This is a genomic window from Enterobacter sp. 22452, assembly GCF_052045065.1.
GTDB classification, from domain to species: Bacteria; Pseudomonadota; Gammaproteobacteria; order Enterobacterales; family Enterobacteriaceae; genus Enterobacter; species Enterobacter mori.
In genome coordinates this window covers 1-104619 of the sequence record NZ_JBQEOB010000011.1, presented here as the reverse complement: position 1 = coordinate 104619, position 104619 = coordinate 1, and the positions used below count along the sequence as shown (strand labels likewise).

At 56.4% G+C, this 104619-nt stretch carries 95 protein-coding genes; 46 read left to right on the top strand and 49 right to left on the bottom strand.

Annotated features, from left to right (window positions below; genetic code table 11):
* Positions 1-325: 325 nt before the first annotated feature.
* Positions 326-1279: a nickel/cobalt transporter gene (locus ACTJJA_RS22105; protein WP_440669216.1), complete on the top strand. Its 954-nt coding sequence runs from the start codon at positions 326-328 to the stop codon at positions 1277-1279.
* 33 nt (positions 1280-1312) lie between these two features.
* Here the strand turns inward: ACTJJA_RS22105 and proP are convergent, their stop codons facing one another.
* The gene (proP, locus tag ACTJJA_RS22100) at positions 1313-2815 is read right to left on the bottom strand and encodes a glycine betaine/L-proline transporter ProP (RefSeq protein ID WP_089598654.1); all 1503 of its coding nucleotides are present in this window, start codon (positions 2813-2815) and stop codon (positions 1313-1315) included.
* A gap of 647 nt (positions 2816-3462) precedes the next feature.
* Here proP and kdgT point away from each other — a divergent pair.
* Positions 3463-4455: a 2-keto-3-deoxygluconate transporter gene (gene kdgT / locus ACTJJA_RS22095; RefSeq protein WP_042719120.1), complete on the top strand. Its 993-nt coding sequence runs from the start codon at positions 3463-3465 to the stop codon at positions 4453-4455.
* A gap of 57 nt (positions 4456-4512) precedes the next feature.
* On the opposite strand, the gene ACTJJA_RS22090 is transcribed toward kdgT, so the two are convergent.
* Together ACTJJA_RS22090 and crfC are read right to left on the bottom strand one after the other, a co-directional pair.
* Positions 4513-5388, bottom strand: coding sequence for a diguanylate cyclase regulator RdcB family protein (locus ACTJJA_RS22090; RefSeq protein WP_440669215.1), 876 nt, complete (start codon positions 5386-5388; stop codon positions 4513-4515).
* Positions 5385-7739, bottom strand: a complete 2355-nt coding sequence (gene crfC / locus ACTJJA_RS22085; protein WP_440669214.1) for a clamp-binding protein CrfC — start codon at positions 7737-7739, stop codon at positions 5385-5387. Before crfC ends, ACTJJA_RS22090 begins: the two co-directional genes overlap by 4 nt.
* Before the next feature lie 595 nt (positions 7740-8334).
* Between crfC and ACTJJA_RS22080 the strand changes: the two genes are divergently transcribed.
* The 16 genes from ACTJJA_RS22080 (at position 8335) to phnP (ending at position 20176) form a co-directional block, all read left to right on the top strand.
* On the top strand, positions 8335-8670 hold the full coding sequence (locus ACTJJA_RS22080; RefSeq protein WP_042719123.1) for a zinc ribbon domain-containing protein YjdM: 336 nt from the start codon (positions 8335-8337) through the stop codon (positions 8668-8670).
* A gap of 80 nt (positions 8671-8750) precedes the next feature.
* The gene (gene yjdN, locus ACTJJA_RS22075; protein ID WP_089598651.1) at positions 8751-9182 is read left to right on the top strand and encodes a VOC family metalloprotein YjdN; all 432 of its coding nucleotides are present in this window, start codon (positions 8751-8753) and stop codon (positions 9180-9182) included.
* 173 nt (positions 9183-9355) lie between these two features.
* Positions 9356-10144, top strand: a complete 789-nt coding sequence (gene phnC / locus ACTJJA_RS22070) for a phosphonate ABC transporter ATP-binding protein (RefSeq protein WP_089598650.1) — start codon at positions 9356-9358, stop codon at positions 10142-10144.
* Positions 10145-10167: 23 nt separating this feature from the next.
* Positions 10168-11184, top strand: a complete 1017-nt coding sequence (gene phnD, locus ACTJJA_RS22065) for a phosphonate ABC transporter substrate-binding protein (RefSeq protein ID WP_440669213.1) — start codon at positions 10168-10170, stop codon at positions 11182-11184.
* Positions 11185-11299: 115 nt separating this feature from the next.
* The gene (phnE, locus tag ACTJJA_RS22060) at positions 11300-12079 is read left to right on the top strand and encodes a phosphonate ABC transporter, permease protein PhnE (protein WP_174340414.1); all 780 of its coding nucleotides are present in this window, start codon (positions 11300-11302) and stop codon (positions 12077-12079) included.
* A gap of 20 nt (positions 12080-12099) precedes the next feature.
* The gene (gene phnF / locus ACTJJA_RS22055; RefSeq protein WP_421511392.1) at positions 12100-12825 is read left to right on the top strand and encodes a phosphonate metabolism transcriptional regulator PhnF; all 726 of its coding nucleotides are present in this window, start codon (positions 12100-12102) and stop codon (positions 12823-12825) included.
* Positions 12826-13278, top strand: a complete 453-nt coding sequence (phnG, locus tag ACTJJA_RS22050; RefSeq protein WP_109492570.1) for a phosphonate C-P lyase system protein PhnG — start codon at positions 12826-12828, stop codon at positions 13276-13278.
* Positions 13275-13859, top strand: a complete 585-nt coding sequence (phnH, locus tag ACTJJA_RS22045; protein WP_089598645.1) for a phosphonate C-P lyase system protein PhnH — start codon at positions 13275-13277, stop codon at positions 13857-13859. The genes phnG and phnH overlap by 4 nt, the downstream gene beginning before the upstream one ends.
* On the top strand, positions 13859-14923 hold the full coding sequence (locus ACTJJA_RS22040) for a carbon-phosphorus lyase complex subunit PhnI (protein WP_440669212.1): 1065 nt from the start codon (positions 13859-13861) through the stop codon (positions 14921-14923). The genes phnH and ACTJJA_RS22040 overlap by 1 nt, the downstream gene beginning before the upstream one ends.
* Entirely contained in the window at positions 14916-15761 is an 846-nt protein-coding gene (gene phnJ / locus ACTJJA_RS22035; protein WP_029740231.1) for an alpha-D-ribose 1-methylphosphonate 5-phosphate C-P-lyase PhnJ, read from the top strand. The genes ACTJJA_RS22040 and phnJ overlap by 8 nt, the downstream gene beginning before the upstream one ends.
* Positions 15758-16513, top strand: coding sequence for a phosphonate C-P lyase system protein PhnK (gene phnK / locus ACTJJA_RS22030; protein ID WP_440669210.1), 756 nt, complete (start codon positions 15758-15760; stop codon positions 16511-16513). Before phnJ ends, phnK begins: the two co-directional genes overlap by 4 nt.
* 106 nt (positions 16514-16619) lie before the next feature.
* Positions 16620-17300: a phosphonate C-P lyase system protein PhnL gene (gene phnL / locus ACTJJA_RS22025; protein WP_440669209.1), complete on the top strand. Its 681-nt coding sequence runs from the start codon at positions 16620-16622 to the stop codon at positions 17298-17300.
* Complete coding sequence (phnM, locus tag ACTJJA_RS22020) at positions 17297-18433, top strand: alpha-D-ribose 1-methylphosphonate 5-triphosphate diphosphatase (RefSeq protein WP_260663388.1); 1137 nt, start codon at positions 17297-17299, stop codon at positions 18431-18433. Before phnL ends, phnM begins: the two co-directional genes overlap by 4 nt.
* Positions 18430-18981, top strand: a complete 552-nt coding sequence (gene phnN / locus ACTJJA_RS22015) for a ribose 1,5-bisphosphokinase (RefSeq protein WP_348553407.1) — start codon at positions 18430-18432, stop codon at positions 18979-18981. The genes phnM and phnN overlap by 4 nt, the downstream gene beginning before the upstream one ends.
* A complete protein-coding gene (gene phnO, locus ACTJJA_RS22010) occupies positions 18974-19408 on the top strand; it encodes an aminoalkylphosphonate N-acetyltransferase (RefSeq protein WP_100167231.1) in 435 nt (144 codons plus the stop codon). Before phnN ends, phnO begins: the two co-directional genes overlap by 8 nt.
* 9 nt (positions 19409-19417) lie before the next feature.
* Complete coding sequence (phnP, locus tag ACTJJA_RS22005; protein ID WP_089598638.1) at positions 19418-20176, top strand: phosphonate metabolism protein PhnP; 759 nt, start codon at positions 19418-19420, stop codon at positions 20174-20176.
* A gap of 79 nt (positions 20177-20255) precedes the next feature.
* Here phnP and yjdP read toward each other — a convergent pair whose 3' ends face one another.
* Both yjdP and ACTJJA_RS21995 read right to left on the bottom strand, forming a co-directional pair.
* Positions 20256-20582, bottom strand: a complete 327-nt coding sequence (gene yjdP, locus ACTJJA_RS22000; RefSeq protein ID WP_089598637.1) for a DDRRRQL repeat protein YjdP — start codon at positions 20580-20582, stop codon at positions 20256-20258.
* A gap of 69 nt (positions 20583-20651) precedes the next feature.
* Positions 20652-22931, bottom strand: coding sequence for an ATP-binding protein (locus ACTJJA_RS21995; protein ID WP_440669208.1), 2280 nt, complete (start codon positions 22929-22931; stop codon positions 20652-20654).
* 183 nt (positions 22932-23114) lie between these two features.
* Between ACTJJA_RS21995 and ACTJJA_RS21990 the strand changes: the two genes are divergently transcribed.
* From ACTJJA_RS21990 to ACTJJA_RS21965, 6 genes are all read left to right on the top strand, one after another.
* Positions 23115-24635: a sugar ABC transporter ATP-binding protein gene (locus tag ACTJJA_RS21990; RefSeq protein ID WP_440669207.1), complete on the top strand. Its 1521-nt coding sequence runs from the start codon at positions 23115-23117 to the stop codon at positions 24633-24635.
* On the top strand, positions 24632-25627 hold the full coding sequence (locus ACTJJA_RS21985; protein ID WP_042719147.1) for an ABC transporter permease subunit: 996 nt from the start codon (positions 24632-24634) through the stop codon (positions 25625-25627). Before ACTJJA_RS21990 ends, ACTJJA_RS21985 begins: the two co-directional genes overlap by 4 nt.
* A 32-nt stretch (positions 25628-25659) precedes the next feature.
* Positions 25660-26601 (top strand): ABC transporter substrate-binding protein, encoded by a 942-nt coding sequence (locus tag ACTJJA_RS21980; protein ID WP_021242935.1) that lies wholly within the window; start codon positions 25660-25662, stop codon positions 26599-26601.
* 121 nt (positions 26602-26722) lie between these two features.
* On the top strand, positions 26723-27409 hold the full coding sequence (locus ACTJJA_RS21975; protein WP_440669206.1) for a D-lyxose/D-mannose isomerase: 687 nt from the start codon (positions 26723-26725) through the stop codon (positions 27407-27409).
* Between the two features lie 10 nt (positions 27410-27419).
* Complete coding sequence (locus ACTJJA_RS21970) at positions 27420-28280, top strand: ketose 1,6-bisphosphate aldolase (protein WP_042719153.1); 861 nt, start codon at positions 27420-27422, stop codon at positions 28278-28280.
* Complete coding sequence (locus tag ACTJJA_RS21965; protein ID WP_440669205.1) at positions 28280-29284, top strand: carbohydrate kinase family protein; 1005 nt, start codon at positions 28280-28282, stop codon at positions 29282-29284. Before ACTJJA_RS21970 ends, ACTJJA_RS21965 begins: the two co-directional genes overlap by 1 nt.
* Here the strand turns inward: ACTJJA_RS21965 and ACTJJA_RS21960 are convergent.
* Positions 29281-30012 (bottom strand): response regulator, encoded by a 732-nt coding sequence (locus ACTJJA_RS21960; protein ID WP_440669204.1) that lies wholly within the window; start codon positions 30010-30012, stop codon positions 29281-29283. The genes ACTJJA_RS21965 and ACTJJA_RS21960 overlap by 4 nt on opposite strands.
* A 256-nt stretch (positions 30013-30268) precedes the next feature.
* Between ACTJJA_RS21960 and fdhF the strand changes: the two genes are divergently transcribed.
* The 3 genes from fdhF to ACTJJA_RS21945 all read left to right on the top strand — a co-directional run bounded on the left by fdhF (position 30269) and on the right by ACTJJA_RS21945 (position 33687).
* Complete coding sequence (gene fdhF, locus ACTJJA_RS21955; RefSeq protein WP_440669203.1) at positions 30269-32416, top strand: formate dehydrogenase subunit alpha; 2148 nt, start codon at positions 30269-30271, stop codon at positions 32414-32416.
* Positions 32417-32738: 322 nt separating this feature from the next.
* Positions 32739-32891, top strand: a complete 153-nt coding sequence (locus ACTJJA_RS21950) for a Hok/Gef family protein (RefSeq protein WP_042719158.1) — start codon at positions 32739-32741, stop codon at positions 32889-32891.
* A gap of 121 nt (positions 32892-33012) precedes the next feature.
* Entirely contained in the window at positions 33013-33687 is a 675-nt protein-coding gene (locus ACTJJA_RS21945) for a tetratricopeptide repeat protein (RefSeq protein WP_182401831.1), read from the top strand.
* An 80-nt stretch (positions 33688-33767) separates the two neighbouring features.
* Here the strand turns inward: ACTJJA_RS21945 and gltP are convergent, their stop codons facing one another.
* On the bottom strand, positions 33768-35081 hold the full coding sequence (gltP, locus tag ACTJJA_RS21940) for a glutamate/aspartate:proton symporter GltP (protein WP_089598629.1): 1314 nt from the start codon (positions 35079-35081) through the stop codon (positions 33768-33770).
* 423 nt (positions 35082-35504) lie between these two features.
* Here gltP and acs point away from each other — a divergent pair, with 423 nt between their 5' ends.
* From acs to actP, 3 genes are all read left to right on the top strand, one after another.
* Positions 35505-37463: an acetate--CoA ligase gene (gene acs, locus ACTJJA_RS21935; protein ID WP_100167225.1), complete on the top strand. Its 1959-nt coding sequence runs from the start codon at positions 35505-35507 to the stop codon at positions 37461-37463.
* Positions 37464-37597: 134 nt separating this feature from the next.
* A complete protein-coding gene (locus tag ACTJJA_RS21930) occupies positions 37598-37912 on the top strand; it encodes a DUF485 domain-containing protein (protein WP_042719161.1) in 315 nt (104 codons plus the stop codon).
* On the top strand, positions 37909-39558 hold the full coding sequence (actP, locus tag ACTJJA_RS21925; RefSeq protein ID WP_063624406.1) for a cation/acetate symporter ActP: 1650 nt from the start codon (positions 37909-37911) through the stop codon (positions 39556-39558). Before ACTJJA_RS21930 ends, actP begins: the two co-directional genes overlap by 4 nt.
* A 32-nt stretch (positions 39559-39590) precedes the next feature.
* On the opposite strand, the gene ACTJJA_RS21920 is transcribed toward actP, so the two are convergent.
* Positions 39591-40280, bottom strand: coding sequence for an LrgB family protein (locus tag ACTJJA_RS21920; RefSeq protein WP_440669202.1), 690 nt, complete (start codon positions 40278-40280; stop codon positions 39591-39593).
* Positions 40273-40683 carry a CidA/LrgA family protein gene (locus ACTJJA_RS21915; RefSeq protein ID WP_059312929.1) on the bottom strand — a complete coding sequence of 137 codons (411 nt, stop codon included), beginning with the start codon at positions 40681-40683 and terminating at the stop codon, positions 40273-40275. The genes ACTJJA_RS21920 and ACTJJA_RS21915 overlap by 8 nt, the downstream gene beginning before the upstream one ends.
* A 102-nt stretch (positions 40684-40785) precedes the next feature.
* Between ACTJJA_RS21915 and ACTJJA_RS21910 the strand changes: the two genes are divergently transcribed.
* Positions 40786-41688: a LysR family transcriptional regulator gene (locus ACTJJA_RS21910; RefSeq protein ID WP_440669201.1), complete on the top strand. Its 903-nt coding sequence runs from the start codon at positions 40786-40788 to the stop codon at positions 41686-41688.
* Positions 41689-41755: 67 nt separating this feature from the next.
* Here the strand turns inward: ACTJJA_RS21910 and ACTJJA_RS21905 are convergent, their stop codons facing one another.
* The 4 genes from ACTJJA_RS21905 to soxR all read right to left on the bottom strand — a co-directional run bounded on the left by ACTJJA_RS21905 (position 41756) and on the right by soxR (position 46700).
* Entirely contained in the window at positions 41756-43402 is a 1647-nt protein-coding gene (locus ACTJJA_RS21905) for a Na+/H+ antiporter (protein ID WP_042719168.1), read from the bottom strand.
* Between the two features lie 152 nt (positions 43403-43554).
* The gene (gene ghxP, locus ACTJJA_RS21900; RefSeq protein ID WP_042719170.1) at positions 43555-44904 is read right to left on the bottom strand and encodes a guanine/hypoxanthine transporter GhxP; all 1350 of its coding nucleotides are present in this window, start codon (positions 44902-44904) and stop codon (positions 43555-43557) included.
* Positions 44905-45202: 298 nt separating this feature from the next.
* Positions 45203-45874, bottom strand: coding sequence for a glutathione S-transferase family protein (locus ACTJJA_RS21895; protein ID WP_109492559.1), 672 nt, complete (start codon positions 45872-45874; stop codon positions 45203-45205).
* Between the two features lie 367 nt (positions 45875-46241).
* Positions 46242-46700, bottom strand: coding sequence for a redox-sensitive transcriptional activator SoxR (gene soxR / locus ACTJJA_RS21890; RefSeq protein WP_089598624.1), 459 nt, complete (start codon positions 46698-46700; stop codon positions 46242-46244).
* 98 nt (positions 46701-46798) lie between these two features.
* Between soxR and soxS the strand changes: the two genes are divergently transcribed.
* Positions 46799-47125 (top strand): superoxide response transcriptional regulator SoxS, encoded by a 327-nt coding sequence (gene soxS, locus ACTJJA_RS21885; RefSeq protein ID WP_013095071.1) that lies wholly within the window; start codon positions 46799-46801, stop codon positions 47123-47125.
* 6 nt (positions 47126-47131) lie between these two features.
* On the opposite strand, the gene ACTJJA_RS21880 is transcribed toward soxS, so the two are convergent.
* The gene (locus ACTJJA_RS21880; protein ID WP_440669219.1) at positions 47132-48697 is read right to left on the bottom strand and encodes an EAL domain-containing protein; all 1566 of its coding nucleotides are present in this window, start codon (positions 48695-48697) and stop codon (positions 47132-47134) included.
* A gap of 648 nt (positions 48698-49345) precedes the next feature.
* Between ACTJJA_RS21880 and ACTJJA_RS21875 the strand changes: the two genes are divergently transcribed.
* On the top strand, positions 49346-49627 hold the full coding sequence (locus ACTJJA_RS21875) for a YjcB family protein (protein WP_003860282.1): 282 nt from the start codon (positions 49346-49348) through the stop codon (positions 49625-49627).
* Positions 49628-49687: 60 nt separating this feature from the next.
* Here the strand turns inward: ACTJJA_RS21875 and ssb1 are convergent, their stop codons facing one another.
* On the bottom strand, positions 49688-50218 hold the full coding sequence (ssb1, locus tag ACTJJA_RS21870; protein ID WP_023310055.1) for a single-stranded DNA-binding protein SSB1: 531 nt from the start codon (positions 50216-50218) through the stop codon (positions 49688-49690).
* A gap of 251 nt (positions 50219-50469) precedes the next feature.
* Between ssb1 and uvrA the strand changes: the two genes are divergently transcribed.
* Positions 50470-53292 (top strand): excinuclease ABC subunit UvrA, encoded by a 2823-nt coding sequence (gene uvrA, locus ACTJJA_RS21865; protein ID WP_108418088.1) that lies wholly within the window; start codon positions 50470-50472, stop codon positions 53290-53292.
* 3 nt (positions 53293-53295) lie between these two features.
* Here the strand turns inward: uvrA and ACTJJA_RS21860 are convergent, their stop codons facing one another.
* The 8 genes from ACTJJA_RS21860 to dnaB form a co-directional block, all read right to left on the bottom strand.
* Positions 53296-53649: an MmcQ/YjbR family DNA-binding protein gene (locus ACTJJA_RS21860; protein WP_023310053.1), complete on the bottom strand. Its 354-nt coding sequence runs from the start codon at positions 53647-53649 to the stop codon at positions 53296-53298.
* Between the two features lie 2 nt (positions 53650-53651).
* Positions 53652-54068, bottom strand: coding sequence for a secondary thiamine-phosphate synthase enzyme YjbQ (locus ACTJJA_RS21855; RefSeq protein ID WP_172701649.1), 417 nt, complete (start codon positions 54066-54068; stop codon positions 53652-53654).
* Between the two features lie 113 nt (positions 54069-54181).
* Positions 54182-54895, bottom strand: a complete 714-nt coding sequence (aphA, locus tag ACTJJA_RS21850) for an acid phosphatase AphA (RefSeq protein WP_172701648.1) — start codon at positions 54893-54895, stop codon at positions 54182-54184.
* A 310-nt stretch (positions 54896-55205) separates the two neighbouring features.
* A complete protein-coding gene (tyrB, locus tag ACTJJA_RS21845) occupies positions 55206-56399 on the bottom strand; it encodes an aromatic amino acid transaminase (protein WP_440669199.1) in 1194 nt (397 codons plus the stop codon).
* Positions 56400-56474: 75 nt separating this feature from the next.
* Positions 56475-57485, bottom strand: a complete 1011-nt coding sequence (locus ACTJJA_RS21840) for an AAA family ATPase (RefSeq protein WP_440669198.1) — start codon at positions 57483-57485, stop codon at positions 56475-56477.
* Positions 57482-58039, bottom strand: a complete 558-nt coding sequence (gene pnuC, locus ACTJJA_RS21835; RefSeq protein WP_440669197.1) for a nicotinamide riboside transporter PnuC — start codon at positions 58037-58039, stop codon at positions 57482-57484. The genes ACTJJA_RS21840 and pnuC overlap by 4 nt, the downstream gene beginning before the upstream one ends.
* 22 nt (positions 58040-58061) lie before the next feature.
* Positions 58062-59141: an alanine racemase gene (gene alr / locus ACTJJA_RS21830; RefSeq protein WP_126546116.1), complete on the bottom strand. Its 1080-nt coding sequence runs from the start codon at positions 59139-59141 to the stop codon at positions 58062-58064.
* 9 nt (positions 59142-59150) lie between these two features.
* Positions 59151-60563 carry a replicative DNA helicase gene (gene dnaB, locus ACTJJA_RS21825; protein WP_042718383.1) on the bottom strand — a complete coding sequence of 471 codons (1413 nt, stop codon included), beginning with the start codon at positions 60561-60563 and terminating at the stop codon, positions 59151-59153.
* Between the two features lie 66 nt (positions 60564-60629).
* Between dnaB and ACTJJA_RS21820 the strand changes: the two genes are divergently transcribed.
* Positions 60630-61613 (top strand): quinone oxidoreductase, encoded by a 984-nt coding sequence (locus ACTJJA_RS21820; protein WP_440669196.1) that lies wholly within the window; start codon positions 60630-60632, stop codon positions 61611-61613.
* 184 nt (positions 61614-61797) lie between these two features.
* On the opposite strand, the gene pspG is transcribed toward ACTJJA_RS21820, so the two are convergent.
* From pspG to ACTJJA_RS21800, 4 genes are all read right to left on the bottom strand, one after another.
* Entirely contained in the window at positions 61798-62040 is a 243-nt protein-coding gene (gene pspG / locus ACTJJA_RS21815; protein WP_109492555.1) for an envelope stress response protein PspG, read from the bottom strand.
* 135 nt (positions 62041-62175) lie between these two features.
* Entirely contained in the window at positions 62176-63171 is a 996-nt protein-coding gene (dusA, locus tag ACTJJA_RS21810; RefSeq protein WP_440669195.1) for a tRNA dihydrouridine(20/20a) synthase DusA, read from the bottom strand.
* Positions 63172-63253: 82 nt separating this feature from the next.
* Positions 63254-64513: a conjugal transfer protein TraF gene (gene traF / locus ACTJJA_RS21805; protein ID WP_440669218.1), complete on the bottom strand. Its 1260-nt coding sequence runs from the start codon at positions 64511-64513 to the stop codon at positions 63254-63256.
* Between the two features lie 224 nt (positions 64514-64737).
* Positions 64738-65226, bottom strand: coding sequence for a cupin domain-containing protein (locus ACTJJA_RS21800; RefSeq protein WP_440669194.1), 489 nt, complete (start codon positions 65224-65226; stop codon positions 64738-64740).
* A gap of 114 nt (positions 65227-65340) precedes the next feature.
* On the opposite strand from ACTJJA_RS21800, the gene zur reads away from it, so the two are divergent.
* Complete coding sequence (gene zur / locus ACTJJA_RS21795; RefSeq protein ID WP_089598612.1) at positions 65341-65853, top strand: zinc uptake transcriptional repressor Zur; 513 nt, start codon at positions 65341-65343, stop codon at positions 65851-65853.
* Positions 65854-65922: 69 nt separating this feature from the next.
* On the opposite strand, the gene ACTJJA_RS21790 is transcribed toward zur, so the two are convergent.
* The 4 genes from ACTJJA_RS21790 to ACTJJA_RS21775 all read right to left on the bottom strand — a co-directional run bounded on the left by ACTJJA_RS21790 (position 65923) and on the right by ACTJJA_RS21775 (position 68738).
* Positions 65923-66132, bottom strand: coding sequence for a CsbD family protein (locus tag ACTJJA_RS21790; RefSeq protein ID WP_440669217.1), 210 nt, complete (start codon positions 66130-66132; stop codon positions 65923-65925).
* 120 nt (positions 66133-66252) lie between these two features.
* Entirely contained in the window at positions 66253-67590 is a 1338-nt protein-coding gene (dinF, locus tag ACTJJA_RS21785) for an MATE family efflux transporter DinF (RefSeq protein WP_440669193.1), read from the bottom strand.
* Positions 67591-67652: 62 nt separating this feature from the next.
* On the bottom strand, positions 67653-68261 hold the full coding sequence (lexA, locus tag ACTJJA_RS21780; RefSeq protein WP_089598610.1) for a transcriptional repressor LexA: 609 nt from the start codon (positions 68259-68261) through the stop codon (positions 67653-67655).
* A gap of 108 nt (positions 68262-68369) precedes the next feature.
* The gene (locus ACTJJA_RS21775) at positions 68370-68738 is read right to left on the bottom strand and encodes a diacylglycerol kinase (RefSeq protein WP_014830281.1); all 369 of its coding nucleotides are present in this window, start codon (positions 68736-68738) and stop codon (positions 68370-68372) included.
* Positions 68739-68892: 154 nt separating this feature from the next.
* Here ACTJJA_RS21775 and plsB point away from each other — a divergent pair, with 154 nt between their 5' ends.
* Complete coding sequence (gene plsB, locus ACTJJA_RS21770; protein WP_089598609.1) at positions 68893-71313, top strand: glycerol-3-phosphate 1-O-acyltransferase PlsB; 2421 nt, start codon at positions 68893-68895, stop codon at positions 71311-71313.
* Between the two features lie 64 nt (positions 71314-71377).
* Here the strand turns inward: plsB and ubiA are convergent, their stop codons facing one another.
* From ubiA to malK, 5 genes are all read right to left on the bottom strand, one after another.
* Positions 71378-72247, bottom strand: a complete 870-nt coding sequence (ubiA, locus tag ACTJJA_RS21765; protein WP_042718873.1) for a 4-hydroxybenzoate octaprenyltransferase — start codon at positions 72245-72247, stop codon at positions 71378-71380.
* 12 nt (positions 72248-72259) lie between these two features.
* Positions 72260-72757, bottom strand: coding sequence for a chorismate lyase (gene ubiC / locus ACTJJA_RS21760; protein ID WP_440669192.1), 498 nt, complete (start codon positions 72755-72757; stop codon positions 72260-72262).
* Positions 72758-72936: 179 nt separating this feature from the next.
* Positions 72937-73890, bottom strand: coding sequence for a maltose operon protein MalM (malM, locus tag ACTJJA_RS21755; RefSeq protein ID WP_126546107.1), 954 nt, complete (start codon positions 73888-73890; stop codon positions 72937-72939).
* 114 nt (positions 73891-74004) lie between these two features.
* Positions 74005-75315, bottom strand: a complete 1311-nt coding sequence (locus tag ACTJJA_RS21750) for a maltoporin (protein ID WP_042718876.1) — start codon at positions 75313-75315, stop codon at positions 74005-74007.
* A 71-nt stretch (positions 75316-75386) separates the two neighbouring features.
* Entirely contained in the window at positions 75387-76496 is a 1110-nt protein-coding gene (gene malK / locus ACTJJA_RS21745) for a maltose/maltodextrin ABC transporter ATP-binding protein MalK (RefSeq protein ID WP_126546105.1), read from the bottom strand.
* 372 nt (positions 76497-76868) lie between these two features.
* Between malK and malE the strand changes: the two genes are divergently transcribed.
* From malE to malG, 3 genes are all read left to right on the top strand, one after another.
* On the top strand, positions 76869-78059 hold the full coding sequence (malE, locus tag ACTJJA_RS21740) for a maltose/maltodextrin ABC transporter substrate-binding protein MalE (protein WP_089598604.1): 1191 nt from the start codon (positions 76869-76871) through the stop codon (positions 78057-78059).
* Between the two features lie 121 nt (positions 78060-78180).
* Positions 78181-79725: a maltose ABC transporter permease MalF gene (gene malF / locus ACTJJA_RS21735; protein WP_440669191.1), complete on the top strand. Its 1545-nt coding sequence runs from the start codon at positions 78181-78183 to the stop codon at positions 79723-79725.
* Between the two features lie 14 nt (positions 79726-79739).
* Entirely contained in the window at positions 79740-80630 is an 891-nt protein-coding gene (gene malG, locus ACTJJA_RS21730) for a maltose ABC transporter permease MalG (protein WP_042716434.1), read from the top strand.
* 96 nt (positions 80631-80726) lie between these two features.
* On the opposite strand, the gene psiE is transcribed toward malG, so the two are convergent.
* The 6 genes from psiE to pgi all read right to left on the bottom strand — a co-directional run bounded on the left by psiE (position 80727) and on the right by pgi (position 87106).
* Positions 80727-81137, bottom strand: coding sequence for a phosphate-starvation-inducible protein PsiE (psiE, locus tag ACTJJA_RS21725; RefSeq protein ID WP_000202963.1), 411 nt, complete (start codon positions 81135-81137; stop codon positions 80727-80729).
* 178 nt (positions 81138-81315) lie between these two features.
* Entirely contained in the window at positions 81316-83412 is a 2097-nt protein-coding gene (locus tag ACTJJA_RS21720) for a YjbH domain-containing protein (RefSeq protein WP_440669190.1), read from the bottom strand.
* Entirely contained in the window at positions 83412-84149 is a 738-nt protein-coding gene (locus ACTJJA_RS21715; protein ID WP_440669189.1) for a capsule biosynthesis GfcC D2 domain-containing protein, read from the bottom strand. The genes ACTJJA_RS21720 and ACTJJA_RS21715 overlap by 1 nt, the downstream gene beginning before the upstream one ends.
* The gene (locus tag ACTJJA_RS21710; RefSeq protein ID WP_120159796.1) at positions 84146-84784 is read right to left on the bottom strand and encodes a YjbF family lipoprotein; all 639 of its coding nucleotides are present in this window, start codon (positions 84782-84784) and stop codon (positions 84146-84148) included. The genes ACTJJA_RS21715 and ACTJJA_RS21710 overlap by 4 nt, the downstream gene beginning before the upstream one ends.
* A 63-nt stretch (positions 84785-84847) precedes the next feature.
* Positions 84848-85090 carry an exopolysaccharide production protein YjbE gene (yjbE, locus tag ACTJJA_RS21705; RefSeq protein ID WP_008503423.1) on the bottom strand — a complete coding sequence of 81 codons (243 nt, stop codon included), beginning with the start codon at positions 85088-85090 and terminating at the stop codon, positions 84848-84850.
* A gap of 366 nt (positions 85091-85456) precedes the next feature.
* Positions 85457-87106 carry a glucose-6-phosphate isomerase gene (gene pgi, locus ACTJJA_RS21700; protein WP_089598599.1) on the bottom strand — a complete coding sequence of 550 codons (1650 nt, stop codon included), beginning with the start codon at positions 87104-87106 and terminating at the stop codon, positions 85457-85459.
* 375 nt (positions 87107-87481) lie between these two features.
* On the opposite strand from pgi, the gene lysC reads away from it, so the two are divergent.
* From lysC to ACTJJA_RS21685, 3 genes are all read left to right on the top strand, one after another.
* Complete coding sequence (gene lysC, locus ACTJJA_RS21695) at positions 87482-88831, top strand: lysine-sensitive aspartokinase 3 (RefSeq protein WP_089598598.1); 1350 nt, start codon at positions 87482-87484, stop codon at positions 88829-88831.
* 93 nt (positions 88832-88924) lie between these two features.
* Positions 88925-89869, top strand: coding sequence for a ketopantoate/pantoate/pantothenate transporter PanS (gene panS / locus ACTJJA_RS21690; protein WP_420985704.1), 945 nt, complete (start codon positions 88925-88927; stop codon positions 89867-89869).
* A gap of 50 nt (positions 89870-89919) precedes the next feature.
* Positions 89920-90192, top strand: coding sequence for a DUF3811 domain-containing protein (locus ACTJJA_RS21685; protein WP_440669187.1), 273 nt, complete (start codon positions 89920-89922; stop codon positions 90190-90192).
* Here ACTJJA_RS21685 and rluF read toward each other — a convergent pair whose 3' ends face one another.
* A complete protein-coding gene (rluF, locus tag ACTJJA_RS21680; protein WP_420985705.1) occupies positions 90193-91065 on the bottom strand; it encodes a 23S rRNA pseudouridine(2604) synthase RluF in 873 nt (290 codons plus the stop codon).
* Positions 91066-91261: 196 nt separating this feature from the next.
* Here rluF and ACTJJA_RS21675 point away from each other — a divergent pair, with 196 nt between their 5' ends.
* Together ACTJJA_RS21675 and ACTJJA_RS21670 are read left to right on the top strand one after the other, a co-directional pair.
* Positions 91262-91564, top strand: coding sequence for a type II toxin-antitoxin system RelE/ParE family toxin (locus tag ACTJJA_RS21675; protein WP_440669186.1), 303 nt, complete (start codon positions 91262-91264; stop codon positions 91562-91564).
* Between the two features lie 6 nt (positions 91565-91570).
* A complete protein-coding gene (locus tag ACTJJA_RS21670; protein WP_042715630.1) occupies positions 91571-91858 on the top strand; it encodes an addiction module antidote protein in 288 nt (95 codons plus the stop codon).
* Here the strand turns inward: ACTJJA_RS21670 and ACTJJA_RS21665 are convergent.
* Positions 91855-93486, bottom strand: coding sequence for a Na/Pi cotransporter family protein (locus ACTJJA_RS21665; RefSeq protein ID WP_042715616.1), 1632 nt, complete (start codon positions 93484-93486; stop codon positions 91855-91857). The two genes, ACTJJA_RS21670 and ACTJJA_RS21665, sit on opposite strands and share 4 nt — an antisense overlap.
* Before the next feature lie 201 nt (positions 93487-93687).
* Positions 93688-97371, bottom strand: coding sequence for a methionine synthase (gene metH / locus ACTJJA_RS21660; RefSeq protein WP_440669185.1), 3684 nt, complete (start codon positions 97369-97371; stop codon positions 93688-93690).
* 193 nt (positions 97372-97564) lie between these two features.
* On the opposite strand from metH, the gene iclR reads away from it, so the two are divergent.
* Complete coding sequence (iclR, locus tag ACTJJA_RS21655) at positions 97565-98392, top strand: glyoxylate bypass operon transcriptional repressor IclR (protein WP_074136400.1); 828 nt, start codon at positions 97565-97567, stop codon at positions 98390-98392.
* Between the two features lie 68 nt (positions 98393-98460).
* Here iclR and aceK read toward each other — a convergent pair whose 3' ends face one another.
* The 4 genes from aceK to metA form a co-directional block, all read right to left on the bottom strand.
* The gene (gene aceK / locus ACTJJA_RS21650) at positions 98461-100200 is read right to left on the bottom strand and encodes a bifunctional isocitrate dehydrogenase kinase/phosphatase (protein ID WP_440669184.1); all 1740 of its coding nucleotides are present in this window, start codon (positions 100198-100200) and stop codon (positions 98461-98463) included.
* A 47-nt stretch (positions 100201-100247) separates the two neighbouring features.
* Positions 100248-101552 (bottom strand): isocitrate lyase, encoded by a 1305-nt coding sequence (gene aceA, locus ACTJJA_RS21645; RefSeq protein ID WP_089598593.1) that lies wholly within the window; start codon positions 101550-101552, stop codon positions 100248-100250.
* 31 nt (positions 101553-101583) lie between these two features.
* A complete protein-coding gene (gene aceB / locus ACTJJA_RS21640) occupies positions 101584-103185 on the bottom strand; it encodes a malate synthase A (protein WP_440669183.1) in 1602 nt (533 codons plus the stop codon).
* A gap of 270 nt (positions 103186-103455) precedes the next feature.
* Positions 103456-104385, bottom strand: a complete 930-nt coding sequence (metA, locus tag ACTJJA_RS21635) for a homoserine O-acetyltransferase MetA (protein ID WP_059312978.1) — start codon at positions 104383-104385, stop codon at positions 103456-103458.
* Between the last annotated feature and the right edge of the window lie 234 nt (positions 104386-104619).

The window sequence follows — 104619 nt, the reverse complement described above, 5'->3', positions numbered from 1 at the left end:
TAAAGAGCAGTGCAACGCGGCTTTCGCTCACCGTTGCGAGGTGGCGTATATTACGCTTTCCTCTTTCAGAGTCAACCCGTTATTTCAGGATTTTTTCTCTTCAACCGACCCGGTTGTTTGTGAAGTGATTCACATCTGCCGTGTCGATGGAGGCGCATTATAGGGAGTTCTCCGCAGGCCGCAACCGCTAAATGACAGAAAAATGACTGACTGCTGCATTACACAGCAAAACCCCGCCTTATACCTTTTTACACACAGACTTATCCACAGCCGCCCCTTAAATCCTCTATACTAGCGACAAATATTCCCCCTGCAGGCTCCTCCCATGACCACACAACGTCTCACCCGTGACTGGCGCATCCCCACAGCAGGACTGATGATGCTGGTACTTCTCTTTGCAGGTTTTACGCTCCATACGCACTGGAATGCCTTTATTCAGTGGTGCCTCGCCACCCAGATCACCTTACATCGCTATCTGGTGATGTACTTGCTCCAGCTGAATAACCATCAGTACAGCGGCGGTCTGTGGCTACTCACCGGTGCCTTCCTTTATGGTGTACTTCACGCCATCGGACCGGGGCATGGCAAATTCATTGTCACCACCTATCTCAGTACAAATAAAGAAAGCGAATTGGCCGCCCGGGTTGTGCCGTTTCTCGGCAGCCTGATGCAGGGCGCCAGCGCCATACTCTTTGTCTTTATACTGGCGATAGGGTTTAACCTCGCCTCGGGGGATATCAGCACCAGCCGATGGTATGTAGAGAAGATCAGCGCCGTCCTTATTGGCGCATTCGGCGCATATATGATTTATCAGGCACTGAAAAGCCTGCGTCCGCGTCGAATGACAATCTCCTCGATCAAGCCCTTCCACCAGCATGATGAGCATTGCGGTTGTGGTCATCATGGCGTAGGAAGCGATCTGACAAAAGGCGACTGGAAAACGCGTCTGGGCGTGGTGATGGCGATTGGCGCGCGACCGTGCAGCGGCGCGATCATGATCCTGATGTTCTCGAATGCGCTCGGCATTGTCACCTGGGGGATCGCCGCAGTGATGACCATGTCACTGGGTACAGCGCTTTCTATTATGGGACTCTCGCTGGCGGTACGCTATGCCCGTGAACGCACGGTGGCGTATTTCGGCGGCGGGTCATCGCTGAGCTGGCTGGTCCCGGTCGTGAAAATTGCGGGAGGGATCGTGCTGATTCTGTTCGCCACCGTCCTGTTCCTGACGGTGATCCCCATCAGCGCCAACGGCGACTACATTGCCGCCGGATGCTAATAAAAGAAAACCCGCCAGCGGCGGGTTTCATTATTACTCGTTAATCCGTGGATGTTGATCAACAAGGCGAGAGCGTTTCTTCTGCAGCTCTTCAATCTCTGCGTCAATATCCTCTATCTTCTGCTCTACGTTATCGTAGTGCTCACGCAGGATCTCTTTCGCTTCCTGAATATCGGATGCCGCAGGCGTCGCCCCTTTCAGAGGACGGTTCGCCGTCTCCTTCATGGTAAGACCGGTTGCCAGACCAATGACTGCAATAACCATCAGATAATAAGCAGGCATCATCAGGTTCTGCGTGCTTTCCACCAGAGAGGCGGCAAGCGTCGGCGTCAGGCCCGCAATCAGAACCGAGATGTTGAACGCCGCCGCCAGTGCACTATAACGAATGTGCGTCGGGAACATCGCAGGCAATGTTGACGCCATCACCCCGATAAAGCAGTTCAGGATCACCGCCAGCATCAGCAGGCCCGCGAAAATCAGACCCAGCACATTACTGTTAATGAGAATAAAGGCCGGGATCGCCAGCGCAAACAGCGCCACACTGCCGAGGATGATGAACGGTCGACGGCCAAAGCGGTCACTCAGCAGCCCCATAATCGGCTGCACAAACAGCATACCCACCATGATCGCGATAATAATCAGCACACCGTGATCTTCCGAGTAGTGCAGGTTATGCGACAGGTAGCTCGGCATGTAGGTCAACAGCATGTAGTAGGTCACGTTGGTGGAAATCACCAGACCGATACAGGTCAGCAGGCTGCGCCAGTGTTTGGTGGCAATCTCTTTGAACGATACTTTCGGGCCTTCCTGCAGCCCTTCGCGGTCTCCCTGCTCAAGCTTTTCAACGTGCTGCTGGAACGCTGGCGTCTCTTCCAGCGCATGACGCAGGTAAAGACCGATGATGCCCAGCGGCAGCGCGATAAAGAACGGAATACGCCAACCCCATTCGAGGAAGTTCTCTTCACCCACCACGGTTGAAATCAGCACCACGACGCCTGCGCCCATCACAAACCCGGCAATCGAACCGAAGTCCAGCCAGCTGCCCATAAAGCCACGCTTACGGTCAGGTGAATACTCCGCAACGAAGATCGACGCACCGGTATACTCACCCCCGACGGAGAAGCCCTGCGCCATTTTACAGAGCAGCAGCAAAATCGGTGCCCAGATGCCTATGGTGGCGTAGGACGGTATCAGGCCGATACAGAATGTACTGATCGACATAATAACAATGGTGATAGCGAGTATTTTCTGGCGACCGTATTTGTCACCGAGCATACCGAAGAACAGACCACCCAGAGGGCGAATCAGGAAGGGAACGGAGAACGTACCCAGCGCGGCAATCATCTGCAGGCTTGGGTCGGCACCGGGGAAGAACACTTTACCTAATGCATAGGCAACAAAACCGTAGACACCAAAATCGAACCATTCCATCGCATTACCGAGCGAGGCGGCGGTGATCGCTTTACGCAGTTTTGCGTCATCGATAATCGTGACATCGCGAAGCGTAATGGGTTTAACCTTTTTCCTTCTTAGCATAGCTTTCCTCGTAGACTCAGCCCTGTCCGTTCCACAGCTAACTGGCGTTCTGTGAACCTGGGATTCGCTCCATGCGAATCGCCTTATTCAAGCGTAGCAGGTTTACTTACATTGACGTTTCATGTCGATACAACCGAACCTGTTGACGCCTGCCTGGGCAGTTAATGACCTTTTTACCCTACCAGTGTTTATATATGTGATCAACTTCACATATCTTTTTCCTGTTCGTCAAATGACGTCAGACTTTGTCAATTCCTGCGAATGCGTACTTACTCAAGCGGCCGAAAAAATATGCTTACGTACGTTATTATTCGGGTCTCAGCAAAAGATTAAGCCACAATCCTTCACATCAGATTTACATAAATTTTAATAATAAAATGCCGCATCCTTTGTTTACATTCATTATGTGATCGAGATAACTAAAACACTGTTTTATTTTCATTGAATCGCAATTCCAAAGATCGCATCATAAATCCGCAAACATCATCTCCAGTGCTTTCTAACCAAAGAAACGGAAGACACTCATTTAATTTTATTGCATGGATAACGAATTAGCCCCTCAAAAAGGCACTTAATCCATTGAATTTGTTTATTTATTTTTTTGAAGCTTTCCGCCAGATACGCGGGGCGAGATGCGAGGGTTAAACATGAAGATTAAAGCCACAATAGAACGTATCCCCGGCGGAATGATGTTGGTTCCGCTGGTACTTGGTGCGATCTTAAATACACTGGCACCGAATACCGGTGCTTATTTTGGTGGATTCACAAAAGGCATGATTAGCGGAACGGTACCGATTCTGGCGGTATGGTTCTTTTGTATCGGCGCATCCATAAATTTACGTGCCACGGGTACGGTATTACGCAAATCAGGCACACTGGTTATCACAAAAATTGCCGTCGCCTGGGTTGTTGCAATGATCTGTGCGATGTTCATTCCGGAGAACGGCATTCAGACCGGATTCTTTGCCGGATTATCCGTGCTCGCCATCGTGTCAGCGATGGATATGACCAACGGTGGCCTGTATGCCAGCCTGATGAATCAGTACGGCACCAAGGAAGAATCCGGTGCGTTCGTACTGATGTCGCTGGAGTCCGGCCCGCTGATGACCATGTTGATCCTGGGCTCTGCCGGTCTTGCCTCCTTTGAACCTCACCACTTTGTCGGTGCGATCCTGCCATTCCTGATCGGTTTTGCACTGGGTAATCTGGATCACGATTTACGCGACTTCTTCAGCAAAGCTACGCCGGTGCTGATCCCGTTCTTTGGCTTCGCACTGGGTAACACTATCAACCTGAACGTGATCCTGGATACCGGCCTGCTGGGTATTGTGCTGGGTGTTGCCGTCATCATCATCACCGGTATTCCGCTGATTATTGCTGACCGCGTGATTGGGGGCGGAAATGGAACCGCGGGTGTCGCCGCGTCTTCGGCCGCCGGGGCTGCCGTCGCAAACCCGGTGATTATTGCCCAAATTAACCCAGCCTTCGAACCGGTCGCCGCGTCAGCCACAGCGCTGGTTGCCGCCAGCGTGATCGTCACCGCGATTCTGGTCCCCATCATCACGGCGCTGTATGCGAAACGCTACGGAAATGTGCAAGAGACCCAGCCTGAACCAAAACCAGTAGAAATGAATCATTAACACACCACACCAAGCCCTCTCCCCTGCGGGGAGAGGGTTAGGGTGAGGGGGAAGGGATCAGCCAAAAATCTCTTCCACCATCCCATCCACCAGCCGTTTTGCCGAACAGAGCCTTGGCATGCCCAGCGCGACAGTCTGCCAGCTCTGCGTCACCGACCAGCACACCGGATGTTTATCCGCCAGGCACCAGTCCCCCAACCAGCCCAGCATATCCTTGTAATCCATCAGACCGGGGGAGGCGGATGTTGTCAGCCATTGAGGGTAAAAGTGTCGGGTAGTGGGAGAGGCATTAATACCCTGAGCAAGATAATTCGCCGCCATGCTGCGCAGGTTATCCTTGAGCATGGCCGCCACATCGTCATTTGCCAGCCGGCACGCATCACCAAACGGCCCCCAGCGCAGCTCTTCCAGAACAACGTAACAGCGGCCAGCCAAAGACCAACTGTCGTATTGACCGGCACGCCAGCGGGTAAAAATCTGCTCGCTATGCTCACCCGCCTGAACCGTGAGCCCACGCTGCGTCAGCGCTTTCTCTTTATAAGCAGCACGCTGGCTAAAGTGAGCGGTGAGTTCTTCATACTGCTGTATCAGACCCGGAGGCTGAGCGGTGCGCGGGTTCGTCTGCTGCCGAAGCGCCAGCAATTTATCGGACATACGGGTCAGCGCCAGATGACCCGGATCGAGCATTCCGGCCAGCTTCTCCGCCAGCCCCAGCCGCAATGCCGTATTTTCGGTGAACATTCCCGACATCGCCCACGGCCGTAGCCGGGTGTGCGTCATGATTTCCTGCGTCAAACGTTCACGAAACTGCAGCTGCTGCGGCCCCAGATGGGGATGACGCGCAGCGTCCACGCCCTGAACCAGATCGACCATAAATTTGGGATGAATACACTCCAGCGTCCGCCCGGGACCGTCCAGTAGCTGTGTTGTCATGGTTGCTCTGCCGCGAATAGGGTTTGAATATCATCGCGTAACAGTCGGGTATCTTCCTGAATCCACGTTGCAGTCGTAAGACTTTGCTTCAGCATCTGGCTGAGCGCTCGTGTCGAATGCTCATTTTGCTGACGCACTGCGAGGCTATCACGCAAGCTTTCCTGTAACCCGGTCAGGCATAATGAAAATTCCGCAAAGAATGTTGCCATACCTGCCGTAACAGAAACATCGACCTGCGCGGCCAAAGCTTTACCTATTTGTTCACAAAACTGGTCGATATGTTGCTTAAATTTGTCATGAAGCTGCGCGATATCGATGACGTATCGTGTACGCGTCGCGACAGCATCCTCCCAGCCCCAGCCCGGATTGTTCAACCAGCGCGAGACGGTTTCACGCATGCTGCCCGTCCCCGATGTTCGCCCTGCCGGACGGCTATCCATCGCAATGGCATCGTTAAACAGCGCACGCGTGTTGAAGTTCAGCTGATTAGACTGAAACGCAGGGAAACTGATCCGCGCCCGAAAACCCGCATGGCTCAGCTGCGCTTTAATCCGCGTCTCTATGGGGCGCATGGCCTCATTCAGCGAGCGTGCCAGCGTGGATTCCAGCTGATCGAAGCGCAACGCCAGCTCTCGACAGATCTTATCCTGCGCATCCAGCATAATCAGTTCACAAGAGGAGCTGATCTTACTCAGTACAACCTGCGCCTGTCCTTCGTCATCCAGCACCAGATGATGTGCCTCTTCCACTGCGTCGTTTCGCTCATTCAGCGAATCGATACCGGCGACACCCATAATATTGCCGTGACTAAAGACCTGCCCAATCGCCTGTTGCAGCGCGTGCTTTTGCCGCGCCATGAACTCATCTGTTGCGCTAAGCGCCTCTTCAACTTCGTGTTGCACTTCATCGCTGACCACACTCTGACGCGTTTTTATTAGCGCCATGTCGTCCTCAAGCCGGGCAATATTCAACTCCAGCTCGTCGAAGGCCACGGTCAGCCCCTGATAGCGAAAATCGAGATACTCACGGGTATTCTGCGCATAGTTGAGCAGCTTGTGGGACGCCGAACGCAGGGCAAACAGCGAGGCGTTGGCATACGCGGCGTAAATCAGCTTACGGATGGGTTGTTCAAACAACGAGTCTTCCCACAGCAGGTCCGCGGCGTGACGGATATGGTCGATATCGTCCAGATCGGCTGTTCGCCAGCGACGTCCCAGCGCCGCCTCGGCAAAATCCTGCACCCAGCGCTGCGCCTGATGGTCAGGGAGCCGTCCGTTAGCGGCCATCTCATAGCGGGCACGATTGGCCAGGTAGGCCCACATCGAGGAAACCGGGTAAATCTGCCCAGGCGAAATATTCCCCTTCATTAATGTGCCGGAAATCAACGCCCGGACCTGTTCCTCGTCATCGCTGTTACGGTCTTTCTGATCGAACTTATTGACCAGCGCATACAGGGGGACCGATTTACCCGCCACCGAGATCGCCTGACGGACCTCTTCATCGGAAATCGATTTGAGCTGGGTGTAGTCCATCACCGCCAGGACAGCCGAGGCGCGAGCCAACTGCTCGCTGAGCATTTTTTGCAGATGCGGCTGCCCGGCTTCATTTGGCCCCGGCGTATCGAGTAACGTCAGTTGGCCCAGATGGGCATCCAGCCCTGCGAGATGGACAAACTCCACCTCAATCACCGGAATATGTTCAATTGCCGTGTATTCGGAAAACGGAAAATCCACGCCCAGCGCCAGAGAAAGGCGCACCAGGTCGTTAAGGCTTTTCAGACAATGGAATATCGGCTCTGCGCCCAGATGATGTTTTTCAAATGGCTCACCTTTTTCGATACGCTCCAGCAGGGTATTCATGTCTTTATCTATTTCCAGACGCTGGGCCAGCTTACCGCGATCGTCATCGCAGAGCTTTTTCTGCAATTGCAGAATCAACGCATCAATAGGAGAGACATGCGAGAAATGAAGTACAGGCTCCTTTTGACCCGGCGTATGGCGGATCAGCGTCGGGAGCGCGGTCATTGGCCGATTGCGGTTCGGCAATACCTCGGTACCCACAATCGCATTAATGGTGGTTGATTTACCCGCCTTCATGGTCCCGACAATGGCCAATACCATTTCGAGACGGGTTATTTTGCGCAATTCATTATTTAGCATCGCCTGCTGAGCATCGACGCCACGGGCGCTGAAATGTAAAGGCAATACATTATTATTACCGCCTCTCAATGCGGCCGTCGCGCTATCCAGCATCGTACCTGGCATTGATTTCAACGTCTCAAGATTCTGTAGCGCGAGCTGTAACAGACGCTCAGCTTCCTGGCTTAATTCAAAAATGGTCTGTGTGTGCATGATAAAAGCCTTTCCTTAACGCAAATTTATTACTTTTATTAAGCCACTTTGTTTTGATTATGCTGTTTCGGCTTATATGATCACGTATGGAAAACATGTTCGCAAAATATAACCAATTGATGGCAATAAGAAATAAATAACCATCCTTGCAAGGCGTGTAAAACGGCCCCCTTGGCGGAAAGCCAAAAGATAAAAAGCGTAGCTCATTTTCAGGAAACATCAGGATATATCATTGCTATTTACCCACCTAAAAAGAGAGGTAATTCCCCGCCACCATGGGATGAATGGCGTTGGTGAACGTGGATAAATAACAACTTGTTGCTTAACCTTATCCGAAATGGAAGAGCGTAGCAATTTGATGCAATAAAATATTCGATATATTTAGCATCATTTCTTTCCATCGTCTTAATGCGTCAAGCATCGCTTAACTGACTGACAGCAAGTGTCACTCGCCACACAATTTTTGCATTTTTTTTATTATGCAATAGCACCGACAACAGTGTGGATTTGCGTTATACTTGCCGCCTTTTTCGGCACTCTGCCGTCATTTAGCTGGCACTTTCCAGCGTGTTAACACTTTTTTGAGGATACCGACATGCAACTCCCACACTGCCCGAAATGCAATTCTGAATACACTTACGAAGATAATGGCATGTTCATCTGCCCGGAATGCGCACATGAATGGAATGACGCAGAGCCGTCGCAGGACAGCGATACCCTCATCGTAAAAGATGCGAACGGCAACCTTCTGGCCGACGGCGACAGCGTCACCGTGGTGAAAGATCTTAAGGTGAAAGGCAGCTCTTCCATGCTGAAGATCGGCACCAAAGTGAAGAATATCCGTCTGGTTGAAGGCGATCACAACATCGATTGCAAAATTGACGGTTTCGGTCCAATGAAACTGAAATCTGAGTTCGTGAAAAAGAACTGATTTATCCGCCCGGTGGCGCTTCGCTTACCGGGCCTGCAACAACTAAACTTAATGGGCTTCTCTTACCTGAGGTAATGATTATGCCGTTAAGTCCCTACATCTCTTTCGCCGGTAACTGTGCTGAAGCCACCGCCTTCTATCAGCAGGCCGTCGGCGCAGAACTCCTCTATAAAATCACCTTCGGCGAAATGCCAAAAGACGAAAACAGCGAAGAAGGCTGTCCGTCCGGCATGCAGTTTCCGGATTCCGCCATCGCTCACTCCAACGTGCGCATTGCGGGCAGCGATATCATGATGAGCGACGGGTTGCCGCCCGGCAGCAGCGCGCAGTACGCCGGGTTCACGCTGGTGCTCGACACCCAGGACGTGGCAGAAGGTAAGCGCTGGTTCGACAGTCTTGCCGCGGGCGGAAATGTCGAAATGGCCTGGCAGGAAACCTTCTGGGCGCACGGCTTCGGTAAGGTCACCGATAAATACGGTGTGCCGTGGATGATTAACGTCGTTAAATCGTAGGTCGGATAAGCGCAGCGCATCCGGCAACAGCGCCCGGTGGCGCTGCGCTTACCGGGCCTACAGTGATTGTCATCAAACTCCCCTCAACTCTTCAAATTCCCGCAACCCAGACTTAACCCAAATGTCATATTGATGCGCCAGCATGAGGCCACATTTATTGTGAGGCCCAGCCCATGCAAACCGTCATCCGCGTCGAGAAACTGAGCAAGACCTTCCATCACAACAAGGCGCTGCATGCCGTTGATCTGACCGTCCAGCAGGGCGACATGGTGGCGCTTCTCGGGCCTTCTGGCTCAGGCAAATCCACCCTTCTGCGCCATTTAAGCGGCCTCATTACCTGCGATAAAACCCCGGAAAGTCACGTCGAACTGCTGGGTAACACCGTGCAGCGTGCAGGCCGTCTGGCGAGCGATATTCGCAAAAGCCGCGCCCAGACGGGCTACATCTTCCAGCAGTTCAATCTGGTTAACCGCCTGACGGTGCTGGAGAACGTGCTGATTGGCGCACTCGGCAGCACCCCGTTCTGGCGTACCTGCCTGCGCTGGTTCTCCCCCTCTCAGAAACAAGAAGCGCTACAGGCGCTAACGCGCGTCGGTATGGCGCATTTTGCCCACCAGCGCGTCTCCACCCTGTCCGGTGGACAACAACAGCGCGTCGCCATCGCCCGCGCGTTGATGCAGAAAGCAAAAATCATTCTTGCCGATGAACCCATCGCCTCGCTGGACCCGGAATCGGCGCGCATCGTGATGGAAACCCTGCGCGACATTAACCAGCACGACGGCATCACCGTGGTGGTGACGCTGCATCAGGTGGATTACGCACTGCGCTACTGCGAGCGCATCGTCGCCCTGCGTCAGGGGCACGTGTTCTTTGATGGAGCTAGCCATCAGTTTGATAACGAACGTTTTGACCATCTCTACCGCAGCATTAATCGCGTCGAAGAGAACGCGCAGGCTGCTTAACGTCCCCATAATGAGGAATGGAAATGAGCTATAAAACGGTTGCCGCGCTGGCCTTCACCAGCATGTTCAGCATTAGCACCCTGTTAAGCCCGGCCTACGCCGAGGAGCAGGAAAAAGCGCTGAACTTTGGCATCATTTCGACGGAATCACAGCAGAACCTGAAACCCCAGTGGGAACCGTTCCTGAAAGATATGGAAACCAAGCTGGGGATCAAAGTGAACGCCTTCTTCGCCCCGGACTACGCGGGCATCATCCAGGGGATGCGCTTTAATAAAGTGGACATCGCCTGGTACGGCAACCTCTCCGCCATGGAGGCAGTAGACCGCGCGAACGGACAGGTCTTCGCCCAGACCGTCGCAGCAGACGGTTCGCCGGGCTACTGGAGCGTGCTGATCGTGAACAAAGACAGCCCGATCAACAACCTCAACGACCTGCTCGCCAAACGCAAAGAGCTGACCTTCGGCAATGGCGATCCAAACTCCACCTCCGGCTTCCTCGTCCCTGGCTACTACGTCTTCGCCAAAAACAACGCCTCCGCCAGCGACTTCAAGCGCACGGTCAACGCCAGCCATGAAACCAACGCCCTGGCCGTGGCCAACAAGCAGGTGGACGTTGCCACTAACAACACCGAAAACCTCGACAAGCTGAAGACCTCCGCGCCGGACAAGCTGAAAGAGCTGAAGGTTATCTGGAAATCGCCGCTGATCCCGGGCGACCCGATCGTGTGGCGTAAAAACCTCACCGAAAGCACCAAGGAGAAGGTGTATGACTTCTTTATGAACTACGGCAAAACGCCGGAAGAGAAAGCGGTTCTTGAACATCTGGGCTGGGCACCGTTCCGCGCGTCAAGCGACCTGCAGCTGGTTCCGATTCGCCAGCTGGCGCTGTTCAAGCAGATGCAGAGCGTGAAGGACAACAAAGGCCTTAAGGAAGACGAGAAGACCAGCAAAGTCTCTGACATTCAGGCCCAGCTGGACGATCTCGACCGCCTCACCGCCGCGCTCGGTGCAATGACAAGCGTGAATAAAGCGGTGCAGTAACACAAGTCCCCTCTCCCTTGAGGGAGAGGGTTAGGGTGAGGGGGAAATGCGCACGCTGATGCCCTCACCCCGGCCCTCTCCCACAGGGAGAGGGAGAACAGATTAAGGAGCCAACATGCAAACCATCACCCTCCCACCGCCAAAGCGCAGCTGGTTCTCGCTCATAAGCTGGGCCATCCTGCTGGCAGTGCTGGTTATCTCCTGGAAGGGCGCGGAAATGGATCCGCTGCTGCTCTTCAAAGATTCCGGCAACATGGCGACCTTCGCCGCCGACTTCTTCCCGCCGGACTTCAGCCAGTGGCAGGACTACCTTGGCGAAATGGCGATCACCCTGCAAATCGCCGTCTGGGGCACCGCCCTTGCCGTCGTTATCTCCATTCCGTTTGGCCTGATGAGCGCCGAAAACATCGTGCCGTGGTGGATATACCAGCCGATGCGTCGCCTGATGGATGCCTGCCGCGCCATTAACGAAATGGTGTTCGCCATGCTGTTCGTGGTCGCCGTCGGCCTGGGTCCGTTCGCGGGCGTGATGGCGCTGTTCATCCACACCACAGGCGTACTCTCCAAGCTGCTCTCCGAAGCGGTCGAAGCCATCGAGCCCGGCCCGGTAGAAGGCATTCGCGCAACGGGCGCCAACAAAATCGAAGAGATCCTTTACGGCGTCCTGCCTCAGGTGATGCCGCTGCTGATCTCCTACTCCCTGTACCGATTTGAGTCCAACGTCCGCTCCGCCACCGTCGTCGGCATGGTGGGCGCAGGCGGGATTGGCGTCACCCTGTGGGAAGCCATTCGCGGTTTCCAGTTCCAGCAAACCTGCGCCCTGATGGTGCTCATCATCGTCACCGTTAGCCTGCTGGATTTCCTCTCTCAACGTTTGCGTAAGCACTTCATCTGAGAAGCGAGGCTTTGTTTTCTATGCACTTATCCAGACATCCGACCAGTTACCCCACCCGCTGGCAAGAGATTGCGGCAAAGCTCGAAGTGGAGTTGCGCACGCACTACCGCTGCGGAGACTACCTGCCCGCCGAACAGCAGCTTGCCGACCGCTATGAGGTGAACCGACACACCCTGCGCCGCGCCATTGACCAGCTGGTCGAGCGCGGCTGGGTCCAGCGCCGTCAGGGCGTGGGCGTGCTGGTGCTGATGCGCCCGTTCGACTACCCGCTAAACGCCCAGGCGCGCTTTAGCCAGAACCTGCTGGATCAGGGCAGCCACCCTACCAGCGAAAAGCTGCTCTCGGTATTGCGCCCGGCCTCCAGCCACGTGGCGGACGCGCTGGGCATTCAGGAGGGCGAAAACGTCATCCACCTGCGCACGTTGCGCCGGGTGAACGGCGTGGCGGTGTGCCAGATAGACCACTACTTCGCGGACCTCGCTCTCTGGCCCGTGCTCCAGCGTTTCTCCAGCGGCTCGCTGCATGATTTTCTTCAGGATGCGACAGGCATTGCGCTCAAGCGCACCCAGACACGCATCAGCGCCCGTCGCGCGCAGGCGAAAGAGAGCAAGGTTCTCGAAATTCCCAACATGGCTCCGCTGCTCTGCGTACGCACCCTCAACCACCGTGACGGCGAGATCAACGCGACGGAATACTCCGTCAGCCTGACCCGCGCCGACATGATCGAATTCACCATGGAGCACTGAATGCACTTCGACATCGCCACCCGACAGCGCTGGATGCGCGTGCTGGCCCACAGCCAGCCTGCTGCGCTCTCTGCCCGCATGAGCGCCCTTAGCCTGGCGCCCGATTACGACACCCTCCGCGCACCGGAGATTGGCCTGGTACAAATCCAGGCGCGCATGGGCGGCACCGGCGAGCGCTTCTTCGCCGGAGACGCCACCCTCACCCGCGCAGCAATCCGTCTGAACAGCGGCACGCTGGGCTACAGCTACGTGCTGGGGCGCGACAAAGCCCACGCCGAGCGCTGCGCGGTGATCGACGCGCTTTTACAGGAACAGCCGCATTTCCAGACGTTAATGGAAACCCTTATTGCCCCGCTGGAAGCCGACCGCGCCGCGCGCATTGCCGCACGTCAGGCCGAAGTGAACACCAGCCGGGTCGACTTCTTTACGCTCGTTCGCGGAGACAACGCATGACGCTTCAACCTGCATTTACCCTGGCCGTCCAGGATGCCCAACACAGTTTTCGTCGCCTGCTGAAGGCGATGAGCGAGCCGGGCGTGATCGTCTCGCTGCACCAGCTTTCACAGGGCTGGCTGCCGCTGAACCTGGCGACCACCAGCGTGCTGCTGACCCTTGCCGACAACGACACGCCTGTTTGGCTTTCAGGCGCATTATCCAACGACATCGCCAGCCAGAACCTGCGCTTTCACACCAGCGCCCCGCTGGTCGATCAGCCCCAGCAGGCAATCTTTGCCGTGGCCGATGAGCAAATCAGCCATGAGCAGCTTAACGCCCTGAGTGAAGGCAGCGCCGTCGCCCCGGAGACCAGCGCCACGCTGATCCTGCAGGTTTCCAGCCTGAGCGGCGGCCGCATGCTGCGCCTGACGGGCGCAGGCATCGCCGAAGAACGCATGGTCGCGCCGCAGCTGCCGGAGTGCATCATTCACGAGCTGACCGAGCGCCCGCACCCGTTCCCGCTGGGCATTGACCTGATCCTGACCTGCGGCGAGCGCCTGCTGGCGATCCCGCGGACCACCCACGTGGAGGTGTGCTGATGTACGTTGCCGTCAAAGGGGGCGAAAAAGCGATCGCCGCCGCCCATGCGCTGCAGGCGCACAGACGACGGGGCGATGAACGGCTTCCTGAGCTGAGCGTCGCCCAGATTGAGCAGCAGTTAAACCTCGCCGTTGACCGCGTGATGACCGAGGGCGGCATCGCCGACCGTGAACTGGCGGCGCTGGCCCTGAAGCAGGCCAGCGGCGATAACGTCGAAGCCATCTTCCTGCTGCGTGCCTACCGCACCACGCTTGCCAAACTGGCGGTGAGCGAGCCGGTCAACACGGCACAGATGCGCCTGGAGCGCCGCATTTCTGCCGTTTATAAAGACATTCCCGGCGGCCAGTTGCTTGGCCCTACCTACGACTACACCCATCGCCTGCTGGATTTTACCCTGCTGGCGAACGGCGAAGCACCGCAGCTCAGCACCTCTGACGCCGAACAAGAACCGTCTCCGCACGTCTTCAGCCTGCTGGCGAAACAGGGTCTGGCGAAGGCGGAAGAAGATTCTGGCGCGCAGCCGGATGACATCACCCGCACGCCGCCGGTTTACCCGTGCTCGCGTTCGTCCCGCCTGCAGCAGCTGATGCGCGGCGACGAAGGCTATCTGCTGGCGCTGGCCTACTCCACCCAGCGCGGCTACGGGCGCAACCACCCGTTTGCGGCCGAGATCCGCAGCGGCTACATCGACGTCGAAATCGTGCCGGAAGAGCTGGGTTTTGCGGTGAATGTCGGCGAACTGCTGCTGACCGAGTGTGAAATGGTGAACGGTTTTGTCGCGCCCGAAAATGAAGACCCTCACTTTACCCGCGGCTACGGGCTGGTGTTCGGCCTCGGCGAGCGCAAAGCCATGGCAATGGCGCTGGTCGACCGCGCACTCCAGGCACCGGACTACGGCGAGCACATTGCAGGCCCGGCGCAGGACGAAGAGTTCGTGCTGGCCCACGCGGATAACGTTGAGGCCGCCGGTTTTGTCTCGCACCTCAAGCTGCCGCACTACGTCGATTTCCAGGCTGAACTGGAACTGCTGAAACGCCTGCAACGGGAGCGCGCCAATGGCTAACTTAAGCGGCTACAACTTTGCCTATCTGGACGAGCAAACCAAGCGCATGATCCGCCGCGCGATACTTAAAGCGGTGGCCATTCCGGGCTATCAGGTGCCGTTCGGCGGCCGCGAAATGCCGATGCCCTACGGCTGGGGCACGGGCGGTATTCAGATCACCGCCAGCGTGATCGGCGAGTCTGACGTGCTGAAGGTTATCGACCAGGGCGCCGACGACACCACCAACGCCGTGTCGATCCGCAGCTTCTTCCAGCGCGTAACCGGGGTAAACACCACTGAAAAAACCGAAGACGCGACGCTGATCCAGACCCGTCACCGCATCCCCGAAACCCCGCTGACGGAAGATCAGATTTTGATTTTCCAGGTGCCGATCCCGGAGCCGCTGCGCTTTATCGAGCCGCGCGAAACGGAAACCCGCACCATGCACGCGCTGGAAGAGTACGGGGTAATGCAGGTGAAGCTGTATGAGGATATCGCCCGCTTCGGCCATATCGCCACTACCTACGCCTACCCGGTGAAGGTCAACGGGCGCTACGTCATGGATCCGTCGCCGATCCCGAAATTCGATAACCCGAAGATGGACATGATGCCCGCCCTGCAGCTGTTCGGCGCCGGGCGTGAAAAACGCATCTACGCCGTCCCGCCTTACACGCGTGTCGAAAGCCTGGATTTCGACGATCACCCGTTTACGGTGCAGGAGTGGGACGAGCCGTGCGCCATCTGCGGCTCCAAACACAGCTATCTGGACGAAGTGGTGCTGGACGACACGGGCAAACGGATGTTTGTCTGCTCCGACACCGATTACTGCCGCCAACAGAGCGAGGCGAACGGCCAATGAAACCGCTGCTTTCGGTTAATCACCTGACTCACCTTTATGCGCCGGGCAAAGGCTTCAGCGACGTCTCGTTCGAGCTGTGGCCGGGCGAAGTGCTGGGGATCGTCGGCGAGTCCGGCTCCGGCAAAACGACTCTGCTGAAGTCCATCTCCGCGCGCCTCGCGCCGCAACACGGTGAGATCCTGTATCAGGGACACTCCCTCTACGGCATAAGCGAGGCCGAGCGCCGCCGCCTGCTGCGCACCGAGTGGGGCGTGGTGCATCAGCACCCGATGGATGGCCTGCGCCGTCAGGTCTCGGCGGGAGGCAACATCGGCGAGCGGCTGATGGCCACCGGCGCGCGCCATTACGGCAACATCCGCACCACCGCCCAGCACTGGCTGGAGGAGGTGGAAATCCCCGCCTCGCGCATCGACGACCTGCCGACAACCTTCTCCGGTGGGATGCAGCAGCGTCTGCAGATCGCCCGCAACCTGGTCACCCACCCGAAGCTGGTGTTTATGGATGAACCCACCGGCGGGCTGGACGTCTCCGTGCAGGCCCGCCTGCTCGACCTGCTGCGCGGTCTGGTGGTGGAGCTGAACCTGGCGGTGGTGATTGTCACCCACGATTTAGGCGTTGCGCGCCTGCTGGCGGACCGTCTGCTGGTGATGAAGCAGGGCCAAGTGGTGGAAAGTGGGTTAACCGACCGCGTGCTCGACGATCCGCACCATCCGTACACCCAGCTGCTGGTGTCGTCCGTGTTGCAGAACTGAGGTCGCGGTTGCCGGGTGGCGCTGCGCTTACCCGGCCTACGAACACCGCACCTGTAGGCCGGGCAAGGCGAAGCCGCCACCCGGCAAAACGAATCGCGAGGTCAAAATGATTCACGTTGAAAATGTCAGTAAAACCTTTGTGCTCCACCAGCAAAACGGCGTGCGCCTGCCGGTGCTGCAAAACGCCTCGTTAGAGGTCAGCAAGGGCGAATGCGTAGTGCTGCACGGGCACTCCGGCAGCGGAAAATCCACCCTGCTGCGCTCCCTGTACGCCAACTACCTGCCGGACGAAGGCCACATTCGCATTCGCCACAACGATGAGTGGGTCGACCTGGTGCAGGCCCCCGCGCGTAAGGTGCTGGACGTGCGCCGCACGACGATCGGCTGGGTCAGCCAGTTTCTGCGGGTGATCCCGCGGATCTCCGCCCTGGACGTGGTGATGCAGCCGCTGCTGGATCTCGGCGTGCCGCGCGAAACCTGCGCCGCCAAAGCCGCCAGCCTGCTGACGCGCCTCAACGTGCCGGAGCGCCTGTGGCACCTTGCCCCGTCGACCTTTTCCGGCGGCGAGCAGCAGCGCGTTAACATCGCGCGCGGGTTTATTGTCGACTACCCGATTCTGCTGCTGGATGAACCCACCGCCTCGCTCGACGATAAAAACAGCGCGGCCGTGGTTGAGCTGATCGAACAGGCCAAAGCGCGCGGCGCGGCGATCGTCGGGATCTTCCACGACGAAACCGTTCGCAGCCGCGTCGCAGACAGATTGCACCCGATGGGGACAAACTCATGATTATCAATAACGTCAGGCTGGTACTGGAAAATGAAGTGGTTAGCGGCTCAATCGAGATCCAGGACGGCGTTATTCGCGCCTTTGCCGAAACCCAGAGCCGTACCCCTGAAGCGATGGACGGCGAAGGCGGCTGGCTGCTGCCGGGGCTGATTGAGCTGCATACCGATAATCTGGACAAATTCTTCACCCCGCGCCCGAAGGTGGACTGGCCCGCCCATTCGGCGATGAGCAGCCACGACGCGCTGATGGTCGCCAGCGGCATCACCACCGTGCTCGACGCGGTGGCCATTGGCGACGTGCGCGACGGCGGCGATCGCCTGGAAAATCTGGAGAAGATGATCAACGCCGTGGAGGAGACGCAAAAACGCGGCCTCAACCGCGCCGAGCACCGTCTGCACCTGCGCTGCGAGCTGCCGCATCACACTACCCTGCCGCTGTTTGAAAAGCTGGTCGGGCGTGAGCCGGTCTCGCTGGTCTCCCTGATGGACCACTCGCCGGGGCAGCGCCAGTTCGCCAACATTGAAAAGTATCGCGAATACTATCAGGGCAAATATTCTCTCAACGATGCGGAGATGGCCCGCTACGAGGAAGAGCAGCTGGCACTTGCGGCACAGTGGTCGCAGCCTAACCGCCTTAAGATTGCCGCCATGTGCCGTGACCGCAACATCGCGCTGGCCAGCCATGACGACGCCACGCACGATCACGTGCGCGAATCCCATCGACTTGGCAGCGTGATCGCTGAATTTCCCACCACGTTCGAAGCGGCGGAAGCCTCACGCAGGCACGGTATGAACGTGCTGATGGGCGCGCCTAACATCGTGCGCGGCGGATCGCACTCCGGTAACGTGGCGGCAAGCAGGCTCGCCTCCCTCGGCCTGCTGGATATTCTCTCGTCCGACTACTACCCCGCCAGCCTGCTGGATGCGGCGTTCCGGGTGGCAGACGACGAAGGCAACAGCTTTACGCTGCCGCAGGCGATTCGCCTGGTGACGAAAAACCCGGCCACCGCGCTCAATCTTCACGATCGCGGGGAAATCGCCGAAGGTAAACGCGCGGATCTGGTGCTCGCCCACCGCAAGGGCGAACACGTTCATATCGACCACGTCTGGCGTCAGGGAAAAAGGGTGTTCTGATGGGAAGACTCATCTGGTTAATGGGGCCGTCCGGCTCCGGGAAAGACAGCCTGCTGTCGGCGCTGCGACAGCAGGAACACGCGCGACTGTTGGTCGCGCACAGGTACATCACCCGCGCGGCCAACGCCGGAAGCGAAAACCATATCGCCCTGAGCGAGCAGGAATTTTTTACCCGCGCCGGGCAAAATCTGCTGGCGCTGAGCTGGCACGCCAACGGTTTTTACTATGGCGTGGGCATCGAAATCGACCTCTGGCTGCACGCGGGTTTTGACGTGCTGGTTAACGGCTCGCGCGCGCATCTACCGCAGGCGCGTTCCCGATATGAAGCGGCCCTGCTGCCGGTCTGTTTAGAGGTGTCGCCGGAGATCTTGCGTAACCGCCTGCAAAATCGTGGCCGCGAAAGCGCAAAAGAGATAGACCAGCGCCTGGAGCGTGCGGCGCGCTACACCCCGTCGGGCTGTCACGTCCTCAATAACGACGGAAGTTTGCTACAGTCAGTCGAGACCTTTTTAACGCTGATCCGCCAGAAGGAGAAACAGCATGCCTGACTGCCAGCTTCGCCCCGCCACCGCCGACGATGCGCAGAGTGTTTACGCCCTCATCTGCGAACTTAAGCAGGCAGAATTCGATCATCAGGCGTTTCACGCGGGCTACCTTGCCAACCTGCAGGATCACAACATGCGCTACCAGCTTGCCGAATTGGACGGGCAGGTCATCGGCATGATCGGTCTGCACATGCAGTTTCACCTGCACCATGCGCGTTGGATCGGCGAGATCCAGGAGCTGGTGGTGATGCCGCAGGCGCGTGGGCACAAAGTGGGCAGCCAGCTTCTGGCATGGGCGGAAGCGATCGCTCGCCAGGCGGGTGCTGAGCTAACGGAGCTTTCCACCAGCGTAAAGCGCACTGATGCCCACCGTTTTTACGTGCGTGAAGGGTATACGCAGAGTCATTTCCGATTCACCAAACCGCTATAGAGGTGCGTTATGAGTCTGACAATCACGCTGACGGGGACGGGTAGCGCCCAGCTGGTGCCGGTCTTTGGCTGCGACTGCGCGGCCTGCCGCCGGGCGCGCCTGCAGGACAACTATCGCCGTCGCCCCTGCAGCGCGGTGGTCAAATTCAACGATGCGGTGACGCTGCTAGACGCGGGAATTCCGCACCTGATGGACGACTGGCCCGCGGGCAGCTTTCAGCAGTTTTTGCTCACGCACTACCATATGGATCACGTTCAGGGGCTGTTCCCCCTGCGCTGGGGCGTGGGCGCGACGATTCCGGTTTACGGTCCGCCGGACGAAGCGGGATGCGACGACCTGTTTAAACATCCGGGGATTCTGGATTTCAGCCACACGCTGGAGCCGTTTGTGATGTTTGAACTCCAGGGGCTGCGGGTCACGCCGCTGCCGCTTAACCATTCCAGACTGACCTTCGGCTATCTGCTTGAATCGGCTCACAGCCGGGTGGCCTGGCTTTCCGACACCGCCGGACTGCCGGAGAAAACGGTGAAGTTCCTGCTCAACAACCCGCCGCAGGCGATGATTATTGACTGCAGCCATGAACCGCGCGAGGAAACGCCGCGCAACCATTGCGACTTAACTACCGTGATTGCGCTAAACGAGGTCATTGGCTGCCCGCAGGTGATCCTGACGCATATCAGCCATCAGTTTGACGTGTGGATGATGGATAACCCGCTGCCGGAGGGGATTGAGGCGGGGTATGACGGGATGGTGCTGGTGCTCGACTGAGTTTTGCCGGGTGGCGGCTGCGCCTTACCCGGCCGGCCCAGAGTTTTGTAGGCCTGCGTAAGCGAAGCGCCACCAGGCTTTATCCTCGATCGTAATCGTCTTCTAACCTGCGCTCATCTTCTTCTAACCGACGGCGATCGTCATCCAACTGGCGCTGGCGCTCATCTAAGCGCTGGCGTCTGTCCTCAAGCTGTCGACGGCGATCGTCGTACTGACGGCTGTCGGTCTGGCGGCTGCGATCGTAACGATCGTCGTCGTCATCGCTGCTGCGACTGCTGCTGGGGTTATAAGCATCGTTGATCGCCTGTTGAATGTTGCCAATAGCATCATCAACAATATCGGCATGAGCCAGCTGGCTGGTGAGTGACAGCAGACCAAATAACAGAGCAGTTGAGTAACGTTTCATAAGGTCAGACTCGCAGGTGAACTGGCCTTACGATAATGAACGGCGGGGAGCCGGGGTAGCGGAGGAATCTCAAATTACCATGACCTTCCGCAGCGCCTGCGCCAGCTGCACACGTGTAAACGGCTTACGCAGTAACTGAACGTCGGGCAGCTGCGGATTATGCGTTGGTCGCAAATCCTGACCGCTGATCAGCAGAACCGGAAGCTGCGGATAATGGCTGCGCACCTGGTTAATCACCTCCGCGCCGCTCAGGCTTCCCGGCAACATCAGGTCGCTGATAAACATGCCAATATCCGGTGACGCCGCCAGCATGTTCAGCGCCTGCTCGCCGTTGTCCGCTTCGAGCGTCAGATAGCCGAGCTGATGCAGCTGCTCGCACAGGGTCTGGCGGACATCGGCTTCGTCCTCCAGCACCAGTACCAGCCGCTCGTTCTCAACGGTAGCGGTGGTTGAGAGCGCTTCATCTTCGGAAGCGGCGGGAAGCGTCGATCGCGGAAGGTGAAGCCGCACGGTGGTGCCCTGTCCCGGCGCGCTTTCAATCTCCACGCGACCGCCGGACTGACGCACAAACCCATAGACCATCGACAGGCCTAACCCGCTCCCGCTTCCGGTCTGCTTGGTGGTGAAGAACGGTTCAAAGACCCGGGATTTCACCTCCTGCGACATGCCGCTGCCGTGGTCAATGACCTCCAGCGCCACCATGTCCTGCCTGCGTCCGTCGCTGCGGGTCACGCGCTGGTTCCAGGTGCGAATTTTTATCACCCCGCTTTGCCCTTCCATCGCATCACGCGCGTTCATCACCAGGTTGATAATGGCGTTTTCAAGCTGGCTGACGTCTATCCACGCGGGCCATGCCGGGGTTTGTGCTTCAATCTCCAGGGTCAGGGTGGCAGGCAGTGAGTGACGCATCAGTTCCCGGAGATTCTCCAGCAGCGGCAGCATCTCTACAACATGCGGCGTCAGGGATTGCTTGCGGGAAAACGCCAGCAGGCGCTGGGTCAGCAGCGCGCCGCGTTCGGCCGCCTTCAGCGCCCGGGTAATGCGCGGCGCGTCTTTTGATTCGGTGTCGGTGAGCTCAAGGCTGCCGATGATCACCGCCAGCAGGTTGTTAAAATCATGCGCCAGCCCGCCGGTCAGCTGCCCGACCGCCTTCATCTTCTGGCTGTGCAGCAGCGCCTCTTCCAGCCCCTGACGCTCGATGCGGTCAATCTCCATCTGCGTGGTTTTCTCTTTCAGCAGGCGCGTGGTGTGCTCAAGCGAGGCGGTGTTGCGGGCAAAAACGTTAAACGCGCGCGCCAGCTCGCCCAGCTCATCGCGCCGCTGCAGCGCGGGCACCGAAACATCCTGCTCGCCGTGCGCAAGGCGCGACATCGCTCTGGAGATAGCCGTCAGGTTAGAGCCCAGATTGCGGTAGATATACCAGCAGGCGCACCCGGTGATGATCAGCGCCAGCACGGCGAAAATGCTGATAAACACGCTGATCGATCGCAGCTCCTGATGGCTCTGAGCGGTACGAAGCGTGGAGGCGTTCGCCACCTGTTCTACGTACTGATTGATGTCGCTGTTGAGGATCGCCACCAGCGCCTTGATGTGGAACATATACCAGCTGATCGCCAGATCGCTCTCTTCCAGCTGCTTCGACAGAGGGGCGAGTTTATGCAGCTCGACGTTAAAATCAGGCAGAACCCTGTTCACGACAGGCTGGATGGCGCGCCGGGGAAGGGTTGCCGTCACGGCGTCAAGCTGCTGAACGGTCGCGCGCGGCGAAGGGGTGTCGATGGCGGCAGCGATCAGCCTGTCCATTTCCATCAGCTGCTGCGCGTCCGGTACGTTGCTGCTGTAGCGGCGGTTGATGTCCTGCAGATGACGCAGATAGCTCTGGCTTTGATATAGCGAGCTGAGCAGCGCGTTACGCTCCAGATGGCGTCGCTGCCCGCGCTCAAGCATCTCCGTCACGCTCTGCTGTAATTCATTGCTTCTTTGAATAATACGCGCCACCAGCGCCGGTTCCTGCTGCGCCAGCGGCGCTTCCGCAAGCTGCTCCAGCGAGTGGCGCAGCGCCATCTGGGTCTGCTTCAGCCGCTCGGCTTCGCTTTTGTACTCCAGCGCCCCGACGACCTGGGAGAGCCGCACCGCCGCGGTCGCCACGTTAGCGGTATCACGGGCCAGGTTCATGCTACCGGTCATGTCATCCAGCGTTTGCTGCTGCACCTGCTCCTGGATCTGGCTGGCGTGACGAAAGCCAAGTACCGCCACGCCGCTCACCATCAGCGTAACGGCGACCACCAGCAGATTGAAAATCAGCAGGCGTCCGCGGGCGCTGGCGAAAAACGGGGGGCGTGATGGCATGGATTTGGGCTCCTCTGCGATTTGGTGTCCCCTCACCCTAACCCTCTCCCACAGGGAGAGGGAAAAGAGAAATGTGACGGCGATTAGCTATTCATAACTATGACAAATATGAACAGCTTCTGACATTTTGCATTTACGCACCTGTGATGAAGTGCAGATATCGACATTCGCAGGAGATCCGCCATGAGCAGAACCCCGGTTTTAGAGATGCGCAATATTGCCAAGACGTTTGGTAATTTCCACGCGCTCAAGGGTGTGGATTTGACGGTTTTCCCCGGTGAGATCCACGCGCTGATGGGAGAAAACGGCGCGGGAAAAAGCACGCTGATGAAAATCCTCGCGGGAGCCTATTCCGCCACCAGCGGCGAAATCCTGATCGACGGCCAACCGTTTCATATCAAAGGCCCAAAAGATGCGCTGGCCGCAGGCATTACCCTGATTTATCAGGAGATGCAGCTCGCGCCCAATCTGACCGTTGCCGAAAATATCTTTCTCGGCAGCGAGCTGTCGCGCGGCGGGATGGTGCAGCGCAAAGAGATGGCCGCCCAGGCGCAGGCGGTGATTGACCGTCTCGGCGCGCAGTTCAGCGCCACCGACCTGGTGATGAAGCTGACCATCGCCGAGCAGCAGCAGGTGGAAATCGCCCGCGCGCTGCACCGCAACAGCCGCATTCTGGTGATGGACGAACCCACCGCCGCCCTCTCTTCGCGGGAAACGCACCGCCTGTTCGAACTGATTTTACGCCTGCGCGATGAAGGGATGGCGATTATCTACATCAGCCACCGCATGGCGGAAGTGTATGAACTCTCTGACCGCGTCAGCGTCCTGCGCGACGGGCAGTACGTCGGCAGCCTGACGCGCGACAAGCTGAACGCCTCTGAGCTGGTGCGCATGATGGTCGGTCGTCCGTTAAGCGACCTGTTCAACAAAGAGCGCGACATCCCGCTCGGCAGCCCGCGTCTCAACGTGCATCACCTGACTGACGGCAAAAAAGTGCTTCCCTGCAGCCTGCAGGTGCGTTCCGGCGAAATCGTCGGGCTGGCGGGCCTGGTCGGGGCCGGACGCTCCGAACTGGCGCAGCTCATCTTCGGCGTGCGTAAAGCCACCGGCGGCATGATCGAGGTGGACGGCGAGCCGGTGGTGATCCACTCCCCGCGCGCGGCCATTGATAACGGCATCGGTTTTCTCACCGAAAACCGCAAGGAGCAGGGGCTGTTTCTGGAGCTGGCGGCCCAGGAAAACATCACCATGGCGACGCTGGAGCGCGACGCCACCTTCGGCATGCTAAACCGTAAAAAAGCCCAGTCAATTTCCGATGACGCTATCGCGCTGCTCAACATCCGCGTGCCGCATTCTCAGGTGCGAGCGGGCGGGCTCTCCGGCGGCAACCAGCAAAAGCTGCTGATCTCCCGCTGGGTGGCCATCGGCCCGCGCATTCTGATTCTGGACGAACCCACGCGCGGCGTGGACGTCGGCGCGAAAAGCGAGATCTACCGCATCATGAACCAGATGGCGCGCAAAGGGGTGGCGATTTTGATGATCTCCAGCGAGCTGCCGGAAGTGGTGGGGATGAGCGACCGGGTGTACGTGATGCGCGAAGGCAGCATCGCGGGTGAACTACACGGGCGCGACATCTCTCAGGAAAACATTATGACGCTGGCAACCGGCGTGAACGACACTCATCATCAGGCGGTGCAATCATGACAACTCCAACCCATCCGCAGCAGGTGGCGAAATCCGCCTCCGCCAAAAAAATGCTGATGAGCGATCTGATGCAAACGGTCGGTATCCTGCCGATTCTTATCCTGATTGTGGCGGTATTTGGCTTTATCGCCCCTAACTTCTTCACCGAGAGCAACCTGCTCAATATTACCCGCCAGGCGTCGATCAACATCGTGCTGGCGGCGGGAATGACCTTCATCATTTTAACCGGCGGGATTGACCTCTCCGTGGGCTCGATTCTGGGCACCACGGCGGTTGCAGCGATGGTGGTCTCGCTTATCCCTGAATTTGCGATGCTCTCCATTCCGGCCGCGCTGATGCTCGGCATGGTGTTGGGCTTGTTCAACGGCGCGCTGGTGGCCTTTGCCGGACTGCCGCCCTTTATCGTGACGCTCGGCACCTATACGGCACTGCGCGGCGCTGCCTATCTGCTGGCGGACGGCACGACGGTGATTAACTCCAACATCAGCTTCGAGTGGATCGGCAATAACTACCTCGGCCCCATTCCGTGGCTGGTGGTGATCGCCCTGGCGGTCATTGCTATCTGCTGGTTCATCCTGCGCCGCACCACGCTTGGCGTTCACATCTACGCGGTGGGCGGCAACATGCAGGCGGCGCGCCTGACCGGCATCAAGGTCTGGCTGGTGCTGCTGTTCGTTTACGGCATGAGCGGCCTGCTCTCCGGGCTTGGCGGGGTGATGAGCGCCTCGCGCCTCTACAGCGCCAACGGCAACCTCGGTATGGGCTATGAGCTTGACGCGATTGCGGCGGTGATCCTCGGCGGCACCAGCTTCGTCGGCGGGATCGGCACGATCACCGGCACGCTGGTCGGCGCCCTGATCATCGCCACCCTTAACAACGGCATGACGCTGATGGGCGTCTCCTACTTCTGGCAACTGGTGATCAAAGGGGCGGTGATCATCATAGCGGTGCTGATCGACAAATACCGTACCCGACACCATCAAAGTGCATAACAACAACACCCTACAGCTTCGAGGAAAACCATATGCGTTTGAAACCCTTAGTGACCGCGCTCTGTGCTGGCGCACTGCTTGCCGCAACACCGTTTGCGCAGGCGAAAGATCTGAAGTCCATCGGCGTGACGGTGGGCGACCTGGCTAACCCGTTCTTCGTGCAGATCACCAAAGGTGCCGAGCTGGAAGCACGCAAGCTGGCTGGCGATAACGTCAAGGTGACGCTGGTTTCCAGCGGTTACGATCTGGGCCAGCAGGTGGCGCAGATCGATAACTTCATCGCCGCGAAGGTGGACATGATCATTCTCAATGCTGCGGATTCCAAAGGGATCGGCCCGGCGGTGAAGCGCGCGAAGGACGCCGGGATCGTGGTCGTTGCGGTTGACGTGGCGGCGGAAGGGGCTGATGCCACCATCACCTCCGATAACACCCAGGCAGGCGAAATGGCCTGTAAGTACATTACCGACCGCCTGAAAGGCAAAGGCAACGTGGTGATCATCAACGGACCACCGGTCTCTGCGGTGCAAAACCGCGTGGAAGGTTGCCAGACGGAATTCAAAAAACATCCGGATATCAAGGTGCTCTCGGATAACCAAAACGCCAAGGGCAGTCGTGAAGGCGGTCTGGAAGTGATGACCTCTTTGCTGGCGGCGAATCCGAAGATCGACGGCGTTTTCGCCATTAACGATCCGACCGCGATCGGTGCCGATCTGGCGGCGAAACAGGCGCAGCGCAATGAGTTCTTTATCGTCGGCGTGGATGGATCACCGGACGGTGAGGAAGCCCTGAAGCGTGAAAACTCCCTGTTTGTGGCGACCCCGGCGCAGGATCCGCAGGTGATGGCGGCAAAAGCGGTGGAGATCGGCTATGACATTCTACAGGGCAAACCTGCGCCGAAAGCGCCTGTGCTGATCCCGGTGACGATGATCGATAAAAAGAACGTCGGGACCTATAAGGGTTGGACGGTTAAGTAACCTCGTTGCGGCCTGATGCCCTCACCCTAACCCTCTCCCACGGGGAGAGGGAACTTATTCCCCCTCTCCCTTGAGGGAGAGGGCCGGGGTGAGGGGGTGGCATAAAACTCCAGGAGTTCCCATGAAACGCTCCGACATCAATGAAATCCTCGGTCACACGCGACAGTTTTTTTCTATGCACGACGTGCATCTCCCGCCGTTTGCCAGCTTTCCACCCACAAAATGGCAGCAGCTTGACCAGGCCGCATGGCAGGAAGTGTTCGATCTCAAACTCGGCTGGGACGTGACGGCGTTTGGTGGCAACAACTTTGCCGCCGAGGGTCTGACGCTGTTTACCCTGCGCAACGGCTCGCCGAACGGCATGCCGTATGAAAAATGCTATGCCGAAAAAATTATGCACGTGCGGGACGGTCAGCTGACGCCGATGCATTTTCACTGGCGTAAACGAGAGGACATTATCAACCGGGGCGGCGGGAATCTGATTATTGAGTTATGGAATGCGGGCGCGCATGAAGAAACCGAAAACACGGATGTGACCGTCACGATAGACGGCTGCCGTCAGACCCACGCGCCCGGCAGCCAGCTGCGCCTCACACCAGGGGAAAGCATCTGTCTGACACCCGGCCTGTACCACAGTTTCTGGGGCGAACGCGGCTTTGGCGACGTGCTGGTGGGCGAAGTCTCATCGGTCAATGACGACGAGCACGATAACCACTTTTTGCAGCCCGTTGCCCGCTATAACAACATTGAAGAAGACGAACCGGCAGTGCTGGTGCTGTGCAACGAATACAACCTGTTTCGGATATAAGGGGTGAATGATGCCATTGATTTCTCTTGCCGACGGTCTTGAGCACGCCCGGAAACATCGCTACGCGCTGGGCGCGTTCAACGTGCTCGACTCCCACTTCCTGCGCGCGCTGTTCGCCGCCGCGAAGCAGGAACGCTCGCCGTTTATCATCAACATCGCCGAAGTGCATTTTAAGTACGTGTCTCTGGATTCGCTTGTCGAGGCGGTTAAGTTCGAAGCCGCCCGTCACGACATTCCCGTGGTGCTTAACCTCGACCACGGGCTGCATTTTGAGGCCGTCGTACGCGCCCTGCGCTTAGGGTTCAGCTCGGTGATGTTCGACGGCTCGACGCTAAGCTACGAGGAAAACATTCGCCAGACGCGGGAAGTGGTGAAGATGTGCCACGCGGTGGGCGTGTCGGTGGAGGCGGAGCTGGGCGCGGTCGGGGGTGATGAAGGCGGCGCGCTTTACGGGCACGCGGACGAAGCGTTCTTTACCGACCCGCAGCTGGCGCGCGAATTTGTCGATTCAACCGGCATTGACGCGCTGGCGGTTGCTATCGGCAACGCGCACGGCAAATACAAAGGCGAGCCGAAACTCGATTTCCCACGCCTGGACGCCATTCGCCAGCAGACGGGGCTGCCGCTGGTTTTACACGGCGGCTCAGGGATTAGCGATGCCGATTTTCGCCGCGCGATTGAGCTGGGCATTCATAAAATCAATTTCTACACCGGCATGTCGCAGGCCGCGCTTGCCGCCGTTGAGCAGCGCATGGCAAACCGCCAGCCGCTGTACGATGAATTTGCCGAGCTGCTGCTGGGGATAGAAGAGGCAATTACGGATACGGTCGCCGAACAGATGCGCATCTTCGGCAGCGCGGGGCAGGCATAATGGAACGTAAAGGCATTATCGCCGCTGGCAATATGCTGGTGGATCATGTCCACCAGATCGTGCAGTGGCCGGAGCGCGGCTGGCTGGCGGAAATCACCCACAGCGAACGCTCCACCGGCGGCGCGCCGCTCAACGTGCTGCTGACGCTGGCGAAAATGCATGTTGGCCTGCCGCTGCAGGCGGTAGGGCTGATTGGCGAAGACGGCGACGGGGATTACATTCTGGCGATGCTCGACCAGTACCACGTCAACCGCCAGCGCGTGCAGCGCACCACCTTTGCCCCGACCTCCATGTCCCAGGTCATGACCGATCCCAGCGGACAGCGCACCTTCTTCCACTCGCCGGGGGCCAACCGCCTGCTGGATCTGCCCGCTTTTGACCGTCTCGACGGGTCGATGAAAATTTTCCATCTCGGCTACCTTTTGCTTCTCGACAGCCTGGATATGCCCGATGACGAATTTGGCACCCGCAGCGCGCGGCTGCTGGCGCAGATGCGCGACCAGGGGTATGAAACCTCGCTCGACCTGGTGTCCCGCAAGGGCGACCCACGCTATCAGCCGCTGGTGCTCCCTGCCCTGCGCCATCTCGACTATCTGGTGATTAATGAGCTGGAAGCCGGGGAGTTTAGCGGGCTGGAGATGCGTGACGGCAGCGACGCGCTGAACACAGCCCATATTGCTGAAGCCGCGGCGCAGCTGCTGGCGGCAGGCGTTCGTCAGCGGGTGGTGATCCACTGCCCGGAAGGGGCATGGGGGGAAGCACGCGGTGAGCAAGGCCGCTGGATCCCGTCGTGGATGCTGGAGCAGGAGGAGATTATCGGCAGCGTCGGCGCGGGCGATGCGTTTTGCGCAGGCTTTTTATATGGCTGCCATGAATCGCTGTCGCTTGCCGAGAGTATTTATCTGGCGCACGCCTGCGCGCGGGCAAGCCTGCTGGCCGCCAACGCAATTGACGGTGCGAAAACGCTGGCCGAGCTGCAGCTGTTTATCAAAGAGAATACTTAGGCCGCTTTCTCGCAATGCGACACATCGGTGGCAAACACGTAACCTAACCCACGGATGGTTTTGATGAGCGCTGGCTGATGCGGGTTAACCTCGATCTTCCGGCGCAGACGCATGATCAACACGTCGATAGTGCGATCGAACACCTCGGCGCTTTCGCTGTGGGTCAGCTCAAGCAGCCGATCGCGGCTGAGCACACGGCGGGCATTTTGCGTGAGCGCCAGCAACAAGCCGTACTCGCCCTGGGTTAATGTCACGGTATTGCGGTTCGGATCTCTTAGCTCGCAGCGGGTGGTATCGAGCGTCCATCCATTAAAAGCAATGCCCGCGACGGGCGCCGCGGGAGTTTCTGCTGCCAGCACGCCCGTCCGGCGCAGTACCGCTTTCACGCGGGCAACCACCACGCGCGGGTTAAATGGTTTGCCAATGTAATCATCGGCGCCCATCTCCAGACCCACGACCACGTCTGATTCACTGCCCAGCCCCGTCAACATGACCACCGGTAGTTCTGGCCGCTGCTTTTGCAACTGGAGTAAGACCTGCAGGCCGTTGATATCCGGCAGCATCATGTCCAGCAGCACGAGTGCGATACCCGGTTCCTGATGTACCCGGTTCAGCGCGTCCTGTCCGTTATGGCAGACGAGCACGGTAAAGACGTGCTCGCTGAGCACGTCCTGCAGCAATTCACACACTGCCGTATCGTCATCAACCACCAGAATCGCCGGTTTCATCGTATGCTTCCGTCAGGGGATTATGTTAAGTCTGAACCATTCTGCCGTCGGCTCCAGCCAAATTGTTTTTTACGTGACGGAATTTCAACCCATGTCACATCCGCTGCCCTTTCGACACGTCAATTTTGACGATTGCCTGTTTTTCGTCAGGGTTTTGCGCGCATTTCAGCCGTACAGTCTGGAGATACCCACATTAAAAACATGGCATAGAAGCTGCATAGTGGGTGCGAAAGATTCGATTAACTGGAGCAGACTGATGAAAAAAGTCGTCACGGTTTGTCCTTATTGTGCCTCAGGTTGCAAGATCCACCTGGTGGTCGATAACGGCAAAATCGTCCGGGCAGAGGCCGCGCAGGGGAAAACCAACCAGGGCACGCTGTGCCTGAAAGGTTACTACGGCTGGGATTTTATTAACGATACCCAGATCCTCACCCCGCGCCTGAAAACCCCTATGATCCGCCGCGAGCGCGGCGGCAAGCTGGAAGCCGTCATCTGGAGCGAGGCGCTCGATTACGTCGCCACGCGCCTCAGCGCCATCAAGGCCAAGTATGGCCCGGATGCGATTCAGACCACCGGCTCCTCACGCGGGACGGGGAATGAAACCAACTATGTGATGCAAAAATTCGCGCGCGCCGTTATTGGTACCAATAACGTCGACTGCTGCGCTCGCGTCTGACACGGCCCATCGGTTGCAGGTCTGCACCAGTCGGTCGGTAACGGCGCAATGAGTAATGCCATCAACGAGATAGATAATACCGATCTCGTGTTTATTTTCGGCTATAACCCGGCGGATTCTCACCCTATCGTCGCGAACCACGTAATTCGCGCTAAACAGAATGGGGCGAAAATCATCGTCTGCGATCCGCGCAAAATTGAAACCGCGCGCATTGCGGATATGCACATCGCGTTAAAAAACGGCTCGAACATCGCGCTGCTGAACGCAATGGGGCACGTCATTATTGAGGAGAACCTGTACGACCAGGCGTTTGTCGCAAGCCGTACGGAAGGCTTTGAAGAGTATCGGAAAATTGTCGAAGGCTATACGCCAGAGTCGGTTGAAACGATAACCGGCGTCAGCGCGCAGGAGATCCGCCAGGCGGCACGCATGTACGCGGCAGCGAAAACCGCCGCCATCCTGTGGGGCATGGGCGTCACCCAGTTCTACCAGGGCGTGGAAACCGTGCGTTCCCTGACCAGCCTCGCGATGCTGACGGGCAATCTGGGTAAAGCGCACGTCGGCGTGAACCCGGTGCGCGGTCAGAATAACGTCCAGGGTGCCTGCGACATGGGCGCGCTGCCGGATACCTATCCTGGCTACCAGTACGTGAAATTCCCGGAGAACCGCGCGAAGTTTGCGAAGGCCTGGGGCGTGGAAAGTCTGCCTGAGCACACCGGGTATCGCATCAGCGAGCTGCCGCACCGTGCGGCGCATGGCGAAGTGCGTGCGGCCTACATCATGGGTGAAGATCCGCTTCAGACCGACGCCGAGCTGTCTGCGGTGCGCAAAGGGTTTGAGGATCTGGAACTGGTGATTGTCCAGGATATCTTCATGACCAAAACCGCGGCGGCGGCGGATGTGATTTTACCGTCGACCTCCTGGGGCGAGCATGAGGGCGTCTACACGGCGGCGGACCGCGGCTTCCAGCGCTTCTTTAAAGCGGTCGAACCGAAGTGGGATCTCAAAACCGACTGGCAGATTATCAGTGAAATTGCCACCCGCATGGGCTACCCGATGCACTACAACAACACTCAGGAGATCTGGGACGAGTTGCGCAGTCTGTGTCCGGACTTTTATGGGGCAACCTATGAAAAAATGGGTGAGCTGGGGTACATCCAGTGGCCGTGTCGCGATGAGTCCGAAGCCGACCAGGGAACGTCGTACCTCTTCAAAGAGAAATTCGACACCCCGAACGGACTGGCGCAGTTTTTCACCTGCGACTGGGTCGCGCCGATCGATAAACTCACCGATGAGTATCCGATGGTGCTCTCCACCGTGCGTGAAGTGGGTCACTACTCCTGCCGTTCGATGACCGGCAACTGTGCCGCGCTGGCGGCGCTGGCGGACGAACCGGGATACGCACAAATCAACACCGCCGACGCGGAGCGTCTCGGCATTGAGGACGAAGCGCTGGTGTGGGTAAACTCGCGTAAGGGCCGCATCATCACCCGCGCGCAGGTCAGCGACCGTCCGAATAAAGGCGCAGTCTATATGACCTACCAGTGGTGGATTGGTGCCTGTAACGAGCTGGTGACGGAGAACTTAAGTCCGATAACCAAAACGCCGGAGTATAAATACTGCGCCGTAAACGTGGAGCCGATCTCAGATCAACACGCTGCGGAACAGTATGTGATCGACGAATATAAGAAGCTGAAAGCCCGACTGCGTGAAAGCGCAATGGGTTGATGACGTTAATTAAACGATGAATAAAGGGAGTGAGATATTCACTCCCTTTTTATTTCCGCTTAACACATTAAAAATATTAATTGTTATTCTGGATAGCGGCTCGCAGAAATAATGTAATTCCAGCGAAAAAGAATTACATCTTTGCATTTTAATTCAGAGGGATAAGATGTGCGGCGGGTGCTTAAGACTTTCTGTCTTGAGCATTGTTGAGGGACAGAAAGTAGGAAGCCCCGGGAAATTTTCATTTACCCGAGGCTACTCCCTCAACTCCCAACAAGTTGAGAGTAGCCTCTTATTCTTTTTTACACAAGGAGTAAAAGGCATGACGCCATTAAAAACTGCGTTAGGCATCGTCTTTATTATTTGCCTGACGATAGTGATCTTTACCTTTATTACTCGCGGCAGGCTCTGCGAGTTTTCAATAAAGAGTGAACATCAGGAGGTGGCGGCGAAATTAGCCTGCAACGCAGGCTAACCTCTGCGGGCGGAACGACGGTTCCGCCCGGCTTGTAGGATGCTGAGGTCTTAATGCACCCATTTTTTTCTTCTGTCGCCGCGATTATACTGCGCGGCATGTACCCAGATGATAAGAACCCATGAAACATATTTTTCTGTTGTTGTTACTTTTTACATCGCTTGTCCGTGCCGATGAGATTGGCAGCCAGTACAAGGAACAGGCTGAAGCGGGTGACGCCCGTGCCCAGTATTATTTGGCCGATACGTACTTTAGCTCCGGCGACAGCAAACAAGCGGCGCTGTGGGCCGAGAAAGCCGCAAAAGGTGGCGATGTTGACGCCATGGGGCTGCTCTCGCAAATTCTCTTTACCCAGGGAAATTATGCGCAAGCCAAGGCACTGGCACAGCAGGCAACCATCGCGGGCAGCAAGCGTGGCGCAATCATGCTGGCGCGCGTGCTGGTGAACACCCAGGCGGGGAAAACTGACTATCCGCAGGCGATCAAACTACTGCAAACGGCTACCGAGGATATCGACAACGACTCCGCGGTTGATGCGCAACTGCTGCTGGGGCTGATTTATGCCAACGGCGTGGAAGTGGTGCAGGATGACGCTCAGGCAGCAGCGTGGTTTAAGCGCAGTTCGTCTCTTTCACGTACGGGCTACGCAGAATACTGGGCTGGTATGCTGTTCCAGCAGGGCGAGAAAGGCTTTATCACGCCAAATAAACAGAAAGCGCTCTACTGGTTGAACCTGAGCTGTACGGAAGGGTTTGATACGGGATGTGAAGAGTTTGATGCGTTAAGCGGAGAATAAAGTGCCGGGTGGCGGCTTCGCCTTACCCGGCCTACAAAACCCGTAGGCCCGGTAAGCGCAGCGCCACCGGGCTTAGGATGTTACTGATCAGCCGTCTTATCAAAACGACCCAGCACCTCGCGTTCATACGCCAGCGCTTTTTTGCGGTCGAATTTGTGTTCCCACTTGGCGATAACCAGCACCGCCAGGGCATTCCCCACCACGTTCAGCGCGGTACGCGCCATGTCGAGGATACGGTCAACACCGGCGATAAACGCCAGACCTTCCAGCGGGATCCCGACGCTGCCGAGCGTCGCCAGCAGAACCACGAAGGAGACGCCCGGAACGCCTGCAATACCTTTGGACGTCACCATCAGCGTCAGCACCAGCACGATCTCCTGCCACAGCGACAGGTCAATGCCGTACAGCTGCGCAATAAAGATAGCAGCGATACTCTGGTACAACGTTGAACCGTCCAGGTTAAAGGAGTAGCCGGTTGGTACCACGAAGCTGGTAATAGAGGCTGGCGCGCCGTAGGCTTCCATCTTCTCAATGATACGCGGCAGCACGCTCTCAGAGCTTGCCGTGGAGTACGCCAGAATCAATTCATCCTTCAGGATACGGATCAGGATCCAGATGCTCAGCCCGCACAGGCGCGCCACAATGCCCAGCACCACCAGCGCGAAGAACAGGATGGCGAAGTGCACCAGGATCACCAGCTTCGCCAGCGGCCACAGGGAGGCAAAACCGAAGTTCGCCACGGTGACGGCAATAAGCGCGAACACCCCGACCGGCGCGTAACGCATCACCATGTGGGTCACTTTAAACATGGTTTCAGAGATAGAACGGAACACGGTGACCAGCGGCTCACGGTGCGTCGCCGGCAGGGAAGAAAGCCCCAGACCAAACAGCACTGAGAAGAAGATGATCGGCAGCATCTCGCCCTTCGCCATTGATGCCACGATGTTGGTCGGCACCAGCGAAAGAATAGTACCCATCAGGCCGTGCGCGTGGCTCTGGACGTCAGCGGTCGTGCTTTGGTATTTCGAAATATCCACCGTCGCCAGCTGCGACATATCGATCCCGGAACCCGGCTGGAACACGTTCGCCAGCGTAATGCCGAGGATAATCGCAACCGTAGTGATCACTTCGAAATAAAGAATGGTCTTCGCACCGATGCGGCCTAACTGCTTCGCATCACCGACACCCGCAATACCGACCACCAGCGTCGAGATCACAATCGGTACCACAATCATCTTAATCAGATGAATAAAGATATCCCCTGCAGGTGAAAGCAGGTTCGCAATCAGCCATTCGCGGCTGTCGCTATGATAATGCAGGTAACTGCCCAGCAAGATGCCCAGCACAAGGGCGATTAAGATCTGCCAGGCAAGGCTGACTTTAACGTTTTTCATAGAAACTGACTTCCTCAATGAAGCGCCTTATTCACTCAAACTGCATGAATATGGGGACATACTGAAAGGGTATGAATTGTGTTGCGTTGGTTTATGGGATTTTTTAACGCGGCGTATGAGTATCATTTGCGCGGCCTGTTGCGCAAGCCTTAAAGAACGACGCATTTCACTCGAAAAAGCGGGGATGACGGGAGTTTGTCCTAATTCTGATAAATAACCTTTTGTTATAAAAAAGCTTTTTTAAACATAAATGTGAATAATCGTTAGCGTAAATTATTTCCCTTCAAAGTTTCATTCGCTCATTTTTCAGCCTATTCAAACAATGCGTGATCTGCCGCCCAAATACTAAACAAAGCTTGTAAAGCCCCTACAATTAACGTTTTTGCGACATATTATTAACATCTTACACGGAGAAAAAAAGCCATGAGCCAAATCCATAAACACGACATTCCCGCAAATATTGCGGACCGTTGCCTGATAAACCCGGAGCAGTACCACGAGAAGTATCAGCAATCCATCTCTAGCCCTGACCTCTTCTGGGGTGAGCAGGGCCATATCCTTGACTGGATCAAACCGTATCAGAAGGTGAAGAACACCTCCTTTGCACCGGGTAACGTCTCCATTAAATGGTATGAAGACGGCACGCTGAACCTGGCGGCGAACTGCCTTGACCGCCACCTCGCCGAGCGCGGCAACGAAACGGCCATTATCTGGGAAGGCGATGATGCCTCGCAGAGTAAACATATCACCTATAACGAACTCCATCGCGATGTCTGCCGCTTCGCCAACGTATTGCTGGAACAGGGTATTAAAAAAGGCGACGTTGTTGCTATTTATATGCCGATGGTACCGGAAGCGGCGGTTGCCATGCTGGCCTGCGCGCGCATCGGTGCGATTCACTCCGTTATTTTCGGCGGCTTCTCACCGGAGGCGGTTGCCGGGCGTATCGTTGACTCTAACTCGAAGCTGGTGATCACCGCTGACGAAGGCGTGCGCGCCGGTCGCGGTATCCCCCTGAAGAAAAACGTCGACGAAGCGCTGAAAAACCCCAATGTGAAAACCATCAGCAACGTCATCGTGCTCAAGCGTACCGGCGGCAAGATCGACTGGAATGAAGGGCGCGACCTCTGGTGGAGCGACCTGATTGAAAAAGCGAGCGACCAGCATCAGCCGGAAGAGATGAATGCGGAAGACCCGCTGTTTATCCTTTACACCTCCGGCTCAACCGGCAAACCGAAAGGCGTGCTGCACACCACCGGTGGCTATCTGGTCTATGCGGCCACCACCTTCAAATACGTCTTCGACTACCATCCGGGCGACATCTACTGGTGTACCGCCGACGTGGGCTGGGTCACCGGCCATAGCTACCTGCTGTACGGCCCGCTGGCCTGCGGCGCAACGACGCTGATGTTTGAAGGCGTCCCGAACTGGCCGACCCCGGCGCGCATGTGTCAGGTGGTCGACAAGCACCAGGTCAACATTCTCTACACCGCGCCAACGGCGATCCGCGCGTTAATGGCGGAAGGCGACAAAGCCATTGAGGGCACCGACCGCTCATCATTGCGCATCCTCGGTTCCGTGGGTGAGCCCATCAACCCGGAAGCCTGGGAGTGGTACTGGAAGAAAATTGGCAACGAGAAATGCCCGGTGATGGACACCTGGTGGCAGACCGAAACCGGCGGTTTTATGATCACCCCAATGCCGGGCGCCACCCAGCTGAAAGCGGGTTCCGCAACCCGTCCGTTCTTCGGCGTGCAGCCTGCGCTGGTGGATAACGAAGGCAATCCGCAGGAAGGGGCCACCGAGGGCAACCTGGTGATCGTCGACTCCTGGCCGGGTCAGGCGCGCACGCTGTTTGGCGACCACGAGCGCTTCGAGCAGACCTACTTCTCGACCTTTAAAAACATGTACTTCAGCGGCGACGGCGCGCGTCGTGATGAAGACGGCTATTACTGGATAACCGGACGCGTGGACGACGTGCTGAACGTCTCCGGCCACCGTCTGGGCACGGCGGAGATTGAGTCGGCGCTGGTGTCGCATCCGAAGATTGCCGAAGCCGCCGTTGTCGGTATTCCGCACAACATCAAAGGCCAGGCGATCTACGCCTACGTCACCCTGAACCACGGCGAAGAGCCGTCGCCAGAGCTGTATACCGAGGTGCGCAACTGGGTGCGTAAAGAGATTGGCCCGCTGGCGACGCCGGACGTGCTGCACTGGACCGACTCGCTGCCGAAAACACGCTCCGGGAAAATTATGCGCCGTATATTGCGCAAAATCGCCGCAGGGGACACCAGCAACCTCGGTGATACCTCAACGCTCGCGGATCCTGGCGTGGTGGACAAACTGCTCGAAGAGAAGCAGGCCATCGCGATGCCTTCCTAGCGTTTTCTCCCTCTCCCCGTGGGAGAGGGCCGGGGTGAGGGCATCAGACCGCACCTTTCTCCCCTCACCCTATCCCTCTCCCCATAGGGGAGAGGGGATAAAAACAAACCAACCTTACCTTTGGAGACTCTGTGATGAATAACGATATTTGTCAGCAGATAGAGAATAGTGCGCACTACAGGGAGCTCGTCGATAAACGGCAACGGTTTGCCTTCTTACTTTCCATCATCATGCTGGTTATTTACGTCGGCTTTATTCTGCTCATCGCCTTCGCCCCGCACTGGCTGGGTACCCCGCTACACGCGGGTACCAGCGTCACGCGCGGTATTCCCATCGGCATCGGCGTGATTGTGATTTCGTTTGTGCTGACCGGCGTATACGTCTGGCGTGCGAACGGTGAATTCGATCGTCTTAATAAAGCGGTTCTGCATGAGGTAAAAGCATCATGAAGCGAGTCCTGACGGCGCTTGCCGCCACACTTCCCTTTGCTGCCCATGCGGCAGATGCCATTACCGGCGAGGTCCAGCGTCAGCCAACCAACTGGCAGGCGATTGTGATGTTCCTGATTTTCGTCCTGTTGACGCTGTATATCACCTACTGGGCGTCAAAACGCGTGCGTTCCCGTAACGATTACTACACGGCGGGCGGTAACATTACCGGCTTCCAGAACGGGCTGGCGATTGCGGGTGACTTTATGTCCGCCGCCTCGTTCCTCGGGATCTCCGCGCTGGTGTACACCTCCGGCTATGACGGCCTGATCTACTCCCTCGGCTTCCTCGTCGGCTGGCCGATCATTCTGTTCCTGATTGCCGAACGCTTGCGCAACCTGGGACGTTACACCTTCGCTGACGTGGCATCCTATCGCCTGAAGCAGGGGCCGATTCGTACCCTCTCCGCCTGCGGCTCGCTGGTGGTGGTGGCGCTGTATCTGATCGCCCAGATGGTGGGCGCGGGCAAGCTTATCGAACTGCTGTTTGGCCTGAACTACCACGTCGCGGTGGTGCTGGTCGGCGTGCTGATGGTGATGTACGTCCTGTTCGGCGGCATGCTGGCGACCACCTGGGTGCAGATCATCAAAGCCGTCCTGCTGCTGTTCGGCGCCAGCTTTATGGCCTTTATGGTGATGAAGCACGTCGGCTTCAGCTTCAATAACCTGTTTACCGAAGCGATGGCGGTCCACCCGAAAGGGGAAGCGATCATGAGCCCGGGCGGACTGGTGAAAGATCCGATATCTGCGCTCTCACTCGGTCTCGGCCTGATGTTCGGCACCGCGGGTTTACCGCATATCCTGATGCGCTTCTTTACCGTGAGCGATGCGCGTGAAGCACGTAAAAGCGTCTTCTATGCCACCGGCTTTATGGGTTACTTCTACATTCTGACCTTTATCATCGGCTTTGGCGCGATCATGCTGGTGGGGGCGAACCCGGCGTTTAAAGACGCGGCGGGCGCGTTGATTGGCGGTAACAACATGGCGGCGGTGCACCTGGCCGACGCGGTTGGCGGTAACCTGTTCCTCGGCTTTATCTCCGCCGTGGCCTTCGCCACCATCCTCGCGGTGGTTGCAGGGCTGACGCTGGCAGGCGCGTCTGCGGTGTCGCATGACCTCTACGCCAACGTCATCCGCAAAGGCGCGAGCGAGCGCGATGAGCTGAAGGTCTCGAAAATCACCGTGCTGGTGCTGGGCGTGGTGGCGATACTGCTGGGTATCCTGTTCGAGAAGCAGAACATCGCCTTTATGGTGGGGTTGGCCTTCTCGATTGCGGCAAGCTGTAACTTCCCGATCATCCTGCTCTCCATGTACTGGTCAAAACTGACCACCCGTGGGGCGATGATTGGCGGCTGGCTGGGTCTGCTGACGGCGGTGATCCTGATGGTTCTCGGTCCAACCATCTGGGTGCAGATCCTCGGTCACGCAAGCGCCATCTTCCCGTATGAATACCCGGCGCTGTTCTCCATTGCCGTGGCGTTTATCGGGATCTGGTTCTTCTCAGCCACCGACAATTCGCCGGAGGGTAACCTGGAGCGTGAGAAATTCCGCGCCCAGTTTATCCGCTCACAAACCGGTCTCGGCGTCGAGCAGGGCCGCGCGCACTAAGCCTTTCTCCCCGGTCATTCTGGCCGGGGAGCTTAAAACATCGCCCACGCCACCAGCGGCGCAATCAGTACCATTACCACGCCCGACAGCATCATCACCAGGCTCGCGACCACGCCCTCCTGCTGACCCAGCTCATACGAACGCGCCGTTCCCGCGCCGTGCGACGCCGCGCCGAACCCTGCCCCTTTCGCCATGCCTTCGCGAATGGAAAGCCGCAGGAACAGCACATCGCCCACCGCCATGCCAAACACGCCCGTCACCACCACAAACAGCGCCACCAGATCCGGCTGCCCGCCGAGCGGTTTGGCCGCCGCCAGTGCAAAGGGTGTGGTCACCGAGCGCACGGCGAGGCTGCGCTGAATTTCATCGGACAGGGTAAACAGCCGCGCCAGCCAGACAGAGCTGCACACTGCGACCACCGTGGCGGTGATCACACCTGCGCTGAGCGACATCCAGTGGCGTTTGATAATCGCCAGGTTGTCGTAAACGGGGACGGCAAAAGCGATGGTCGCCGGGCCAAGCAGCCACAACAGCCAGTGGGATTCACCAATGTAGTTCTGCCAGGAGATATGGCCGAAGACCAGCATCAGCACCAGCAGGATCGGCGTGAAGACCAGCGGCATCAGCGGCAGGGTGTGAAAGCGGCGGTACAGTCGCTTATTGGCAAAGTAGATAATTAGCGTGGCAACCAGGCACAGCACGCTAATCTGAAAGTTAGTCATGCTTCTGCCTGCTGATTTCAAAGCGATACACTTTATCCACCACCCAGGCGGTCGCCCCCAGCACCATCAGCGTGCTTAACGCGATGACCGCAAAGATGCGCCAACCGTCGACCATCAGCAGCTGCGCGTAGTTCACTACCGCTACTACGGCAGGGACAAAGAACAGCAGCATCTCCGCCAGCAGCCAGCGCGCCCCGGCGCGTACCCAGTTAAGAGGAATAACGCGACAGAGGATGAGCGTCAGCATCAGCAGCATCCCCACCAGGTTGGCGGGCAGCGGCAGATGGAGCCAGCCGACAAGATATTCAGCAAAAACAAACAGTCCCGCGTAGAGCAGTACCTGAACCGGTACCTGGAGTCGTTGCACAACGGCAGGCGTAACACGGCTTAACGCCACGGCCATGGAAGGTTTCCTCAAAAATGAGACGAGGCGCCAGTATAGAGACCGCACGGTGTGGACTGAAATGAATTAAAATCATCGAAGGTATAGTTTCGAGGAATAATCATGGACATAAGAACGCTGCGCTATTTTGTCGAAGTGGTTCGCCAGCAAAGTTTTACTCGCGCAGCGGAGAAGTTGTTCGTTACCCAACCTACTATCAGCAAAATGCTGAAAAACCTCGAAGACGAGCTGAACTGTACTCTGCTGATCCGCGACGGGCGCAAGCTGTTGCTGACCGACACCGGACGCGTGGTGTTCGAGCGCGGGCTGGCGATTCTGGCGGAGTTCCGCCAGCTGGAGGCGGAGCTGGGCGACATAAACCACCTGACGAAAGGGGTGCTGCGCCTCGGCATTCCACCGATGGTGGGGATGATGATGGCCGGGCCGATTAGCCTGTTCCGCCAGCGTTACCCCGGCGTTGAGCTGAAAATTTCAGAATTTGGCGGCTTAACCGTCCAGCAGGCGGTCACCAACGGCGATTTGGACGTGGCGATGACCGCCCTTCCCGTTGAGGAGGAGAGCGGACTGGCGACGCTGCCGCTCTTTAGCCACCCGCTGTGCGTGCTGGTTCCCCGCTCCGGTGAATGGCTGAAGATAGACTCGGTGAAGCCCGAACTGCTCGGCGAGCACCCTCTGCTGATTTATAACGAAGATTTCGCCCTCAGCCGCCAGCTGATGGCGCTGTTTAATCAACACAACGTCAAGCCCCGCATTGCGGTGCGCAGCGGCCAGTGGGATTTCCTGGCGGCGATGGTACAGGCAGGCGTGGGGATTGCCATTCTGCCGCAGCCTATCTGCGAGCGGCTGGATAAAAACACGCTACGCTGGATCCCGCTGGAGAGCGACCTGCACTGGCAGCTAGGGATGATCTGGCGTGAAGGGGTGTATCTGTCGCACAGCGCGCAGGCGTGGCTGCAGTGTTGTGAGGGGTTTTGGGTGCCATCACCCCAACCCCTCTCCCCATAGGGGCGAGGGGCTCGATCGGTTCCCTCTCCCCTATGGGGAGAGGGTTAGGGTGAGGGGAAAAACAGCGCTACTGATTCTCTATCAACAGCGCTTCCAGCAGGTCCAGATCGTGCAGCAGTTTTTGCAGCGTCTCGTTGCTGATCTGGCGCGTGGCACGAAGGTGATACAGCTCGGCACGCTCGGAGCGCAGCGCCGCCAGACGGAACCGGCGTTCAAGGTTCTCCTCCTGCAGCGAGCTTTCCACGTCGTTACGCCCGTCGGCCCGACGACGCAGGTTACCAATCACGCGGGAACTCACTTCCGTCAGCAGCTGATTATCGATGTTCTCTTCCGCATCCGCGGCCAGGCGTTCTTCCATTTTCTGGATGGCGACAATTGCCACTTCAGCGGTAGCCGCCCGCGCAATACGTTCTTCTTTATGCTGCTGGGTCGAATCACCGACATCAATATGCTGGAGTAAAATCGGCAGCATAATCACGCCGACAAACAGCGAGAACAGAATGACGCCTGCCGCCAGGAATACCAGCTCGTAGCGTGCCGGGAAAACATCTCCCGTCGGTAACAGCAGTGGAATAGAGAGCACACCAGCAAGGGTGATCGCCCCGCGCACGCCCGCAAAGGAGGCAATCAGCAGCTCACGCGTTGACCATGAACCGAACTCCATCGGTTTTTTGGTCAGGAAGCGCACGCTGAACTTCTTCATCGTCCACAGCCAGCCAAAACGCACCAGCATCAGCGCCATATAGATCAGCACGATATCGGTGAACAGCAGCCAGGTTTCAACGTTCGGATCGGCCTCAGCCGCCACCAGCGAGGTCTCCAGAATGCCGGGCAACTGCAGGCCCAACAGCAGAAATACCATGCCGTTAAACACGAATTCGAGCATCGCCCAGGTGCTGTTGGCACGCAGGCGCATCGCCAGCGGCGCGCGGCGCATCACGCCGGAGCGAGTGATGGTCATCCCTGCCGCCACCGCCGCCAGAATGCCCGACACGCCGATGTGTTCAGCAATCAGGTAGGAAGCAAACGGCAGCAGGAACAGCAGAACGATTTGCGTTGCAGGTTCATCACCGCCCCAGCGGCTGAGGAAGCGTAAGGAGCGACCGTACAGCCAGCTCACCACGAAACCAGCCAGAATGCCGCCAATCGCCACCTTAAAGAACTCCAGGGTCGCACCGCCAACGGTAAAGACCATGGTGCCCATGGCTACCGCCACGGCAAACTTCAGGGCCACCAGGCCGGAGGCGTCGTTCATCAGCGCCTCGCCCTGCAAAATGCCCATGATTTTCTTCGGAATACGGCCTTCGCCCACAATGCCGGAAAGCGCCACGGCATCGGTTGGCGACAGCACGGCGGCCAGCGCAAAGGCAGGGATTAACGGAATGCCCGGCACCATCCAGTAGATCAGGAAACCAATCCCGACCACGGTAACGACTACCAGCGCCAGCGCCAGACCGAAGATCTCTCGCCCGTGTTCGAGGAATTCGCGCGTGGGGGTTTTCCAGCCATCGGCAAACAGCAGCGGCGGGATAAACAGCACGAGGAACAGTTCCGGATCGAACTCAACGTGCAGGCCAAACGTCGGCCACGCCAGCAGCGCACCGATGGCAATTTGCATTAATGGCAGGGGAATTTGAAAGGGTAGTACGCGTGTAACCACCCCGGATAGCGAGACCACAAGGGTCATGATGAGTATTGTGAAGAAGATTTCCATGCGTTCCCTGTTTGCTGTGTTGCTTATAAGCCAAACCTAAGGCGTCGTGCCTTTTATTCTATCTTCTCCAGAGTAACGCAAAAGGCAACGGGATGAGTCCTGAAAATAAAAACGGGCGGCCTGAGCCACCCGTTTTCGCATCAATGGATAACTTAGATTGCCCAGCCGCCCGCGTAGAACGCCACCAGTGCGATAGCGATAACGACGGTGCCGATGTTCAGCTTGCGCCATTCACCTGAGACCAGACGACCAATCACCAGCGAGGCGAAACCGATCATAATGCCGGTCACGATGTTGCAGGTCAGCACGATAAAGACTGCGGTGATCAGGCCGGACATCGCGTCCACGAAGTCCGCAAAATCGATTTTCGCCACGTTGCTCAGCATCAGCAGGCCGACGTACATCAGCGCAGGTGCGGTCGCATAAGCCGGGACCAGATAAGAGAGCGGAGAGAGGAACAGGATCAGCAGGAACAGCACGCCGACGGTGATTGCCGTCAGACCGGTTTTACCGCCTGCTGCCGTACCCGCTGCGGATTCGATGTACACCGCCGCAGGTGCCGCACCCACCAGACCAGAGAAAACGCTGCTCAGGGAGTCGGTCGTCAGCGCTTTGCCACCGTCGATAATCTGACCGTCTTTATCCAGCAGGTTTGCCTGACCGGCCACCGCGCGGATGGTACCGGTCGCGTCAAACACGGCGGTCATCACCAGCGCCAGCACGCTTGGCAGGATCACCGGGTTCAGCGCGCCGACAATATCCAGGCTGCCAATCAGGGAGTTGCCTTTGTCATCGCTCAGGGACGGCATGGCGAAGATACCGGAGAAGTGCACGGTCGGGTCGAAGATCAGACCAACAATAGAAACGCCGATAATGGTCAGCAGAATGCCGCCCGGCACTTTCAATTTTTCCAGACCAATAATTACCGCCAGACCAATCAGGGACATGATCACCGGGAAGCTGGCGAAGTGACCCAGCGCCACCGGCAGGCCGTCCAGCGGGTTCTTGATCACCAGGCCCACGCCGTTCGCGGCGATCAGCAGCAGGAACAGGCCGATACCGATACCCGTACCGTGCGCCACGCCCTGCGGCAGGTTGCGCAAAATCCAGCTACGGATGCCGGTTGCGGAAATCACGGTAAACAGCACGCCCATCAGGAACACGGCACCGAGCGCAACGGGCACGCTGATGTGCTGACCCAGCACCAGGCTGAACGCGGTAAACGCGGTCAGAGAGATGGCACAGCCGATTGCCAGCGGCAGGTTCGCCCACAGGCCCATCACGATAGAGCCAACACCGGCCACGAGACAGGTGGCAACAAAGACAGCCGCAGGCGGGAAGCCCGCTTTGCCCAACATGCCCGGTACAACGATGACGGAGTACACCATCGCCAGAAACGTCGTCAGACCCGCAACGACTTCCTGGCGCACGGTGCTGCCGCGAGCAGAAATTTTAAAGATGGCGTCAAGCGAACCGCCGGTACGCGCAGATGGCGTAGACATAGAAAACATCCCCTGAGAGTTTTTATAGAACGTCCATAAGCGTGGTGGAGACGCCACTGCCAGCTATAACGTCAAATCCATATCTTGCGTTTGCGACAAAAGGGGCGTCACAAAAAAAGCAAACGTTTAGCTCCGCGCTTACGAAACGGGTGGTCAAATTAAGGCAAACGATTATCTAGCCTAATCCCCGCCCTTTTCAACTGAACTTTCTCGTTTTTCGCTAAAATTCCCTTATGACGATGAAGAAATAAACAGACGATGCGCAAACGTTATCGTCTATGCGCAATTTAGTTACATTTCACCCTTCGCCAGGGATAGTGAGCGGCCCGCCCTGTTCCAGTGTTTTTTGCCAGCCGGGCCGATTTTCGACCTTTTTCTTCCAGGCATGGGTATGTGGGAGGTTGTCGACGCCACCGCGCGCCAGCAGGGCAAAGATCGGGAAACTCATCTGAATATCGGCCATGCTGAGCGTGTCACCGGCAAACCAACTGTTCTCTGAAAGGTGCGATTCGATATAACGCGCATGGGTTTCCAGCTGGCGGTTGAGGTAAGCTTTTTGTACTCCCTGCCCCAGCGCTTTCCCCAGCGTGCGCATCCCAAACGGCACGGGGGGTTTGCCCAGGCTGTTAAAAACCAGCTTCATTAACAGCAATGGCATAAGCGAACCTTCTGCGTAGTGCAGCCAGAAACGATATTGCACCTTGTGGGCAGGATCCCGCGGTTTAAGGTGCGATTCTGCGTCGTAGGTTTCCTGGAGATACTCCAGAATGGCACCGGACTCGGCAAGGATCAGCCCGTTGTCTTCAATGACCGGTGATTTGCCCAGCGGATGCACTTTTTTGAGAGACTCAGGCGCCAGCATAGTTTTTTCACGCTGGTAATGAACGATCTCATAAGGCAGGGCAAGTTCTTCCAGCGCCCAGATCACGCGGTGCGAGCGTGACTGGTTAAGGTGATGTACCGTGAGCATGATTGTCTCCTGTAATTCATACTTTCTAACTATAGAAAATCGAACAACATCGCGAAAAAATTTTGGCTAAAAAGAAACCCTCCACGCTGGCGAAAATCGGGGTCTTGCATAGAATTAAAGTGTCAGCACAAACCGGAACCTCCCCAACTTGCTCGACATGAGGGGTGCTGATGTCGGGGGAAACCCTCCCGTGAACCAGCGGGATAGAGAGAAAGACAAAGACCGGGAAAAACTAAAGCGCCCTTTGTGGCGCTTTAGTTCTTTATTATGCTTTTTGCCGGGTGACGCTCCGCTTACCCGGCCTACGTTATAGGTTTTGTAGGTCGGGTAAGGCGCAGCCGCCACCCGGCAAACCGGCCGCACATACTCAATCCTCCTCCAGCAACCGCGCGCCCGTTCCCTGCTCGCCCAGCCTGTCGCCGGGGTTACGCAACGGGCAGTCGCTGCGGGATAAACACCCACAGCCAATACAGCCATCCAGTTCGTCACGCAGCACGACCAGTGTGTGAATGCGTCGGTCCAGCTCTTCACGCCACTGGGACGACAGCTCTTTCCACTCTTTCGGGCTGAGCGTGTGTCCTTCCGGCAGCACGCCGAACGCATCGCCGATGGTGGCCAGGGGGATTCCGATTCGTTGCGCAATTTTGATAATCGCCACGTAGCGGAGCACGTCGCGGGTGTAACGCCGCTGGTTTCCGGCATTACGGATACTCTTAATTAACCCTTTGCTTTCATAGAAGTGGAGCGCCGACACCGCAACGCCGCTGCGCTTTGCCACTTCACCGGGGGTTAAGAGCGCTTTAATTCGCGGCAATCTCTTTTCCATAAAACCTCTTTACCTCAAGTTAACTTGAGGAATTATACTCCCCCGCAGAGAAAACGACGAATCCACCAGGATAGATGTATCTACAGAGGGGCAACCTTATGTCGCATCAGCAAATTATTCAGACGCTTATTGAATGGATTGATGAACATATCGACCAACCGTTGAACATTGATGTGGTCGCTAAAAAATCGGGCTATTCGAAATGGTATTTACAGAGGATGTTCCGCACCGTCATGCATCAGACGCTGGGTGAGTACATTCGCCAGCGCAGACTGCTGCTGGCAGCGCAGGCGCTACGTTCGACGCAGCGGCCTATTTTTGATATCGCGATGGATCTGGGTTATGTCTCGCAACAAACCTTTTCCCGCGTATTTCGCCGCGAATTTGACCGCACGCCGAGCGATTACCGCCACCAGTTGAATTAATGTGTATCAGTGCAAAGGTTGCTGCTGCCAGGCCATAAATTCCTGGGGCGGCATCGCTTTCGCGAAGTGCCATCCCTGACAATACTGCACGCCACGCTTCAACAGCCAGCTGACCTGCTCTGCCGTTTCCACACCTTCCGCAATCGTTTTAAGACGCAAACTTTGCGCCATCTCGATGATGTGCTCGGCAATCAGGTGGCTGGTGCTGTTGGTGGTTAAGGTATCGATAAAGGATTTATCGATTTTCAGGATATCGACGTTCAGCGAATAAAGGTTATGCAGGTTGGAGTAACCGGTCCCGAAATCATCGATGGCCACTTCATAGCCCGCCTGACGGAAAGCCTGAATAACGGGTGTGGTTTTAGGAACATCGATAAATCCGCGTTCCGTCACTTCAATCTTTATCTGCTGCGCGCGCACGGCATAGTGTCTGGCCTTGTCTGAGATCATCGCGATCAGGCGCGAAGAGTGGAAATCAGTCGCCGACAGGTTAATGGAAATATAGAGATCGGGATGCGTCGCCAGGAAATGCCCCAGATCGCTGAACACCTCTTCGACGACGTAATCCGTAATACGTTCGCTCATACCCTCTTTTTCCGCCAGCGGGATAAATTCCACCGGACTCATCACCTGTCCGTTAAAGCCAGGCCAGCGCAGTAACGCTTCTGCCCCCACGCACCGATTATTTTTAATATCAATAATTGGCTGATAATGGACGCAAAGCTGGCGCTTATTCAGCGCACGGTGCAGCAAACGGCCTGGGGAGTTGAGTTCACGGTGGGTGCGTGACCACACCAGCAGAATAATAATGCTGCAGATCATCCCCAGCGGCAGCGTCAGTGTGGCCTGATGATAAAGCGTTTCATAAAAGCGTGTATTCGATGTGGAAACGATGGCCGCGATGGGGCGTTTATCGGATTTAACGATGGTATAAAAACGGTCATCTTTTTGAAATGTCGATTCCTTATCCCGGATTAGCGCATTCAATAATGTAATATTGGCCTGCTGGCTGACGGAAAAGAATGCATTAGTTACCGTGTCGTATACCCCCCACGACAGAGAATGATCGGCTGACATCACTTCACTGTATGAAAGCGGATTGACCACCACAACATAATTTCCGCGCTGCATATATGTCATTTTATAGCCAGTAAAAAATGGCGTATCGCGATAATAATAGATGGCAATGTCGGGTTTACGTTTGTAATTGGCGACAGAAATCAGATAGGGCTGTTCGGGGGTAAAAACGGTTGAACAAAGAAAACGTTGGCCTTGTGCATAAATTAAATCGGCGACGAAAAGACGACCACGAACCACATTCAACATATATTGCCGGTGCTCAGGTGTACACAGTTTACCCTGATATTGTTCAGCGCCATCGCGTGCTAAATCAACCTGTTGAATGACAAGTTCTGTTTTGTCTAACGCAAGTCCAGCAAATGTGCGTAGTTGGGCGCTTGTTTCCGACACGGCTCTGAGCTGGGCAAACCATAGCGCAAGCATCACCGGTAGCATAACTACCATGATGATCCCTACCACCCTGAGCATCTTGCGCCGCGCGCTACGATTCATTTCCCGCCCTATATCCCTGCATGTTGTACGCCTGTAGTAATGAAGGCCGGATGCTTTGATAAACAGATGATTACGTTGCATGAATCATGCGAAGTTAGCAACCGACTTTTAGTATTAAAAATCTTAAAATTGCTTATGACGATAATATTTTCCCGTAAGCTAAACTGAAAGTATTCGTTCCGTTTCAATTAAGGAAAATAATTATCCAGTACAGGCGGGTGGTTTTAGATAGCACAACAGCGGATCGTTGATTAAACCAAAATTCTGGCCGCATGAAAAAAGAACAAGATGAACATGAAATTTCGTGATAATTGTTCCCCTCTGCTTTGTCGTTTGATTTATTAATAATCAAACGCAACCAGCATATTTTTATGAAGGGCGTAAAAATAACGCTTCACTTCGCCAGTAAAATGGCTGACCAGACATGTCTCTTGCCCGAGCCACGCTCTCGCCGCACTTGCCCAGGCAGGCGTTGCGTTGAGGCATCAGCCTCGCTTACAGAGATATATTCTCCATGGTGATAAATCGCCCATTTTTCCACGCTGTGAGACTGGCGAATAAAACAGCAAATGTGATATAGTTCACACATCTTGTGTAACGAGAAACATTGTTTCATTTCAGTTCGTCTGTTTTGTCGAGGATGGGTTTATGGCGACCATTACCACCAGCATGGTTCTCCTTCGCTGGCCATTGTTAAGTGCGGTTTTGATGTTTTTAGCCAGCACGCTGAACATTCAGTTTCGTAAATCTGACTACGCTGGCCTTGCGGTGATCAGCACCCTGCTGGGGCTGGGCGCAGCCTGCTGGTTTGCAACGGGCCTGCTTGGCATTACCCTGGTGGATATCGCTGCCGTTTGGGAAAATATAAAAGTGGTGATGGTGGAAGCCATGAGCCACACGCCGCCAGACTGGCCGATGGTGATTACCTGATCCCTTCATCAATAAAAAAACCCAGACGATGTCTGGGTTTTTTGTTTTCGCATCCGTTGATCAGAACGGAATGTCGTCGTCGAAATCCATTGGCGGTTCGTTAGACGGGGCCGGAGCAGACTGCTGCTGCGGACGGGACTGGGCGCCGCCGCTGAACTGGTTGCCGCCCTGCGGCTGCTGAGGCTGACCCCAACCGCCCTGCTGCTGGCTCTGACCGCCACCTGCCGGTGCGCCACCGCCCTGACGGCCACCCAGCATCTGCATGGTGCCGCCCACGTTAACCACGACTTCCGTGGTGTACTTCTCAGCGCCGGACTGATCGGTCCATTTGCGGGTACGCAGCTGGCCTTCGATATAGACCTGAGAACCTTTACGCAGATACTCACCGGCCACTTCGGCCAGTTTGCCAAACAGCACAACGCGGTGCCATTCGGTCTGCTCTTTCATCTCACCGGTCGCTTTATCACGCCAGGATTCGGAAGTAGCCAGCGTAATGTTGGCAACTGCGCCACCACTCGGCATGTAGCGTACTTCCGGGTCCTGGCCCAGATTACCGACGAGAATCACCTTGTTTACGCCTCTGCTGGCCATGTTCGTGTCTCCTGAATACGTTTCTTAATAGTGTAAACGCGCGAGTGTACCATTTCCACGCCACAATTTGCATAGTTGCGTAGTCGGTTCAGAAATCTCTCGCGAACTCGACATTGTTACACAGCCAATCAGAAAATGCATTCCAATACTGTATATTCAAACAGGTTAAATTGTGTCATAATTAGCCGTTTCTGACAGCCGTTTGTCCTTCAAACAAATCAGGCAATCCGTGTTCCAACCGGGAAAGGTGAATGGATAAGATCGAAGTTCGGGGCGCCCGCACCCACAATCTCAAGAATATCAACCTCATAATCCCTCGCGACAAACTCATCGTCGTGACCGGGCTTTCGGGGTCTGGCAAATCCTCACTGGCTTTCGACACTTTGTATGCCGAAGGACAGCGTCGTTACGTTGAATCACTCTCCGCGTACGCGCGTCAGTTCCTGTCGCTGATGGAAAAACCGGATGTCGACCATATTGAAGGGTTGTCCCCTGCGATCTCTATTGAGCAGAAGTCCACCTCGCATAACCCGCGTTCTACGGTCGGTACCATTACCGAAATTCACGACTACCTGCGTCTGCTGTATGCCCGCGTGGGCGAGCCGCGCTGCCCGGACCACGACGTCCCGCTGGCGGCCCAGACCGTAAGCCAGATGGTGGATAACGTGCTGTCGCAGCCGGAAGGCAAACGCCTGATGCTGCTGGCACCGATCATTAAAGAGCGTAAGGGCGAGCACACCAAAACGCTGGAAAACCTGGCAAGCCAGGGCTATATCCGCGCCCGTATTGACGGCGAAGTGTGTGACCTGTCGGATCCGCCAAAGCTGGAGCTGCAGAAGAAGCACACCATCGAAGTGGTCATTGATCGCTTTAAGGTGCGTGACGATCTCGCCACGCGTCTCGCGGAGTCCTTTGAAACGGCGCTGGAACTCTCTGGCGGCACGGCCGTGGTCTCCGACATGGACGACCCGAAAGCGGAAGAGCTGCTCTTCTCCGCCAACTTTGCCTGCCCGATTTGCGGCTACAGCATGCGCGAGCTGGAACCGCGTCTGTTCTCCTTCAACAACCCGGCCGGAGCCTGCCCGACGTGTGACGGTCTGGGCGTTCAACAATATTTCGACCCGGACCGCGTGATCCAAAACCCGGAGCTGTCGCTGGCGGGCGGTGCCATTCGCGGCTGGGACAAGCGTAACTTCTACTACTTCCAGATGCTGAAATCGCTGGCAGAACACTACAAGTTCGACGTTGAAGCGCCGTGGGCGAGCCTGAGCCCAAACGTGCACAAAGTGATCCTGTTCGGTTCCGGTAAAGAGAACATCGAGTTCAAGTACATGAACGATCGCGGCGATACCTCCGTGCGTCGCCACCCGTTCGAAGGGGTGCTGCACAATATGGAGCGCCGCTACAAAGAGACCGAATCCAGCGCGGTACGTGAAGAGCTGGCGAAGTTCATCAGCAACCGCTCCTGCGCCACCTGTGAGGGCACGCGTCTGCGTCGCGAAGCACGCCACGTGTTTGTGGAAAACACGGCGCTGCCGACCATCTCAGACATGAGCATCGGCCACGCGATGGACTTCTTCAACAACCTGAAGCTCTCCGGTCAGCGCGCGAAAATCGCCGAAAAAGTGCTGAAAGAGATTGGCGATCGCCTGAAGTTCCTGGTGAACGTCGGCCTGAACTACCTGACGCTTTCCCGCTCAGCAGAAACGCTCTCCGGCGGTGAAGCCCAGCGTATCCGTCTGGCGAGCCAGATTGGCGCCGGTCTGGTAGGCGTGATGTACGTGCTTGATGAGCCGTCCATCGGCCTTCACCAGCGCGACAACGAGCGTCTGCTCGGCACGCTGGTTCACCTGCGCAACCTCGGCAACACGGTCATCGTGGTCGAGCACGACGAGGATGCGATCCGCGCCGCTGACCACGTGATTGACATCGGTCCGGGTGCTGGCGTGCACGGCGGCCAGGTGGTTGCGGAAGGTACGCTGAAAGACATCATGGCGGTGCCTGAGTCGCTGACTGGCCAGTTCATGAGCGGCAAACGCAAAATTGAAGTGCCGAAACAGCGCGTAGCGGCAGATCCGGAAAAAGTGCTGAAGCTGACCGGCGCACGCGGTAACAACCTGAAAGACGTCACTCTGACGCTGCCGGTTGGCCTGTTTACCTGTATCACCGGCGTGTCCGGTTCCGGTAAATCGACGCTGATCAACGATACGCTGTTCCCAATTGCGCAGACGGCGCTGAACGGCGCGACGCTGGCCGAGCCTGCGCCGTACCGCGACATTCAAGGGCTGGAGCATTTCGATAAGGTTATCGACATCGACCAGAGCCCGATTGGCCGTACGCCGCGCTCTAACCCGGCGACCTATACCGGCGTCTTCACGCCCGTACGTGAACTCTTTGCGGGCGTACCGGAATCACGTTCGCGCGGGTATACGCCAGGACGTTTCAGCTTTAACGTACGCGGGGGTCGTTGTGAAGCGTGCCAGGGCGATGGCGTGATCAAGGTTGAGATGCACTTCCTGCCGGATATTTACGTGCCGTGCGACCAGTGCAAAGGCAAGCGCTATAACCGCGAAACGCTGGAGATTAAGTACAAAGGCAAGACCATTCACGAAGTGCTGGACATGACCATCGAAGAGGCGCGCGAGTTCTTTGACGCCGTCCCTGCGCTGGCGCGTAAGCTGCAAACGCTGATGGACGTGGGCCTGACCTACATTCGTCTGGGACAGTCCGCCACCACGCTGTCTGGCGGTGAAGCGCAGCGCGTGAAGCTGGCGCGTGAGCTATCAAAACGCGGCACCGGTCAGACGCTGTACATTCTTGATGAACCGACGACCGGTCTGCACTTTGCCGACATCCAGCAGCTGCTCGAGGTGCTGCATCAGTTGCGCGATCAGGGCAACACTATCGTGGTGATTGAGCACAACCTGGACGTGATTAAAACCGCGGACTGGATTGTCGATCTCGGCCCGGAAGGCGGCAGCGGCGGCGGTGAAATCCTCGTCTCCGGCACGCCAGAGACCGTTGCAGAGTGCGAAGCCTCGCACACCGCGCGCTTCCTTAAACCATTGCTGTAATCGTCACACGGAGAGTTGCTGTCGGGTCGTTTCCGGCAGCAGCTCAACCGCCTGCTGATAGGACGCGTCCACCAGGTAGTAAATTTGCGACCCGGGAATGGAACCGTCGAGATACACAGTGCTCCAGTGCGCTTTATTCAGATGCTTGCTTGGTCTGACATCATCGTGCTGCTGACGCAATAAATCGGCCAGCTCCGGGCTGGTTTTTAGTGACGCCGCCGGACGGCCTTCCACCTCTTTCACCATCGCAAACAGCACATCACCCACCTTAATCTGCGTGGCTTTCCAGTCGCTGTGGACGCTTTGCTCCGCGCCCGGCTTGCTCATGCAGTACTGAAGTATCTCCGAAATTGTCATCTTTATTCCCCTTGTAGCGTGGCGATAATTTTACGCGAACCACCGTGAATGCGATGCTCTCCCAGCCAGATCCCCTGCCACGTTCCCAATACCAGCCGTCCATTGTGAACCGGCAGCATCAACGATACGCCCAGCAAAGAAGATTTAATATGCGAAGGCATGTCGTCAGCCCCCTCATAGTCATGCTCATAAGGCGCGTTGTCCGGGACGCTCTTCAGAAAATGGTGCTCCATGTCGGACCGGACGGTGGGATCGCAATTTTCATTAAGCGTGAGAGAGGCGGACGTGTGCTGAAGCAACAGATGCAGCAAACCCGTTCTGACGCGCGACAGATCGCGGAGTTGCCCGATGACTTCATCCGTCACCAGGTGAAATCCGCGTGATTTAGCGCTTAAGGTCAGGGTCTGTTGATACCACATGTGCTGCTCCGTGATGAAAGATGAATCTTTCTAAGTGTGCAGCAAGAAGACGAAAGGTAAAACCCGAAGCAGCGAGATTTGATTAAAAAAGAGTCAAACTCGCTGCCGTGTACTTAATACTCCGAGTTGACGATCACCTCTTCGCCAAACTTTCCGGCCATCGGCAGCGGGCGATACGTCGAGTTAGAGGCGCGTAATACCCTGATCCCTCTGGCTCCTGCGTCGTGCGCGGCGGTGATGTCATTATCAGAATCACCATAAAACACTTTGATATTTTTCTGTTCCAGCCACTGGGTTTTGGTGTTTTGCCCTTCTTTATCACCCGCAAAAATAACCGGGTTCATGCTGGCAGCCGGGATCAGGAAATCATCCTGGAGCGTCTTTGAAACGGTTTCCGTTTTGGTCTGGCTCCGTCCGGTGACAAAGTAAATGCTGTCGCCGCGCTTAACGTGCATGGCGATCAGCGCGCGGGCCACCTCTTTCGGGATGCTGAATTCGTCCCAGCCGTTGTTCATTTTTTCCCAGAACTCCGGGTTCTTCAGATACGCTTCGCTGTCTGGCGACCAGGTTTTTTTGCCTCGCCAGAAGCCCGGACTCGAGAACAGGACGGTATCGTCAATGTCGAAGCCAACGGCCATCGGCGGACGGCCTACCAGACTGTTTTCGATTTGTGCCACAGAGACCCAGTGAATGGGTGCCTGCTCGGCAAGAATGGCGGCGGTGGTACCGGTGTAAAGTGGCGTCGGTGCAGAAGCACGCGCGACGACGGCGCTATTAAGCGAGAACAATAAGCAGGCGGCGCTGAGCGCCAGTGTGATCTTGCGCATATTTTCCCCTGAATATTCAGTCTGTTATCGTTTTAATTTGAGCGAATGGTCAAAAAACTATCCGACCATAACCCCAGCGGGAGGTGAAGGGAAGGAGTTTTTGCTTATGGAGCTGAATAAAAAGAAGACGATCACAGAGCGTGACATAGACCTGAGCAGCCTGATGCCCTCACCCCAACCCTCTCCCACAGGGAGAGGGAGAACACCCAGCCCGTAGGCCCGGTAAGCAAAGCGCCACCGGGCAAGATTCCTGAGCGGCCTGATGCCCTCACCCCGGCCCTCTCCCACGGGTGAGGGAGTAAGTGAGTACTTACATTACAGCGGCAAACGCCTGCGCTACGCGCTGGACGTTGCTGGCATTCAGACCCGCCACGCACATACGACCGCTGGCGATCAGGTAGACGCCGAACTCTTCGCGCAGGCGATCGACCTGCGCCGCGCTCAGTCCGGTGTAGCTGAACATTCCGCGCTGCTTGAGCAGATAGTCGAAGTTATGTCCCAGCACGGCCTCTTTCAGGACGTTAACCAGCTCCTGACGCATCGACAGAATGCGCTTACGCATTGCTTCCACTTCAGCAAGCCAGGACGCTTTCAGCTTTTCGTCACCGAGAACCGTCGCCACCACCTGCGCACCAAAGTTTGGCGGGCTGGAGTAGATGCGGCGCACCGTTGCTTTGAGCTGACCCAGCACGCGACCCGCCGCTTCGGCGTCTTCACACACCACGGACAGACCGCCCACGCGCTCGCCGTAAAGCGAGAAGATCTTGGAGAAGGAGTTGCTAACCAGCGCTGGCAGCCCGGCGCTGGCCACGGCGCGGATGGCGTAAGCATCGTCTTCCATGCCCGCACCAAAGCCCTGATAGGCAATGTCGAGGAACGGGATCAGGTTGCGGGCTTTCAGTACCTCAATCACGGCATCCCACTGGGCATTGGTGAGATCCGCACCGGTCGGGTTATGGCAGCACGGATGCAGCAGCACAATGCTGCGCTCAGGCAGCGTGTTCAGTTTTTCCAGCAGCGCTTCAACGCGCACGCCGTTGGTTTCGCTGTCGAACCATGGATAGGTCGCCACTTTGAAGCCTGCGCCCTCGAAGATCGCGACGTGGTTTTCCCACGTCGGGTCACTGACCCATACGCCTGAATCCGGAAAATATTTTTTCAGGAAGTCGGCCCCCACTTTCAGCGCACCCGAGCCGCCCAGCGTCTGGATGGTCGCCACGCGTTTTTGCGCGAGCACCGCGTGATCGGCACCAAACAGCAGCGGCGCGATGGTATTGCGGTAGGCATTTAGTCCTTCCATCGGTAGATAAAGAGAGGCACCGTGCGGAACAGCGTTCAGACGCGCTTCCGCTTCAGCAACGGCCTTCAACTGAGGGATAATGCCATCCTCGTTGTAATACAGACCAATACTGAGGTTCACTTTGTCGCTGCGAGGATCTTCTTTGAAACGCTCCATTAAGGAGAGAATAGGGTCGCCGGCATAGGCGTCAACTTTCTGAAACACGCGATGGTTCTCCGGAATTCGATGAGGCAGGGATTTCAACAATAAACCGGAAGTGGGAGAAGGTCGAGAGCGATATCAGCCCGGCCACGGGATATGTTGGCAAATTTGAGCGATGCGCTCCGACAACGAGCCCCGTACGCGCAAAAACGGTATCTTTCGCTGTGTTAGCTCTGCTTCATACCATGCCTGTTGTCGACGGCGAAACGCCTCGCCTTGCCGGGTGCCATCCTGCACAAAAGGAAACTCATCGCCACAGAGTACGACCAGAGCATAGTCTCGTTCTGCTAACGCCATGAGCTCCTGCGGCGCGCTGCCGAACTGGTCGAGCATATAGAACAGGGTGGTTAAAGGCGAGGTATCACACACCAGGTACGGAGCTGTGCAGGCTAATTCCTCTCTGCGCACCTGCTCCCGGGCAATATGCAGCAGATCGTCCTTCTCCAGCACGCCGTTCTTTGCCTCCCAGTGTTCGCGACCAAACTCTGCTACATACGGGGCGTTTAAGGTTTGCGAGAGCGCCTGAGAAAGCGTGCTTTTACCCGTCGATTCGCCGCCTAATAAGCAGATACGAAAAACAAAGCTGCGATAAACCTCAGGGGACATCATCTGACGGTAGCGGTGAACATCAGAGCGTATGCGTGTTCCCGACGGGGCTTCCGGCCCCTGTGGCCGCTGAAGACGTATGTGTGTAACCGGCTGACCGAAACGCTGGCTTAACACAACGGCAAAGCCATCACCGTAGTCTTCGGCGGTGAATACCACCTGTGGCTGACAGTGCAGAACGTCTTCACACAGCGTGGCAACGTAATGACGATGGAGGTCGTCGCCAGCGTCATTCGGTGGCGGTGGCGCAATATCGTGGGTCGCCATCACCTGCTGAGACAGCACAAGGTGGCGGCATTGAGGAAAAAGCGTTTGTAACCAGTGAAGTCGCTTTTCTGGCTCGTAGCCCGGTATTTCCGGCGATGAATAGCTGATGATAACGACCGTCTCGCACTGCGCAAGCGCTGCATGAATAAGCGCTTCATGACCTAAATGTAAAGGTGCAAATTTGCCCACGACCAGGCCGGTTGCGTAACGCTTCATTGCGTCCGTATTTCCTTACGCCATTGATACAGCCCGTGCCAGGCATTACACCAAAACACCAGGTATAAACCGGCCGTCAGATACAGCTCTCTTGTCGCATACAGCGGAACTGCCAGCGTGTTTACTGCCAGCCACACGTACCAATTTTCCAGACGCCGTCCCATCAACATGAACTGCGCAAGAATGCTGAATGTTAAAATAAGGGAGTCCAGCCAAGGCGCCCAGGCATTGGTGTAGAGATGCAATATCAGTCCGTACCCCGCCGCCACGATTGTGGCGCAGGCAAGCAAAATAACAATATGCCCGGGCCTGGTTCGGCGAACAGGTAATACATCCCCACGGTGCCCTTTAAGCCAGTGTATCCACCCCGTTATGCTCGTGATGATGAAGTAAAACTGGAGGGAAACGTCCGCATAAAGCTGCACAGAATAAAAGACCCAGGCGTAAAGCCCGCTGCCTATGATGCCAATCCACCACGTATGGATGTTATTTCTGGCAGCCAGCCAAACGGAGAGCGCGTAAGCCAGACATGCAGCGATTTCTGAAGGGGACATTGTCCTTCCCTGGTAAGAGGTGTTAGTCGATGTACTTCATTGCCACCCGCGAGGTCAGGCGTGTAATAAGTTCGTAAGCACTCACTTTCGTTAATTCAGCAATGCGTTCAACGGGCAAACCTTCCCCCCACATCACCACTGCATCGCCTGCTTTGTCCTGCGCTTCCGGCCCGAGGTCAACACAGATCATGTCCATCGCGACGCGACCAACAATTTTCACTTCACGACCATTGACCAGAACCGGCGTACCCGTCGGTGCGGCACGCGGATAACCGTCACCATACCCCATCGCCACTACGCCCAGGCGCGTATCGCGTTCACTGGTCCATGTGCCGCCGTAACCCACCGGCTCACCGGCTTTATGCTCGCGCACGGCGATCAGGTTAGAGACAAGGGACATCACCGGCTGGAAACCGAAATCTGGCCCCCAGGGTTTGCCCTCCAGCGGCGACACGCCGTAAAGGATAATGCCCGGGCGAGCCCAGTCGAAGTGCGACTGCGGCCACAGCAGAATGCCGCCGGAAGCCGCAATGGAACGCATCCCCGGCTTGCCTTCGCAGAAGGTGTTGAAGATATCGAGCTGCTTCTCTGTCGCACCACACTCCGGTTCATCGGCGCGAGCAAAATGGCTGACGATATTCACCGGCTGGCGCACGTTTTTGCACTGACACAGGCGATGATAAAACGCTTCTGCGTTTTCCGGGCGCACGCCCAGACGGTGCATGCCCGTGTCGAGCTTCATCCACACGGTCACCGGCTCGCTCAGCTCGGCGGTTTCGAGTGCCGCAAGCTGTTCTTCATTGTGTACCGCCGTGTGCAGATGCTGATCGGCAATGGTTGGCAGGTCCGACGCTTCAAAAAAACCTTCAAGGAGCAGAATCGGTTGGGTAATGCCGCCCGCGCGCAGGCGGAGAGCTTCTTCAAGACGGGCGACGCCAAAGGCGTCGGCATCGGGGAGCGTTCGCGCGGTCTCGAGAAGACCGTGTCCGTAAGCGTTCGCTTTCACGACTGCAACGAGCTTGCTGGCGGGTGCCAGTTCGCGCAGACGTTGCAGGTTGTGTCGCAGAGCGCGGCGGTTAATCACTACAGTTGCCGCTTGCATGTAAAATCCTTATTCGTCGTCGTACTGCGGTCCCGCATAGTTATCAAAGCGCGACCATTGTCCGTTAAAGGTCAGACGTACCGTACCGATGGGGCCGTTACGTTGCTTACCAATAATAATTTCAGCAATCCCTTTCAGGTCGCTGTTCTCGTGATAAACCTCATCACGGTAGATGAACATGATTAAGTCGGCATCCTGCTCGATGGAGCCGGATTCACGCAGGTCGGAGTTGACCGGGCGCTTGTCGGCACGTTGTTCCAGCGAGCGGTTAAGCTGCGACAGCGCCACCACCGGCACGTGCAGCTCTTTGGCTAACGCCTTGAGCGAGCGGGAAATCTCTGCAATTTCCAGCGTACGGTTGTCGGAGAGCGACGGGACGCGCATCAGCTGAAGGTAGTCGATCATGATAAGGCCGATGCCGCCGTGTTCGCGGGCAATACGACGGGCGCGGGAGCGCACTTCCGTCGGCGTCAGGCCGGAGGAATCATCGATATAGATGTTCCGTTTTTCCAGCAGAATACCCATGGTGCCGGAAATACGCGCCCAGTCCTCATCGTCGAGCTGACCGGTACGAATGCGGGTCTGATCCACGCGCGACAGCGACGCCAGGGAACGCATCATGATCTGTTCGGAGGGCATCTCAAGACTGAAGATCAGCACCGGCTTATCCTGCAACATCGCCGCGTTTTCAACGAGGTTCATTGCAAAAGTGGTTTTACCCATCGACGGACGCGCGGCGACGATAATCAAATCCGACGGCTGCAGACCGGCGGTTTTCTTATTGAGGTCGTCATAGCCGGTGTTTACGCCGGTTACACCATCGTGCGGTTGCTGGAACAGCTGTTCGATACGCGCAACGGTAGCGTCGAGCACATCGGCAATGTTTTTTGGGCCTTCGTCTTTATTTGCACGGCTTTCGGCAATTTTAAAGACGCGGGATTCGGCAAGATCGAGCAGATCTTCGCTGGAGCGGCCCTGCGGATCAAAACCGGCTTCGGCAATTTCGTTCGCTACCGAGATCATTTCGCGCACAACGGCACGTTCACGCACGATGTCGGCGTAAGCGCTAATGTTCGCGGCACTTGGCGTATTTTTTGACAGTTCTGCCAGGTAGGCGAACCCGCCACAGCTATCAAGCTGTCCCAGTCGCTCAAGCGATTCTGCGAGCGTGATCAGGTCGATCGGGCTACCCGACTCCTGCAGGCGAGCCATTTCGGTAAAAATATGGCGGTGCGGACGGGTGTAGAAATCTTCCGCCACGACGCGCTCGGCGACGTCGTCCCAGCGTTCGTTATCCAGCATTAAACCGCCCAACACCGACTGTTCCGCTTCAATCGAGTGCGGCGGGACTTTTAACCCGGCGACCTGGAAATCACGTTCGCGGGGTTCAGTCTGTTTGTTGAAGGGTTTGTTTCCTGCCATAGTGAATGGAGTTACCGAGATAAAGAGTGGGTCGAAAGATTACCATATTTTTCTTACGGAGGGAGCATGGCAACGCGCATTGAATTCCAGAAACACGGTGGACCAGAGGTGCTTAAAGCGGTGGAGTTTACCCCCGCCGCACCTGGCGAAAATGAAATCCAGGTTGAAAACAAAGCGATTGGCATTAACTACATCGACACCTACATTCGCGGCGGTCTCTACCCACCTCCGTCGATGCCAAGCGGGCTGGGAACGGAGGCGGCTGGCGTGGTCATCAAAATTGGCAGCGCCGTTAAACATATCAAAGAGGGCGACCGCGTGGTGTATGCGCAGTCTGCCCTGGGGGCTTACAGCTCCGTTCATAACGTCCCGGCGGACAAAGCCGCCCTTCTGCCTAATGCCATCTCTTTTGAACAGGCTGCCGCCTCATTCCTGAAAGGACTGACCGTCTTTTACCTGCTGCGCAAAACCTATGAAATCAAACCCGACGAGCAGTTCCTGTTCCATGCCGCTGCGGGTGGCGTAGGGCTGATCGCCTGCCAGTGGGCGAAGGCGCTGGGCGCGAAGCTTATCGGCACCGTCGGCAGCGCCCAGAAAGCACAGCGTGCGCTGCAGGCCGGTGCATGGCAGGTAATCAACTACCGTGAAGAGAGCATTGCTGAACGGCTAAAAGAGATCACGCACGGTCAAAAAGTGCGGGTCGTGTATGACTCGGTGGGGAAAGATACCTGGGAAGCCTCGCTGGACTGCCTGCAGCGCCGTGGTCTGATGGTGAGCTTCGGGAATGCGTCAGGCGCGGTAACCGGCGTTAATCTGGGCATTCTGAACCAGAAGGGTTCTCTGTATGTGACTCGCCCTTCCCTGCAAGGATACATCACCAACCGGGAAGAACTGGAGGAAGCCAGCAACGAACTGTTCTCGCTGATCGCCAGCGGTGTGATCAAGGTGGACGTGGCGGATGCGCAGAAATACGCCCTGACCGATGCGCAGCGCGCGCATGAGGTGCTGGAAAGCCGGGCGACGCAGGGCTCAAGCCTGCTGATCCCCTAGGCCCTAAAAAGAAATTGGGCTTCCCGTGGGAAGCCCTTTCTTTTTTTAGTTCGGCTGTATGTAGGGTACAGCTCGATGAATTCTTTAGCGGCAGTCATAGTGACAGATTCGATAAGTAAATCCTATTCTGTTCTAAGGCATGCTGCCGGAAAAGTTACAAGTATGTGACGAACCCCTCAATACCTTAGTAACGGAAGCGGTTATTGCGCTGATAACTGGGCACTTTTGGCGATTTAATCGCCCGTATCACCCATACCACCGCGACAGCCAGCAGCAACCACGGTAACAGTTTGAGCGTCAACGCAAATAACCCGCCGATAAACATCACCACCGTCGCCACAACGATCGCCGCGAGAATGCCGAGCAGCGAAATGCCCGTCACCATCAGCATCACAAAAAAGCCAATCACAAAAAGTAGTTCCAGCATGGTGTTCTCCCACGAGCCCCGAATGATGCAGAAAGCATTACAAGAATCATGCCAAACGTAACGTATTGTTCTGAAAGCAAAACGCCCCGCAACGTTGGGCGGGGCGTGGTGAATTTGACGATCTTTTAGTGAAATTTATCGCTTATCTGCCACCAGGCGCAGCGCATGCTCGAGCACGTCAATATCGGCTCCGGCTTTGTGCGCGTTCTCGCTCAGGTAACGACGCCACTGGCGTGCGCCCGGAATACCCTGGAACAGGCCAAGCATATGGCGGGTGATATGGCCAAGATAGGTGCCATTGCTCAGCTCACGCTCAATATACGGATACATGGCACGCACGACCGCCACCGGATCGGTATCTGCATCTTTAACACCAAAGATCTCACGATCGACCGTCGCCAGGATACCGGGGTTCTGATACGCCTCACGCCCGACCATCACGCCATCCATATGCGCCAGATGCGTTTTCGCTTCTTCCAGAGACTTGATGCCGCCGTTAATCGACATCGTCAGGTGCGGGAAATCGCGCTTCAGCTGGTATACGCGCGGGTAGTCCAGCGGCGGGATTTCGCGATTCTCTTTCGGGCTGAGGCCGGAAAGCCAGGCTTTACGCGCGTGGATGATGAACATCTCGCACTCGCCCTTTCCGGCAACGGTATTGATGAAATCGCACAGGAATTCGTAGCTGTCCTGGTCATCAATGCCGATACGGGTTTTGACCGTCACCGGGATAGAGACGACGTCACGCATGGCTTTGATGCAGTCCGCCACCAGCTGCGCGTTGCCCATCAGGCACGCGCCGAACATGCCGTTCTGCACGCGATCGGACGGGCAACCCACGTTCAGGTTTATTTCGTCATAGCCGCGTTCTTCGGCCAGCTTCGCGCACTGCGCCAGCGCGGCCGGATCGCTGCCGCCCAGCTGCAGCGCAACCGGATGCTCTTCTTCGCTATAGGCCAGATAGTCGCCCTTACCGTGAATAATTGCCCCGGTGGTCACCATTTCGGTATACAGCAGCGTATGGCGGGAGAGCTGACGCAGGAAGTAACGGCAGTGTCTGTCCGTCCAGTCGAGCATCGGCGCAATGGAGAAACGGTGTGCGGGGAAAGCAGTCTGTAGTTCTGACGACATGGCGAAGTTTTAAGCATCTGGTGGAAAAGGGGCGCTACTATAGCACAAAGAAAAGCCGGAGGCGCAGCGCCTCCGGTTCACGTTAAAACGTCATGCTCAGCTGTGCTCCTGCGCCCCAGGTTTCGTCCTCGCCGTACAGGCCCATCAGGTCAACGTGGACGGTGTTAAATGGCGCAAAGCCAACACCGCCGGTAAAGACATTGCTGTCGTTGCCTTTCATATCCGCCCGATAACCGGCACGCACGGCGAGCCAACTGAGCGGCGTCACTTCCGCACCCACGCCAACATACTGCGAGGTATCTTCGCTTTTAAAGCCTTTGGTTTCAGTTAGATCGCCATCGGCGGTCAGGGTCACCAGATCGTTGTGCCAGGCGGCACCGGCCGTCACCAGCGGACGGATTTGATAGGTGTCTTTATAGCTCACCACTTCCCCCGTGCGCCCGTTGCGGATGCGAATGTCTTTGGTGTCGATATCGCGCGACATCAGGTTTTGCCCGCTCACCCCGACCGTCCAGTGCTCGCCGAAATCGGCCGCGATACCGGCATCCACGTTAAAGCCGGTATCGTCTTTCCGGTAGCGACTGTCGTTCCACTTGTTACTGTCGTAATCGTAAATTGAGGTGGTGTAGTTATAGATCCAGGTTTTCTGCAGTTTTGGCGTGACGCCAAGGGAAACCGGGACGCCCCCCAGATCGAACTGACGGGCAATGGCAACACCATAATCGGAGACAATTGCCGCCCGGCCAGACGCTGTAGAGTTAAGGTTTTTCGTAATTTGATCGGTACCGTTTAGCGCCGCATCCAGTGCCACGCCCGCCGCCACCGCATCGCTGGTTTGGATACTACGCAGGTAATCAATATCTTGCTGATCGATAGAAGAGCTCACGCGCCCGTGGGCATAGCCTTTCGCCATAAAGGCCACGGAGAGCATATCGTTAGGGATACTCACCGCAATCCCCGCGCCTGCCGAAGCGCGTGCGGTTTTGCCTTTGAGATAGTCCAGTTCATCGGCAAGATCTTTTGCCGCTCCCTGGAACTGATCGATTGAGCCCAGCGGGTTGGTAATCACTTCGATGGGGGTAAGGCTATCAACCACATCCTTATAGTGATTGATTTTATCGTTGATGGTATCAATCTCATCCTGGAGATTGTCTTCATCCGTCACCTGCACGCCAACGGACGGTAAAATAACCGTCACATCATCGTCCGGTTTCGCCTTTGCCAACAACGCGGGGTTGATTAACGCCCCGCTGCCATAGCTGCCCGAAGCGACGCCCGTGCCACCCATTGCGTCGCTACGTGATTCTGTCCAGGTATTGGCTGCTCCCGCCTGATTTGCCATAAAAAAGGAGACAGCAATGCTAACCACCGAAAATTTAAAATATTTTTTCACAGTATGCCCGTTATAGTCTGTTATGAAATAACTCCTGTCTGTTATCACCCAAACAGGAACGAACTATTGCTGTGAATAAGAAGTAAAAGACCCGCTATTTCTTTCCCTAAGTAAAATTCCCTTACGGCCTGTTGTAATTTGTGACGGCCCTCAATATTTATAGAAGAGGAAAATTATTTCCGCTCGGGTTTTCCATTGTGCGGCCCAAAAAATTGAGGAGGATGATCTACCCAGCGGTCCTCACGCGTCGCGGCATAAACCGGGTTTAGCGGATAGTAGATACGGTTTTGCTTTTTGTTGGCCTCGCCGACAACCAGCAACCGCACCTCTTCGTCAGTGTTGTTTATAAAGGTATGGCAAACGCCCGTCCCGGCGGGGAACCCCACGCTGTCTCCTGGCTCAAGCTTCCACAGGTAGCCGTTTATCCAGGCCTCCGGATGCCCTTCAAGCACATAAATAAACTCTTCTTCGTCGCTTTCCGCATGCGGATAAGACGTACGACGCCCTGGCGGCAAGCGCTCATGATGAATACCGATGCGGCTTAAGCCCAGCCTGCGAGCGAGGGGCGCGCCGATGGAAAAGAGTTCGTTACTGTCGGGATAGGTCGAATCGTCAGCACCTTCCACATCTTGCCAGTGCTTAATACAGTCAGGTCTTTTCATGGTTAATTCCCCGAATTGCGATGCGTCAGGTATAGCACAGCCTGGTGGATCTCGGTGTTTTTACCAGAACATGATAAAGTGAGGGTTTTCCATCCTATACATCCGAGGTGCTAAATGGATAAGTCCACAAAAGAGCTGTTAGCGCAGGCCGAAAAGCTGTGTGCGCAACGCAATGTGCGCCTGACTCCGCAGCGCCTCGAGGTATTGCGCCTGATGAGCCTGCAACAGGGTGCCATCAGCGCATATGACCTGCTGGATTTGCTGCGTGCAAGCGAGCCGCAGGCAAAACCGCCTACGGTTTATCGTGCGCTGGATTTCCTGCTGGAACAAGGGTTTGTGCACAAAGTTGAATCGACCAACAGCTATGTACTGTGCCATCTGTTCGATCAGCCAACCCATACCTCAGCCATGTTTATCTGCGACCGCTGCGGCGCGGTAAAGGAAGAGTGTGCGGAAGGCGTGGAAGATATTATGCATACGCTGGCGGCTAAAATGGGCTTCGCCCTGCGTCATAACGTGATTGAAGCGCACGGACTGTGCTCGGCGTGCGTGGAGGTGGAATCCTGTCGTCATCAGGATGAATGCCAACACGATCACTCTATTCTCGTGAAGAAAAAGCCGCGTTAACGGCAAAAGAAAAGGCGGCTCAGGGCCGCCCTCAGGGCGTACTTCCTTGTACTTTCGGGTATAGCCCGGTTACCAGCGGTAGTCGTTGCGTGTTTCCCAGTCGCCCACTTCTTTTTCCGCCTGGTCTTTTGCGTAGCCGTAACGTTCCTGAATTTTACCGACAAGCTGATCGCGTTTACCTTCAATGACGGTCATATCGTCATCCGTCAGCTTACCCCACTGTTCTTTCGCTTTACCTTTAAACTGCTTCCAGTTGCCGCCGATTTCGTCTTTATTCATCATCGTGTCCTCTTAGTTAAGCGTTGGGTCGTAACGTCCGTTACGTTCTTTTCTGCTGGACGTGATAATTATTGTAGTTAAGGATTCGGCGGTTGATTTCATATTCGGAATCTTTAACCGTCACGATATATCGTGACGGGAAGGGAGCCAGGTATTGTTTTGCCAGTGGCGATGCCAGATGAACGCCAGCGACAATCCGCGCAGCGACAGGAAAACCGCCAATGCCAGCCATAAACCGTGATTGCCCAAATACGGTAAGGTCAGCAGCGTGAGGCCAAAACCTGCAGCCGCGACCGCCATGCTGTTACGCATCTCCGCGCCGCGCGTTGCGCCAATAAACATGCCATCCAGCAGATAACACCAGACGCCCACCACAGGCAAGATCACCTGCCAGATGAGATAGTGGCCTGCCAGTTCGCGTAATGCCGGTAACGACGTGAGTAACGCGATAATGTCGCTGCCGAAACAGGCATAAATCAGTGCGAACGCCAGCGCGACCAGACCTGATTGACGGCAAGCTGCCCGCCACACCTCGCGGAGCTGACCACTTTCACGCGCACCGTATGCCTGCCCGGAGTGCGCCTCCACGGCGTAAGCAAAGCCATCCAGCGCATACGCGGTAAAGGTCAGCAATGTCATCAGCACCGCATTTACCGCAACGATCTCAGGCCCAAGACGGGCACCAAAAACCGTTAACGCACCAAAACAGAGTTGCAGCAGGAGCGAGCGCAGCATGATATCCCGGTTCAGCGCCAGCAGCTTGCGGATGTTGCCGCGCCACGCGCTTTTCAGCATGACGAGGGAAATTCCACGCATGGCCAGTACGCGCCAGACCATCCACAGTCCGATGAGAAACGTGCCGTATTCTGCGACTGCGGTTGCCAGCGCCGCGCCCCGTACGTTCATGTGCAGGCCCATCACCAGCCAGAGGTCGAGCAGGATGTTCAAAAGGTTTCCCACCACCAGCAGGATGACCGGCGCACGAGCGTACTGCACGCCCAGCAGCCAGCCCAGCAGAACCAGGTTTGCCAGCGATGCGGGCGCGCTGAGCCAGCGGATTTCAAGGAAGCGCCTGGCCTGCTCCAGCACCGCCTCGCTGCCGCCCACAATGTGCAGCGCCAGATCAATCAGCGGCGTGCGAAAGAGAACGATTAAGGCACCTGCCCCAAGCGCCAGAATGAGTGGCTGAACCAGCGCGCGTGCCAGTCGCAGCGGATCTTTCGCGCCATAGGCTTGTGCCGTAAGCCCCGTGGTACTCATGCGTAAGAAGAGCAGGAGCATAAAGAGAAAACTGGTCGCCGTTGCGCCAATCGCCACGCCGCCCAGATAAACGGGAGAATCCAGATGACCAATCACCGCGGTGTCCACCAGGCCAAGCAGGGGAACGGTAATATTGGAAAAAATCATCGGCAGTGCAAGACGCCACAATGCCTTATCAGAAGCCGTCAGCAGTGACATGAAAAATACCGGGAATGGGAAATGATCCAGGCTACGGAGACCCGTAGCCTGTCAGGAAGAAGTTACAGCCATTCACCGTTGCGGATAACACCAACGGCCAGACCTTCAATGGAGAAGTTCTGTTCGCGCAGATCCACCACAATCGGGGAGAATTCGTTATTTTCGGGCAGCAGCTGTACGGTGTTGCCCTGTTTTTTCAGTCGCTTGACGGTCACTTCATCATCAATACGCGCGACCACAACCTGACCGTTACGTACATCCTGCGTTTTGTGAACGGCCAGCAGATCGCCGTCAAGAATGCCGATATCTTTCATGGACATCCCGCTGACGCGCAGCAGGAAATCCGCACTCGGCTTGAACATACCAGGATCGACCTGATAGTGACCTTCAATATGCTGCTGGGCCAACAGAGGTTCACCTGCGGCGACACGACCAATCAGCGGAATACCTGTCTCCTCTTCCACCAGCAGACGAATGCCGCGAGACGCGCCAGACACAATTTCAATCACACCTTTGCGCGCCAGCGCTTTCAGGTGTTCCTCGGCCGCATTTGGAGAACGGAAGCCCAGACGCTGAGCGATTTCCGCACGCGTGGGTGGCATACCCGTCTGGCCGATATGATCCCGGATGAGGTCAAACACCTCTTGCTGCCTGGTCGTTAACGCTTTCATTCCGCCCCCTGGGTGTATATACAGTTATGCTGTGAGTATATACAGTCAAAGGCGATTTTGGAACCAAAAACTGCACAAAAAACCAGGGACTTAATTATTCCTCGAGGCTCATCGGAAATGTGACCAAAGCAACGTGACCCAGGTGATCGCTGCCGTGATAATCGCCAACAGCACAGCGGCAGACCCCATGTCTTTCGCACGGCCAGAAAGTTCGTGGAAATCTGAACCGATACGGTCCACAACCGCCTCAATAGCGCTATTGAGAATTTCCACTATCATCACCAAAAGAACAGAGCCGATGAGAAGCACGCGGGTAATAGCATCAACATCAAGGAAACAGGCGATGATAACCGCGACGATAGCGGCAACGCCCTCCTGGCGAAACGCGGCTTCATTGACCCATGCGGCACGGAAACCTTTCCATGAATAGCCGGCAGCTTTGATGATTCGAGTTAACCCAGTGGTATTATTGGCCATTAATAGAACCTTTTATTGGAAATAGCGTCAGTAACTCTGGCAGCAGCGCGTTTCGCTGTAGCCTGAAGTATGACGGGTAACAACAGAAATTTTGCGCGCTTTCTGTTATCCTTGCGCCGCAATTGCATTATTAACCAGAGGCTTTACATCGTTTATGTCCGGCTGGCCACGAATTTACTACAAATTACTTAATTTACCATTAAGCGTCCTGGTAAAAAGTAAGTCTATCCCAGCAGAACCCGCGCTGGAATTAGGGCTCGATACGTCGCGCCCTATTATGTACGTTTTGCCTTATAACTCGAAGGCAGACCTGCTGACGCTTCGCGCCCAATGTCTGGCGCATGATTTACCTGACCCACTTGAACCGCTTGAAGTTGATGGCACTCTGCTGCCGCGCTACGTGTTTATTCACGGCGGGCCGCGCGTGTTTACCTATTACACGCCGAAAGAAGAGTCCATCAAGCTGTTCCATGACTATCTCGACCTGCACCGCAGCAATCCCGATCTGGATGTGCAGATGGTGCCGGTCTCAGTGATGTTTGGTCGCCGTCCGGGCCGCGAAAAAGGCGAAGAGAATCCGCCGCTGCGTATGCTCAACGGCATCCAGAAGTTCTTCGCGGTCTCCTGGCTGGGACGCGACAGCTTTGTGCGCTTCTCCCCTTCCGTTTCGCTGCGTCGTATGGCGGACGAGCACGGCACCGACAAGATCATCGCGCAAAAACTGGCGCGCGTGGCGCGTATGCACTTCGCACGCCAGCGTCTGGCTGCCGTTGGGCCTCGTCTCCCGGCGCGTCAGGATCTGTTCAACAAGCTGCTGGCCTCTAAAGCGATTGCCCGCGCAGTTGAAGACGAAGCGCGCAGCAAGAAGATTTCCCACGAGAAAGCACAGCAAAACGCCATTGCACTGATGGAAGAGATCGCGGCGAACTTTTCCTACGAGATGATTCGTCTCTCCGACCGTATCCTGAGTTTCACCTGGAACCGTCTCTATCAGGGCATTAACGTCCACAACGCCGAGCGCGTACGCCAGCTGGCCCATGACGGTCATGAAATTGTTTATGTGCCCTGCCACCGCAGCCACATGGACTACCTGCTGCTCTCCTATGTGTTGTATCACCAGGGGCTGGTGCCACCGCACATTGCGGCGGGTATCAACCTGAACTTCTGGCCAGCAGGCCCGATCTTCCGCCGTCTGGGTGCGTTCTTTATTCGCCGTACCTTTAAGGGTAACAAGCTCTATTCCACCGTATTCCGTGAATATCTCGGCGAGCTGTTCAGCCGCGGCTATTCCGTTGAATACTTCGTGGAAGGCGGTCGTTCCCGTACCGGTCGTCTGCTCGATCCGAAAACCGGCACGCTGTCGATGACCATCCAGGCCATGCTGCGCGGCGGCACGCGTCCGATCACGCTGGTGCCGATCTACATTGGCTATGAACACGTCATGGAAGTGGGCACTTACGCCAAAGAGCTGCGCGGTGCGACCAAAGAGAAAGAGAGCCTGCCGCAGATGCTGCGCGGCCTGAGCAAGCTGCGCAATCTTGGCCAGGGCTACGTGAACTTTGGCGAACCGATGCCGCTGATGACGTATCTGAACAACCATGTTCCGGAGTGGCGCGAGTCTATCGACCCTATCGAAGCGGTACGTCCGGCGTGGCTGACGCCTACGGTGAACGGTATTGCTGCAGAGCTGATGGTGCGCATCAACAACGCAGGTGCGGCGAACGCCATGAACCTGTGCTGTACCGCGCTTCTGGCCTCTCGTCAGCGTTCACTGACCCGTGAACAGTTGACCGAGCAGCTTGATTGCTACCTGAACATTATGCGCAACGTGCCGTACTCGGTTGATTCGACCGTGCCTTCTGCTACCGCGAGCGAGCTTATCGACCACGCGCTGCAGATGAACAAGTTCGAAGTTGAGAAAGACACCATCGGTGACATCATCATCCTGCCGCGCGAGCAGGCCGTGCTGATGACGTACTACCGCAACAACATCACGCATATGCTGATGTTGCCGTCGCTGATGGCGGCCATTATTACCCAGCATCGCCGCATTTCGCGTCAGGAACTGTTGCGCCATCTTGAAGCCATCTACCCGATGCTGAAAGCGGAGCTGTTCCTGCGCTGGAGTAAAGATGAGCTGGCAGTAGAACTGGATAAAATGACGGAAGAGATGCGTCGTCAGGGGCTGATTACCCTGACTAATGACGAGTTGCATATCAACCCGTCGCGTTCCCGCACCCTGCAACTGCTGGCCGCCGGTGCGCGTGAAACGCTGCAGCGCTACGCCATCACCTTCTGGCTGCTCAGCGCGAACCCGTCCATCAACCGCGGTACGCTGGAAAAAGAGAGCCGGACGCTGGCACAGCGCCTGTCTGTTCTACACGGCATTAACGCACCGGAGTTCTTCGACAAAGCGGTATTCAGCTCACTGGTGCTGACGCTGCGTGATGAAGGGTTTATCAGCGATACGGGCGATGCTGAACCGGAAGAGACGCTCAAGATTTACCAGATGCTGGCCGAGCTGATTACCTCGGACGTGCGTTTGACGATTGAGAGCGCGACGCAGGACGAGTGATGTAAAAAAGCCGGGTGGCGCNGACATGTAGGCCCGGTAAGCGCTAGCGCCACCGGGCTTCTTTTTAGCCAAAGTAACTCATCGCCAGCCCTAAAAACAGCACCAGACCGACGTAGTTATTATTTAAAAACGCTTTGAAGCAGGCTTCACGCTCGCGCTTCGCAATCAGTTTCTGCTGATACGCGAACAGCAGTCCCGCCACCAGCACGGACCAGTAAAATTCCCAGTTCAGCCCGTTCAGGCGACCAATCGCCACCATCAGCGCCAGCACCGCCACCTGCAAAATGCCGATAATCAGTTTGTCCTGACGGCCAAACAGGATCGCCGTCGACTTGACGCCAATCTTGAGATCGTCATCGCGGTCGACCATCGCGTACTGCGTATCGTACGCCACTGCCCAAAGAATATTCGCCAGGAACATCAGCCAGCAGCTGAGCGGGACAGATTCGCTAACTGCGGCAAACGCCATTGGAATCGACCAGCCAAATGCCGCGCCCAGCACCACCTGCGGCAGATGGGTGTAGCGCTTCATAAACGGGTAGACCCAGGCCAGCGCCAGCGCGGCGACAGACAGCAGGATCGTCATGGTGTTAAGCGTTAGCACCAGCAGGAAGGAGAGCAGCACCAGCACCACAAACAGCGTGCGCGCCTCTTTTTCCGTCACCTGGCCGCTGGGCAGCGGACGATTAGCCGTTCGCTTTACATGTCCGTCAAATTTCCGGTCTGCGTAGTCATTTACTACACAGCCTGCAGCACGCATCAGCCAGACACCGGCAACAAACACCGCCAGGATCCACAGCGGCGGCACGCCCGGCGTCGCCACCCATAGCGCCCATAACGTTGGCCACAGCAGCAGCAATGCGCCAATCGGTTTATCCGTTCGCATTAAGCGGTGATACGCCAGCAGCTTGTTTTGCGTCAGGCTCCACTCCATTTTGTCTTCCTCTCAGTACAACGGCGATGCCGGTAAAAAAAGCTCCGTCAATATTAACGGTTTACCACTCAGACGAAGGCGGGAACGACGCCCCCACAGCTCGGCATCACGGCCAATCTCAATAAAATCTCGGGTCAGCTCAGACGAGGTGAAAAGATACCGCCCCAGCGGCGTTTTCCCCAATCGTTGCAGGGCAAGTTCTGGCCCGGAAAGGGTAGACTCAGGCACCACTGTTCGCCCGGCAAGCCACGGCTCGCCGTCAGCACACAATAAAATTTCACGCAGCCAGTAGCGATCTTCTTTTGGCAGCAGCGGCAGCTCGCTGGCGATGTCGTCGGCAGAGACAAACCCTTCCTGAATCATCGTCACCGTGACCGTTTTGCCCTGTTGCTCAAAACGTTTCGTCATGGAATCTTCCAGCAGCAACCAGTCCAGTTGCTCCGGGTCAAGCGCGGGTATTTGGTCGAAATAGCGCAGCGCACGCAGTTGCGTTAGCGCGGGGTGTGACATGCCAGACTCTCCGATACATAACGTAATGGCATTGTATCGCAGAAACGCGGATTGAGGGCGGTCAAACATTATTTAGCGATCACTATCGCAACAATGGCGCAACAGCGCGAAGAGAACCAAAAAAGTGCGCCCACTCAGGCGCACTAAACTACTAACAAATCAGCACTGTGGGGAAACGGTTACCCCTTGCCTTTTACACTGCTGATAAAGGTGGAACGGGCAGTGGTTGAACCTAAACGTTCGGCTTCATCAAGCAGCTTCAGCGCTTTGTCGACATCGCCGCGCTTCACTGCCTGCTTAATGGCATTGTTGAAGTACGCTTCCGTGTCGTTCAGTACCGGCTCAGATGGCTTCGTTGGTGCTGGTGCAGGGGCCGATGCAGCCACAGGCGCGGCAGCAGCAGGTGCGGCATAGACTGGTGCGGCGGTGTTTCCTACCGTCACAGGGCCCGGGCCGGATGAGCCGAACAGTGGGCCGACGAGTACGCTTGACGCACTGTTGGTAGAGACTTTCAGTTTGACCAGACCATCAGTGGTATGACGAGCAAGCGGGTCCGGAATATCCGGGACAGAGTTTCCGGTGCCTTTCGCGTAGGCTTTCGCCGGGTCAACCAGCTTTGTCGTCTTCTGCAAATCTTTTTCTGTCGTGAAGACCAGGACGTAAATCTTCTGCTGTCCCAGAGCTGGCGTCAGGCGCATTACGCCTTCCAGTCGGTCAGCGCTCATGACGCCCGGTTCCTGATAGCTAAAATAGTCGCTCGGGAAGTAGGCTGATGGCGTCATGTTTTGATCGAGGATCAGAACGTTAGGTGCGAATACGCTGGTTTGCTTGTTCACTTCGCTGGTCAGCGTCAGGGTCAGTTCGCCAATATTGGCGGGCACGCTAAAAGCCGCAACCGGGCCGCTGATACCAGGCACGTTCAGGGATTGACCACCGGCAGAAAGCTGAGTGGTTTGTACTTTTGATTGATCAACTGGCGTCCACACCAGCTGCTGAAGTGCCGCCGCCGGAATCGCTGGCGCAGCACTGGTATTTTGAGGAACGAAATTGACGTCTGCAAAGGTGACAGCCGGAACACAGGCCAGCAGCCCCGCAGAGAGGCACAGCGCGACGAGACTTTTCTTCATTTTCATTGTTATTACCTCTGATAGCGTGAGCACTGCGGTGGCCAGGCAATAGCGCGCAGCACCCTAAGGAGAGAGGGGCTCACGCCCCTCTTTTTAGGTCATTACGTCAGGTCTAACGAATTACCACCAGATTTCCATCTGGGCACCGAAGGTCCACTCATCGTTGTCGCCACGGCTGAAGGTTTTCGCGGAGGTGTCGCTATACGCTACGCCAGAGGTGTAGCCGGTATCGCCATTGTTCGCGTAGCCCCATTTCTCATCCCACTTCGCGTAGGTTGCGAAGACACGGATAGCCGGACGAGACCAGATGCTGTCGCCTGCCTGCCATTGCTGTGCCAGGGTGATTTTGTATTGGCTGTTTTTGTCGTCAGTTTTCTGAGATTTGACGTTGTCGTAGCCCACTTCCAGCAAGGTGCTCATGATCGGCGTCCATTTGAACATTGGACGAACACCCACGGTCCACCACTCGGTGCCGTTGTTGTTGTCACGATCGATGTTCTGGTACATACCGACGTACATCAGGTCCCAACGATCTGCCAGGGTGATTGCACCGTGGTCCAGCACACGCCACATGGAGCCGTCGTTATCGATGCTGCCGCCTTGTGGGATACCTTTACCGTTAGAGGTCATGGAGTCCGTACCGTACTGCAGAACGAACTTGTTGAAGCCCTTCATCATGCTCTGGGTGTGTTCAGCGGTGAACAGCCAGCCATCTTTAGAGGCGCCAGGCTGCAGGTAATAATCGTCTGGAATGTTGGTGTGACCGTAATCAACACCCAGTTCCAGCGTACCGCCTGGGTTGGTTTCCAGACCCGCTAAACGGACATCAAAGACATCGTTTGGCACGACGTTGTCGTAAATACGGTCACCGTTCGCATCACGATCGGCGAAGGTCGCAGAACCGCCGGACTCAGAAGAACGGGTTGCAGCCAGAGACAGTTTACCGAAGCCCAGATCGATGTTTTCGATACCCGCACCAGGACCAGAAATATCCCAGTAGTAGAAGTCGATCATGTGGACGTCATGACGTTGATAGAAACGCTTACCGGCCCAGATGGTGGAGCCTGGCAGCCATTCAATCAGGTTTTTACCCTGCACGTTAGCTTCACGGAAGGCCGGGCTGGTGGATTCCCAGTCGTTCTGCTGAGAAACGGAATACGCTACGTTAGTGTCGAAATAGAAGCTCTTATCGCCTTCTTTCCACACTTCCTGGCCAAGTTTCAGCTCGGCGTAGGTTTCACATTCGTTACCGAGACGGTATTTACTTTGTGCACCTGTTGCCTGGAAACATTGTTGTTCACCGCCACTCCCGGTCCAGCCAATGCCGGAACGAGCATAACCTTTAAAGTCCACGGCGCCTGCCTGGGCAGACAGGATGCCTGCCGCAACGGCGATTGCCAGAGGGACTTGTTTGCGCAGAGTAATCATCATTCTATCTCCTGAGATCATTGCTTTTCTTTGAACACTTCACCTGTCGGTTTCGTGTCTTCTTTTGGGAATGCTTAAACGCCTGGCTCTTTATGCAACCGACGACATGCAGTGCCATCCTCACGGAACAGATGACAACGCTCTGGCGGCAAGCCGATAGCGAATTTGGCACCCTCTTCTACCAACACCACGTCATTCTGGCGGTAGACCAGGTTCTGACGGATGGCGGGGATCTGGATATGAATCTGTGTTTCGTGACCAAGTTGTTCGACGACCTGAACGTCACCTTCCAGCGTCACATCGGCGATGTGGCTCGGCAGTAAATGCTCAGGACGGATACCCAGGGACATGTTTGCCCCAACCTGTACGTTGGCGCTGTCGACCGGCAGCCAGACCTGCTGACGGTTTGGCAGCTCCACCTGTACCTGTTCAATGGCTGTCGCGGTCACTTTAACGGGCAGGAAGTTCATCTTTGGCGAGCCAATGAAGCCCGCAACAAAGCGGTCTGCCGGGTAGTGGTACAGCTCCAGCGGTTTACCCACCTGCGCCACGCGGCCAGCATCCAGCACCACGATTTTGTCGGCCAGGGTCATCGCTTCGACCTGATCGTGGGTGACGTAAATCATCGTGCGGCCAAGACGCTTGTGCAGACGGGAGATTTCGATACGCATCTGGACGCGCAGGGCGGCATCCAGGTTTGAGAGAGGTTCATCGAGCAGGAACACGCGCGGCTCTGCCACCAGCGTACGGCCGATTGCCACACGCTGACGCTGACCGCCGGAAAGCGCTTTCGGCTTACGCTCCAGCAGGTGAGCCAGCTGTAACACTTCAGCCACCTGCGTCACGCGCTGGTTAATGACATCTTTCTTCGCGCCAGCCAGCTTCAGGCCAAAGGACATGTTTTCCGCAACGGAAAGATGGGGATAAAGTGCATAAGACTGGAACACCATGCCGACGCCACGTTCAGCAGGCGGGATGTCGTTCATGCGGGTATCACCGATCAGCAGATCGCCGCTGGTGATGGTTTCAAGACCGGCAATCATACGCAGCAGAGTAGATTTACCACAGCCGGATGGGCCAACAAACACCACGAACTCGCCTTCAGTGATGTCCAGATTGATGTCTTTCGACACCACTACGTCGCCCCAGGCTTTCGTTACATTACGCAGCTGTACGCTCGCCATGCCCTTCTCCCTTCGTTACAACCTGTCACCGACAGAAACATTCAAGATAAGTTCACTATGGGGTATCCATTACTTTCGTGAATCCTCCACCCCCCAGCTTTTTTATGGGGGAGGAGGCGGGAGGATGAGAGAGCAGGCTCTGCGACCGCGGCTGGGGGGCTGAGGCAAAATTCGTGAAGCCACCTGCAAAATTCGGTGGGTTTTTATGTGCGCCAGCACTCATAACTTAAATTTATGCAACCGGGATCACACAAACGGGGGGTGGGGCGTAGGGGCTGGGAGGATGGAAAGAGGATGTCAAATAAGGAGACTGAGTCACGTTGAACCACCTCAGTGTATCCACGAGCACATCACCAAAAAAGGATGGCAGATATGAAGATCAAGACTGGCGCACGCGTTTTCGCATTGTCCGCCCTGGCAGCAATGATGATTTCCGCACCGGCTCTCGCCAAAATTGAAGAAGGTAAGCTGGTTATCTGGATTAACGGCGATAAAGGCTATAACGGCCTGGCCGAAGTGGGTAAGAAATTCGAAAAAGATACGGGCATCAAAGTCACCATCGAACACCCGGACAAGCTGGAAGAGAAATTCCCGCAGGTTGCGGCGACCGGCGATGGCCCGGACATCATCTTCTGGGCGCATGACCGTTTCGGCGGCTACGCACAGTCTGGTCTCCTGGCTGAAGTGACCCCAGATAAAGCCTTCCAGGACAAGCTGTTCCCGTTCACCTGGGACGCCGTTCGCTATAACGGCAAGCTGATCGCTTACCCAATCGCGGTTGAAGCGCTGTCTCTGATTTACAACAAAGACCTGGTACCAAACCCGCCGAAGACCTGGGAAGAGATCCCTGCCCTGGATAAAGAGCTGAAGGCGAAAGGTAAATCCGCCCTGATGTTCAACCTGCAAGAGCCGTACTTCACCTGGCCGCTGATTGCTGCCGACGGCGGTTACGCGTTCAAGTTTGAAAACGGCAAATATGACGTGAAAGACGTGGGCGTGGACAACGCAGGCGCGAAAGCGGGTCTGACCTTCCTGGTTGACCTCATCAAGAACAAACACATGAACGCGGATACTGACTACTCCATCGCGGAAGCGGCGTTCAACAAAGGCGAAACCGCGATGACCATCAACGGTCCGTGGGCCTGGACCAACATCGACAAGAGCAAAATCAACTACGGCGTGACGCTGCTGCCAACCTTCAACGGCAAGCCGTCTAAACCGTTCGTGGGCGTGCTGAGCGCAGGCATCAACGCCGCCAGCCCGAACAAAGAGCTGGCGAAAGAGTTCCTGGAAAACTACCTGCTGACCGATCAGGGTCTGGATGAAGTGAACAAGGACAAACCGCTGGGTGCCGTTGCGCTGAAATCCTTCCAGGATCAGCTGGCGAAAGATCCACGCATCGCGGCCACCATGGATAACGCCCAGAAAGGCGAAATCATGCCGAACATCCCACAGATGGCCGCGTTCTGGTACGCCACCCGTACTGCGGTGATCAACGCTGCAAGCGGTCGCCAGACCGTAGATGCCGCGCTGAAAGATGCTCAGGGTCGTATTACTAAGTAAGTCTGAAAAACGGCGGGTGGCGCATGCGCTTACCCGCCCTACGACTACGGCACGATCCGTAGGTCAGGTAAGCGCAGCGCCACCTGACGATAAGTTTCCACCGTTGTAGAGGAAGAACCCCATGGATGTCATTAAAAAGAAACACTGGTGGCAAAGCGACGCGCTGAAGTGGTCAGTGATAGGTCTGCTGTGTCTGCTGGTGGGTTACCTTGTTGTTTTAATGTACGTACAAGGGGAATATCTGTTTGCCATCATGACGCTGATTTTAAGCTCTGCTGGCCTGTATATTTTCGCCAACCGTAAAGCCTACGCCTGGCGCTATGTCTACCCTGGCGTGGCCGGAATGGGACTGTTTGTTCTCTTCCCGCTGATCTGTACCATCGCCATTGCGTTCACCAACTACAGCAGCACTAACCAGCTCGCGCAAGAACGCGCAACGCAGGTGCTTCTGGACCGCTCTTATCAGGCGGGTAAAACCTTCAACTTCGGCCTGTATCCTGCGGGTGACGAGTGGAAGTTAGCACTCACTGACGGAGAGAGCGGCAAAAACTATATCTCCGACGCGTTCAAATTTGGTGGCGAGCAAAAGCTGGCCTTAAAAGAGGCTGCGGCCCTGCCGGAAGGTGAACGTGCCAATCTGCGCGTGATTACGCAAAACCGTCAGGCGCTGACCCAGATCACCGCCGTGCTGCCAGACGAAAGCAAAGTGACCATGAGCTCGCTGCGCCAGTTCTCCGGCACGCAGCCGCTGTATACACTTGCGGATGACGGCACCCTGACCAACAACCAGAGCGGCGTGAAATATCGTCCGAATAACGACATTGGTTTCTATCAGTCCATTACTGCCGACGGCAAATGGGGTGATGACAAGCTCAGCCCGGGCTATACCGTCACCATCGGCTGGGACAACTTTACCCGCGTGTTTACCGACGAAGGCATCCAGAAACCGTTCTTCGCCATCTTCGTCTGGACGGTCGTTTTCTCGGTCCTGACCGTGATCCTGACCGTCGCCGTCGGCATGATACTGGCCTGTCTCGTCCAGTGGGAATCCCTGAAGGGCAAAGCGATTTACCGCGTGCTGTTGATTCTGCCGTACGCCGTACCGTCGTTTATCTCAATTCTGATTTTCAAAGGGCTGTTTAACCAGAGCTTCGGTGAAATCAACATGTTGCTGAGCGCGCTGTTCGGTATCAAACCGGCCTGGTTCAGCGACCCAACCACCGCCCGCTCGATGATTATCATCGTAAACACCTGGCTCGGTTATCCGTACATGATGATCCTGTGCATGGGCCTGCTGAAGGCTATCCCGGACGATCTGTACGAAGCCTCGGCGATGGACGGCGCGGGCCCGTTCCAGAACTTCTTCAAAATTACGCTGCCGCTGCTCATTAAGCCGCTGACGCCGCTGATGATTGCCAGCTTCGCCTTTAACTTTAACAACTTCGTGCTGATTCAGCTGTTGACCAACGGTGGTCCGGACCGTCTCGGTACGACTACACCAGCAGGCTATACCGACCTGCTCGTGAGCTACACCTACCGCATCGCCTTCGAAGGCGGCGGCGGTCAGGACTTCGGCCTGGCGGCAGCGATTGCCACCCTGATCTTCCTGCTGGTAGGCGCACTGGCGATTGTGAACCTGAAAGCCACACGTATGAAATTCGACTAAGGAGGGCACTGATTATGTCTATGGTCCAACCCAAATCACAGAAGCTGCGCCTCCTCGCGACGCACTTAGGCCTGCTGATTTTTATCGCGGCGATCATGTTCCCGCTGCTGATGGTTATCGCCATCTCCCTGCGTTCGGGTAACTTCGCGACAGGTAGCCTGATCCCGGATGAAATCTCCTGGGAGCACTGGAAGCTCGCACTGGGCTTCAGCGTTGAACACGCGGATGGCCGCGTCACGCCGCCGCCGTTCCCGGTGCTGCTGTGGCTGTGGAACTCGGTGAAAGTTGCGACCATCACCGCGATCGGCATCGTGACGCTCTCCACGACCTGCGCTTACGCCTTCGCCCGCATGCGCTTCCCGGGAAAAGCGACGCTGCTGAAAGGGATGCTGATTTTCCAGATGTTCCCGGCCGTACTGTCGCTGGTGGCGTTATATGCCTTGTTTGACCGTCTGGGCCAGTACGTGCCGTTTATCGGTCTGAACACCCACGGCGGCGTGATCTTCGCCTACCTTGGCGGTATCGCACTGCATGTGTGGACCATCAAAGGCTATTTCGAAACCATCGACGGCTCGCTGGAAGAAGCGGCCGCGCTGGATGGCGCAACCCCGTGGCAGGCGTTCCGTCTGGTGCTGTTGCCGCTGTCGGTGCCGATTCTGGCGGTGGTGTTTATTCTGTCGTTTATCGCTGCGATCACCGAAGTACCGGTTGCCTCACTGTTACTGCGTGATGTGAACAGCTACACCCTGGCCGTCGGTATGCAGCAATACCTCAACCCGCAAAACTACCTGTGGGGCGACTTTGCCGCGGCGGCCGTACTTTCTGCCATCCCGATCACCGTGGTGTTCCTGCTGGCCCAGCGCTGGCTGGTGAATGGCCTGACGGCGGGCGGTGTGAAAGGTTAAGTTTCATTTGTTATGCCACTGCAACCCTCAACTTTAGACGTATTGTATTGACCCAACTTGTGACTGTTGTTAGGCGCTCTTCGGAGCGCCATTTTTTTATTCGCGCTTCAGCCGCTTCGAGTTGCACAGCCAGAGGGTGATCACCAGCAGCAGGATCGCCGCCGAGTAGATCAGCACGTCGAGCGGGGATTTATGATCGACGATGATCAGCCGCACTATCGCAGTGATCCCAATGTAGACAAAGTAACGCAGCGGGAAGTGAAAGCCGGACTGAAAGTATTTCACAATCAGGGCGATAAATTCGAAGTAGAGAAAGTAGACCACCAGTCCTTCCACCAGCGCATATTTGCTGGTTTGTTCAGGGGCGAACAGTACATCCGCCAGATGCACCGTCTCTTTGCCGAGAAAGACGACCAGTATCAGGCCAAGGCTCAGCAGACCGAGGTTCAGCACGGTCTGGAGGATCGTTGAGATAAACTCAACGCGCGGACGCGTCAGGGATGTCATACAGCACCTCATTCTCCAGGGCGAGATTCCTGTATAACGCAAAAATGTGACGGGGATCTATATTTTTTGTTTATGTTTTGTTCGCATGAGCATTCTTGCCGGGCGGCACTGCGTTTGCCCGGCCTACAAAAACACTATCGTAGGCCCGGTAAGCGCAGCGCCACCGGGCAAAGAAGCATCAGCGGAAGTTAACGTTCTTATCGCTGGTCATGTCATACAGCTGGAACTTACGCCCAAGCTGCTGGCCGCCGTCGCGCGTCAGCGGCGTCCAGCCCACTGCCGCACGGCTGCGGGTTGGGCCTGACGAGAACAGATCCAGCGGAATCGACACATAGACCCCTTTGGTGAAGTCCCCTTCCCCGTATTCGTCCGGCGAGACGTTGGTGATGGTGGCATAACCGCCCACTACGACGCCGCTGTCGAAGTGTTTGGAGATATCCAGCGTACCGCCCTTATCGCCCGCCAGATACTGGCCGACGCTGGCTTTCACCAGCACGTCCTGCGCGAACGACGGCGTCCAGTAGGCGGTCAGGTGACCCGTTTTGACGCTGTAGTCGGTGAACTTCATCATGTCCTGCGCGCTGCGCCAGTCACGCTGTTTGACGTAGTTAGCGTCAATCCCAAACGCCCAGTTGCTGTCAACAGGACGGTACAGCACCTCCGCCCCCGCACCGCCGAACATGGTTTCCAGATACCCGCCGTACACCTGGCCGTAGAAGCCGTTGCCGAAGTACTGGAAGTAGTTGGCCTGCAGGTTGTTCACGTAAGCGTTGTTCTGCACATACTCACGCACACGGGTACGCACGCGCGGCAGCTTCGAGTCGTTTGGCGGGTTGGTGTAGTTGAACTTGTCGTAGTTGTTAGCGACGTTGCCAAACAGGCTGCCGGTAGTCAGCAGGTGGTCGGTGACCCACAGATCCGCCGTCGCCATCACGCCCAGCTGGTACATATAGAAGTTTTCAGGCCCGCCGACGGACTGGTTCAGCACCGGGTCGATATGGAAATCAAAGCGGGATTTATCGATATACCAGCCCTGCTCGGTGGTGTCTGGCACCACGGGCTCGATGCGTTTTTGCACCAGCTCGGTTTCATGCCCGAGCGGTTCACCTTCCAGATGGCGCTTGAGGCTGGCGACGTCCGTTTCGGTCGTCACCTGCGGCATGTTGAGGCGGTTTTCCGTCACGCGGATCGTGCGGATCCCCTCCGGCAGATCGTTCATCACGATCCGGTTAGCGCGTTCGATCCCTTCGCGCGAGTCGCGATATTTCACCTGCTCGCCGGTGACGTACAGCGTGTCGCCCTTGGTCTGAATTTTCGGATCGGCCAGACCGGCGTTGTATTTCAGTAACGTCAGCTGATTGGCGACCACGGAGTGCTGGAGGATCGCATCCTGCGGCTCCGGCTGATACGCAGGCCGTGCATTGTCGTTATAGTGCGGACGCATATCGTTAAAGTTGGTGCGCAGCGTGAAGCCAAACATCAGGGTATTGCCACGCTCGTAGCTGAGGTTAACGTCGGCCCAATCGGTGACGCGGTAAATGGCGCCGACGTTAAACTTGCTCTTCTGCTCAATTTTCCCGGCGAAGTCCTGCGAGTAATCATTCCCTTCATACTCCAGCTTCAGGCGTAATGGCTGCCAGGGCGTTTGATACTCCACGCCGCCAAACAGCGAGGCCGGACCATGAAACATCTGATCCCCGTTGATGGAGCCCGCTTTCTGGTAGCTGTTATCGCGGTAGCAGTATTTATCGCTGTAGGTACAGAACGGGTTTTTTACGTTACCGCTGGTACCCAGATACCCCCAGCCAAGACCGAGCGAGAAATCAAACGGTCCCCAGGCTTTGCTGGCCACGATGTATTCCGCATCAAACAGGCCGGTCCCGCCGATATCCTTCGCACCGACGGACACCTGCGGCATCCAGTAGCTCTCTTCCCAGAGCCGCAGCTTGACGTCGAAGGCCTTGTCCTTATAGGTCTGATCGCCGGAGAACGCGTCGACGCTGCTGTACTGTTTCGTTCGCACGTCTGTATAGCGCAGCGTGGTTTCGAGCCACGGGAACAGCTGTACGGAGGCGGAATAGTAGCGATACTGGTCGTTGTCGCGGTAGTTGAGGCTGATCTCCCCCTCGCGCGCCATACGCGCGGTAGGGGTTTGCAGTAAACCGACGCCGCCGAAGTCTGATTGCGACGGCCCAATGGGCGCCGGATACGTTTCCGCATGGCAGGCAGCGCTTACGCACAGCGCCAGCATGCTGTAGAGATAGGTTCTTTTCATTAATCCGGTATCCGCTGCGTCAGGGAATGAAGGATATCGGCATTCAGCCCGTCATACGCCTTCGTCCAGAAATGGTCGGCAAAGCCGACAAAAATCACGCTGCCGGGCATGGGTTCGATATGTCGCTTATTCCAGTATGCTACGGGTGCTTTTTGGGTATGCCCGTCGGGATAAACAATCCAGGCGTAGCTGTTATCCGCACCGCTCAGCAGGCTTTGTTCGTCGAGATAGCTCGCCACATCGCGACCGGGGGTAAAGGGCTTTTTGCCCGGGCTGCTGATTAGCCCCATCACGGTAACCGTCGTCGGCTTCACCGGCAGCCAGAGCGTGTACTCCCCTTCAAGCGTGGGGTTACCCTTTTCCGCGACGCGCACTTCATCTGGATCAAGGTTCACCTTCTGGCGGCCTGTTACCTTCAGCGCCTGGAGCTGCTGGCGAACGTTGTTGATAGCAGCGGCATCGTCGCCGTCTTCCTGCTCCGCCAAACCCGTCAGGCGAGCCAGCAGGGCAAGGTGTTGTTGTTCCGCCGCTACCGTTGCCTGGCGCTCGCTGATAACCGCCCCTGGCCACCAGCTGTTAGCCAGCCTTGGCTGTCCAACGAGATCGAGCAGATGCTCTGCGTTAGTTAAGGTTTTGGGTTGCGCGTTGTCCGGCGTGTAGACTTTCACTGTTCCCGCAGACCATGCCAGCGGCGTGGCAAGACTGGCGAGAAGCGCAACGTGGATGAGCGTTTTCATGATTTCGCCGCCTTGATCAGGGTTGTTTTCACCGGGAAGAAACCGGCACCGAGATACTGCAAGGACTGGCGAATTTGCCCTTCTTCATCTATCCAGTAACGGTTATGCCAGGTCGCCTGGTCGGTCGTGACCTCTTCATCCAGCACGCGAGTCTGCGTTTCGTCGCTACCGACGTTGACACTGTCTGTGCCGTCCCAGCGGAAGGTAGAACGCGCCGTGGCGTAGCGCACCTGCTGGTGTTCGGTCCAACCCATTGTGCGCGTCCAGCTTGCGCCGTCGGTAATCTGGTTAGGTTTGATCAGCGGATCGTCTGCGAGGTTGTTTACCTCAAGCAGATTGTCACCACCAAGCAGCGTTTTCACGATACGACCATGCTGCGTCACGATGGTGGCCTGATCCTGCGTCACCCATTTCTGCTGCCCGTTTTCATCGAAAGCGAGCACCACAAACAGTTGCGGGCCATCGTTTAGCTGCATGTACTGGCTGGCATACGGCATGTTCTGCAGTTCGTCATCGGTCAGATGCACGCCCGGCGTACCGAACAGGCTGTCCCACAGGGAATTTCCCAGCCCTTTGGTAGTGGCTGAGCACGCCTGCAACAGCAGGCAAATCATAATGATTGCAGGTCGCTTCACGACTCTTCTCCGAAGGGGCGAAATAACCACACCGAAGTGTGGTTATGATTAAAACACCCGCTATTACTGGGTGCTGGTCGTCGTGGTGGTCGTGGTTCCGGTATTGGAGCCATCACCGCCACCGGTTGCCGCCAGCGCGACACCCACGGCTGAACTTACGGTGCTGGCGCTGGCTGCGGTAGAACTTCCCGCAGACGCAGACGTCGCAGCCGACCCTGCAGCTTCCCCGACCTGAACCGGAGCTGCATAAACAGATGTCGCCGCAAGCGCAGATATGGCAAAAATGCCATACAGTACTTTTTTCATAACAATTTCCCTTCAATGAATGAATGGAGATTTGCCCGAAAAGAAATTCAGGCGGATTCGAGTATACACAACTAAAGCAGCGGGATTGCCGTACGAATAAATAGGGAGGGAGTTTTCAGACTAATGGATAAAAACGAAACATAAGACGAATGGCTAAAATATATTATGATTAAAAATCAATAACATATAATTAATCACTAATAATTTAATGATCCGGATTTTCCTAAAATAAACCGTAGTGATTAACAGGTTAACGGGCTTTTTCAGATAAAACTCAGAACCAGAATTTGAGTTAACTAACAGACATCAGGAATTATCCGATAAAAAAATGCCGGCATATCGCCGGCACTTTTCATGACATATTTATTACGCACGCCATGCTTTATAACGGTTAATCAGGCCGTTTGTAGAGCTGTCGTGGCTGTCGATTGCTTTATCGTCACCCAGCTCTGGCAGAATGCGGTTTGCCAGCTGTTTGCCCAGCTCAACGCCCCACTGGTCAAAGGTGAAGATGTTCAGGATAGCGCCCTGAGTGAAGATCTTGTGCTCGTACAGGGCAATCAGCGCGCCCAGGCTGAACGGGGTGATTTCGCGCAGCAGGATGGAGTTGGTTGGACGGTTGCCTTCGAACACCTTGAACGGCACAACGTGGTCCAGGGTTGCCGGATCTTTACCCTGGTCACGGTATTCTTGCTCAACCACCTCGCGAGATTTACCGAACGCCAGCGCTTCAGTCTGCGCGAAGAAGTTGGACAGCAGCTTCGGATGGTGGTCAGACAATGCGTTGTGCGTGATAGCCGGCGCGATGAAATCACACGGTACCATTTTGGTGCCCTGGTGAATCAGCTGGTAGAACGCATGCTGGCCGTTGGTGCCTGGCTCGCCCCAGATGATTGGGCCAGTCTGGTAATCCACCGCGTTGCCGTTACGGTCAACGTATTTACCGTTGGATTCCATGTTGCCCTGCTGGAAGTAGGCCGCAAAGCGGTGCATGTACTGGTCGTATGGCAGGATCGCTTCGGTTTCAGCGCCGAAGAAGTTGTTGTACCAGATACCGATCAGCGCCAGCAGCACCGGCAGGTTTTTCTCCGGTGCGGTGGTGGAGAAGTGTTTATCCATCGCGTGCGCGCCGGAGAGCAGCTCAACGAAGTTGTCGAAGCCCACGGACAGGATGATGGACAGACCAATCGCTGACCAGAGTGAGTAGCGACCACCAACCCAGTCCCAGAACTCGAACATGTTCGCGGTATCAATACCGAACTCGCCCACCGCTTTACCGTTGGTAGACAGCGCCGCGAAGTGTTTCGCCACGTGTTTGTTGTCGCCAGCCGTTTTCAGGAACCAGTCGCGCGCGCTGTGGGCGTTGGTCATGGTTTCCTGGGTGGTGAAGGTTTTGGACGCGACCAGGAACAGGGTGGTTTCCGGGTTCACTTTCTTCAGCACTTCGGCGATATGGGTACCATCAACGTTAGACACGAAATGCATGTTGAGGTGGTTTTTGTACGGACGCAGCGCTTCGGTCACCATGAATGGGCCGAGGTCAGAACCGCCGATACCGATATTCACCACGTCGGTGATAGCCTTGCCGGTGTAGCCTTTCCAGCTGCCGGAGATGATCGCTTCAGAGAAAGCTTTCATCTTTTCCAGCACCGCGTTCACTTCCGGCATGACGTCTTTGCCGTCAACGATGATTGGCGTATTGCTACGGTTACGCAGGGCCACGTGCAGCACGGCGCGGTCTTCGGTACGGTTGATCTTCTCACCGGAGAACATGGATTTGATGGCGTCGGCCAGCTCAGTTTCTTTCGCCAGATCCTGCAGTTTTGCCAGAGTCTCTTCGGTAATGCGGTTTTTGGAGAAATCCACCAGCATCAGGTCGTCGAAGGTCGCGGAGAACTTATTGAAACGATCGGCATCTTTCGCGAACAGATCCGCGATGGTGACGTCTTTCATTTCATCAAAATGTTTCTGTAGTGCCTGCCAGGCAGCGGTCTGCGTTGGGTTGATGTTTTTCATTAGCAATACTCTTCTGATTTGAGAATTGTGACTGCGGTCGATTGTAGCGCCTGCAAATAAAAATTGTGATGGTTTTTATGCCATTGCCCTGGCCTGCATCAAACGCAGGTGAAAAGACCCGAAAAGTATAGCTGCTGGCGGAGCCTCCTGGAGCGGCGAAATGTCGCCCAAAACAGGCTAAAAGGGAGCATAAAATATGGCCCTGTTATAAGTCCTGTTACTGAGGGGTACCCCCCCATAAAAAATCCGCATAATCCCAGCATTGACAGGACCTCCCCCACATTTTATTTATAGGGCCGTATTTTGCGCCTGCACCTGTTTTCGTTTCTTTCTTGTGCCATGGTCGCTCTATTCATTCCCTGACACGAGGTTGTTATGACGAGTTTTGTGGTCGCCAAGTTTGGCGGCACCAGTGTGGCCGATTACGATGCCATGAACCGCAGCGCCGATGTGGTGCTGGCCGATCCGAATACCCGCCTGGTGGTGCTTTCTGCATCCGCTGGCGTGACGAACCTGCTGGTTTCTCTGTCTGAAGGACTTGAAGCGACAGAACGTTTCGTGAAGCTGGATGCACTGCGCAAAATTCAGTTCGACATCCTGGAACGTCTGCAAAATCCGAACGTGATCCGCGAGGAAGTGGAACGTCTGCTGGAAAATATTACCACCCTGGCAGAAGCGGCTTCTCTGGCGACCTCCACCGCCCTGACCGACGAACTGGTCAGCCACGGTGAACTGATGTCCACCCTGCTGTTTGTTGAAATCATGCGCGAACGTAACGTTCAGGCGCAGTGGTTTGACGTGCGTAAAATCATGCGTACCAGCGACCGTTTTGGCCGCGCCGAGCCGGACGTTGAAGCGCTGGCTGAACTGACCAACCAGCAGCTGGCCCCGCGTCTGGCTGAAGGCATGGTGATCACCCAAGGCTTTATTGGTAGCGAAGCGAAAGGACGCACGACGACGCTGGGCCGCGGCGGCAGCGATTATACCGCCGCTCTGCTGGGCGAAGCGCTGCACGCCACCCGTGTGGATATCTGGACAGATGTTCCAGGTATCTACACCACCGATCCTCGTGTGGTCTCTGCGGCAAAACGTATTGATGTGATCGCGTTTGAAGAAGCGGCTGAAATGGCGACTTTCGGCGCTAAAGTGCTGCACCCGGCGACGCTCCTGCCTGCGGTGCGCAGCGATATTCCTGTCTTCGTGGGTTCCAGTAAAGATCCAAAAGCGGGCGGCACGCTGGTCTGCAAGAAAACCGAGAACCCGCCATTGTTCCGCGCGCTGGCCCTGCGCCGTAAGCAGACGCTGGTGACGTTACACAGCCATAATATGCTGCACTCTCGCGGCTTCCTGGCGGAAGTGTTTGGCATTCTGGCGCGCCACAACATCTCCGTGGACCTGATCACCACCTCTGAAGTGAGCATTGCGCTGACGCTGGACACCACCGGCTCAACGTCTACCGGCGACACCCTGTTGACGCAGTCACTGCTGATTGAACTGTCTGAACTGTGCCGGGTTGAGGTAGAAGAAGATCTGGCGCTGGTGGCCATCATTGGCAATAAGCTGTCGCGCGCCTGCGGCGTGGGCAAAGAGGTCTTCGGCGTGCTCGACCCGTTCAGCATCCGCATGATCTGCTACGGCGCGTCCAGCTACAACCTCTGCTTCCTGGTCCCAGCCGACCAGGCGGAGCAGGTGGTGCAGAAACTTCATCAGAATTTGTTTGAATAAAATTCGTTAGCACGATAAACATTATCTACAAGCCGGGCACAGACCCGGCTTTTTCATAACTAAACAACACGACAATACTGCAAGGAAACCACTATGTTATCCGCCATCACGCGGCTGTTCCCGTTATGGGCGCTGCTGCTCTCCGTACTCGCGTATTACACCCCCACCACGTTCACCGGTATTGGCCCGTGGGTCACCACGCTGCTAATGCTGATTATGCTCGGTATGGGCGTGCATCTGAAAATCGACGACTTTAAGCGCGTGCTGTCCCGCCCGGCTCCGGTTGCCGCAGGGATTTTCCTGCACTACCTGGTGATGCCGCTTGCGGCGTGGCTGCTGGCTATGGCCTTTAAGATGCCGCCTGACCTCTCCGCCGGGATGGTGCTGGTGGGCAGCGTGGCCAGCGGCACGGCGTCAAACGTGATGATCTTTCTTGCGAAAGGCGACGTGGCGCTCTCCGTCACTATCTCTTCCGTCTCAACGCTGGTTGGCGTAATTGCCACACCGCTGTTAACCCGCCTGTATGTAGACGCGCATATCCAGGTGGACGTGATGGGTATGCTGCTGAGCATTCTGCAAATTGTGGTGATCCCGATTGCGCTGGGCCTGGTGATTCACCATCTTTTCCCACGCGTGGTGAAAGCAGTTGAGCCGTATCTGCCTGCGTTTTCGATGGTCTGTATTCTGGCCATCATCAGCGCCGTGGTGGCGGGTTCCGCGTCACACATTGCTTCCGTAGGATTTGTGGTGATTATCGCGGTGGTGCTGCATAACACTATCGGCCTGCTGGGCGGCTACTGGGGCGGGAAGCTGTTTGGCTTTGACGAATCGACCTGCCGCACGCTGGCAATCGAAGTGGGCATGCAGAACTCCGGCCTGGCGGCGGCGCTCGGGAAAATCTACTTCTCACCGCTGGCGGCACTGCCGGGGGCCCTGTTCTCCGTCTGGCATAATCTGTCCGGTTCGCTGCTGGCGGGCTACTGGTCCGGCAAACCGATTGATGAACAAACGAAAAAAGATGCGGTGAAACAGGGTTAATTGGCGGTACTTGCTTTACACTGAAGCCTCTCTCTCAGGAGGCTTCAGCAATGGCTACACCACGATTGACCCAGAAAGACATGACGGAAGCCGAGCAGCGCGAACTTAAAACGCTTCTCGACCGCGCCCGCATCGCCCATGGCCGCACGCTAACGAACGCCGAAACCAATCAGGTTAAGAAAGAGTACATCGATAAACTGATGGCGCAACGCGACACCGAGGCGAAAAAAGCCCGCAAACTGAAAAAGCAGCAGGCTTATAAGCCGGATACTGAAACGACCTTTTCCTGGTCGGCCACTACCTCTACCCGTGGACGGCGCTAATTAGCGCCCTTTCTTTTTGCGGCCAGGCTGGACAAAGCGTTTTCCGTTGGCCGGTTTGCCTCGACCTTTCTCTTCCGCCTGCGGCGCCTTCACCACCGGGCGCTTAATGGCCTGCGTTTTCGGTTTCGCTTTAGCTTTCGGCTTCGCTTCGGAGGATGAGTTCTCGATAAGCTTGAACAGCTCGATCAGCTCGTCTCCGGTTAAATCACGCCACTCACCGAGCGGAATGCCCGACAGGCTGACGTTCATAATGCGCGTGCGTTCCAGCTTCGTCACCTCGTAGCCGAAGTGCTCGCACATGCGGCGGATCTGACGGTTTAAGCCCTGCACCAGCGTAATGCGGAACGCGAACGGTGCTTCTTTCTTGACCTTACACTTTTTCGTGACGGTACCGAGGATCGGCACGCCCGCGCCCATGCCACGAATAAATTCGTCCGTCACCGGCTTGTTCACCGTGACAATGTACTCTTTCTCGTGGTCGTTACCGGCACGCAGAATTTTGTTGACCAGGTCACCGTGGTTGGTAAGGAAAATCAGCCCCTGAGAGTCTTTATCCAGACGGCCAATCGGGAAGATACGGCTGCTGTGGTTCACGAAATCAACGATGTTGTCCCGTTCACCGTCTTCCGTGGTGCTGACAATCCCAACCGGTTTATTCAACGCGATAAACACCAGGTCTTCAGCATCACGCGGTTCGATGACCTGACCATTCACTTTAACCACATCGCCAGGCACCACCTGATCGCCGATGGTGGCGCGTTTGCCGTTAAGAAACACGTTACCTTGTTCAATGTAACGGTCAGCCTCGCGACGTGAGCAGATCCCGCTCTCGCTAATGTATTTGTTTAATCGGGTTGATTGAGTTGGCAGCATAGTTTCTCCTGTGAAGGCGAAATATACCTTAGGTTTGGGCCGAAAAAAAAGATTAGCCGACGGTAACTGAGACGGGTTTTTTAGTTTGCGAGACGCTTTCAGGATTTTGCGTCCTGTCATTTACCCATGTGTTCAAGCCTTTTAGTTTTACTCTCCATGTCGAAGCATTTGTAGTTTATAAATCACAGGGAGTAATATGAAGGAGATCGTTCAGACAGAATCCTTCCGACGCTGGGAGCAAAACTTAAAAGATCGGCGTGCGAAGACCATTATCGCTTCTCGCCTCTTTCGGTTGGCAAATGGCCTGGCGGGCGACGTTAAACCCGTGGGCGAAGGTATAAGTGAGCTGAGAATCCACTTTGGCCCAGGCTACAGAATCTATTTTAAAGACCAGGGCAATTGCATCATCGTGCTGTTATGTGGTGGTGACAAAAGCAGCCAGGCCAGAGACATACTTATGGAAAAAATGCTGAGCAATGTATCCCAATGGCAGGAGTGAATGAGCATGCATAAATTAACACCCTACGATCCAGCCAACGCGCTGGTGGATGACGAGGAAATAGCCGTGTTTATGGCTGATGCATTAGAAACGGGGGACTCAGCGTATATTGCTAAAACTCTGGGCGTCATCGCGCGAGCGAAAGGAATGTCGACCATTTCACAGCAAACTGGCTTATCACGAGAGCAGCTTTATCGTTCATTCAGTGATAAGGGGAACCCAACGCTTAAGACCACGCTGGCGGTCATGAAAGCATTGGGTCTTGGGTTAACAATCAAACCCACCGGGGATTAATACTCATCCCGCTCGTCATCTTCATCCGGTTGCTCCATCACGCTGTACGCCACCGCGCAGAACAACGAGTTGAGACGCTTCATATCCCCCAGCAGCCCCAGGTGCAGGGAGCTGGTTTCGATACTCTGCACGTTCTGCTGGTGCAGACGCTCGACGTGAGCGTGCGAGTAGCGGCGGTTCAGAATGCGGAAACGGTGCTTGTTGCGGCGCAGGCGGCGCGCGCTCGGTACATCGCTTGAGAAGAAGACCGACATCGCCAGCTTCAGGTTGCTGACCAGCTGTTCGTGCAGCGCTTCCAGCTCCTTCAGCCCTTCGCCCGAGAACGCTCGACGCGCGGCCAGGGATTTGTCGGCGATCTCGCTGCCCATACGTTCAACGATATCCGACGCCTGCTCAAGGTTGAGCGACATCTCGATAATTTCCGCCCAGCGTCGGGACTCCTCTTCCGCCAGTTCGTCCTGCGGGAGGCGCGCCAGATAGAGCTTGATGGCGGTGTACAGCACGTTGATGTCGTCTGCCAGCCTGCGCAGCTCTTTCTCTTCGCGCGGCTCGCCGTGCATCACCTTCTGCAGCCCTTCGAGCATGGTCTCCATCGCATCGCCCATGCGCAGCGTTTCACGGGCGGCATTGGCGATAGCCAGCGCCGGGGTATCCAGCACCGAGGTGTCCAGATGCTTCGGTTTGAGGCGCGCATCCAGCTCTGGTTCATCGCGGATGAGGCGCTCGCAGAAGCGGGCCATCGGCGCAGCGAACGGCACCATCGCCAGACAGCGCACCAGGTTGTAGAAGACGTGGAAGTAGATCACCAGCTCCGCCTTCGGCAGCGGGAGGTTGTCCATCAGGTTCGCCAGCGGGTGAACGAACGGCAGAATAATCAGGCTGCCCACAAGCTTAAACAGCAGGCTGCCCAGCGCCACGCGGCGGGCGGCGGCATTGGCAGCGCTGTTATTGAGCATCGCCAGCAGGCCGGAGCCGAGGTTGGCCCCGATCACCAGACACAGCGCCACCGGGAAGGAGATCGCGCCTGCAGCGGTGAGCGTGGCCGTCAGCAGAACTGCCGCCAGGCTGGAGTAGCTGACGATAGCAAACACCGCACCGATCAGTGCATCCAGCATGATATCCCCGGTCAGCGAGGCGAAGATGACCTGCACGCCGTTGGCCTCGGTGATAGGGGTAACCGCCTGAACAATCAGCTCCAGCGCCAGCAGGATCAACCCGAGGCCAATCCCCACGCGGCCAAGCTGTCCGGCACGCGTCTGCTTACGGCCAAGGAAGAAGATCACGCCGAGGAAAATCAGCAGCGGCGACAGCCAGGAGAGATCGAAGGTCAGAACACGCGCCATCAGCGCGGTACCGACGTCGGCTCCCAGAACGATCACCAGCGCCGGGGCGAGCGCGACCAGATCCTGCGCCACAAACGAGGTGACGAGCATGGTGGTGGCGTTGCTGCTTTGCACCAGCGCCGTAACGCCGATGCCCGCGCAGAACGCGAGCGGCTTCTTCTCAACGCTGCTGCTGAGGACGGTACGTAATCGCGCGCCGAACACGCGCATCACGCCGGTACGGACGATATGGGTACCCCATACGAGCAGTGCGACTGCAGAGAGCAGGTGTAACAACGTCAACACGGAAGGTTTTCCTCCTTATCGTTATCTATTTTCCTGAGGTTCGCTGCGCGTTGCCTTGCCGAATGGCGGCTACGCGTAGGCCCGGTAAGCGCAGCGCCACCGGGCAATAGGGTTAGAACCTTATTTGAGTATAAGGGTTTAAACGTAAGAAAGAGACAGGGCGCCCCATGAGCGCCCTGTTTGTTGTAAGGAAAAGTGATTTTAGTCGGCGTCGTAGCCCAGATTCGGTGCCAGCCAGCGTTCCACTTCAGACACGCTCATGCCTTTGCGCAGGGCATAATCTTCGATCTGATCCCGCTGCAGCTGCGCCACGGCAAAGTACTTGCTGTCCGGATGGCTGAAATACCAGCCGGAAACAGACGCGCCCGGCCACATGGCGAACGACTCGGTGAGCTTCATGCCGGTATGGGTTTCCACGTCCAGCAGTTTCCAGATGGTGCCCTTTTCAGTGTGTTCCGGGCAGGCCGGATAGCCCGGCGCCGGGCGAATACCCTGGTAATTTTCGCGGATCAGTTCCTCGTTGCTGAGGTTTTCATTGGCCGCGTAGCCCCAGTGCACCTTACGCACGCGCTCGTGGAGGTACTCGGCGAAGGCTTCCGCCAGCCGGTCAGCGATCGCTTTCACCATGATTTTGTTGTAATCATCGTGCTTCGCTTCGAACGCATCCGCCAGCGCGTCTTCTTCCAGACCACCGGTTACCGCAAAGGCGCCGATATAATCGGCTTTACCACTTAACTTAGGTGCGACGAAATCGGCCAGGCAGTAGTTGGCAAAGCCCACTTTTTCGGTTTGCTGGCGCAGATGGCGGCTGACCGCCAGCACGTGGGTGCGGGTTTCATCGCGGTAAATTTCCACGTCGTCGCCCACGCGGTTCGCCGGGAACAGACCCACCACGCCGCGCGGGTTGAGGGTTTTCTCTGCGCTCAGCGTGTCGAGCATGTCGTTGGCATCTTTAAACAGACGCTTCGCCTCCTCTCCTACTACCTCATCCTCCAGGATGCGCGGATATTTGCCCGCCAGCGACCAGGTCATAAAGAACGGCGTCCAGTCAATGTAGTTGCGCAGCGTCTCAATGCTTGCCGTTACGTCCTGCACGCCCAGACGGTGTGCGACCGGCGGCGTATAGCTGGACCAGTCAAACGCCAGATCGTTGTCGCGCGCCGCCTGAAGTGAAACAGGCGGGGTGCGCGGCTTCTTACGGCCGTGCTGGATGCGAACGGTTTCGTACTCTTTGCGGGTGCGCGCCACAAAATCGTCGCGCTGGGTGTCGGAGAGCAGCGCGGAGACCACGCCCACGGTGCGCGAGGCGTTCTGCACGTAGACCGTCGGGCCGCTGTAGTTCTGCTCGATTTTCACCGCCGTGTGCGCTTTCGAGGTGGTCGCTCCGCCAATCAGCAGCGGGATGGTAAAGCCCTGACGCTCCATCTCTTTCGCCACGTTGACCATCTCGTCCAGGGACGGGGTAATCAGCCCGGAAAGGCCAATCAGGTCAGCATTCACCTCGCGCGCGGTCTTGAGGATTTTGTCCGCCGGGACCATCACGCCGAGGTCGATAATTTCGTAGTTATTACACTGCAGCACTACGCCGACGATATTCTTGCCAATGTCGTGCACGTCGCCCTTCACGGTGGCAATCACCATCTTGCCGTTGCTGGAGCCTTTCTCTTTGCTGGCTTCGATGTAGGGCTCAAGATACGCCACCGCCTGCTTCATCACGCGGGCGGATTTCACCACCTGCGGCAGGAACATTTTGCCCTCACCGAACAGATCGCCGACCACGTTCATGCCGTCCATCAGCGGGCCTTCGATCACTTCGATGGGACGGGCGGCCTGCTGACGTGCTTCTTCAGTGTCGAGTTCAATAAATTCGGTAATGCCTTTAACCAGCGAGTATTCCAGACGCTTTTTCACGTCCCAGGAACGCCACTCGGCCTGCTGAACGTTTGCCGCCTCATCCGATTTGCTGCCGCGGTATTTCTCCGCCAGGTCCAGCATGCGCTCGGTGGCGTCGTCACGGCGATTAAGGATCACGTCCTCGACGGCATCGCGCAGCTCAGCAGGGAGGTCGTCGTAAATTGCCAGCTGCCCGGCGTTGACGATCCCCATGTCCATTCCGTTGCGGATGGCGTAGTAGAGGAACACGGCGTGGATCGCTTCACGCACCGGGTCGTTGCCGCGGAACGAGAACGACACGTTCGACACGCCGCCGGAGATCAGCGCATGCGGCAGTTCGCGCTTGATGTCTTCACACGCCCCGATAAAGTCCTGGGCGTAGTTGTTGTGCTCTTCAATCCCGGTCGCGACGGCGAAGATATTCGGGTCAAAGATGATATCTTCCGGCGGGAAGCCCACCTCTTCGGTCAAAATCTTGTACGCGCGGCGGCATATCTCGATTTTGCGCTCGCGGGTATCCGCCTGGCCCACTTCGTCGAAGGCCATCACCACCACGGCGGCACCGTAGCGGCGAACCATCTTCGCGTGGTGGATAAAGATATCAACCCCCTCCTTCATCGAGATGGAGTTAACGATGCCTTTGCCCTGGATGCACTTCAGCCCTTTTTCAATGACTTCCCATTTGGAAGAGTCAATCATGATCGGCACGCGGGCAATGTCCGGCTCACCGGCAATCAGGTTGAGGAAACGCACCATCGCCGCTTCGGCGTCGAGCATCCCCTCGTCCATGTTGATATCGATAATCTGCGCGCCGCTTTCCACCTGCTGGCGGGCAACGTCCAGCGCTTCGCTGTACTTCTCTTCTTTGATCAGGCGCTTGAACTTTGCAGAACCGGTAACGTTAGTACGCTCACCCACGTTCACAAACAGGCTGTCGTCGCCGATGGTCAACGGCTCAAGGCCGGAAAGGCGACAGGCAACCGGAAGCTCGGGCAGCTTGCGCGGTGGCAGCCCGGCCACGGTGCTGCTCATGGCGGCGATGTGCTCCGGCGTGGTGCCGCAGCAGCCGCCGACGATGTTCAGGAAGCCAGACTCAGCCCACTCGCGGATTTGCGCCGCCATGGTGTCGGCATCGAGATCGTATTCACCGAACGCGTTCGGCAGACCGGCGTTCGGGTGGGCGGTGACGTAGCATTCCGCGATACGGGAAAGCTCCTGCACGTACTGGCGCAGTTCGTCCGGCCCCAGCGCACAGTTGAGGCCAAAGGAGAGCGCTTCGGCGTGGCGCAGGGAGTTATAAAACGCTTCGGTTGTCTGGCCGGACAGTGTACGGCCAGAAGCGTCGGTAATGGTGCCGGAAATCATGATCGGCAGGTCAACGCCCAGCGCCTCGAACTCCTCTTTCACCGCGTAAATCGCAGCTTTGGCGTTGAGAGTGTCGAATACGGTTTCAATCAGGATCAGGTCGGAACCGCCTTCCACCAGCGCTTTGGTCGATTCACGGTAGGCGGCTACCAGCTGGTCAAAGGTGATATTACGAAACGCCGGGTCGTTGACGTCCGGTGAAATCGACGCGGTGCGGTTCGTCGGGCCAAGCACCCCGGCAACGTAGCGCGGTTTGTCCGGCGTGCGGGCCGTCCACTCGTCGGCGCAGGCGCGCGCAAGCTTTGCGGCTTCAAAGTTGATCTCCGCCGACAGGGATTCCATCTGGTAATCCGCCATGGCGATGGTTGTCGAGTTGAAGGTGTTGGTCTCAACGATATCCGCACCCGCCTCGAAGTAGGCGTTGTGGATATCCTTAATAACGGACGGCTTGCTAAGCACCAGCAGGTCGTTGTTCCCTTTCAGGTCGCAGGGCCAGTCGGCAAAGCGTTCGCCGCGGAAATCGTCTTCACTGAGACGATAGCCCTGGATCATGGTGCCCATGCCGCCGTCCAGCACCAGAATTCGTTCATTTAACTGCGCACGCAGTTGCTCTACTTTGCTGCTCACACTTGCTCCCGACAACGCTCAACAAGGCCAAAAGGCTGGGTTCCATACTGGCACAATCTCGCAGGGTGGAAAAGTCACACAGCGGTAACATGAGACATGTTCACCATCACTCCTCCGATCAGTCATGAAAGCGGTTGCAAAATCACCAAATAAAACGAAAATGATTTCCACGATACAGAAAAAGGAGATCGTCATGGTCACGACCGTTCCCGCCAAACGCGGCAGAAAGCCTGCAGCCACCACCGCTGCGCAACCCGGCGGACAGGTTCAATCGCTCACGCGCGGTTTGAAGCTGCTGGAGTGGATAGCCGAGTCGCACGGCAGCGTGGCCCTGACCGAGTTGGCCCAGCAGGCTGGCCTGCCGAACTCCACGACGCACCGCCTGCTAACCACCATGCAGCAGCTGGGCTTTGTCCGTCAGGTGGGCGAACTGGGGCACTGGGCGGTGGGCGCGCATGCGTTTATCGTCGGCAGCAGCTTCCTGCAGAGCCGCAACCTGCTGGCGATTGTGCACCCGATTCTGCGCAAGCTGATGGAAGACTCCGGCGAGACGGTCAACCTGGCGGTGCTGGACCAGAGCGACCATCAGGCGATTATCATCGACCAGGTGCAGTGCACGCAGCTGATGCGCATGTCCGCACCGATTGGCGGCAAGCTGCCGATGCACGCCTCCGGGGCGGGGAAAGCGTTTCTCTCGCAGCTGAGCGAGGAGCAGGTGACGGGGCTGCTGCACCGTAAAGGTCTGCACGCCTATACCCACGCCACGCTGGTCTCGCCCGTGCATCTGAAAGAAGATCTGGCCCTGACCCGCAAGCGCGGATACTCGTTTGATGATGAGGAGCATGCGCTGGGCCTGCGCTGCCTGGCATCCTGTATTTTTGACGAGCACCGAGAGCCGTTTGCCGCCATTTCCATCTCCGGCCCCATTTCACGCATGACCGACGACCGCGTGACCGAGTTGGGTGCGCTGGTGATTAAGGCGGCGAAAGAGGTGACACTGGCGTATGGTGGGATCCGTTAAGGTTGAGAGCGGCCTGATGCCCTCACCCCGGCCCTCTCCCACAGGGAGAGGGAGAAAACATGATGACCTCACCCTGCGGGAGAGGGAGAAAATCTGATGCAAAACCGCTGCTTGCGGCGGTAAGCGTACACATCTTCCACGTGCCCATTTTTGATCCGCTTTTGCAGTCCGCGCCAGTAGCTGGCGCGGAAAAGATCCTCATGCATCTCTTCGAATAGCGGCCCGATGCGCGGGTCGGCGCACAGCCAGTGGCGAAACTCCTCCGGAAACACGTCCCCCGGCGAGACGCTATACCACGGCTCACCGGACAGTTCATCTTCCGGGTAGCGGGGCTGTGGGATATCGCGGAAATTCACCTCGGTCATGTAGCAAATTTCGTCGTAATCGTAGAACACCACCCGCCCGTGACGGGTGACGCCAAAGTTTTTAAACAGCATGTCGCCGGGAAAAATATTGGCGGCGGCAAGCTGGCGAATCGCGTTGCCGTATTCTTCAATGGCGTCACGTAAGGCCTGACCGTCAGACTGCTCAAGCCAGATATTCAGCGGTACCATGCGGCGTTCGATGTAGAGATGGCTGATCACGATTTTGTCACCAAGATCGGTGATTTTTGCTGGCACTTCCTGCATTAACAGCGCCATGAGCGCCGGGTCGATCTGCCGTTTATCCAGCACAAAGTTTTCGAATTCCTGGGTATCCGCCATCCGCCCGACGCGATCGTGCTCTTTAACCAGCTGATAGCAGGCGCGGACGTGCGCAGCGCTCATCTCCTTCTGCGGCGCGAATCTGTCTTTAATCACCTTAAAGACCCGGTCGAAACCCGGCAGCGTAAAGACCAGCATCACCATACCGCGAATGCCTGGCGCTTCGATAAACTGCTCGTCGGCCGCAGTGACATAACGCAGGTACTCCCGGTAGCTTTCCGTTTTGGCGTGCTTCTGGCAGCCAATCGCCATATACAGCTCGGCGGTGGTTTTGCCCGGCAGGATCTCGCGCAGCCACTCCACCAGAGCGGCAGGCAGCGGGGCGTACACCATGAAATAGGAGCGGGCGAAGCCAAATACGATGCTGGCCTCGGCGCCGGTGGTCAGGCAGGTATCGACAAACAGTTCCCCGTCGTCGGTACGGTGAATCGGCAGCAGAAACGGCACAATAGCGGTTGGCGTAACCAGTTTGCCCACCAGCCAGGCGGCTTTATTGCGGTAGAAAAGCTCGTTGGCAACCTGCAAATGGCTGCGGCTGAGCACCTCCGCGCCGAAGGTTTCGTTGAGATGCGCGTGGATATAACCGATATCCCGGGTTTTATTTTCCCAGGGCAAACGCAACGGCAAATCCGTTAAGACGCGGTGCAGGAGCTTTTCCCACCCGCGCTCGGGAAAGAAATCTTTCGCCAGCGGACGCGGAATGGTTCGAAAGCGTCGCTCGGGCTGAGAGCTGAAGATAAATAACCGCTCAGGAGATAATGAGCGGTGGTCAAATAACCGGCAATAGACGGAGTTGAAAAAGCTCTCCGCAATCTCGAAGCGCGGGTAATCGGGTAACAAATGGGTGTAATGCTCTTTGACGCGCAGTAAAAATTCCGCATCCGGACTTTTCCCGTCGGTAATACAGCGCAGCTGCTCCACTACCAGACCCACGTGGTGGTCGTAGAGATGAATACGCTGCTTCATGGCCTGCTGAACCGCATGCCAGTCTGCATGTTCAAAGCGCTGCTGCGCGCCGGATGTCACTTCAAGAAAACGACCATACTGGGCATCAAAGCCCTGCAAAATGGTTTGGGCAATCAGCAATTCCAGTCCACGCGACATATATTCCCCTCACCCCCCCTCTCCCCAGAGGGGGAGGGGGGAAAAGATTAGAACTGTGCTTCTTCCGTGGAGCCCGTTAAGGCGGTGACGGAGGAGGTGCCGCCCTGAATAATCGTGGTCACATTATCAAAGTAACCGGTTCCCACCTCCTGCTGGTGAGACACGAAGGTGTAGCCGTCTTTACCCGCGGCAAACTCCGGCTGCTGCACCTTCTCAACGTAGTGCTTCATGCCCTCACCCTGCGCGTAGGCGTGCGCCAGGTCGAACATGTTGAACCACATGCTGTGGATGCCAGCCAGGGTAATGAACTGGTATTTGTAGCCCATGTCGGACAGCTGCTGCTGGAAGCTGGCGATGGTTTTGTCATCCAGCTTTTTCTGCCAGTTGAAGGACGGCGAGCAGTTGTAGGCCAGCAGCTTGCCCGGGTATTTGGCGTGGATGGCGTCGGCAAAGCGTTTTGCCAGCGCCAGATCCGGCGTTGAGGTTTCACACCAGACCAGGTCCGCGTAAGGCGCGTACGCCAGGCCACGGCTGATCGCCTGTTCAATGCCGGCATGGGTACGGTAGAAGCCTTCACTGGTACGCTCGCCGGTGATGAACTCGCTGTCGTACGGGTCGCAGTCAGAGGTGATCAGGTCCGCCGCGTCCGCATCGGTACGGGCAATCACCAGCGTCGGCACGCCGAGCACGTCTGCAGCCAGACGCGCCGCAACCAGCTTCTGCACGGCTTCCTGTGTAGGAACGAGCACCTTACCGCCCATGTGTCCGCATTTCTTCACTGACGCCAGCTGGTCTTCGAAGTGAACGGCCGCTGCACCGGCCTCAATCATCGATTTCATCAGCTCGAAGGCGTTCAGCACGCCGCCGAAGCCCGCTTCTGCATCTGCGACGATCGGCAGGAAGTAATCCGTAAAGCGCGGATCGTTTGGTTCGATACCGGCGGCCCACTGGATCTGATCCGCACGGCGGAAGGTGTTGTTGATCCGATCCACCACCGACGGCACGGAGTTAGCCGGGTAGAGCGACTGATCCGGGTACATGCTGGAGGCCAGGTTAGCGTCCGCCGCGACCTGCCAGCCGGAGAGATAAATAGCTTCAATGCCCGCCTTCGCCTGCTGCAGCGCCTGACCGCCGGTCAGCGCGCCGAGGCTGTTGATGTAGCCCTTTTTGGAGCCACCGTGCAGAAGCTTCCACATTTTCGCCGCACCGTTCTGTGCCAGCGTGCACTCCGGGTTGACCGAGCCGCGTAATTTCACCACTTCCTCTGCGCTATACGGACGGCGGATGCCTTCCCAGCGCGGTTGAGTCCACTCTTTCTTTAACTCTTCGATTTGTTGGGTACGGGTTTTCATGTGCAGATGCTCCATATTGTTATGTGGTGAGTTACGCCAGGAAGCGGTAGCCCGGCAGGGTCAGGAAGTCGATTAAGTCATCTGAGGTGGTGATTTGCTCCATCAGGCGCGCAGCGTCGTCAAAACGTCCGCTGCTGAAGCGGTGCTCGCCCAGCTCGTCCTGGATCACCCGCATCTCTTCGGCCAGCATCTGGCGGAACAGGGATTTAGTCACCGGCTTGCCGTTGCTGAGCGTTTTTTGATGATGGATCCACTGCCAGATGGAGGTGCGAGAGATCTCCGCCGTCGCGGCATCTTCCATCAGGCCGTAGATAGGTACGCAGCCGTTGCCGGAGATCCACGCTTCGATGTACTGGACCGCGACGCGGATATTCGCACGCATGCCCTCCTCCGTACGCTCACCCGTACACGGTGCCAGCAGCTGTTCTTCTGCGATGGGTGCATCGTCTTCACGCGTAACAAACAACTGGTTTTTATTGTCACCAAGCACGCGGTTAAAGACCTCCATCGCCGTATCGGCCAGACCAGGGTGAGCAATCCACGTGCCGTCGTGGCCGTTAAGGGCCTCAAGCTCTTTGTCGGCTTTCACCTTGTTGAGCACCTGGTTATTGCGTTCTGCATCTTTGCTCGGAATGAATGCCGCCATGCCGCCCATCGCAAAGGCACCGCGCTTGTGGCAAGTTTTAATCAACAGACGCGAGTAGGCGCTCAGGAAAGGTTTATCCATGGTGACCACCTGACGATCCGGCAGCACGCGATCGCCGTGATTTTTCAGGGTTTTGATGTAGCTGAAGATGTAGTCCCAGCGTCCGCAGTTCAGGCCGACAATATGATCGCGCAGCGCATGCAGGATTTCATGCATCTGGAATACCGCAGGCAGCGTTTCAATCAGCAGCGTGGCCTTGATGGTGCCGCGCGGCAGGTCAAAACGGTCTTCCGCGTAGCTAAACACTTCATTCCACCAGGCCGCCTCCTGCCAGGACTGTGTTTTTGGCAGATAGAAATAGGGGCCGCTACCTTTTGCCAGCAGGTTCTTGTAGTTGTGGAAGAAATAGAGTGCGAAATCAAACAGGCTGCCCGGAATGGCTTCCCCACGCCAGGTGACATGTTTTTCAGGCAGGTGCAGACCGCGAACGCGGCAGATCAGCACCGCCGGATTCGGTTTGAGTTGATAAATTTTACCGGCTTCGTTGGTATAGCTGATGGTGCCGTTCACGGCGTCGCGCAGGTTGATCTGCCCGTCGATAACTTTGTTCCAGTCTGGTGCCAGTGAGTCCTCAAAATCCGCCATAAAGACTTTAACGTTGGCGTTCATGGCGTTGATCACCATTTTGCGCTCTACCGGACCGGTGATCTCAACGCGACGATCCTGTAAATCATCAGGGATGCCGCGGATTTTCCACTCGCCACGGCGAATGGAAGCGGTTTCCGAAATGAAGCCAGGCAACTTGCCATCGTCAATCTCCTGCTGCTGATGAATGCGTGCCGCCAGCAGCTTATTACGCTGCGGCGTAAAGCGGGTCACCAGTTCAGTCAGAAATTCTACCGCTTCCGCCGTCAAAACTTGCTGTTCTTGCTCGCCATACGGCTGGGTAAAGGCCAGTTCATCGACCGTCGTTGCCTGTTGAGTCATTACTCTGCTCCTCATCAAAGATCCAAAATCACGCCCCCGATGCGAACGAAAGATCGTTGGGTAGTTTTCGCTCAGCAGAATTAAGACTATCTATATTTTTTCCAAAATCAAAAACAATTTCCATTTTAATTGTTAATTGCAATTAATTTATTGATTTTACTGAGATTAAAGTTTGATTGAATGATGAGTGAGATTTCGGAAATAAAAAAGGCACCCGAAGGTGCCTGATTTGAATAGCTGAAACGCTTTAGGATCGTTTAGTGCAGAAGATTACTCCAGCGTCGGATTCATGTGACGCAGATCGTATGGCGTTATCTGATAGACGTAATAGTTGAGCCAGTTAGTAAAAAGCAAATTCCCGTGGCTGCGCCAGGTTGCTCTCGGTTTGTTTTGCGGATCGTCTTTTGGGAAATAGTTGTACGGTACTTCCGGATTAAGACCCGCTTCGACATCACGGAAATACTCTGACGCGAGAGTATGCGGATCGTATTCAGGATGTCCGGTCACAAAGGCAATGCGTTTATCCTTACTGGCAAACAGATAAGCATCTCCATCTTCCGTTTCGGCCAGGATCTCCAGATCGGTGTAATCACGAATCAGCTGGGCCGGGAAATCGGCGTAGCGAGAATGTGGGGCCAGGAAAGAGTCATCGAAACCACGCGTCAGCAACGCATGTGGATGAAGAATGTGGTGTTCATATACGCCGGAGAGTTTTTCAGTGCGGGTTTGCTTGGGGATGCCATAAAGAATATTCAGTGCGGCTTGTACCGCCCAACAGACAAACAATGTGGACGTGACGTGATCTTTTGCCCACTCCAGGACCTGTTTGATCTGTGGCCAGTAGGCGACATCGTTAAATTCAACCAGACCGAGCGGCGCACCGGTCACAATCAGTCCGTCGAAGTTTTCACCCTGAATGTCATCGAAGTTACAGTAGAAGTTGTTCAGATGCTCAGAAGGCGTGTTACGCGACTCACGGGCATCGATCCTCAGCAGCTGTATATCGACCTGCAGCGGAGAATTCGACAGCAGACGCAGGAACTGGTTCTCCGTTTCGATCTTTTTTGGCATCAGATTGAGAATAAGCACCTTCAGCGGGCGAATTTCCTGACCTGTCGCACGCGAAGCCGTCATGACGAAGACATTTTCTTCACGCAAGAAATTGACGGCTGGTAGCTCGTCCTGCACCCGAATCGGCATAACTTAATATCCTCACAACATACGTATAAACGTTTAGACATCCAGATAGCTAACGATACCCAGAAACGGGCATAATGTCGAGCCTGCAAGCGTAAGGTGAGAAAGTTTCAAGGAGGGGGAAAAACAAAAGCAAAAAACCCCGCACCTTTCGGTACGGGGTTCTTCTAATTGATGCCTGGCAGTTCCCTACTCTCACATGGGGAGACCCCACACTACCATCGGCGCTACGGCGTT

Excerpts from the sequence above, each read along its gene's own strand:
- ACTJJA_RS22105 (WP_440669216.1), top strand. The coding sequence starts at position 326 with ATGACCACACAACGTCTCACCCGTGACTGGCGCATCCCCACAGCAGGA.
- proP (WP_089598654.1), bottom strand. The coding sequence starts at position 2,815 with ATGCTAAGAAGGAAAAAGGTTAAACCCATTACGCTTCGCGATGTCACG.
- kdgT (WP_042719120.1), top strand. The coding sequence starts at position 3,463 with ATGAAGATTAAAGCCACAATAGAACGTATCCCCGGCGGAATGATGTTG.
- ACTJJA_RS22090 (WP_440669215.1), bottom strand. The coding sequence starts at position 5,388 with ATGACAACACAGCTACTGGACGGTCCCGGGCGGACGCTGGAGTGTATT.
- crfC (WP_440669214.1), bottom strand. The coding sequence starts at position 7,739 with ATGCACACACAGACCATTTTTGAATTAAGCCAGGAAGCTGAGCGTCTG.
- ACTJJA_RS22080 (WP_042719123.1), top strand. The coding sequence starts at position 8,335 with ATGCAACTCCCACACTGCCCGAAATGCAATTCTGAATACACTTACGAA.
- yjdN (WP_089598651.1), top strand. The coding sequence starts at position 8,751 with ATGCCGTTAAGTCCCTACATCTCTTTCGCCGGTAACTGTGCTGAAGCC.
- phnC (WP_089598650.1), top strand. The coding sequence starts at position 9,356 with ATGCAAACCGTCATCCGCGTCGAGAAACTGAGCAAGACCTTCCATCAC.
- phnD (WP_440669213.1), top strand. The coding sequence starts at position 10,168 with ATGAGCTATAAAACGGTTGCCGCGCTGGCCTTCACCAGCATGTTCAGC.
- phnE (WP_174340414.1), top strand. The coding sequence starts at position 11,300 with ATGCAAACCATCACCCTCCCACCGCCAAAGCGCAGCTGGTTCTCGCTC.
- phnF (WP_421511392.1), top strand. The coding sequence starts at position 12,100 with ATGCACTTATCCAGACATCCGACCAGTTACCCCACCCGCTGGCAAGAG.
- phnG (WP_109492570.1), top strand. The coding sequence starts at position 12,826 with ATGCACTTCGACATCGCCACCCGACAGCGCTGGATGCGCGTGCTGGCC.
- phnH (WP_089598645.1), top strand. The coding sequence starts at position 13,275 with ATGACGCTTCAACCTGCATTTACCCTGGCCGTCCAGGATGCCCAACAC.
- ACTJJA_RS22040 (WP_440669212.1), top strand. The coding sequence starts at position 13,859 with ATGTACGTTGCCGTCAAAGGGGGCGAAAAAGCGATCGCCGCCGCCCAT.
- phnJ (WP_029740231.1), top strand. The coding sequence starts at position 14,916 with ATGGCTAACTTAAGCGGCTACAACTTTGCCTATCTGGACGAGCAAACC.
- phnK (WP_440669210.1), top strand. The coding sequence starts at position 15,758 with ATGAAACCGCTGCTTTCGGTTAATCACCTGACTCACCTTTATGCGCCG.
- phnL (WP_440669209.1), top strand. The coding sequence starts at position 16,620 with ATGATTCACGTTGAAAATGTCAGTAAAACCTTTGTGCTCCACCAGCAA.
- phnM (WP_260663388.1), top strand. The coding sequence starts at position 17,297 with ATGATTATCAATAACGTCAGGCTGGTACTGGAAAATGAAGTGGTTAGC.
- phnO (WP_100167231.1), top strand. The coding sequence starts at position 18,974 with ATGCCTGACTGCCAGCTTCGCCCCGCCACCGCCGACGATGCGCAGAGT.
- phnP (WP_089598638.1), top strand. The coding sequence starts at position 19,418 with ATGAGTCTGACAATCACGCTGACGGGGACGGGTAGCGCCCAGCTGGTG.
- yjdP (WP_089598637.1), bottom strand. The coding sequence starts at position 20,582 with ATGAAACGTTACTCAACTGCTCTGTTATTTGGTCTGCTGTCACTCACC.
- ACTJJA_RS21995 (WP_440669208.1), bottom strand. The coding sequence starts at position 22,931 with ATGCCATCACGCCCCCCGTTTTTCGCCAGCGCCCGCGGACGCCTGCTG.
- ACTJJA_RS21990 (WP_440669207.1), top strand. The coding sequence starts at position 23,115 with ATGAGCAGAACCCCGGTTTTAGAGATGCGCAATATTGCCAAGACGTTT.
- ACTJJA_RS21985 (WP_042719147.1), top strand. The coding sequence starts at position 24,632 with ATGACAACTCCAACCCATCCGCAGCAGGTGGCGAAATCCGCCTCCGCC.
- ACTJJA_RS21980 (WP_021242935.1), top strand. The coding sequence starts at position 25,660 with ATGCGTTTGAAACCCTTAGTGACCGCGCTCTGTGCTGGCGCACTGCTT.
- ACTJJA_RS21975 (WP_440669206.1), top strand. The coding sequence starts at position 26,723 with ATGAAACGCTCCGACATCAATGAAATCCTCGGTCACACGCGACAGTTT.
- ACTJJA_RS21970 (WP_042719153.1), top strand. The coding sequence starts at position 27,420 with ATGCCATTGATTTCTCTTGCCGACGGTCTTGAGCACGCCCGGAAACAT.
- ACTJJA_RS21965 (WP_440669205.1), top strand. The coding sequence starts at position 28,280 with ATGGAACGTAAAGGCATTATCGCCGCTGGCAATATGCTGGTGGATCAT.
- ACTJJA_RS21960 (WP_440669204.1), bottom strand. The coding sequence starts at position 30,012 with ATGAAACCGGCGATTCTGGTGGTTGATGACGATACGGCAGTGTGTGAA.
- ACTJJA_RS21950 (WP_042719158.1), top strand. The coding sequence starts at position 32,739 with ATGACGCCATTAAAAACTGCGTTAGGCATCGTCTTTATTATTTGCCTG.
- ACTJJA_RS21945 (WP_182401831.1), top strand. The coding sequence starts at position 33,013 with ATGAAACATATTTTTCTGTTGTTGTTACTTTTTACATCGCTTGTCCGT.
- gltP (WP_089598629.1), bottom strand. The coding sequence starts at position 35,081 with ATGAAAAACGTTAAAGTCAGCCTTGCCTGGCAGATCTTAATCGCCCTT.
- acs (WP_100167225.1), top strand. The coding sequence starts at position 35,505 with ATGAGCCAAATCCATAAACACGACATTCCCGCAAATATTGCGGACCGT.
- ACTJJA_RS21930 (WP_042719161.1), top strand. The coding sequence starts at position 37,598 with ATGAATAACGATATTTGTCAGCAGATAGAGAATAGTGCGCACTACAGG.
- actP (WP_063624406.1), top strand. The coding sequence starts at position 37,909 with ATGAAGCGAGTCCTGACGGCGCTTGCCGCCACACTTCCCTTTGCTGCC.
- ACTJJA_RS21920 (WP_440669202.1), bottom strand. The coding sequence starts at position 40,280 with ATGACTAACTTTCAGATTAGCGTGCTGTGCCTGGTTGCCACGCTAATT.
- ACTJJA_RS21915 (WP_059312929.1), bottom strand. The coding sequence starts at position 40,683 with ATGGCCGTGGCGTTAAGCCGTGTTACGCCTGCCGTTGTGCAACGACTC.
- ACTJJA_RS21910 (WP_440669201.1), top strand. The coding sequence starts at position 40,786 with ATGGACATAAGAACGCTGCGCTATTTTGTCGAAGTGGTTCGCCAGCAA.
- ACTJJA_RS21905 (WP_042719168.1), bottom strand. The coding sequence starts at position 43,402 with ATGGAAATCTTCTTCACAATACTCATCATGACCCTTGTGGTCTCGCTA.
- ghxP (WP_042719170.1), bottom strand. The coding sequence starts at position 44,904 with ATGTCTACGCCATCTGCGCGTACCGGCGGTTCGCTTGACGCCATCTTT.
- ACTJJA_RS21895 (WP_109492559.1), bottom strand. The coding sequence starts at position 45,874 with ATGCTCACGGTACATCACCTTAACCAGTCACGCTCGCACCGCGTGATC.
- soxR (WP_089598624.1), bottom strand. The coding sequence starts at position 46,700 with ATGGAAAAGAGATTGCCGCGAATTAAAGCGCTCTTAACCCCCGGTGAA.
- soxS (WP_013095071.1), top strand. The coding sequence starts at position 46,799 with ATGTCGCATCAGCAAATTATTCAGACGCTTATTGAATGGATTGATGAA.
- ACTJJA_RS21880 (WP_440669219.1), bottom strand. The coding sequence starts at position 48,697 with ATGAATCGTAGCGCGCGGCGCAAGATGCTCAGGGTGGTAGGGATCATC.
- ACTJJA_RS21875 (WP_003860282.1), top strand. The coding sequence starts at position 49,346 with ATGGCGACCATTACCACCAGCATGGTTCTCCTTCGCTGGCCATTGTTA.
- ssb1 (WP_023310055.1), bottom strand. The coding sequence starts at position 50,218 with ATGGCCAGCAGAGGCGTAAACAAGGTGATTCTCGTCGGTAATCTGGGC.
- uvrA (WP_108418088.1), top strand. The coding sequence starts at position 50,470 with ATGGATAAGATCGAAGTTCGGGGCGCCCGCACCCACAATCTCAAGAAT.
- ACTJJA_RS21860 (WP_023310053.1), bottom strand. The coding sequence starts at position 53,649 with ATGACAATTTCGGAGATACTTCAGTACTGCATGAGCAAGCCGGGCGCG.
- ACTJJA_RS21855 (WP_172701649.1), bottom strand. The coding sequence starts at position 54,068 with ATGTGGTATCAACAGACCCTGACCTTAAGCGCTAAATCACGCGGATTT.
- aphA (WP_172701648.1), bottom strand. The coding sequence starts at position 54,895 with ATGCGCAAGATCACACTGGCGCTCAGCGCCGCCTGCTTATTGTTCTCG.
- ACTJJA_RS21840 (WP_440669198.1), bottom strand. The coding sequence starts at position 57,485 with ATGAAGCGTTACGCAACCGGCCTGGTCGTGGGCAAATTTGCACCTTTA.
- pnuC (WP_440669197.1), bottom strand. The coding sequence starts at position 58,039 with ATGTCCCCTTCAGAAATCGCTGCATGTCTGGCTTACGCGCTCTCCGTT.
- alr (WP_126546116.1), bottom strand. The coding sequence starts at position 59,141 with ATGCAAGCGGCAACTGTAGTGATTAACCGCCGCGCTCTGCGACACAAC.
- dnaB (WP_042718383.1), bottom strand. The coding sequence starts at position 60,563 with ATGGCAGGAAACAAACCCTTCAACAAACAGACTGAACCCCGCGAACGT.
- ACTJJA_RS21820 (WP_440669196.1), top strand. The coding sequence starts at position 60,630 with ATGGCAACGCGCATTGAATTCCAGAAACACGGTGGACCAGAGGTGCTT.
- pspG (WP_109492555.1), bottom strand. The coding sequence starts at position 62,040 with ATGCTGGAACTACTTTTTGTGATTGGCTTTTTTGTGATGCTGATGGTG.
- dusA (WP_440669195.1), bottom strand. The coding sequence starts at position 63,171 with ATGTCGTCAGAACTACAGACTGCTTTCCCCGCACACCGTTTCTCCATT.
- traF (WP_440669218.1), bottom strand. The coding sequence starts at position 64,513 with ATGGCAAATCAGGCGGGAGCAGCCAATACCTGGACAGAATCACGTAGC.
- ACTJJA_RS21800 (WP_440669194.1), bottom strand. The coding sequence starts at position 65,226 with ATGAAAAGACCTGACTGTATTAAGCACTGGCAAGATGTGGAAGGTGCT.
- zur (WP_089598612.1), top strand. The coding sequence starts at position 65,341 with ATGGATAAGTCCACAAAAGAGCTGTTAGCGCAGGCCGAAAAGCTGTGT.
- ACTJJA_RS21790 (WP_440669217.1), bottom strand. The coding sequence starts at position 66,132 with ATGAATAAAGACGAAATCGGCGGCAACTGGAAGCAGTTTAAAGGTAAA.
- dinF (WP_440669193.1), bottom strand. The coding sequence starts at position 67,590 with ATGTCACTGCTGACGGCTTCTGATAAGGCATTGTGGCGTCTTGCACTG.
- lexA (WP_089598610.1), bottom strand. The coding sequence starts at position 68,261 with ATGAAAGCGTTAACGACCAGGCAGCAAGAGGTGTTTGACCTCATCCGG.
- ACTJJA_RS21775 (WP_014830281.1), bottom strand. The coding sequence starts at position 68,738 with ATGGCCAATAATACCACTGGGTTAACTCGAATCATCAAAGCTGCCGGC.
- plsB (WP_089598609.1), top strand. The coding sequence starts at position 68,893 with ATGTCCGGCTGGCCACGAATTTACTACAAATTACTTAATTTACCATTA.
- ubiA (WP_042718873.1), bottom strand. The coding sequence starts at position 72,247 with ATGGAGTGGAGCCTGACGCAAAACAAGCTGCTGGCGTATCACCGCTTA.
- ubiC (WP_440669192.1), bottom strand. The coding sequence starts at position 72,757 with ATGTCACACCCCGCGCTAACGCAACTGCGTGCGCTGCGCTATTTCGAC.
- malM (WP_126546107.1), bottom strand. The coding sequence starts at position 73,890 with ATGAAAATGAAGAAAAGTCTCGTCGCGCTGTGCCTCTCTGCGGGGCTG.
- ACTJJA_RS21750 (WP_042718876.1), bottom strand. The coding sequence starts at position 75,315 with ATGATGATTACTCTGCGCAAACAAGTCCCTCTGGCAATCGCCGTTGCG.
- malK (WP_126546105.1), bottom strand. The coding sequence starts at position 76,496 with ATGGCGAGCGTACAGCTGCGTAATGTAACGAAAGCCTGGGGCGACGTA.
- malE (WP_089598604.1), top strand. The coding sequence starts at position 76,869 with ATGAAGATCAAGACTGGCGCACGCGTTTTCGCATTGTCCGCCCTGGCA.
- malF (WP_440669191.1), top strand. The coding sequence starts at position 78,181 with ATGGATGTCATTAAAAAGAAACACTGGTGGCAAAGCGACGCGCTGAAG.
- malG (WP_042716434.1), top strand. The coding sequence starts at position 79,740 with ATGTCTATGGTCCAACCCAAATCACAGAAGCTGCGCCTCCTCGCGACG.
- psiE (WP_000202963.1), bottom strand. The coding sequence starts at position 81,137 with ATGACATCCCTGACGCGTCCGCGCGTTGAGTTTATCTCAACGATCCTC.
- ACTJJA_RS21720 (WP_440669190.1), bottom strand. The coding sequence starts at position 83,412 with ATGAAAAGAACCTATCTCTACAGCATGCTGGCGCTGTGCGTAAGCGCT.
- ACTJJA_RS21715 (WP_440669189.1), bottom strand. The coding sequence starts at position 84,149 with ATGAAAACGCTCATCCACGTTGCGCTTCTCGCCAGTCTTGCCACGCCG.
- yjbE (WP_008503423.1), bottom strand. The coding sequence starts at position 85,090 with ATGAAAAAAGTACTGTATGGCATTTTTGCCATATCTGCGCTTGCGGCG.
- pgi (WP_089598599.1), bottom strand. The coding sequence starts at position 87,106 with ATGAAAAACATCAACCCAACGCAGACCGCTGCCTGGCAGGCACTACAG.
- lysC (WP_089598598.1), top strand. The coding sequence starts at position 87,482 with ATGACGAGTTTTGTGGTCGCCAAGTTTGGCGGCACCAGTGTGGCCGAT.
- panS (WP_420985704.1), top strand. The coding sequence starts at position 88,925 with ATGTTATCCGCCATCACGCGGCTGTTCCCGTTATGGGCGCTGCTGCTC.
- ACTJJA_RS21685 (WP_440669187.1), top strand. The coding sequence starts at position 89,920 with ATGGCTACACCACGATTGACCCAGAAAGACATGACGGAAGCCGAGCAG.
- rluF (WP_420985705.1), bottom strand. The coding sequence starts at position 91,065 with ATGCTGCCAACTCAATCAACCCGATTAAACAAATACATTAGCGAGAGC.
- ACTJJA_RS21675 (WP_440669186.1), top strand. The coding sequence starts at position 91,262 with ATGAAGGAGATCGTTCAGACAGAATCCTTCCGACGCTGGGAGCAAAAC.
- ACTJJA_RS21670 (WP_042715630.1), top strand. The coding sequence starts at position 91,571 with ATGCATAAATTAACACCCTACGATCCAGCCAACGCGCTGGTGGATGAC.
- iclR (WP_074136400.1), top strand. The coding sequence starts at position 97,565 with ATGGTCACGACCGTTCCCGCCAAACGCGGCAGAAAGCCTGCAGCCACC.
- aceK (WP_440669184.1), bottom strand. The coding sequence starts at position 100,200 with ATGTCGCGTGGACTGGAATTGCTGATTGCCCAAACCATTTTGCAGGGC.
- aceA (WP_089598593.1), bottom strand. The coding sequence starts at position 101,552 with ATGAAAACCCGTACCCAACAAATCGAAGAGTTAAAGAAAGAGTGGACT.
- aceB (WP_440669183.1), bottom strand. The coding sequence starts at position 103,185 with ATGACTCAACAGGCAACGACGGTCGATGAACTGGCCTTTACCCAGCCG.
- metA (WP_059312978.1), bottom strand. The coding sequence starts at position 104,385 with ATGCCGATTCGGGTGCAGGACGAGCTACCAGCCGTCAATTTCTTGCGT.